This is a genomic window from Escherichia sp. KTE52 (assembly GCF_000408325.1).
In the GTDB taxonomy this organism is placed as follows: domain Bacteria; phylum Pseudomonadota; class Gammaproteobacteria; order Enterobacterales; family Enterobacteriaceae; genus Escherichia; species Escherichia marmotae.
The window spans coordinates 231,555-346,897 of the sequence record NZ_KE138676.1 but is presented as its reverse complement, the minus strand read 5'-3'; the positions used below and the strand labels follow the sequence as shown (position 1 = coordinate 346,897).

Sequence of the window (115,343 nt, the reverse complement as noted above, 5' to 3'; positions counted from 1 at the left end):
GTCGGGTGGAAAACCCCGACCTGCGTACCGTCGATGTGTTAATTCGTCGTTTACGCCATAAACTCAGCGCGGATTTACTGGTGACTCAACATGGCGAGGGCTATTTCCTAGCCGCTGATGTGTGCTGATAAAAATAGACCGGACGAAATCCTCCTGGCGACAGCGAGCGGCGAATATGTTTACGGTCGGCATTTTTCGGCGTCAGGATTAAAATCGGTGGGCTGATATTATCAGACACCGATTGTCCCTGTAATTGTCTGATAGCCTGCTCAACAGCCAGTTCCCCCTGCCAGACCATTTGATCGCTGGCAGCCATAATCACTCTTCCCCGCTTCAGGCCACGATAAACCTGGTGTGAAAGATAAAATGACACTACGGTGAGCGGCGTTTTCAGGTTGCGCCCTTCGCCCATCGCCGCCTCTGCGGCAATGGCCGTTCCGGCAACAACGTCGATTTCTGGATGACGCTCCAGCATCTCCTGCAACAGGTTACGCTGGATTTCAATATCGTTATCTCCGAGCGCAATATCAACAATACGCACCGGGCTTCCGGCAATGGCTGCGCGGAACCCCGCTACCATCTCCTTACTACCCCCGGCGTTGTCCGGGCCGGGCATCAACAATACATTGAGAGGTTTTCCGTTGCTCCATTGCACCAGATACCGCCCCGGCTGATAGCCCATCTGAAACCAGGGCACGCCAACGCGGCTTGTTACCTGTGAGTCGTCAATGGCATTCACCAGCTCGATCACTGGCAGACTTTCTACCTGCTTTTGCAATTCGGGAAATGACGTCGTGCTGCTACCGAGCAAAATCGCTTCTGCGCCCCATTGTTTACACTGCTCAATTTGCGCCTGCTGAGTAGCCAACTGACCGTAGCCACCGGCCTCCAGCACTTTTAAATCCACACCATAGCGGCGGGCTGCTTTCTGCATACCATAGTTCAACGATAACCAGTATGAATCCTTCAGACTGGGATAGAGCGCACACAATTTCCATGAGCGTTTGACTTTAAGTGATGTAACAGGCTGCTCCGTAAAATGTTGCGCATCATGCCAGCGCAACAGGTTATCGCCCGCAAAAACGGGTAACACGAAAAAGGGAAGAAGTAACAAAAGCAGTATGCGCATGATAGCCTCATCAATAATAAGGCTTTATGCTAGATGCATTCCACTTTGCGACTCAACCTTTTTCACCTAAAGTGCACCAACTGTGAATTTAACCCTGACCCGAAGACTCTGGATGGGCTTTGCCCTGATGGCGTTGCTAACCCTGACCAGTACTCTGGTGGGATGGTACAACCTGCGTTTTGTCAGCCAGGTAGAAAAAGCCAATACTCAGGCATTGATTCCTACCATGAATATGGCGCGTCAGTTGAGCGAAGCCAGCGCCTGGGAACTTTTCGCCGCGCAGAACCTGACCAGTGCCGATAACGAAAAGATGTGGCAGGCACAGGGGCGAATGCTCACCGCGCAAAGCCTGAAGATTAACGCGTTGTTGCAAGCGTTACGGGAACAAGGTTTCGACACCTCTGCGATTGAACAACAGGAGCAGGAGATCTCCCGTTCGTTACGTCAGCAAGGCGAACTGGTGGGGCAGCGTTTGCAACTGCGCCAGCAACAGCAACAACTCAGTCAGCAAATTGTCGCTGCCGCTGATGCGATCGCACGTATGGCGCAAGGTCAGGCGAATAACGCTGCGACCTCTGCCGGAGCCACTCAAGCCGGGATTTATGATTTGATCGAACGTCATCAACACCAGGCTGCCGAAAGTGCGCTCGATCGGCTGATTGATATCGATCTTGAGTACGTTAACCAAATGAATGAACTGCGTCTCAGCGCCCTGCGGGTGCAGCAAATGGTGATGACTCTGAGGCTGGAGCAGATCCAGAAAGATGCGCCAACGTTGGAAAATCAACTCAATAATGCAGTGAAAATTCTACAACGTCGGCAAATACGCATTGAAGATCCGGGTGTGCGCACACGGGTGGCACAATCCTTAGAAATCATTCATCGTTATAGCGATTTACTGGCGCTTTATCAGCAGGACAATGAAATCAGCAATCGTCTGCAAACTCTCGCCCAAAATAACATCGCCCAGTTCGCACAGTTTAGTAGCGAAGTCAGCCAACTGGTTGACACTATTGAGCAACGCAACCAAAGTGGACTCACTCATCTGGAAAAAGCCAGTGAACGAGGGCAATACAGCCTGCTACTCCTGGGCGTCGTTTCCCTTTGCTCTTTGATTCTGATCCTCTGGCGCGTGGTTTATCGTTCAGTCACGCGCCCACTTGCCGAACAAACGCAGGCACTGCAACGCCTGCTGGACGGCGATATCGACTCCCCTTTCCCGGAAACCGCTGGCGTGCGGGAGCTGGATACCATCGGGCGGCTGATGGATGCTTTTCGCAGTAGTGTTCATGCGCTTAATCGCCACCGCGAACAACTGGCAGCGCAGGTCAAAGCGCGCACTGCCGAATTGCAGGAACTGGTAGTAGAACACCGGCTGGCACGGGCGGAAGCAGAAAAAGCCAGTCAGGCAAAATCGGCGTTTCTGGCGGCAATGAGCCATGAGATCCGCACCCCGCTGTACGGCATTCTCGGCACCGCTCAACTGCTGGCGGATAACCCGGCGCTTAACGCCCAGCGTGATGATTTGCGGGCAATTACCGATTCTGGCGAATCATTGCTGACCATCCTTAACGATATTCTCGATTATTCGGCTATCGAAGCAGGTGGCAAGAATGTCTCGGTCAGCGATGAACCGTATGAACCGCGCCCGCTGCTGGAAAGTACCCTGCAATTAATGAGCGGGCGGGTGAAAGGTCGTCCGATTCGACTGGCAACGGAAATTGCCGACGATGTACCGACCGCGTTAATGGGTGATCCGCGACGTATTCGCCAGGTTATTACCAATTTGTTGAGTAATGCCCTGCGTTTCACTGACGAGGGGCAGATTGTCCTGCGTAGCCGCACTGATGGCGAACAATGGCTGGTCGAAGTGGAAGACAGCGGCTGTGGTATTGATCCCGCGAAACTAGCTGATATCTTCCAGCCATTTGTTCAGGTGAGTGGTAAACGCGGCGGCAGTGGACTGGGGTTGACGATCAGTACCAGCCTGGCCCAGGCGATGGGCGGCGAACTGATCGCCACAAGCACGCCGGGGGTTGGAAGCTGTTTTTGCTTACGGTTACCGTTACGCGTTGCCACCGCGCCAGCACCTAAAATAGTCAATCAGGCGGTGCATCTGGATGGTTTACGCTTGCTGTTAATTGAAGATAACCCGCTAACGCAGCGTATTACCATCGAGATACTGAACGCCAGTGGTGCTCAGGTCACTGCCGTTGGAAATGCCACGCAGGCTTTAGAGACGCTGCAAAATAGTGAATCGTTTGCTGCCGCGCTGGTGGATTTTGATCTGCCGGATATCGACGGCATTACACTTGCCAGGCAACTTTCGCTGCAATATCCGTCGCTGGTTTTGATTGGCTTTAGCGCCCATGTCATCGACGAAACGTTGCGCCAGCGTACCAGTTCGCTATTTCGCGGAATTATCCCTAAACCGGTGCCGCGTGAAGTGCTCGGTCAGTTACTGGCGCACTATCTCCACCAGCAAAAAAATAACGATCAGCCGCTGGATGTATCGCAACTCAATGAAGATGCACAGTTAATGGGAGCGGATAAGATCCACGAATGGCTGACATTATTTAAACAACATACCCTGCCGCTTCTTGATGAAATAGACACTGCTCGCGCCAGACACGACAGCGAGAAAATCAAACGCGCTGCGCACCAGCTAAAAAGTAGTTGCGCCAGTCTGGGAATGCGCAGTGCCAGCCAGTTGTGCGGGCAACTTGAGCGGGAACCATTAGCCGCTCTCCTGCCGCGCGAAGAAATTACACGCAGTATCGCGGCTCTGGAAGAGTGGTTGAATAAGAAAGACCTGAACGCGATTTGAATCAATATCAGCCAGATAAGAAGACTTAGAATAGTAGCATTTAGCATGCAACTTAATGGACTGGCAAAATCATGGCTGAGAAAAAAAGAATCCGCTGGCAGCGGCGGCCAGGCACAACGGGCGGTAAATTACCGTGGAATGACTGGCGCAATGCCACGACCTGGCGTAAAGCGACGCAATTATTACTGCTGGCAATCAATATTTATATTGCCATCACCTTCTGGTATTGGGTGCGCTATTACGAAACGGCAGGTAGTACGCCTTTTATCGCAAGGCCAGGTGGTATTGAAGGCTGGCTCCCTATTGCCGGTCTGATGAATCTGAAATACAGCCTTGAAACAGGCCAGTTACCTTCCGTGCACGCCGCCGCGATGCTGTTGCTGGTCGCTTTTATCATTATCAGCTTGCTGCTGAAAAAAGCCTTTTGCTCGTGGCTATGCCCGGTTGGTACGCTATCTGAGTTAATTGGCGATCTGGGGAAAAAACTGTTTGGTCGGCAATTTGCCCTTCCTCTCTGGCTGGATATTCCTCTGCGTGCGGTGAAATATCTGCTGTTGAGTTTTTTTCTCTATATCGCGTTATTCATGCCCGCTCAGGCGATTCACTATTTTATGCTATCGCCCTACAGCGTGGTGATGGATGTTAAAATGCTCGATTTCTTTCGTCATATGGGGACAGCGACGTTAATCAGCGTGATCGTTTTGCTGATTGCCAGCCTGTTTATTCGCCATGCCTGGTGTCGTTATCTCTGCCCGTATGGCGCGTTAATGGGACTGGTTTCGCTATTATCGCCGTTTAAGATTCGTCGCAATACCGAAAGTTGTATCGACTGCGGCAAATGTGCAAATAATTGTCCGTCACGGATCCCTGTCGATAAATTAATCCAGGTTAGAACGGTGGAATGTACCGGCTGTATGACCTGCATCGAGTCATGCCCGGTCGCCTCAACATTAACTTTTTCGCTGCGAAACCCCGCGATAAATAAAAAAACTTTTGCGTTATCTGGCTGGCTAATAACACTACTGATATTGGGAATTATGTTCGCGGTGATTGGTTACGCGATGTATGCAGGTGTATGGCAAAGCCCGGTGCCAGAGGAGTTGTACCGACGCTTAATTCCACGGGCGGCAATGATTGGTCATTAACAGAGTGACAAACGGAACATCACCTCGTGCTGGGGTGATGTCCACAAAATCACATTATTTGGATTTTGACGTCATAGCCTTCAAGCCCGGTCATTTTCTCCCGCGCGGTGAAGCGAATTTCAGAGACTTCTTTCCCTGTGCTCTTGTTTAACTCGGTGATTTTTTGCGCAATAAAGTCGGAGATTTCTGTTTCGGCTTGTTTTTTTAGCTCTTCAATATTCACTGTTAACCTCTTCTGGTCTTAAAAGGCAGCAACACGCCAGTAAGGTGTTGGTTCCCTGTTCAGGTAACAAAAGTTATAAGCTATCTGCCTGAAAGATTCAATAATCAGTAGGTTATCGCTCAATATGCATACAGGGATGAGTGCAAACAGAAGATATAAAAAAGGCTCCGCGAGGGAGCCTGATATTATTTTGTGAAATCCAGTGGCGCATGGTCTGTGCGTATTTGTAAAGCAACGTTATCAAAGGTGATCATCGTCGATTTACAGAAAATACACTTAGCTCCCAAAGGATTTCGCTCCGTCACATCGAATGCCGATGTGCGGTACTGTGAACCATGACAACATGGACAGCGGAAATGGAGATGTTGAGTAATAACGGCAACCTTAGAGCGCAACAACGTTCGCTGCCGAGGGACCACGTTGCCCCTGCTCAATAGAAAATTCGACTTTCTGATTTTCATTCAGAGTGCGGAATTCATTGCTCTGGATGGCGGTGAAATGAACGAAGACGTCCTTGCTGCCATCATCAGGAGTGATAAAGCCAAAACCTTTATCTGCGTTAAACCATTTTACTAAACCAGTCATTTTATTAGACATATTTTACTTCCTTCATTTTGGGCCTTTCGGCAAACAGGGCTTTAATACAGAAACTACTTAGTGTTCAGGAGAGAGACTCAAAAGAAGGGGATAATGCCTGATAATGAGAACTGCTTTAGTAAACTACTTTGTATGCTGTCTGTCTTTCAAACCGACGCAGCTATTAACGCATGATACACATAATTAAGCAAATTTATTTTAGCCGTCCGGCGGTCTTAAATATCGCTGGCTTTATTTTTTTAAAACCGTATAGTGCAGCGCAGTATTTTTAGTAAGGAATTTGTTTGTCCCGTAAAATGACAGGAATTGTCAAAACCTTTGATCGCAAAAGCGGCAAAGGATTCATCATCCCCTCCGACGGTCGTAAAGAAGTCCAGGTCCATATTTCCGCATTCAGCCCCCGCGACGCAGAAGTACTTATACCAGGGTTACGCGTAGAGTTTTGCCGCGTTAATGGCCTGCGTGGACCAACAGCGGCAAATGTTTATTTATCCTGATATAAACTGCAGGCCGGAATACGCGCTTCATTCACGATTTGCGTAAAATCCGCCAGTGAACACATGCCCTGCGCGTTTCTTTCTTCACACTCGGCCAACGTCAACTTCACTTCCCCTGGCGGCGTATCAAGCGACAGACGGGCTTTATCACGCATCTGCTGCAAGGTCTGGAATACCAGCGAAACCTGAATCCACTGACTGTTATCACTTAGCCGCCGCCAGCGTTCAAATACCAGTTCACCTCCCGGCGGGGTGTTATCCGGTTGGCCCGGCAGCGTCCAGTTAAGTCCCAGTGCCCCACCTAAATTCGCCAGGTTAGTATCATGCCCGGCAATAAACAGCAGCGAAGTCGGTAGCGTAACACCATAGCTCTGCCTTTGCGGATTATGTGGCGTCAGCGCCGTCAGGAGCAAATCCAACAGGGGCGTGGCACGGCTACGGGCCACTTCTGGGGTACGTTGCAGCAGATAAAACTGCGCATTATGCAGACTCAGCAAGGTGTTCCACTGGTGTGAATCAGTAATTCGTCCCCAACCAGGCTCCGGCATTCCCTGTGCCTGCTGCAGGAGAAATATCTCCGTCAGCATTGATGCCAGACTCACCGCACCGGTTAATGAAACGTTATCGGTACTTACTTTCAGTTCAGACGGCAATACTTGCGTCAATGAACAACTTTCGTCTTGTTTCTCTCGTTTGAGGCACAGACTTGATTGCGGGAAATTAAGCACCCGCTCCAGTTCGTGAAATGCCGTTTGCCGATGATCAGTAAAGTTAGTGATCGAGCCGCCTGCCCTGTTAAGAATAGCTTCAGTCACGTTCGCTTTATCCAGTTGGCAGACACCGGTTTTCAGCGGGTTAAATAGCGGATCGGGACTGGCGGTGTCTGACCGGGTATGTACGGTTATTGCACAATTGGGAGCCAGCCCGGCGGCAAAGGCTTCGCCTGTTTTACGGGTGCGTTCGTCGACATCAGCAATAATCGCCACCTGACCTGTTTTCGGACAGCCATTTTTTGCCAGCAAACCGTCAGTCACCAGACGCTGGCGTTGGTAATGTCCGAGATAAGAGATCAGCTCACCGCCTCGTGGTGTCAGCCACCCCAGTTTCACCGGCCAGCCTGGCCATGTGTCTGGAGTAATTTCCTGCATGAGTTGCGTAGATTTAGTGGGGGCACGCACGCCATGACGGCTGACAATCACCACACTCTCCAATTTCAGTTCCGGCTCACTCTGAGCGTATGCAGGTAGTGGTGTTAACGGAAGCAGAAGAGAAAAAAAGGGGAGCAATATCGCTTTCATCGCCAGGTTTCCGTTTTTCATGTTTCGCATTATTGCCGGATACGACGCTGACGCGTCTTATCCGGCCTATGTTCGTTGTGCGTCAAATCAACCTTTTAGACGCGGTTCCAGCCACACCAACACCACGGTGGAGAGTGAACACATCAACAAAATGCCGACGAACCACAATAAATACCACATTGTTCATCCCTCCTTAGTACAGCTCATGATCGTGATGGCGGAGAGTTTCAGTTGTCATACGCCCCCACATTTTGTAGTAGCTCCACACAGTGTAGAGCAACACAATAGGCAAAAATATCAGCACAATTACTAACATAATGCTCAACGTCAGTTGACTGGAGGTGCTATCCCACAGCGTCAGGCTGGAGATCGGGCTGATGTTCGAAGGCATAACAAATGGAAACAGCGTGATGCCTGCCGTGAAAATCACGCCAAATTGCATCAATGACGCCAGCAGAAATCCCCAACCGGGGCGACCACGATAAATCGCCATCACCGTCAGCAACGGGCAGAAGAAACCCAGCAGCGGGAAGATCCACAATACCGGCGATTCAACAAAATTATTCATCCAGGCACCAGGCAATACCGCAACCAGTTTCATTAACGGATTGGATGGACCGTTAACATCCTGAGCGAGCAATACGAAGCCATCAATACCAACCCACAGCCAGTACCCCGCCAGCAAAAAGCAGAGCATCACCAGCAGAGCCGCGCGTTTGGTCGCCAGTTGCGAACGCAGGTGAATAGCACCGACTGTTTTTAGTTGCAGCCAGACGCCCCCTTGCAAAATCACCATTCCAAGACTGAGCAAACCGCACAGTAGAGGGAATGGCGTCAGTAATTGCCAGAAGCTACCGAGGTACTCCACGCGTAATTGCGGCGTGAAAGCAAACGGCACGCCGAGTAACAAATTGCCAAACGCGATACCGAAGACGACCGGCGGTATCAGACTACCGATGACCAGCCCGGCATCCCACATTTTACGCCAGCGTGCATCCGCGATTTTTCCGCGATAATCAAAGGCCAGCGGGCGGAAGAACAGCGAGCACAGCACCAGGATCATCGCCACATAAAATCCAGAAAACGCAGCGGCGTAAACTCTGGGCCAGGCGGCAAATAATGCCCCTCCCGCGAGGATTAACCAGACCTGGTTGCCTTCCCAGTGTGCGCCAACACTGTTAATCACTATCCGGCGTTCATCATCATCACGCGCCACCAGCGGCAGCAGGCAACCGATCCCCATGTCAAATCCGTCGGAGATCATAAAGACCACCAGAATCACGCCAATCAGTAGCCACCAGATGAAGCGCAATGTTTCATAATCAAACATGATTCTCTCCTTTACCCCTGCTGCTGCGTCGGTTGTTCACTCTGCATCGCGCTTGGCCCCAGACGGGCATATTTCTGCATCAGGTAGACTTCAGCGATTAAGAACAGGGTGTAAAGCCCTACTATCATGATCAGTGAAAAAGCCAGTTGTCCTGTGGTTAAGGCAGAGTGCGCGGAGTATGTTGGCAAAATGTCCTGAATCGCCCACGGCTGACGGCCAAACTCGGTCATAAACCACCCTGCTTCAATGGCAATCCACGGCAGCGGCAAACTCCAGAGCATCATTTTCAGCACCCAACGATGCTGGTCGACTTTGCCGCGCAGCGTCTGAACGAGCGCAATCAGCATTACCAGTAACAACAGCGAACCGCAGCCCACCATGATGCGGAAACTCCAGAACACCGGCGCAACTTGTGGAATAGCACCGCGCATAGCCGCCTGATACTGCGCAGGTGTGACATGATTCATATCCGGCGCATAGCGGGAGAGCAACATGCCATAACCGAGATCGTTTTCCAGCTCATGAAATGCTTGCAGTACATGCGGCTCGCGGTTGCCTTGCGAAATCTCCTGCATCAGCAGCCAGGCCATACGCCCGCGTTGCAATCGTGGATAAGTTTCAGCCATCAAATTTTTCAACCCTGGTACAGGCTTATCTAATGAGTGAGTGGCGAGGATCCCTAACAGCGCAGGGATTTTGATGGCAAAAGCGTTACGCTCTTGATCCTGTTCCGGCCAGGCAATGAGATGGAACGGCGCAGGTGCCGGTTCGGTTTGCCACTCCCCTTCCATTGCCGCCAGTTTTACCGGCTGAACGCGTGCGACTTCATAAGCAGAACTGTCTCCAAGTTGCAGCGCGCCGATTATCGCCAGTGTGCCAAAGACCGAACCGATAGCAAACGAACGTAAAGCGACATCACGCTCCCGTCCGCGCAGTAAGTACCAGGCGCTGATCGCCATAATGAACATCGCCCCGGTCACATAACCAGCCATCACCGTATGGACAAATTTCACCTGGCTGACGGGGTTAAAGACCAGATCGCTGAAACTGGTCATCTCCATACGCAAGGTGTCGATATCGAAATGCGCGCCGGTCGGAAACTGCATCCACCCATTGGCATTCAAAATCCACAATGCGGAGATATTGGAACCAAATGCCACCAGCCAGGTGACCAGCAGGTGCTGGTATTTATTCAGCCGTTGCCAGCCAAAGAAGAACAGACCGACAAAGGTGGATTCGAGGAAGAAGGCCATTAATGCTTCCATCGCCAACGGTGCGCCAAAAATGTCGCCCACATAGTTGGAATAGAATGACCAGTTAGTACCAAACTGAAACTCCATGGTGAGACCAGTAGCCACGCCGAGAGCGAAGTTGATACCGAAGAGCTTACCCCAGAAGCGCGTCATATCGCGGTAGACTGTTTTGCCGGTGACCACGTAAATGGTTTCCATGATAGCCAGCAAAAAAATCAGCCCCAGGGTAAGGGGCACGAACAAAAAGTGGTATAGCGCGGTCAGTGCAAACTGCCAGCGCGACAAATCAATAACATCCCACATGCGAACTCCTGTAGGCGAAGAGAGGGAAATAACCCTTTAATAGTAGATCTCCCTTTTTATCCTTACAGTTTGTAGGTGGTTGTATTCGCTGATTGCGATATTCATAGGACTGAAAGCGATATTTGCCGCCATTTTCACTGTTGCGCGCTTTCTATAAGCCACTGACACACCTCGCCCAACCGCTGCGCGGAGTCCGCCAAATCTTCCGGCGCTGCCAGCACAACTTCCGGTATCGGGCAGATTTCATAACTCTCAAGTAATGGGCCTTTTAACGTATCCATACAGCGTAAATGCCAGACATGTCGCAAACCGGTGGCGTTAATATAGCTCTCGCCATAGCCAATAGTGCGAATCTGGATATTACCCGGCCCGCACAGCCGCGAGAGAAATAACCTGTCAGCCTCGCTGACAGGCAACTGCGTCAGGTTAATACTATGTGGCTGCGCCTCAGGATTACGCACATGCGCCAGCAATTCATGAGCCAGCGGCAGTCCGTTCATCAGACCATCAATGGGCGGTGGTAGCAGCGAATCTGTCGGCAGCGTATTATGCGTTGCCGCCTGCCATAACGGCAGCGGCGCGCAGCCTGTCTCCAGCCGGTCTTCCAGCAACAGCTCACCGCTACGCCTGCGTACTCGCCACAATCCGCAGAAGATCGCCTCCTGAATTTCACTTTCACTGCCGTCAATATGTTGGATGCGCACTGACACTTCCCCTTCTCCGAGAAGCGTATTGATAAAGTGGCGATCATCAGCATTGAGATTTAACAGATCGACGGCCAGCACCTCGCCTAATGGCGGTACGCGTTGCGTTAGTTGATGCTGTAGATCGTTTAACAGCGTAATCACCCGTGGACTATGAGCACACTGCTCCAGTGCCGCCATGCTCGGTTCATCATTCACCTGACAGGTAATTGGCAGCGGATTCATGCTGAAACTGTCATCATCAGGTTGCGTTCCTGGCCCCAGCAGATGGAAAAAAGTCTCACTCATGAATCACATTCCTGTTTTGATTCGACAAGGCCGCGCATCAGGTTTATCAGCTCTGCCCACGGGTGAATGCCATTCAATACGCCGCGATAATGACCATCAGTAAACACTAATGTGGCTGGAAAACGAAAAACACTAAATCTGTCTCCGATGGCTTCACTTTGCTCAAGATCGGCAATTGCCACCTGCCATGCGTAATCTGGAAACTCACGCAGTAGCTCTGCGACCATCACCGGATTATCACTGACTTCAGGAGTACGTTTCGGATCGCTGCTTAACAGCACCACACTATCCGGCGCTTGCATAAGCCACTGATCGAGACGAGGCTCAGTGATCGGCGTCCAGCCACACGCCAGCATACGTTGCCACAACGCACTAAAAGGTGAGTCGTTAATCATCCCTGCTCCTCCAGCGTCATCCGATACTGACGCAAGCGAACACCTTCGTAATTTTCCATCGACAGACAGTCATAATTGAGACAACGCGATTCCTCCGCCCGTTGCGGCACAACTCCCCACGCCGACAGTTGCACCAGCGCCGCCTGTTCCGCTGCAGGCAGTTGCTCCCGCGCAAGCTCGCTAAGGCTACCGCCGTAGTCGTCGAGCATTGCCGGTTGTAACCCGACGAGGGCAATATGTGTTGGCAGATGTCCGCGGATATCTGCCAGCGCTAATACTTCGGAGAAACTGTTCTGGTGCAGGCTCATTTTCTTCGCACTGAGATATGCCGGAATGCGCTCTCCGGCATATGTTCGTAGTGTTCCAGGTTCCAGCCCGTAATCAATAGCATCGAGAATCAACAGATGGCTGGCGTTTTCAACATACCCCAGCAGGTTCAGCCCCTGAGTACCACCATCGACAATCTCCACGTTTTCGGGCCAGTGATAATGGGCATACAGCCGTTCCGCCACCCGCACACCGAAACCTTCATCGGCCCACAGCAGGTTGCCCAACCCCATTACCACTACACGTTGCTCGCTCATGAACGCTCCTTGTCGCTGCTCATTTTTCCAAATTTGTGGCTACGGTAGCCGTTCACCATCGTGGAGATCACCGTGTCGTCGGACATGATGTCTTCACGCAGCGCCATATAAACATGACCAATCACAAATGCGCCAATCAACCACATGCCCAGCCGATGCCAGCTATGAATGTCCAGCGAGTTGCCGCCCGTCCAGTAGAAAAATTCCACTACATAACGAAACGGCGCAAAAATGGCGTACTGGCTGTGTTCGCTATACAGCGCAAAACCGGTGACGATCATAAAAACAGACATCAGGAAATAGCCGAACATCGCAGCCTGCGCGATGGGGTTATGGCCAATGTCAGCGCTCGGGCGTTTTGCCAGAAACAGATACCAGCGGATTTCGTACCACACGCCCAGCCACCAGCTTTTGCGCCATACCGGCACGATGAAAAGCTCGCGTGAGTAGCGATTGCCGACAAACGCCCAGTAGATCCGCATCAGCAAGACGACGGTAAAAATCATCCCGGCGCTGAAGTGTATTAGCCTGATGTAGCCCATATAGAACAGATACGTCGCCTCACCACTGACTGAAGGCAGCGGCTTGCCGATAAAGTAGCCGGTGACCATCAATACCGCCATGCACAGCACCGTCAGCCAGTGCCATATCCGCACGGGCGCTTCAAAGACATAGTGGCTGATAACGTTGTCGCTTTTCTCTTGCATGATGATTCTCCTTCGCTGTTAGCGCACCTGCACGGAGATCAGTTCGCTACCGTCGTCGCCCAGCACATGCGTTGAACAGGCGAGGCACGGGTCGAAGCTGTGCAGGGTACGCAGGATCTCCAGCGGTTGCTCGGGGATCGCCATTTTGGTGTTCATCAGTGCGGCTTCATAAGCACCAATTTGCCCTTTGGGATCGCGCGGGCTGGCGTTCCAGGTGGTCGGCACCACACACTGGTAGAGATCGATTTTGCCATCGCGAATAGCGGCCCAGTGACCTAAAGCCCCACGCGGTGCTTCAGTAAAGCCGACGCCACGGCACACTTTCGGCCAGGTCGCAGGCTCCCATTTTTCGGTGGAGGCGGTGGCAAGATTGCCGTTTTTCAGGTTGGTCATTAACTTGTTGAAAAAGTACTGTAACTTACTTGCAGCCCACTGAGCTTCATGGGCGCGGCACAGAATGCGGCCTAACGTCGACTGGATGCCAGAAAGCGGCAGGTTCAGCGCCGACATCATCCGATCAACCGACTCAACGGTCGCAGCATCGCCTTTGTGGTAAGCGATTAACGTGCGAGCCAGCGGCCCTACTTCCATCGCGTGACCGCGCCAGCGTGGCGCTTTGATCCACGAGTAGCGCTCCTGTTCATTCAGTTGTTGAATGTTTGTATCGCTGCCTTTAACGTCGCCGGGGTTGTACCACGGGTCGGTGATACCATCGAACGGATGACGCCCGACCTGATCGTCGGGATAACGATACCAGGCGTGATCGACAAATTCCTGCACCTGCTGCGGATCAACTAAATCCACTGGCAGTACGTTTTTGAAATCGCCATTGATCACCGCACCGCCAGGCATCAGCAGACTTTTCTCGCCAAAGTCGTTAGCGATATCCGGGAACGCACCGTAGCTGAGGACGCATTTATCAGAAAGGCCAGTGCCGATTTCACTCCACGGTTTGTTGAACTGGCCGATGGCTAAGGCGTCGGGGATCATCACGTTATTAATGAAGTCCGCCGTGCGGGTAATGATCGACTGCACCAGGTTCAGGCGCTCCATATTAACCGCCCCGACCGCACCGCTTTCGTCGATATTTATGGCACAAGGCATCCCGCCGACAATCCAGTTGGGATGCGGGTTTTTACCGCCAAAGACCGCGTGGATTTTGACGATCTCACGCTGGAAATCGAGAGCTTCGAGATAGTGAGCAAAGCCCATCAGGTTGGCTTCTGGTGGCAGTTTGTACTGCGGGTGCCCCCAGTAGCCGTTGCGGAAGATCCCTAACTGCCCGCCTTCGACAAATTTCTTCAGTCGATTTTGCACATCAAAGAAGTAACCTGGGGAAGACTTCGGCCACGAGGAGAGGCTTTGCGCCAGTTCGGAAGTTTTACGCGGGTCGGCTTGCAGCGCGTTAAGTACGTCGATCCAGTCCATTCCGGCGAGCTGATAAAAGTGCACCAGATGGTCGTGGCACCAGAGCGTCGCCAGCATAATGTTGCGAATGATATTGGCGTTATCCGGCACTTTGATGCCAATAGCATCTTCAATGGCGTAAACCGAAGCCAGGGCGTGTACGCCGGTGCAGACGCCGCAGATACGTTCAACGAACGCCCACGCATCACGCGGATCACGGCCTTGCAAAATGATCTCCAGCCCGCGAAACATCGTGCCGCAGGAGACAGCATTGGTGATCACATTCTGATCGTTAATATTCACTTCACAGCGCATATGACCTTCGATACGCGTGATCGGGTCGACCACCAGGCGACGTCCGGCATTATTGATGGTGTATCCCTGAGTTTCGTACTGAGTGCTCATGCCTGTTTATCCTCGTTGCCTGGCTGTTGTTCGGTCTCTGCTGGTTGCTGGTTATGACGTCTGCGCTGGTCAATCGCGCTGGCGACTGCATGTACGCCAACAGCCGCAGCCACGACGCCAAGCGCGGTTAAGCCCACGGTATCAGCGGTAGAGTGCGTTCCCATCTGCGGAATATCGACCACGCGGCTGTAGAATGAGCCGCGATCCCAGAAACCATTTTCAGAACAGCCCAGGCAACCGTGACCGGACTGGATCGGGAAGGAGACGCCATCATTCCAACGGGTTGAGGAGCAGGCGTTATAGGTGGTTGGCCCTTTACACCCCATTTTGTACAGGCAGTAACCTTTGCGAGCGGCGTCATCGTCCCAACTCTGGACAAACTCACCAGCGTCAAAGTGGGCGCGGCGATAGCATTTATCGTGGATACGTTGACCGTAGAACATCAGTGGACGCCCCATTCTGTCGACATCTGGCAGGCGATCAAACGTCACCATATAAGTAATGATGGCGCTCATCACATCCGGGATCGGCGGGCAACCAGGGACTTTAATGATTGGTTTGTCGGTAATGACTTTATCGATAGGCGTTGCCTGCGTCGGATTGGGGCGAGCGGCTTGTACGCAGCCCCAGGATGCGCAGGTTCCCCAGGCAATAATTGCGCTGGCCCCCGCGGCGGCACGTTTGAGTTTCTCAATAAACGGCCGACCGCTGCTGATACAAAACATCCCCTGCTCGCCCAGCGGCGGGTTACCTTCTACTGCAAGGATATATTTGCCGTTGTATTGCGTGATGATATCTTCAAAGACTTCCTCCGCCTGAGTACCAGCGGCAGCCATTAAGGTATCGTCGTAGTCGAGAGAAATAAGGGAAAGAATGACATCCTTCGCCAGCGGATGAGCAGAACGGATAAAAGATTCGGTGCAGCAGGTACATTCCAGACCGTGGATCCACACTACCGGAATACGCGGTTTATTCTCCAGCGCCCAGGCAATCTTCGGTGCCATCCCCGCGCCTAATCCCAGCGAGGTGGCAGCCAGACTGCAATATTTAAGAAAACTCCGCCGGGTAACCCCCTGACGTCGCATAGCCTGGTAAAAGGTTTCCTCATTATTCATATCGCACGTCTCTTCTCCTTGCGACACCGACTGAAGTGCCGGGCGCTTTTGGTCGGCAAGCGACGTCCCTGTAGCAAGGTAAACTATCGCTTCACGAGAGAGACAGAAAACGAAAGCTCATCCTTCTGCACTGGCGCACGTCGCCAGAAAGTATTGTTAATAAAGCGTAGTGAACGTTTTGCACAAAACAATACAAAGTGTGTGGATTTATCTTTTAGCGATAAAAATGGATCTTATTTTCCTAAAAGCCTGACGCAGGAAGATTACGAGTGGTTTTTATGGCGACGAAACACCCAAATTGCTGTTATTTCACGCAAACAACCCCAATTTGTTTGTTTTTCAGGCAAACAAACAAATTGGGGGTTTACACGACGCATCGGGATGTTTATAGTTCGCGTCATTCCGGAAGTGTGGCCGAGCGGTTGAAGGCACCGGTCTTGAAAACCGGCGACCCGAAAGGGTTCCAGAGTTCGAATCTCTGCGCTTCCGCCAAATAAGATAAGGGGTTAGCTAAATGCTAACCCCTTTTTCTTTTACCTGTCAAAATCACCATGCCGTTATACCATTCCCAATGGTTAAACTCGTCTTTGCTAAATCTGTTCCAGATCAAATGCGTAAAGATGGGTAAAACCTCTGGGTAGCTTTCGGCAATATCATTATGCTGCTTTATTAATTACACCTGTCATAGAGAGTGACTCCATGGATCGTATAGTTAGTTCTTCACATGACCGTACATCACTACTTAGCACCCATAAGGTGCTGCGTAATACCTATTTTCTGCTGAGCCTGACGCTGGCCTTTTCGGCAATTACCGCGACGGCCAGTACGGTTCTGATGCTGCCATCTCCGGGCCTGATTCTGACGTTGGTAGGGATGTATGGTCTGATGTTCCTGACCTATAAAACTGCCAACAAACCAACCGGGATTATCTCCGCGTTCGCCTTTACCGGTTTTCTCGGTTATATCCTCGGCCCGATTCTGAACACTTACCTGTCTGCCGGAATGGGCGACGTAATCGCTATGGCGCTGGGCGGCACAGCATTAGTGTTCTTCTGCTGCTCTGCGTATGTGCTTACCACCCGCAAAGACATGTCTTTCCTCGGCGGTATGCTGATGGCCGGTATTGTGGTGGTGTTGATTGGAATGGTAGCGAATATCTTCCTGCAACTGCCTGCCCTGCATCTGGCAATCAGTGCGGTATTCATTCTGATCTCCTCTGGCGCGATTCTGTTTGAAACCAGCAACATCATTCATGGCGGTGAAACGAACTACATTCGTGCCACGGTGAGTCTGTATGTGTCGCTGTACAACATCTTCGTGAGCCTGTTGAGCATTCTTGGCTTCGCCAGCCGCGATTAATCTCGCCCGATACCACTTACAGAGCCTCGCTTTATGCGGGGCTTTGTTTTTTGCTACACTGCAGCCAGTCTGACTAAGGTAGTAAATGAATATGTTGATCTTCGAAGGTAAAGAGATAGAGACCGATACCGAAGGCTATCTCAAAGAGAGTAGCCTGTGGAGCGAACCTCTGGCAGCCGTGATTGCCGAAAAGGAAGGGATTACGCTGTCGCCTGAACACTGGGAAGTAGTGCGCTTTGTGCGTGACTTCTACCTGGAATTTAATACGTCTCCGGCGATTCGTATGCTGGTAAAAGCGATGGCGAATAAGTTTGGCGAAGAAAAAGGTAACAGCCGCTATCTGTACCGACTGTTCCCGAAAGGCCCGGCAAAGCAAGCCACCAAAATTGCCGGCCTGCCGAAACCCGTGAAATGCATTTAACGGATACGAAAATCCGTTAATTCGCCAGAAGGATGATGCGGTTCGCTAATCACCCGTTCCACGCGGGCTGAACGCGGACCGCCGCTCTTTAACCACTGCATTAATTTTTCCACCTGCCCTTCATCACCACAGGCAACCACTTCCACGCTGCCATCATCAAGATTTTTTGCGTAGCCGGTTAACCCTAGCCTTTTCGCTTCGTACTGAGTGGTATAACGAAACCCTACCCCCTGAACTCGCCCATAAACCCAGGCAATTATGCATACTTTCGACATCACCGCTCTCCTTATCCTTAATGGACGCGTTGCAAATCCATGGAAAACTCCGGACAATGACGCCCATTTCTTTGCATCGACAGAATAGTAAATTATGAGTGTACGTTTAGTGTTAGCCAAAGGGCGCGAAAAATCATTACTTCGTCGCCATCCGTGGGTCTTTTCCGGTGCCGTCGCACGTATGGAAGGTAAAGCCAGCCTCGGTGAAACCATCGATATTGTTGATCATCAGGGAAAATGGTTAGCACGCGGCGCTTATTCGCCAGCGTCGCAAATCCGCGCTCGTGTCTGGACGTTTGATCCGTCAGAATCCATCGACATTGCCTTTTTCACCCGCCGCTTACAACAGGCGCAAAAGTGGCGCGACTGGCTGGCGAAAAAAGATGGTCTCGATAGCTATCGTTTAATCGCCGGTGAGTCTGACGGCCTGCCGGGTATTACTATTGATCGTTTCGGCAATTTTCTGGTGCTGCAACTGCTGAGTGCAGGCGCGGAGTATCAGCGCGCAGCATTAATCAGCGCCCTACAAACGCTCTATCCGGAATGCGCGATTTACGATCGTAGCGACGTGGCAGTACGTAAAAAAGAGGGGATGGAGCTGACCCAGGGGCCAGTAACCGGCGAGCTGCCACCTGCCCTGCTGCCTATTGAAGAACATGGCATGAAGCTACTGGTGGACATTCAACACGGGCACAAAACGGGCTACTACCTGGACCAGCGTGACAGTCGCCTGGCAACACGCCGCTATGTAGAAAATAAACGCGTGCTGAACTGCTTCTCTTATACCGGTGGATTCGCAGTATCGGCATTGATGGGCGGTTGTAGCCAGGTGGTCAGTGTCGATACTTCACAGGAAGCACTGGATATCGCACGGAAAAACGTTGAGCTAAACAAACTCGATTTGAGCAAAGCTGAGTTTGTGCGCGATGACGTCTTTAAATTACTGCGCACCTACCGCGATCGCGGTGAAAAATTTGACATTATCGTGATGGACCCGCCGAAGTTTGTTGAGAACAAAAGTCAGCTAATGGGCGCGTGCCGCGGCTATAAAGACATCAACATGCTGGCAATTCAGTTATTGAATGAGGGCGGTGTTCTTCTGACTTTCTCCTGTTCTGGCCTGATGACCAGCGATTTATTTCAGAAAATCATCGCTGATGCCGCAATTGATGCCGGTCGTGATATACAATTTATAGAGCAGTTCCGTCAGGCAGCCGATCATCCGGTGATCGCTACCTACCCGGAAGGGCTATATCTGAAAGGGTTTGCCTGTCGCGTCATGTAACTTGAAATGTGGAATTCTGTCCTTATATCAAAGGTGAAGATTTCCCGGGAGGTGACTATGATTGCCAGCAAATTCGGTATCGGCCAGCAGGTCCGCCATTCCCTGTTAGGTTATCTCGGAGTGGTCGTGGATATCGACCCGGTTTATTCGCTCTCTGAACCGTCACCTGATGAGCTGGCGGTGAACGATGAGCTTCGCGCCGCTCCGTGGTATCACGTGGTGATGGAGGATGACAACGGCCTACCGGTTCATACCTACCTGGCTGAAGCCCAGCTAAGTAGCGAATTGCAGGATGAACATCCAGAGCAGCCGTCAATGGATGAGCTGGCGCAGACGATCCGCAAGCAACTCCAGGCACCGCGTCTGCGTAACTAATCCCCATAAAATCCCCGGAAGGTTTTTGCCTTCCGGGGATTTTTTTATTTAGCCAGCCCCAGACGAGGGATCTCAATGGCCGGGCAACGATCCATTACCACATTTAACCCAGCTTCCCGCGCCAGTACCGCAGCTTGCTCATTAATCACCCCTAGCTGCATCCATAAGGTTTTCGCACCGATGGCGATAGCTTCCTGTGCTACATCCCACGCAGCTTCTGAATTACGGAAGACATCTACCATATCTACTTTTTCCGGAACTTCCGCCAGAGTACCGTAACCCTGCTGGCCCAGCAGCGTTTTACCGGCGACTTTTGGTGAGACAGGAATGACGTGATAGCCCTGATCAAGCAGATATTTCATTACGCGATAACTTGGACGGTCAGGTTTATCACTTGCCCCTACCAGCGCAATGGTGTGAGTGGACGTTAAAATGGCTGCAATATCGGTTTCTTTCATCATTTCCTCCAGACTATTTACCAAAGTGTACGACAATACCGACATACCAACCATGCAGCTAATACGAATGTATGAGAGCAAAAGATGGAAATATGTCTATATGTTAGTAAGTATGATTAAAGAAAAATTTTGATACATTATTATTCGGGCGGTCATTAGACAGGAGCTATCTATGAAAACCGGCATTTTGACCACCTTGATTGTATTATGTTTGCCGGTGACCGTTTTTGCCACCACGCTGCGGCTGTCCAGCGACGTTGACCTTCTGGTGCTCGACGGCAAGAAAGTTTCCAGTTCTCTGCTGCGCGGCGCGGACAGCATTGAACTGGATAACGGCCCGCATCAATTAGTGTTTCGCGTCGAGAAAACCATCAACCTTTCTGGTAATGAAGAACGTCTGTATATCTCCCCACCTCTGGTCGTCAGTTTTAATACCCAACTTATCAGCCAGGTGAATTTTCGCCTGCCCCGTCTGGAGAATGAACGGGAAGCGACCCATTTTGATGCCACTCCGCGCCTTGAATTGTTAGATGGCGATGCGACGCCGATCCCGGTAAAGCTGGATATTCTGGCGATTACCTCAACCGCAAAAACGATTGATTATGAAGGAGAGGTTGAACGCTATAACAAATCTGCGAAGCGCGCCTCGCTTCCGCAATTTGCCACCATGATGGCAGATGACAGTACACTGCTTTCTGGCGTTTCCGAACTGGATGCGATTCCACCGCAATCTCAGGTGCTCACTGAACAACGACTGAAGTATTGGTTTAAGCTGGCTGATCCACAAACGCGAAATACCTTCCTGCAATGGGCGGAAAAACAACCATCTTCCTGATATTTTTGTGCCTGCGCGCAGGCTTTTTCGGTCTTTATCTTGCAGCGGTAAGTGCTTACAGTAATCTGTAGGAAAGCTAACTACGGATGTAAATTATGGAACTGACGACTCGCACTTTACCTGCGCGGAAACATATTGCGCTGGTGGCACACGATCACTGCAAACAAACGCTGATGAGCTGGGTGGGGCGGCATCAACCGCTTCTGGAGCAGCACGAGCTTTATGCAACGGGCACCACGGGTAACTTAATTTCCCGCGCAACAGGAATGAACGTTAATGCCATGCTAAGTGGCCCAATGGGCGGTGACCAGCAGGTCGGCGCATTAATTTCTGAAGGGAAAATTGATGTGCTGATTTTCTTCTGGGATCCGTTAAACGCCGTGCCGCACGATCCCGATGTGAAAGCATTGCTACGTCTGGCGACAGTGTGGAACATTCCGGTCGCTACCAACGTAGCAACGGCAGATTTCATCATCCAGTCGCCGCATTTCAACGACGCCGTGGATATTCTGATCCCGGATTATCAGCGTTATCTCGCGGAACGCCTGAAATAATATTGCACAGGTGGCAAATGCCACCTGTTTCTTACGGTTTTCTCGCCACCGGAACATCCAGTTTTTTCAGGACTTCGACAAAGGGAGAAGGATTCTCTTTGTTGAACAATGCCCATACCCGATACCTTGCACGAGTCAGCGCAACGTACATTAACCGCCGTTCTTCGGCGTCAGGGAAATCTTCCACTGGCGGCAATAGCGCCTCTTCCATAATCGACTCACGCGCCGCAGCCGGGAAGCCATCACTCCCCTCCTGCAAACCAACAATGATGACGTAATCCGCCTGTTGCCCTTTGCTGGCATGAATCGTCATAAAGTCAATTTGCAACTTCGGCCAGCGCGTCGCCGCTTTTTCCAGACTGACGGGTTTCAAATGATGGTAACGCGCCAGCACCAGAATGCGCTCTTCCGGTTTGGCATAACCAGACAGTTTATCCAGCAAAGCATCAAGCTGGCTCTCTTCCAGCAGAGTAACGGCTTTTTTGTCGCCATTGGTTAAACTGTTTAGCGGCTTTTTCAGTTGACTGGGGTTTTGCTGGATAAAGCGATTCGCCACCTCCCCGATACGGCTGTTGAAACGATAAGTAGTATCTAAATCACAGCGATCGCCTTCACCGAAGTTTTCATGGAAAGCCGTGGTGAGCGACATTTGCGCCCCGCTGAAGCGGTAAATGGCCTGCCAATCATCGCCAACGGCGAACAACGTCGTCTGACTGTTTTGCTTGCGTAATGCCGCTAACAAAGCGGCGCGCTGCGGTGAGATATCCTGAAACTCATCGACCAGAATATGTTTCCACGGGCTGATAAAGCGGCCTTTCTCAAGGATTACAATGGCCTGATGAATCAAACCGGAAAAATCAACGGCATTTTCTGCCTTCAGTGCGCTTTTCCACGCCTTCAACAAGGGAGCCATCAACTTGATGCGTTTACTGAACAAGTCACGAATTTCCTCGGGCGCGCTGGCAATCATTTCAGCCTGTGCACCACCGTGCATCCGCATCAGGTTTACCCAGCGATCGAGGCGAGATGCGAGACGACGCTGCAATTTTTCATCATCCCAGAAGTTACCTTCTGGCACTGACCACTGCATTTCTTCCGTCAGCCATTGCCGCCAGCCCTTCGCCTGCGCTTTCTTCTCGCTGCATTGCTTGCGCCACTCAGCAATAAAGAGTTCATGACGGGCAGTAGTATCATTTTCCAGGTTGCTGACTGTCGGTACTTTTTTGCTACCTTGCTGAATAATATGCAGCGCCAGTGAATGAAACGTGCGTGCGGTAATGTCTTCAGTATGGAGCCGTTCGCGAATACGCTCATCCATCTCTTCAGCCGCTTTTCGGCCAAACGCCAGCAATAAGATTTGCTCAGGAGACGCTTCGCCGCGCGCCAGCAACCAGCCGGCTCGCGCTACCAGCACGGACGTTTTTCCGCTTCCTGCGCCAGCAAGTACTAATAACGAATGCTCGCCATTGACAACTGCACGAGCCTGCGCCGGATTAAGTGGTGAAGACTCAACCTGACGGAAAAAATCCGCATACTTATTGAGCATGATTTCGGTGTACGCCTGATTATGCTGCAACCGACTGCCTTCAATATCTTTCAGCCAGGCCTGACATTTGTGCCACGCTTCACGACAGTTATCGAATTCGTCTAGCCGGTTGACCGGCAACGGTAACGCCGACAAAGCCTGGCGAATTTGTTGCTGTACGCCAGAAGTTTGCTCCCGCGTCAGCCATTTATTGTCGCCGGTGCGCGTGGCAATCAAATCGAGTTGCTGCTGTAAGACGCCGGCCGCAATTTCGCTCATCTCCTCGCTCCACCGCCGCCAGTGAGCATCAAGATGATGGTGAAAACGCTGTGTCTCAGCCCATTCGGTGCCGTGCAGACGCACTACTTTTTCATCAGGCAACACAAATTCCAGCTCGCCCCACACCAGACCGCGCTTACAGTGAATCGCCAGTAATTGATTGAAAGGAATGAGATATTCGTGACGATCGCCGGAAACTTTTATCCCGGCATTGAGGATCACCGCCCGATCGTAAGGGTGCTGTGCCAGACGCTTGCCAAGAGTTGTCGCTTTCAGTTCCATGTCTCTGTAGATCCACACGATGTTATTTCTTATCAGTGTAACCGTCAGAGAAAACGTGCTCCAGCCCAAAAAAACGTTACAATTGCCGCCCATTACTGAAAACCACAGTAAAGCGAGGTTTTATGCGTACCGTTTTGAACATTCTGAACTTTGTCCTGGGCGGATTCGCCACTACCCTGGCCTGGTTGTTAGCGACCCTTGTCAGTATTGTGCTGATTTTTACCTTACCGCTGACTCGTTCCTGCTGGGAAATCACTAAACTTTCGTTGTTGCCCTACGGCAATGAAGCTATTCATGTCGATGAACTGAATCCGGCGGGTAAAAATGTGTTGCTCAACACGGGCGGCACCGTACTGAATATTTTCTGGCTGATTTTCTTCGGCTGGTGGTTATGCTTAATGCATATTGCTTCTGGTATTGCGCAATGCCTCACCATCATCGGTATTCCTGTCGGCATTGCGAACTTTAAAATTGCCGCTATTGCACTGTGGCCGGTAGGTCGCCGCGTAGTTTCTGTGGAAACAGCTCAAGCTGCGCGTGAAGCGAATGCGCGCCGCCGTTTCGAATAATCTAATTTTATGGCCTTTATGCTAAGCCCTTTGCTCAAACGCTATACCTGGAACAGCGCCTGGCTGTATTACGCCCGCATTTTTATCGCACTTTGCGGTACTACTGCGTTTCCGTGGTGGCTGGGTGATGTAAAACTGACGATTCCGCTGACACTCGGAATGGTTGCGGCGGCATTGACCGATCTCGATGACCGGCTGGCGGGACGTCTGCGTAACCTCATCATTACGCTGTTCTGCTTTTTTATCGCTTCGGCCTCGGTAGAACTGTTGTTCCCGTGGCCCTGGTTGTTTGCCATTGGCTTAACGCTCTCCACCAGCGGCTTCATTTTGCTCGGCGGACTGGGGCAACGCTACGCGACTATCGCTTTTGGCGCGTTGTTGATAGCCATTTACACCATGCTGGGAACATCTCTGTATGAGCACTGGTATCAACAGCCTATGTATCTGCTTGCAGGAGCCGTCTGGTACAACATCCTGACGCTTATCGGCCATCTGCTGTTCCCTGTCCGCCCATTGCAGGACAATCTGGCGCGTTGCTATGAACAACTGGCACGTTATCTGGAACTGAAATCACGCATGTTCGATCCCGATATAGAAGACGAAAGCCAGGCGCCGCTCTACGAACTGGCTCTCGCCAACGGGCAACTAATGGCGACGCTGAACCAGACGAAGCTCTCATTGCTGACTCGCTTACGCGGCGATCGTGGTCAACGGGGAACGCGTCGCACATTACATTACTACTTTGTGGCGCAAGATATCCACGAGCGTGCCAGCTCTTCTCATATTCAATATCAAACGTTGCGGGAACATTTTCGCCACAGCGACGTGCTGTTCCGTTTCCAGCGGCTGATGTCAATGCAGGGACAAGCTTGCCAGCAACTGTCACGCTGTATTTTTCTGCGTCAGCCTTACCAACACGACTCGCATTTTGAACGCGCCTTCACTCACATTGACGCAGCGCTTGAGCGGATGCGCGATAACGGTGCGCCGATTGATTTGCTAAAAACGTTGGGATTTCTGCTGACAAACTTACGCGCCATTGATGCTCAACTGGCGACGATTGAATCAGAGCAAGCTCAGGCGATGCCGCATAACGATACTGAAAGCCAACTTGCCGACGACAGCCCACACGGATTAAGTGATATCTGGCTGCGCCTTAGCCGTAACTTTACGCCGGAATCCGCCCTCTTCCGCCACGCGGTAAGGATGTCACTGGTGTTGTGCGTCGGCTACGCCATCATTCAGATAACCGGGATGCATCACGGTTACTGGATCTTGCTGACCAGCCTGTTTGTTTGCCAGCCAAACTATAACGCCACGCGCCACCGCCTGAAGTTAAGGATTATTGGTACGTTGGTGGGTATTGCGATTGGTATTCCAGTGCTGTGGTTTGTTCCATCACTGGAAGGGCAATTGGTGCTCCTGGTCATTACCGGCGTGCTCTTTTTCGCCTTCCGTAACGTGCAATACGCTCATGCAACGATGTTCATTACGCTGTTGGTGCTGCTGTGCTTCAATCTGCTGGGTGAGGGTTTTGAAGTGGCGCTGCCACGCGTAATCGATACGCTAATCGGGTGTGCCATAGCATGGGCAGCGGTAAGTTACATCTGGCCAGACTGGCGTTTCCGCAATCTGCCCAGGATGCTTGAACGCGCGACCGAGGCCAACTGCCGCTATCTCGATGCCATTCTCGAGCAATATCATCAGGGACGTGATAACCGTCTGGCGTACCGTATTGCCCGCCGCGATGCCCACAACCGCGATGCAGAGCTGGCTTCAGTAGTGTCGAATATGTCCAGCGAACCGAACGTTACACCGCAAATTCGCGAAGACGCGTTCCGGTTACTGTGTCTCAACCATACATTCACCAGCTACATCTCAGCCCTCGGCGCACACCGTGAGCAGTTAACTAATCCTGAAATTCTGGCGTTTCTTGATGATGCTGTTTGCTACGTTGATGACGCGCTACATCATCAACCTGCCGATGAAGAACGTGTCAATCAGGCATTAGCAGACCTGAAACAACGGATGCAGCAACTTGAGCCGCGAGCAGACAGCAAGGAGCCTCTGGTTGTACAACAAATCGGGTTATTGATTGCATTACTGCCAGAAATTGGCCGCCTGCAGCACAGGATTACTCAAGTTCCACAGGAAACTCCTGCTTTGGCGTAATAGAATCAGCCCATTCAGCAAGCTCCTGGCGGCGTGCCACCGGGAGCGCTGCTTCATGAATACCGATAATTGCGCCTTCAAGCATAAACAAGATCTTTTCTGTCACCAGACTATTTTGCTGCCGCAGCCGCAACCAACACATTTTCGCCCCAAGTATACGTAACGCCCGTACATCCTTAATCCCCACTTCCCCGAGAATCGCTTCCAGATGAAAAGACATATTGGGCAAATCTTTCAGTCTTTCCCGGGTATTACGTGTAGTTTTCTCTTTAAGCGCTGCGTCGAGAGAATATTTTGACAGACGTACCAGCTTCAGTTGATTTCGCCATAAACTTTCATCAACCCGATAGTAATTGAGGGTAACGAACCGTCCACACTTTTTATATGTCAGCCAGACTGGCGGATGTTTTACACAGTATTGTGCGCTTTGCTCACAAGCCCGAAGATACAACTCACCATCAGAAACTACCGCAAATACCGTGTCGTCAACGGTCAGACTGTAACTACCAAACAATGATCGGTATTCAATTGTGCCCAACGTTGCCAGGTATTTCTGTGACTTATAGATCCGCTTATAGGAGAGGCTTTTCATAAAATTCCTTTTAAAATCATAATATAAAAGAATGATTCACATTAACGGATCCGTTAAATACGAAAATAGGCAACTTATTCTCAAGGGGCAAGATTAATTTATGTTTTCCAGCCACCAACGACAAAATTTGCGAGGCACTTTCCGAAAATAGGGTTGATCTTTGTTGTCACCGGATGTACTGTATATCCATACAGTAACTCACAGGGCTGGATTGATTATGTACACTTCAGGCTATGCACATCGTTCTTCGTTGTTCTCATCCGCAACAAGCAAAATCGCGCGTGTCTCTACGGAAAACACTACAGCTGGGCTAATTAGTGAAGTTGTCTATCGCGAAGATCAGCCCATGATGACGCAACTCTTGCTTTTGCCATTATTACAACAACTCGGCCAACAATCGCGTTGGCAGTTATGGTTAACGCCACAACAAAAATTGAGTCGTGAATGGGTTCAGGCTGCTGGACTACCTTTAACGAAAGTGATGCAGATCAACCAGCTTTCCCCTTGCCACACAGTGGAATCAATGGTTCGCGCATTACGCACAGGAAATTACAGCGTGGTGATCGGTTGGTTAGCAGATGATCTGACAGAAGAAGAACATGCTGAACTTGTGGATGCCGCCAATGAAGGTAACGCAATGGGGTTCATTATGCGTCCAGTAAGCGCATCCTCTCACGCCACGAGACAACTTTCCGGGTTAAAAATTCACTCTAATTTGTATCATTAAGTAAATTTAGGATTAATCCTGGAACTTTTTTTACCGTCCGGCTGATGATTTCACTCATGGCTCATTTTCCCTGCGGAGGCTTGTCTGAAGCGGTTTCCGCGATTTTATGCTGTAAATTATCGTTAACAAAAAAGGTTAAACGTACCTTATACAAATCTTTTTTTTCATATGCCTGACGGAGTTCACACTTGTAAGTTTTCAACTACGTTGTAGACTTTACATCGCCAGGGGTGCTCGGCATAAGCCGAAGATATCGGTAGAGTTAATATTGAGCAGATCCCCGGTGAAGGATTTAACCGTGTTATCTCGTTGGAGATATTCATGGCGTATTTTGGATGATAACGAGGCGCAAAAAATGAAAAAGACAGCTATCGCGATTGCAGTGGCACTGGCTGGTTTCGCTACCGTAGCGCAGGCCGCTCCGAAAGATAACACCTGGTACACTGGTGCTAAACTGGGCTGGTCCCAGTACCATGACACTGGTTTCATTCCTAACAATGGTCCGACCCACGAAAACCAACTGGGTGCAGGTGCTTTTGGTGGTTACCAGGTTAACCCGTATGTTGGCTTTGAAATGGGTTACGACTGGTTAGGTCGTATGCCGTACAAAGGCGACAACATCAATGGCGCATACAAAGCTCAGGGCGTTCAACTGACCGCTAAACTGGGTTACCCAATCACTGACGATCTGGACATCTACACTCGTCTGGGTGGTATGGTATGGCGTGCGGACACCAAGGCTAACGTACCTGGTGGCGCATCCTATAAAGACCACGACACCGGAGTTTCCCCGGTATTCGCAGGTGGTGTTGAGTACGCGATCACTCCTGAAATCGCTACCCGTCTGGAATACCAGTGGACCAACAACATCGGTGACGCACACACCATCGGCACTCGTCCGGACAACGGCCTGCTGAGCCTGGGTGTTTCCTACCGTTTCGGTCAGGGCGAAGCAGCTCCAGTAGTTGCTCCGGCTCCAGCTCCGGCACCGGAAGTACAGACCAAGCACTTCACTCTGAAGTCTGACGTTCTGTTCAACTTCAACAAAGCAACCCTGAAACCGGAAGGTCAGGCTGCTCTGGATCAGCTGTACAGCCAACTGAGCAACCTGGATCCGAAAGACGGTTCCGTAGTTGTTCTGGGTTACACTGACCGCATCGGTTCTGACGCTTACAACCAGGCTCTGTCCGAGCGTCGTGCTCAGTCCGTCGTTGATTACCTGATCTCTAAAGGTATCCCGTCTGACAAAATCTCTGCACGTGGTATGGGCGAATCCAACCCGGTTACCGGCAACACCTGTGACAACGTGAAACAGCGCGCTGCACTGATCGACTGCCTGGCTCCGGATCGTCGCGTAGAGATCGAAGTTAAAGGTATCAAAGACGTTGTAACTCAGCCGCAGGCTTAAGTTCTCGTCTGATAAAAAACCCCGCTTCACGCGGGGTTTTTTTCGTCTTCAGTAAAGTAAATAATCTTTGCAAGTTATTCCTTACCCAGCAAGGCCTGCAAATCCTGCTTCAAAGAAGACATTTTATTCGCATATTTTTCTTTGTTTTCTGCATCTTCAATTAGCTGGACAATCGTTTCGGAAAGCGTTTTACCGCGACGCTGCGCAAGACCTGCCAGCCGTTGCCAGACAATAAATTCCAGATCAATTGATTTCTTACGTGTGTACTGATGTTCCGCATTAAAATGGCGTTTCCGTCTGGCCCGAATGGTCTGCTTCATGCGATTGACCAGCTCCGGATTCATATGCTTTTCAATCCAGCCATTAACATGCACGGGTTCATTTTCCAGCGATAGCAACACGTCAACGGCTTCCTGGGCGGCACTGGCTTCCAGGTAACGGGTGATTAACTCCCCTTCACGGTGTTTCTTCACCAGATACTTCCATTTCCAACCGCTTTCCAGATTTTCAAGTTGTTGATATTTCATAGCGATCTCAATGTTACCCTGTAACTCTTTACAGAATATCAGTTTTTTAACTGTGTGATGAAAAGAATCTCGCATCCTGTGATGCTTTAGCGTGAATGCCTGGTCTTTTGTCAGCGCTTTCCACGTGTGCTGAAGTGTCGGTTACGGTATAATCGCATCTTTGACAACAGACTAAAAAACATCAACTTTGACCATTACGAAACTTGCATGGCGTGACTTAGTCCCTGATACCGAAAGCTATCAGGAAGTATTTGCACAGCCACATTTGATTGACGAAAACGAGCCTTTATTCAGTGACATTCAACCGCGGCTGCAATTTGCGCTGGAACAGTTACTGCACGCCCGAGCATCATCCTCTTTTATGCTGGCGAAAGCCCCGGAAGAGTCCGAGTATCTGAATTTCATTGCCGATGCCGCAAGCACGCTACAAAGCGATGCAGGCCAACTGATGGGCGGTCACTATGAGATTTCCGGCCACACCATTCGCTTACGTAATGCCGTTAGCGCAAATGATAATTTCGCAACACTAACGCAAGTCGTCATTGCTGACTGGGTGGAAGCGGAACAACTCTTTGGCTGCCTTCGCCAGTTTAATGGCGACATTACCTTGCAACCAGGGCTGGTGCATCAGGCAAATGGCGGTATTTTAATCATCTCCTTGCGTACACTGCTGGCACAACCTCTGCTGTGGATGCGGCTGAAAAATATCGTCAAGCGCGAACGTTTTGACTGGGTAGCGTTTGATGAGTCGCGCCCCCTCCCTGTCTCTGTTCCTTCAATACCGCTGAAGCTTAAAGTCATTCTGGTCGGTGAACGCGAGTCATTGGCTGATTTTCAGGAGATGGAGCCGGAACTGTCTGAGCAGGCTATTTATAGTGAATTTGAAGATACCCTCCAGATTGTCGATGCGGGATCAGTAAGCCAGTGGTGTCGGTGGGTTACGTTTATCGCCCGACATAACCAGTTACCTGCGCCTGGTGCCGATGCCTGGCCTGTGCTTATCCGCGAAGCCACCCGCTACACAGGTGATCAAGAAACTCTGCCGCTTGGACCGCAGTGGATCCTGCGCCAGTGTAAAGAAGTCGCATCCTTATGCGAAGGCGATAGCTTTACCGGCGAGCAGCTAAACTTGATGCTACAACAGCGGGAATGGCGCGAAGGATTCCTTGCCGAACGGATGCAGGATGAGATCCTTCAGGAGCAGATCCTGATCGAAACCGAAGGTGAACGCGTTGGGCAGATTAACGCTCTTTCGGTTATCGAATTTCCGGGCCATCCGCGCGCTTTTGGCGAACCTTCTCGTATTAGCTGTGTTGTGCATATAGGCGACGGCGAATTTACCGATATCGAACGCAAAGCCGAGCTTGGCGGCAACATACACGCTAAAGGGATGATGATCATGCAGGCGTTCCTGATGTCGGAACTGCAGCTCGAGCAACAGATCCCTTTCTCGGCATCACTGACTTTTGAGCAGTCATATAGCGAAGTGGATGGCGATAGCGCCTCAATGGCTGAACTCTGCGCCCTGATAAGCGCCCTTGCCGATGTACCGGTGAATCAGAGTATCGCTATCACAGGTTCGGTGGATCAATTCGGTCGCGCCCAGCCAGTCGGCGGTTTAAATGAGAAAATTGAAGGTTTCTTCGCTATCTGCCAACAGCGTGAGTTAAGTGGTAAACAAGGCGTGATTATCCCTACGGCTAACGTTCGCCATTTGAGTCTTCACAGCGAACTGGTGAAGGCGGTTGAGGAAGGCAAATTCACAATCTGGGCAGTGGACGATGTCACTGATGCACTGCCTTTATTATTAAATCTGATGTGGGATGGCGAAGGTCAGACGACGTTGATGCAGACCATACAGGAGCGTATTGCGCAAGCATCGCAACAGGAAGGTCGTCACCGTTTTCCGTGGCCATTACGTTGGCTGAACTGGTTTATTCCGAACTGATCGGACTTGTTCAGCGTACACGTGTTAGCTATCCTGCGTGCTTCAATAAAATAAGGCTTACAGAGAACATGGTAGATAAACGCGAATCCTATACAAAAGAAGACCTTCTTGCCTCTGGTCGCGGTGAACTGTTTGGCGCAAAAGGCCCGCAATTGCCAGCGCCGAACATGCTAATGATGGATCGGGTGGTCAAAATGACCGAAACCGGTGGCAACTTCGACAAAGGGTATGTTGAAGCAGAACTGGATATTAATCCGGATCTGTGGTTCTTCGGTTGTCACTTCATCGGTGATCCGGTAATGCCGGGATGTCTGGGCCTGGATGCCATGTGGCAGTTGGTAGGGTTCTACCTGGGCTGGCTGGGCGGCGAAGGTAAAGGCCGCGCACTGGGCGTAGGCGAAGTGAAATTCACTGGTCAGGTTCTACCTACGGCAAAAAAAGTGACCTATCGTATTCACTTTAAACGCATTGTTAACCGTCGCTTGATCATGGGTCTGGCAGACGGCGAAGTACTGGTTGATGGTCGTCTGATCTACACCGCCAGCGATCTGAAAGTTGGTCTGTTCCAGGATACTTCTGCATTCTGATTTAAATCAGGCTGCATATTAAAAGGCGAAACCTCCGCATTGCGGAGGTTTCTTTTTAAAGAGACAGAATCAGGCCATAACTACCCTGTCCGCCATGGCTTCTCGCCAGCCTCCCAGCCATTCTGACCTTTGATTCAGCGTCTGATAGGGACACATTTCTTTTGAGCGTCCGGCGATGCCGGCCTGATAACCACGTTGATGTGCCCGTTCCAGGCGATCTCGTTTTTGTCTCTTCATGCCTCGTTTCCCTCATACTGGTTTCTGGTGGAAAAGAAAACAGTGATTACTAAATGTGCAATCACAGTTAAGCAATACCGCGAATCATAACTGCCGTCAATGCGCAAAATTCACGCCACTGTCATATTTGTGAGCCACACGGACATGTTGGTTGTACAAAAAATGTGAAGAGGAACAAGTTTTTTACTGCGAATTGCACAAAAAAACCGCCTCTGGCAACATGCCGGAGACGGTTATATTTACAAATATTTATAATTAAGGTAGACGCTTTATCTCTTGCGCAATAGCAGCGGCTTCCTGACTCCAGACATTAGCCAGCACTTTGACCATTTCATCGTAACCATCCTGATTTTGTACCCCTTCCAGACGGAACGGCCGTTTGATCAGTTGTCCCTGGTGATTCAATAGCCACTCGCCACTGACAATAACCTTGCCATCATAGCGGCCGTTAAACTCAGTTACGGTTACGTTGAGCGTGTCCTGGGCGCTTCCCAAAGGCTGGGAGGCAACCACCCAACCAGGCAGTTGCGTACTCAGGTTGGCGACCAGGGTGTTGCGCAACTGTTGATCTAGTGGGCTGGCCCACAGGTTGTTGTTGGCAATCACATACTTCACATCGCTGGTTTGATAAACCACGCCATTCCCCGCCAGATAGTCAGGAACTGCGACCTGCTCTACCCATAACAGGCGATTACCCTGGCTGGCGGTACTTTGCGTACCGCTCTGCATAACAGGTAACTGGTAATAGTTTTTATTGATTTCGCCGGAGCTGCATCCGGCCAGCCACAGTGCCGCGATCGTCACTAGCCACTTTTTCATTGTTTCGCCCTCTTCGGCTCTGGATCTTTTTTGTCCTTCGCTTCAAATACCAGCGCGTTGCTCTTCTCATTGAGCGTTTTCAGCACTGGTTGCAATTCACGCAAGACCTGATCAAGACGCTGCATATCCGCCACCATCTTGTTGTAAGCTGCGGAGCCAGGCTGGAAGCCCTGCATACTGCGATTCAGCTCACGCAACGTTGACTGCATATCCGTCGGCAACTGCTGCATCGACTGGCTGGCCAGAATCTTGTTCATACTATCCAGCGTAGTTTGCAGGTTTTTCATCGTGCGCTGGCTTTCCGACAGCGTGCTGGTCGCCTGCTCAATCATCGGATTCAACGGAAGTTTGTTGATCTTATCCAACGCCTCCATCAGACGCTGCTGGATTTGCGCCAGGCCGCCGCTAACGGTCGGGATAATCTGATAACCATTAAACTCTCGGATCCCAGTTATCGCTGGCGTATTCGGGTAGAAATCGAGATCAACATAGAGTGCGCCAGTAACCAGATTTCCGGTTTTCAGCGATCCACGTAAACCACGCTTCAACAACTCTCCAAGATGCTTAACGACATCCGCATTTTCGCCAAGCTGCATTTTCAGTCGTTCCGGTTCAATGCGAATGAGTACCGGAATACGGTAATCATCATTAAATGTCTGACGCATATTCGGCGCAAAGAAAGGCACCTTACTTACTGTACCCAGGCGAATACCACGGAATTCCACTGGTGCGCCAGGCTGCAGGCCGCGTACCGAATCTTTAAAGAACATCAGATAATCAATATGATCGGTGTACAGCGAATCCTGAATGCTCTTCTGATCGTCATACAAAACGAATGCTGTTTTCGGTGCAACAGGCTGCCCTAAATCCAGCCCTTCAGGCACGTCAAAGCTGACACCGCCGCTGAGTAGCGTTGTCAACGAACCCATCTCCACGCGCATTCCCGCTGACGTGAGATCAACCGCAATGCCACTGTCCTTCCAGAAACGAACATTGCTGGTCACCAGTCGGTCGTAAGGCGCGTTAACAAAGAGCTGGTAACTAATATTACGTTTTTGGGTATCAAACGTGCTGGTTTCCACCGAGCCAACCCGAAAGCCACGGAATAACACCGGATCCCCCGGAGAAAGTTGCCCGGCTTTTTTACTGTCGAGTATCACCCGAATCCCTTTCGCATCCGGCGGAGCCAGCGGTGGTGAATCAAGCAAATCGTATCTCGTCTGCTTGCCCCCTTTCGCCCCAGGCTGCAGCTCAATATAAACCCCTGACAGCAGAGTCCCCAGGCCGCTAATGCCCTCGCGACCAATCTGCGGTTTTACTACCCAAAAAACGGTATCTTTATGCAGCAGTTTTTCCATACCTGCGTTCAAACGCGCTTTGATTTCAACGTGCGTCAAATCATCAGCCAGTGTGGCGCTTTCAACCACGCCGACATCAACACTACGGCTTTTAATAGTGGTCTTGCCACCTTCTATCCCTTCCGCATTCGCGGTGATCAGGGTCACTTCCGGCCCCTGATGGCTGTAATGATAAAAAAGAACCCACGCTCCTATAAGCGCCGTGACGATAGGAAATATCCACACGGGAGACCAGTTCTTCACTTTCTGGATTTTGGCTTCCCCATTATTAGATTCCATACTGTCAGGACTCCTCATGCTCTGGTTCAGGTTGACGATCCCACGACAAACGCGGGTCAAACGTCATCGCAGAAAACATTGTCATAATGACGACTAAAGCAAACATTAATGCACCCATTGCCGGATAAATACTCATTAAACCTCCCATACGCACCAGCGCCGAGAGCACCGCAATCACGAAAACGTCAATCATTGACCAGCGGCCTACAAACTCAACAACTTCGTAAATCAAATGCATTCTTTCGCTGTCACGCTTGCCGTGTCCTTTGGCATCCCAGCACAACCAGCCAATGGCGATCATTTTTAAGGTCGGAACCATGATACTGGCCAAAAAGATAACCGCAGCGACCGGATAAGAACCTTCGCTCCACAGCAAGATCACCCCGGCGAGAATAGTCGACGGCATCTTTGAACCTAAAAAATCGGTCACCATGATGGGCAAGATATTGGCAGGGAGATACAGCATGATCGACGTAACGAGCAACGCCAGCGTCCATTGCAGACTGTTTTTACGTCGAACATACCCTTTGGTGCTACAGCGTGGGCACACCTGTTCATCGGCAGGAAGGATTGCTGTGCAACAAGAACAGGAGCGCAGCCCCTGGTTAATACCTGTCACCCCCGGTTTCAGCGGCTGATTCAGCGCAGGCATAGGAGCAATATCATCCCATAACCAACGGCGATCGACACACTGAAAGGCACGCAACTGAAGCACGCAGAACAAACACCAGGGAATAAAACTGCTGCCTACGCCAATGCTGCCATAAGCCATCAGTTTAACGAAACTCACCAGTACACCAGCGAGGAAAATCTCCGCCATTCCCCAGGTTTTAAGTTGAAAAAGCACCCGTCCTAAGTGCTCTTTCAGGCGAACTGGCAATTCCGCGCGGTTGACCAATAACAAAATAGTTATCAGGCAAAACGCAGGAACCAGTTGCACAAATAACAGAAAGAAAGTGCCAAGGCTGGCATAGTTTTCGGAAAACAACACGCCAGGAATTTCCAGCAACGTAATTTCGCTGGTTACCCCGGCGACGTTCATTTTCACAAAAGGAAACAGGTTGGACAGCAACAGCATAAACAGTGCAGCCAACGCGTATGCTGTGGGGCGCTGACGTGGGGCATCCCACGCAACAGTTAACGTCGTGCCACACCGGGGACATGCCGCTTTCTGACCATGCTCAAGGTGGGGTAACGCCACCAGCATGTCACACTGCGGGCACAAAATATGCTTCGCGGCATGATGATGTTCGCACATTGGTACTCCTTAATGATGCGCTATTTTACAGATTGCTGACAAAGTATTCGTTTTTCATGCCGGATGCGGCGCGAGCGCCTTTTCCGGCATGATAAATTGTACAAATCCAATAAATTGAGGTTTCCCTCATGCCTGATAAGCGTAGCGCATCAGGCAATTTATCTTTGTCATCAGCCTCTATATCAAACAACTGTTTTGCGATCAGCCACCATTTTTCAACGCTTCAAGATACTCCCAACGCTCAAAAGCTTGTTCCAGCTCCTGCTCAGCAGCAGCCAGATCGGCAAGCACTTTTTGCGTATGTTCATGAGACTGACTGAAGAAGGAGGCATCTGCCACCTGTGCCTGTAAGGCTTCCAGCTTTGCTTCCAGCTCTTCAAGTAATTGCGGGAGCTGTTCCAGTTCGCGCTGCAGTTTATAGCTTAGTTTGCTCGTGCTGCGTTTTACAGTTTCTGCTTTTGGCACAGGCACTTCTTCGGTTTTCTTCACCGCTGGTTGCTTAAGCGCCACATACTGTTCTTGCTGACCGCGAGCGTCGTGATAACCGCCAACATAACGACCGATTTTACCTTCACCTTCAAAGATCCAGCATTCTGTTACGGTGTTATCGACAAACTGACGATCGTGGCTCACCAGCAACACCGTGCCCTGGTAGCTGTCGATGAGTTCTTCAAGCAGTTCCAGCGTTTCGACGTCAAGGTCGTTGGTCGGTTCATCAAGGATCAGTAAGTTACTTGGTTTGAGGAACAGACGCGCCAGCAGCAGACGGTTACGCTCCCCACCAGAAAGTGCACGTACCGGCGTCATCGCCCGTTTCGGATGGAACAGGAAGTCCTGCAAATAGCCCAGCACGTGGCGTGGTTTACCGTTAACCATCACCTCTTGCTTACCTTCTGCCAGGTTATCCATCACCGTTTTATCGGGATCGAGTTCCGCACGATGCTGATCGAAATAAGCCACCTCCAGTTTCGTCCCGACATGGATGCGCCCGCTGTCTGGCTGAAGTTGCCCCAGCATCAGTTTTAACAACGTGGTTTTTCCGCAACCATTCGGGCCAATCAACGCAATTTTGTCGCCACGTTGCACCTGAGCGGAAAAATCTTTCACCAGTTGTTTGCCCTCAACCTGATAGCAAACATCTTCTATTTCAAAGACGATTTTACCGGAGCGGCTGGCCTCTTCGACCTGCATCTTCGCTGTGCCCATTACCTCGCGGCGCTGGCTACGTTCACGACGCATCGCTTTCAGGGCACGTACACGACCTTCATTACGGGTACGACGCGCTTTGATCCCCTGACGGATCCACACCTCTTCCTGTGCCAGTTTGCGATCAAACTCAGCATTTTGTAGTTCTTCCACGCGCAGAGCTTCTTCTTTTTCCAGTAAATACTGGTCGTAATTCCCAGGATAGGTCACCAGCTTACCGCGATCGAGGTCGACAATACGCGTCGCCATATTGCGAATAAATGAACGATCGTGGGAGATGAAAATTATCGTCCCGTTGAATGTTTTAAGGAAACCTTCCAACCAGTCGATAGTTTCGATATCCAGATGGTTGGTCGGTTCGTCGAGCAGTAACACGCGCGGATTGCTAACCAGCGCACGTCCTAATGCCGCTTTACGCAACCAACCGCCAGAAAGCGACGACAGCGCAGCATTGGGATCTAATCCCAATTGTGCCAGTACTTCGTTGATGCGGTTTTCCAGTTGCCACAGGTTATGGTGATCAAGCTGTTCCTGAACTTTCGCCAGTTCGTTAAGATTTTTCTCGCTCGGGTCATTCATCACCAGGCGTGAAATATCGTGGTAGCGTTTCAGGTATTCCGCTTGTTCTTCAATACCTTCAGCGACGAAATCATAAACGCTTCCCTCAACGTTACGCGGCGGATCTTGTTGCAGACGAGCAACGATTAAATCTTGCTCGTAAATAATGCGACCGTCATCCAGCCCCTGTTCACGGTTGAGGATCTTCATTAACGTCGATTTGCCCGCGCCATTACGGCCCACCAGACAAACACGTTCGTTATCTTCGATATGCAGCTCTGCATTATCGAGAAGTGGCGCGTCGCTGAACGACAGCCATGCGCCATGCATACTGATTAATGACATTACTATTCCTTTCAGGCTGCGGTAATCAGCCAGCAGTTGTGGATCTGGCGGTTACGGGCAAAATCCTGGGAAAGTGTTTTTTGCGTAATTTCTTGTGCTTTCAGCCCCAGTTTTGCCAGTCCGTCGAGATCCATACGAAAACCGCGTTTGTTGTTTGAGAACATAATCGTCCCCCCTGCGCGCAGCAGACGCTTCAGATCTTTCATCAGCGCCAGATGATCGCGCTGAACATCAAACGCATCTTCCATTCGTTTTGAGTTAGAGAAGGTTGGCGGATCGATAAAGATTAGATCGAACTGCTCATTAGCCTCACGCAGCCACGCCAGGCAATCGGCCTGAATCAGTCGATGCGCACGGCCAGTTAAGCCATTCAGACGCAGGTTGCGTTCTGCCCACTCCAGATACGTACGCGACATATCCACCGTAGTGGTGCTGCGTGCGCCGCCTAATCCCGCATGCACGGTGGCGCTACCGGTATAGGAGAAGAGGTTGAGGAAATCTTTGCCTTTGCTCATTTGACCGAGCATACGGCGTGCGATGCGGTGATCGAGGAACAGACCAGTATCGAGGTAATCCGTCAGATTCACCCATAAGTGAGCGTTGTATTCAGTGACTTCAAGAAACTCGCCTTTTTCGCCCAGTTTCTGATACTGATTTTTACCCTTCTGCCGTTCACGGGTTTTCAGCACCAGTTTGTTTGGCGCAATCCCCAATACCGAAATGGTCGCGGCGATAATATCGAACAGGCGCTGACGCGCTTTGTGCGCATCAATCGTTTTCGGCGGCGCATACTCCTGCACCACCACCCAGTCAGCATAGCGGTCAACGGCAACGTTGTATTCCGGCAAATCGGCGTCATACAGGCGATAACATTCAATCCCTTCCTGGCGTGCCCACTTCTCGAACTTTTTCAGGTTTTTACGCAGACGGTTAGCGTAATCTTCCGCCACCATCGCTGGTTTGCTGTCCGGAGTACTTTCGGCAACGTGGTAATTTTTCTGCACGCAGTCCAGCGGTCCGTTTTTCGCTTTGTACTGTTTGTCTGCGCGCAGTTGCAGGCAACTTAACAGATCCGGCGAAGCGCTGAATAAAGAGAGATTCCAGCCACCAAACTGGTTTTTCATGGTTCGACCCAGCAGGCTATGTAGCGCAATCAGCGCCGGTTCGCTGTCCAGACGTTCACCATATGGCGGGTTGCTCAGTACTGTACCGTATGGCCCTTTTGGCAGCGGATTGGTCAGTTGCGCGACATCTTTCACTTCAAAAGTAATCAGTTCGCCAATACCGGCGAGGCGGGCGTTAGTGCGTGCGCGTTGAATCACCCGCGCATCGCTGTCGGAACCGTAAAAATGAGAGCTGTATTCCGCCAGACCTTTACGGGCACGGGTCTGTGCTTCAGCTTTTACTTCCTGCCAGATGGCTTCGTCGTGCTGCGCCCAGCCGCTAAATCCCCAACGCCCACGGTGCAAGCCCGGTGCGCGATCGGTCGCCAGCATCGCCGCTTCAATCAGCAACGTACCGGAACCACACATCGGATCGAGCAGTGGTGTTCCCGGCTGCCAGCCGGAACGCATTACAATAGCCGCCGCCAGGGTTTCTTTGATTGGCGCAATACCCGCACGATCGCGATAGCCACGCAGATGTAAACCGTCACCGCTTAAGTCGAGAGCAATGCTGGCGGTTTCTTTATTCAGCCAGACGTTAACGCGGATATCCGGCGTATCGCGATCAACATTCGGACGCGGCAGATTCTTACGCGTGAAAGCATCAACGATGGCATCTTTCACTTTCATCGCGCCATACTGGCTGTTACGGATGGTGTCATTCAAGCCGCTGAAGTGAACAGCGAAGGTCGCGCCTGGATTAAACATCTCTGTCCAGTTGATCGCCTGAACACCGAGATAGAGGTCTAAATCGCTGTAAACCTTGCACTCGCTCAGCGGCAACATAATACGCGAGGCCAGGCGGCTCCACATCAGGCTCTGGTAAACAAGCCGCGTGTCGCCCTTGAAATGGACCCCACCCTGAACCACCTGGCATTCAACGGCCCCCAGGTTTTCCAGTTCAGTTTTTAACAGCTCTTCCAGCCCACGGGCCGTACTGGCAAACAGAGAATTCATATCGTCACTTTTACTCTAAGAGCCTACCGCAGTAGGCGTAATTGTTGCAGTCAGTCAGGAGATGGGCAGCGCGGAGAAACCGGTGCGTACACGTAGTACCTAATGATTTCGGGCGCAGCCCAGGGCCGAACTGACAAATAAAATAGCCTATTGGTATAGGCTCTAAGAAAATTGTTGCGCATTATAGCTAATAAGTGCGTCATGTCATAAAGTTGAGGGCTTATTTTCATTTGAGGACCGCTCCGTGGCGACATTAACCCGGCTTTTTATTCATCCTGTTAAATCCATGCGCGGCATTGGTCTGACACACGCTCTTGCAGATATCAGCGGGCTGGCCTTCGATCGAATTTTTATGCTGACAGAACCCGACGGCACATTTATTACCGCCCGTCAGTTTCCACAGATGGTGCGCTTTACCCCCTCTCCCGTTCATGACGGTCTGCATCTCACTGCGCCCGATGGCAGCAGCGCGTGGGTACGCTTTGCCGATTTCGCCGTACAGGACGCACCGACGGAAGTGTGGGGCAACCATTTTACTGCACGTATTGCTCCAGCCACGATCAACACATGGTTAAGTGGATTTTTCTCCCGCGAAGTGCAGTTGCGCTGGGTGGGGCCGCAGATGACGCGGCGCGTAAAACGCCACAACACTGTACCCCTGTCATTCGCTGATGGCTATCCGTATCTACTCGCGAATGAATCCTCATTACGTGATGTACAGCAACGCTGTCCGGCAAGCGTCAGAATGGAACAATTCCGCCCCAATCTGGTTGTTTCTGGCGTGCCTGCGTGGGAAGAAGACACCTGGAAAGTGATTCGTATTGGCGATGTGGTGTTCGATGTAGTGAAGCCATGTAGCCGTTGTATTTTCACCACCGTTAGCCCGGAAAAAGGGCAAAAGCATCCGGCTGGCGAACCATTAAAAACGTTGCAATCTTTCCGTACTGCCCAGGATAACGGCGATGTCGATTTCGGTCAGAACCTGATTGCCCGCAACAGCGGTGTTATTCGTGTTGGCGATGAAGTGGAAATTCTGGCAACGGCACCGGCAAAAGCCTACGGCGCAGCCGCAGCGGACGACACTTTCCCAGCGACACAACAAGCGGACGCAAATGTAGATATCGACTGGCAAGGGCAGGCATTTCGCGGTAATAACCAACAGGTATTACTGGAACAATTAGAAAATCAAGGGATTCGTATTCCCTATTCTTGCCGTGCTGGCATCTGCGGAAGTTGTCGTATCCAGCTTCTGGAAGGCGAAGTCACCCCGCTGAAAAAATCAGCTATGAGCGACGACGGAACAATTCTTTGCTGTAGTTGTGTGCCGAAGAGTGCATTGAAACTGAAAGGTTAAACGGCTTGTTCAAGGCTGACGCTGTCATAACTCACGTGCGGTCTCAGCCTGTCATTCATAATTTTGATAGCGTCACCCAGTTGCATGGCGCGCCCGGCGATGACGACGCAAGGCTGTGCCAGCAGGCACAGTGCAGCATTTTCGCCAGATTCAATAACCAGTAAATTGACTTGCTCATTGGTGTCGCTTAACCAGACACAGGCTGCATCACCCGATACTGGTGCCCACATTTCGCCATGAGAAACAAAATGCCAGCTTTTCGGCATTTGCGGTTTGAGGTAACGAATCGCCACCAGCGCATTAAGCACCAGTTCGGCTTTTTGTTCTTTTGATAAGTTAAGGTCGCGGCATTTTTCTTCAAACGTGAAATAGAGCGCGGCGTCATCAACGCAAAATCCCGCAGGAGAAAAAGCATCCGGTGTCAGCATTTTACGAGCAAAACGTGAGCGAAATAGCATACCATTGGCTAAATCAAGCATCATTCGATCATGCTCTTCATCGTAATACCAACGCCAGTTATCATCTGGTTTAATTCGCATATGCCTCTCCTCTACCCTATAAATCTACCGCAACACATTCCATTGTCGCTTTGCTTAATAACCTCAACAAGAAAAGTACAAAATATCTAAATAAGTAACAGGAATGAATATAAAACAACCAGGGCTGAAAATAAAGCCCTGATTATCTTATAAAGAGAAAATGAAAGAAATAATTAGATATGGGTAATGATTTCTTTAATCAGCGGCGGGCCTTTAAAAATAAAACCAGAATAAATTTGCACCAGTGATGCACCCGCAGCAATCTTCTCACGGGCGGCGATGACCGAGTCAATACCACCAACACCAATGATTGGTAAACGGCCGTTTAATTCCTGCGACAAGCGGCGAATAATTTCTGTACTCTTTAATTGTAACGGGCGACCACTTAAACCACCGGTTTGCTCGCAATTTTTCATTCCCTGAACTAAAGAACGATCGAGGGTGGTATTAGTCGCAATAACACCATCAATATTATGGCGAACCAAACTATCGGCCACCTGGATCAACTCCTCTTCAGAAAGATCCGGCGCGATCTTCACTGCAATTGGCACATATTTATGGTGGATCGCCTGTAAATCATTTTGCTTATTTTTAATTGCAGTTAATAAATCATCCAGTGCTTCGCCATATTGTAAAGTGCGTAATCCTGGGGTGTTTGGTGATGAAATATTGATGGCAATATATCCCGCATAGGCGTAGATTTTTTCCATACAAATCAGATAGTCATCTTTACCCTGCTCTACCGGCGTATCTTTATTTTTGCCGATGTTAATTCCCAGAACACCGTCATAATGGGCTTTTTTAACGTTCTCTACGAGATTATCAACGCCGAGGTTATTAAAGCCCATACGGTTGATCAAACCTTCCGCATCCACCAGGCGAAAGAGACGAGGCTTATCGTTTCCTGGCTGTGGACGCGGGGTGACAGTACCGATCTCGATCGATCCAAATCCCATTGCACCTAAAGCGTCAATACACTCCCCGTCTTTATCAAGACCGGCAGCCAGACCAAGCGGGTTTTTAAAGGTCAGTCCCATGCAGTTAACCGGTTTCGCTGGAACGTTCTGCCGAACAAGTGCTTCAAACGGCGTTCCGGTAATGCGGCGTAATTGCTGAAAAGTAAATTCATGAGCGCGCTCAGGATCGAGCTGGAAAAGGGCTTTACGAACGAAGGGGTAGTACATGAACTCTCCTGGATTCCCGGTGTGCAAACCGGGGGCGTATTATGTGCGAGTTCAGCCAAAAAGGGAATTGACCTGCGGCAATAAATAGCAAACGTTTTCTTATTGCGCCTTTTTTATGCTTTTTTTGGCTTTCCTTCACCAGATAAATCATTTCGACTCACCAGCTCCCTCTGTCAGACTGACACAATTGTTATCAATGTTAACAAAATAAGAACAATTAGTTATAAGGAGAGAGTATGCGTGTCATTACCCTGGCTGGAAGTCCTCGCTTTCCTTCTCGCTCCAGTTCCTTACTGGAATATGCGCGAGAAAAGCTGAATAGCCTGGATGTGGAGGTTTATCACTGGAATCTGCAAAACTTCGCCCCGGAAGATTTGCTCTATGCACGTTTCGACAGCCCGGCTCTGAAAACTTTCACTGCACAACTGCAAGAGGCTGACGGGCTGATTGTCGCGACCCCCGTCTACAAAGCGGCTTATTCCGGGGCGTTAAAAACCCTTCTCGACCTGCTACCTGAACGCGCACTGCAAGGCAAAGTGGTTTTACCACTGGCAACAGGCGGCACAGTGGCTCATCTATTGGCGGTCGATTACGCACTCAAACCGGTACTAAGCGCTTTAAAAGCGCAGGAGATCCTGCACGGTGTGTTTGCCGATGACTCGCAGGTGATTGATTTCCAGCATAAGCCGCAATTCACGCCGAATCTGCAATCCCGTCTTGATGTCGCACTCGAAGCCTTCTGGCAGGCGTTGCACCGTCGTGATGTCCAGGTTCCTGATCTTTTCTCTCTACGAGGAAACGCCCATGCGTAACATATTTAAACTGGCGCTGGCGGGATTACTTAGCGTCACTACGCTCGCGGTTGCTGCGGAGTCTTCGTCTGAAGCGTTACGGATAGGTTATCAGAAAGGCAGCATCAGCATGGTGCTGGCAAAAAGCCATCAACTCCTGGAAAAACGCTATCCGCAAACAAAAATTTCATGGGTGGAATTTCCTGCGGGTCCGCAGATGCTGGAAGCACTCAACATCGGCAGTATTGATCTTGGCAGCACGGGCGACATTCCACCTATCTTTGCCCAAGTTGCTGGTGCGGATTTGGTATACGTCGGTGTCGAGCCGCCAAAACCAAAAGCCGAAGTCATTCTGGTGCCAGAAAACAGTCCCATAAAAACCGTGGCTGAACTGAAGGGCCACAAAGTCGCATTTCAGAAAGGTTCCAGTTCGCACAACCTGTTACTACGCGCACTGCAACAGGCCGGGCTTAAATTCACCGATATCCAGCCCACTTACCTGACACCTGCTGATGCCCGCGCGGCCTTCCAGCAAGGTAACGTAGATGCCTGGGCCATCTGGGATCCTTACTACTCTGCTGCATTATTACAGGGTGGTGTGCGGGTATTAAAAGATGGTACTGGTCTGAATCAGACCGGGTCGTTTTATCTGGCGGCCCGCCCCTATGCAGAAAAAAACGGTGCCTTTATTCAGGGCGTACTGGAGACCTTTAGCCAGGCCGATGCGTTAACCCACAGCCAGCGCGAGCAAAGTATCACCTTGCTGGCAAAAACGATGGGCTTACCGGCACCGGTAATAGCCTCTTATCTTGGCCACCGTCCTCCCACCACCATCAAACCAGTGAGTGCCGAGGTTGCCGCTTTACAGCAACATACTGCCGACCTGTTTTATGAAAATCATCTGCTGCCGAAAAAAGTCGATATTCGCCAGCGCATCTGGCACCCCACTCAACTGGAAGGAAAACAATTATGAGTCTGAATATATTCTGGTTTTTACCTACGCACGGTGACGGTCATTATCTGGGAACGGAAACAGAGTCTCGTCCGGTTGATCACGGTTATCTGCAACAGATCGCGCAAGCGGCGGATCGTCTTGGCTATACCGGCGTGCTGATCCCTACGGGCCGTTCCTGCGAAGATGCGTGGCTGGTGGCGGCGTCGATGATCCCGGTTACGCAAAGGCTGAAGTTTCTTGTCGCCCTGCGCCCTGGTGTAACGTCACCTACCGTTGCCGCCCGCCAGGCCGCCACGCTCGACCGTCTGTCGAATGGCCGTGCGTTGTTTAACCTGGTAACAGGCAGCGATCCACAAGAACTGGCGGGAGACGGCGTGTTCCTCGACCACAGCGAGCGTTACGCAGCCTCGGCGGAATTTACTCAGGTCTGGCGACGTTTATTGCAGGGAGAAACTGTCGATTTCAACGGTAAGCATATTCATGTGTGCGGTGCAAAACTACTCTTTGCACCGATTCAACAACCGTATCCTCCGCTTTACTTTGGCGGATCGTCAGACGTCGCCCAGGATCTGGCCGCAGAACAAGTTGATCTTTATCTCACCTGGGGCGAACCGCCAGCACTGGTAAAAGAGAAGATCGAGCAAGTGCGGGCAAAAGCGGCCGCACATGGTCGCAAAATTCGTTTCGGTATTCGCCTCCATGTGATTGTCCGCGAAACCAACGACGAAGCGTGGCAGGCCGCAGAACGGTTAATCTCCCATCTTGATGATGACACCATCGCCAGAGCACAGGCTGCATTTGCCCGCACGGATTCCGTGGGGCAACAGCGAATGGCTGCGTTACATAACGGCAAGCGCGACAACCTGGAGATCAGCCCCAATTTATGGGCAGGCGTTGGTCTGGTACGCGGCGGTGCGGGGACGGCGCTGGTAGGCGATGGTCCGACAGTCGCCGCACGAATCAACGAATACGCCGCGCTTGGCATCGACAGTTTTGTCCTCTCAGGATATCCACATCTGGAAGAAGCGTATCGGGTTGGCGAATTACTGTTCCCACATCTGGATGTTGCCATTCCACAGATTCCCCAACCACAGCCATTGAACCTGCAAGGCGAAGCGGTAGCGAATGAGTTCATCCCACGTAATGTCGCGCAAAGCTAAGGAAGAAAATGATGGCAACGCCAGTGAAGAAGTGGTTATTGCGCGTTGCCCCCTGGTTTTTACCGGTGGGCATCGTGGCGGTGTGGCAACTGGCCTCCTCGGTTGGCTGGCTGTCGACGCGTATTTTGCCCTCTCCGGAAGGAGTGGTGGCCGCGTTCTGGACGCTCTCGGCCAGCGGTGAGCTGTGGCAGCATCTGGCGATCAGCTCCTGGCGGGCGCTGATTGGTTTTTCGATTGGCGGATCGCTGGGGTTGATTCTGGGATTGATTAGCGGCCTGTCGCGCTGGGGAGAACGGTTGCTGGACAGCTCAATTCAAATGTTGCGCAACGTGCCGCATCTGGCGCTGATCCCGCTGGTGATTTTGTGGTTTGGCATTGATGAGTCTGCAAAAATTTTCCTGGTAGCGCTCGGCACGCTGTTCCCCATTTATATCAATACCTGGCACGGCATCCGTAATATCGATCGCGGGCTGGTGGAGATGGCGCGTAGCTATGGCTTATCCGGCTTGCCGCTGTTTGTGCATGTGATCCTGCCTGGTGCCCTGCCCTCAATTATGGTCGGCGTGCGTTTTGCGTTGGGCCTGATGTGGCTGACGCTGATTGTTGCCGAAACCATCTCTGCCAATTCTGGCATTGGTTATCTGGCGATGAATGCGCGGGAGTTTCTGCAAACGGATGTCGTCGTCGTCGCCATTATTCTCTACGCCCTGCTCGGCAAACTTGCTGACATTAGCGCCCAATTGCTAGAGCGTCTCTGGTTGCGCTGGAACCCGGCTTATCATCTGAAGGAGGCCACGGCATGAATACTGCCCGTCTGAACCAGGGTACACCACTGCTACTTAATGCGGTGAGCAAACATTACGCAGAAAATATCGTGCTGAATCAACTGGATTTGCATATTCCGGCAGGTCAGTTTGTGGCTGTTGTTGGTCGTAGCGGCGGCGGTAAAAGTACTCTGCTGCGTCTGCTGGCGGGGCTGGAAACACCAACCGCAGGTGATGTACTGGCGGGTATAACACCGCTGGCCGAGATTCAGGATGATACGCGGATGATGTTTCAGGATGCGCGTCTGCTGCCATGGAAATCGGTGATTGATAACGTTGGGTTAGGTCTTAAAGGCCAATGGCGCGATGCGGCGCATCAGGCACTGGCTGCGGTAGGGCTGGAAAATCGTGCCGGGGAATGGCCTGCCGCACTTTCTGGCGGGCAGAAACAGCGTGTGGCGCTGGCAAGAGCGTTGATTCATCGTCCGGGTTTATTGTTGCTCGATGAGCCGCTGGGCGCACTGGACGCCTTAACGCGACTGGAGATGCAGGATTTAATTGTGTCACTTTGGCAGGAGCACGGCTTTACCGTCTTGCTGGTGACGCATGATGTGAGCGAAGCGGTAGCGATGGCTGACCGGGTGCTGTTGATTGAAGAGGGAAAGATTGGCCTGGATTTGACGGTGGATATTCCTCGCCCGCGCCGATTAGGGTCGGTACGGTTAGCGGAACTGGAAGCGGAAGTGTTACAGCGGGTGATGCAGCGAGGGCATTCTGAACAACCAATTCGGCGTCATGGTTAACATGCCAGATGCGGCGTGAACGCCTTATCAGCCTACAAAACCAACAATTCCAACGGGTTTGCAGGCCTGATAAGACGCGCCAGCGTCGCATCAGGCACTTTTGTATTAAGCCAGTGCTTTGGTGATCTTCTCGTAAAGATCGCCAGAGAGATTATCCAACCCTTTCAATTGTTCCAGCGCCGCACGCATTTTCTCCTGACGTTTGGCATCGTAACGTTTCAGGCGAATCAGCGGCTCAATCAAACGTGAAGCCACCTGCGGATTACGGCGGTTCAGATCGGTGAGCATTTCCACCAGGAACTGGTAACCACTGCCATCTTCAGCATGGAACGCTGCCAGGTTGCTGCCTGCAAACGCACCAATCAACGAACGAATACGGTTCGGGTTGCTCATGGTGAATGAGCGATGCTGTAACAGACCACGCACCGTCTCCAGCACATTCGCCGCTGGACTGGTGGCTTGCAGGATAAACCATTTATCCATCACCAGACCGTCCTGATACCACCTGTCATCGTACTCCTGCATCAACGCGTCACGGCACGGTAACTGCGCAGCAACCGCCGCCGAAAGTGCCGCCAGCGAATCGGTCATATTGTTCGCTTTATGGAACTGCTTACTCACTAACACGTCAGCCAGATGCGTTTCACCAAAGGCGAGGAAGCGCAGGCAGGCATTACGCAGAGTACGTTTCGCAATGTCTTCATGTTCAACACGATACTCACTCTGGTGATTGGCGTTATAGATAGCCAACAATTCATCCGCCAGTTCAGTCGCCAGTGTACGGGTGAGTGCTTCGCGAACTTCGGCAATGGCAATCGGATCGATGATATCGAATAGTTCCGCCATTTCATTGACAGAAGGCAGTGTCAGGATTTCTGCCGCCAGCGCCGGGTCGATCTTCTCATCGAGCAGCACAGCGCGGAAAGCATCTGCAACATGTGCTGGCAGCGATAACGGCTGCCCTTGTTGATGACGGGCGACATTCAGTTTGATGTACGTTGCCAGCAGACTTTGCGCCGCATCCCAGCGGGAAAAATCATTGCGCGCATGACGCATCAGGAAGGTCAGTTGCTGATCGCTCCATTTATATTCCAGTTTCACCGGCGCGGAAAATTCACACAGCAGCGCAGGCACCGGCTGGAAGTAGACGTTATCAAAAACAAAAGTCTGTTCCGCCTGGGTGACATTCAGCACTGAATTGACCGGATGACCGTCCTTCTGCAACGGGATTACTTTGCCCTCGTTGTCATACAACTCAATAGCAAACGGAATATGCAGCGGCAGTTTTTCTGCCTGATCTGGCGTAGCTGGCGTGCGCTGACTGATGGTCAGGGTGTACTGCTCAGTTTCTGGATCGTAGTCGTCTTTAACAGTCACAATCGGCGTGCCGGACTGGCTGTACCAACGGCGGAAATGAGAGAGATCGACATTTGACGCATCTTCCATCGCCTGGACGAAATCGTCACAGGTTGCCGCACTGCCATCATGACGCTCGAAATAGAGCTGCATCCCTTTCTGGAAATTTTCTTCGCCCAGCAGGGTGTGGATCATTCGAATCACTTCTGCGCCCTTCTCGTAAACGGTCAGGGTATAGAAGTTGTTCATCTCAATGACCATGTCCGGGCGGATTGGGTGAGCCATTGGGCTGGCGTCTTCCGCAAACTGCAACCCGCGCATGGTGCGCACATTGTTGATGCGATTAACGGCACGGGAACCCAGGTCAGAGCTGAACTCCTGATCGCGGAACACGGTTAAACCTTCTTTCAGGCTAAGCTGGAACCAGTCGCGGCAAGTCACACGGTTACCGGTCCAGTTGTGGAAATATTCATGGCCAATAACGCGTTCAATGTCGAGATAATCTTTGTCGGTAGCGGTGTCGGTGCGCGCCAGTACATATTTGGAGTTAAAGATGTTAAGACCTTTATTCTCCATTGCGCCCATGTTGAAGAAGTCCACGGCAACGATCATATAAATATCAAGGTCATACTCCAGACCAAAGCGCTCTTCATCCCACTTCATGGAATTTTTCAGCGAGGTCATCGCCCACGGCGCGCGGTCAAGGTTGCCGCGATCGACATACAACTCCAGCGCCACTTCACGGCCAGAACGCGTGGTGAAGGTGTCGCGTAGCACATCAAAATCGCCTGCCACCAGCGCAAACAGATAGCACGGTTTCGGGAACGGGTCCTGCCACTGTACCCAGTGACGTCCGTTTTCCAACTCACCTTGCGCAACGCGGTTACCGTTAGAAAGCAGGAACGGGTATTTGGTTTTATCGGCAATAATTTTAGTCGTAAAACGCGCCAGCACGTCCGGGCGATCGAGATAGTACGTAATGTGGCGGAAACCTTCGGCTTCACACTGGGTGCAAAGCGCATCGCCTGACTGGTAAAGCCCTTCCAGTGCAGTGTTGGACGCAGGGCTAATTTCATTAACGATCTTGAGCGTAAAACGCTCCGGTAAATTACTGATGACCAGTGCGCCCTCTTCTTCTTTCCAGGCGGACCACGGCTCATCATTAATATGAATAGAGACCAGTTTAAGATCTTCGCCGTCAAGACGAAGTGGAGCATCTGATGCACCATGACGGACAGCCTGGCTGATCGCGGTAACCACCGTCTTTTGCGCGTCCAGGTCAAAGGTCAAGTCAATATCAGTAATCTGGTAATCCGGCGCACGATAATCGTGACGGTATTTGGCTTGTGGCTGTTGAGTCATAAATAACCTTTAGCATCTTTTATAGAGTCAGGTGTTCAGTCTATTCCTGTTGTATAAATCTCGCTACGCAGAATCTTCATCTTTTCAGGTACAAACGCTTTTATTGCTACATTTTTATAACATACAGAGCGCAACGCCATCGACCATAAACGTGGCATATGGTGTGATCGGGGTTCAATAAATTGCGAAACAAGGTATACTCCAGCAGTTCCTGAAGATGTTTATTGTACTAAACGCTCCCGTACGAGGACGCTACTGCGCACCTATGACACAATTCGCTTCTCCTGTTCTGCACTCGCTGCTGGATACAGATGCTTATAAGTTGCATATGCAGCAAGCCGTGTTTCATCACTATTATGATGTGCATGTCGCGGCGGAGTTTCGTTGCCGAGGTGACGATCTGCTGGGTATTTATGCCGATGCTATTCGTGAACAGGTCCAGGCGATGCAGCGTCTGCGCCTGCAGGATGATGAATATCAATGGCTCTCTGCCCTGCCTTTTTTTAAGGCCGACTACCTCAACTGGTTGCGCGAGTTCCGCTTTAACCCGGAACAGGTCACCGTCACCAACGATAACGGCAAGCTGGATATTCGTTTAAGCGGTCCGTGGCGTGAAGTCATCCTCTGGGAAGTTCCTTTGCTGGCGGTCATCAGTGAACTGGTACATCGCTACCGCTCACCGCAGGCCGACGTTGCGCAAGCCCTTGATACGCTGGAAAGCAAATTAGTCGACTTCTCGGCGTTAACTGCCGATCTCGATATGTCGCGCTTCCATCTGATGGATTTCGGCACCCGCCGACGTTTTTCCCGCGAAGTCCAGGAAACCATCGTTCAACGTTTGCAACAAGAATCCTGGTTCGTTGGCACCAGTAACTACGATCTGGCGCGTCGGCTTTCCCTCACGCCAATGGGAACTCAGGCTCACGAATGGTTCCAGGCGCATCAACAAATCAGCCCGGATCTTGCCAACAGCCAACGTGCCGCACTTGCCGCATGGCTCAATGAATATCCCGATCAACTGGGAATTGCGTTAACCGATTGCATTACTATGGACGCATTCTTGCGTGATTTCGGCGTGGAATTTGCCAGCCGCTATCAGGGGCTGCGTCATGACTCTGGCGACCCGGTAGAATGGGGCGAAAAAGCCATCGCGCATTATGAGAAGCTGGGAATCAACCCTCAGAGCAAAACGCTGGTTTTCTCTGACAATCTGGATTTACGCAAAGCGGTCGAGCTTTATCGCCACTTCTCTTCCCGTGTGCAATTAAGTTTTGGTATAGGTACACGCCTGACCTGCGATATCCCCCAAGTCAAGCCACTGAATATTGTGATTAAGCTGGTGGAGTGTAACGGTAAACCTGTGGCGAAACTTTCTGACAGTCCTGGCAAAACAATCTGCCACGACAAGGCGTTTGTTCGCGCACTTCGTAAAGCGTTCGACCTTCCGCACATTAAAAAAGCCAGTTAATATCATCAGGGAGCCATAACGGCTCCCTTTTTTACCTTTAATTCCGAAATCTTTCGCTGCATCTGCGAATTCTGCTTGTCTGATTGCGGATGCCAGGTAACATAGGTATCCCCCCATTTCACGGGTGGACAAGTGTTTATTTTTTCCGACTATTAACAGAGAGAATATTATGAGCGTTGTGCCTGTAGCCGACGTACTCCAGGGCCGCGTAGCCGTTGACAGCGAAGTCACCGTGCGCGGATGGGTACGTACCCGCCGAGATTCAAAAGCTGGCATCTCCTTCCTCGCCGTTTATGACGGTTCCTGCTTTGATCCTGTACAGGCTGTCATCAATAATTCTCTGCCCAATTACAATGAAGACGTACTGCGTCTGACCACCGGTTGCTCGGTCATTGTGACGGGTAAAGTCGTGGCGTCGCCGGGCCAGGGGCAACAATTTGAAATTCAGGCCAGCAATGTTGAAGTCGCTGGTTGGGTTGAAGATCCAGACACTTACCCGATGGCAGCAAAACGCCACAGCATTGAGTATCTGCGTGAAGTCGCTCACCTGCGTCCACGTACCAACCTGATTGGTGCCGTTGCGCGCGTTCGCCACACGCTGGCGCAGGCACTGCATCGATTCTTTAACGAACAAGGTTTCTTCTGGGTTTCTACACCGCTGATCACCGCATCCGATACCGAAGGCGCTGGCGAAATGTTCCGTGTTTCAACACTGGATCTGGAAAACCTGCCGCGTAACGATCAGGGCAAAGTTGATTTCGACAAAGATTTCTTCGGTAAAGAGTCGTTCCTGACCGTATCAGGCCAGTTAAACGGCGAGACTTATGCCTGTGCGCTGTCTAAAATTTATACCTTCGGCCCGACTTTCCGTGCAGAAAACTCCAACACCAGCCGTCACCTGGCGGAATTCTGGATGCTGGAGCCGGAAGTCGCGTTTGCTAACCTGAACGATATCGCCGGCCTGGCAGAAGCCATGCTGAAATACGTCTTTAAAGCGGTTCTCGAAGAACGTGCTGACGATATGAAATTCTTCGCTGAACGCGTGGATAAAGATGCAGTTTCACGTCTGGAGCGTTTCATTGAGGCAGACTTCGCGCAGGTGGATTATACCGACGCGGTAACCATCCTCGAAAACTGCGGTAAGAAATTTGAAAACCCGGTTTACTGGGGTGTGGATCTCTCTTCCGAGCATGAACGTTACCTGGCAGAAGAACACTTTAAAGCGCCGGTAGTCGTGAAAAACTATCCGAAAGACATTAAAGCGTTCTACATGCGCCTTAACGAAGACGGTAAAACCGTTGCAGCAATGGACGTTCTGGCTCCGGGTATCGGTGAGATCATTGGTGGTTCCCAGCGTGAAGAGCGTCTGGACGTTCTGGACGAACGTATGCTGGAGATGGGCCTGAATAAAGAAGATTACTGGTGGTATCGCGATCTGCGTCGCTACGGTACTGTTCCACATTCCGGTTTTGGTCTTGGTTTTGAACGCCTGATCGCCTACGTGACTGGCGTTCAAAACGTGCGTGACGTAATTCCGTTCCCACGCACTCCACGTAACGCCAGTTTCTAATTTAACTTTTCCGAGAGCCAGCACCCGCTGGCTCTTTTTTATCCCCTTCTGTCAAGTTATCTGTTTGTTAAGTCAATCAATCTAATTGCAACCCTGCCAAAGCAATCTTCCTGTTACGGAATGTTTCTTTGCAACATTTGCGAACAAAAAATAACCCATAGCCTTATTGCGGATTAGCCATTTCTTATCTGATAGCACAATTTTTATACTTATTATTGGCTTTCTGGATGGCTGAAAGTGTATTAGAGAGAAGTCACAGAGAGAAATCATCAGAAAGAAAATTTCTGTTTAGTTAGATTTAATATAAGTAAATCATATACATATATAAGATCCGCCATAAATATCATTAAATCCTGGTGGAAATATGACGGTGTTCACAAAGTTCCTTAAAATTAATACCTGGTTACACATTTTTTCTTTTTGTAACTATATCTTTATCTTTGTAGCACTTTCACGGTAGCGAAACGTTAGTTTGAATGGAAAGATGCCTGCAGATACATAAAGACACCAAACTTTCATCAATAGCTCCGTAAATATTTATTGACGAAACTTATTGACGGCAGTGGCAGGTGTCATAAAAAAAACCATGAGGGTAATAAATAATGATGAAGCGCAACATTCTGGCAGTGATCGTCCCTGCTCTGTTAGTAGCAGGAACTGCAAACGCTGCAGAAATCTATAACAAAGATGGCAACAAAGTAGATCTGTACGGTAAAGCTGTCGGTCTGCACTATTTTTCCAAGGGTAACGGTGAAAACAGTTACGGTGGCAATGGCGATATGACCTATGCCCGTCTTGGTTTTAAAGGGGAAACTCAAATCAATTCTGATCTGACCGGTTACGGTCAGTGGGAATACAACTTCCAGGGTAACAACTCTGAGGGTTCTGATGCCCAAAATGGCAACAAAACCCGTCTGGCGTTCGCTGGTCTGAAATTTGCTGATGCTGGCTCAATCGATTACGGTCGTAACTATGGTGTTGTTTATGACGCACTGGGTTACACCGATATGCTGCCGGAATTTGGTGGTGACACTGCATACAGCGATGACTTCTTCGTTGGTCGTGTTGGCGGCGTTGCAACTTACCGTAACTCCAACTTCTTTGGTCTGGTTGACGGCCTGAACTTCGCTGTTCAGTACCTGGGTAAAAACGAACGCGACACCGCACGTCGTTCTAACGGCGACGGTGTTGGCGGCTCCATCAGCTACGAATTCGAAGGCTTTGGTATCGTTGGTGCTTATGGTGCTGCTGACCGTACAAACTTGCAGGAAGCCCAGCCTCTCGGCCAGGGTAAAAAAGCTGAACAGTGGGCTACTGGCCTGAAGTACGATGCGAACAACATCTACCTGGCAGCAAACTACGGTGAAACCCGTAACGCTACGCCGATCACCGGCGGCTTTGCTAACAAAACGCAAGATATCCTGTTAGTTGCACAATACCAGTTTGACTTCGGTCTGCGTCCGTCCATCGCTTACACCAAATCTAAAGCGAAAGACGTAGAAGGTGGTATCGGTGATGTTGATCTGGTGAACTATGTTGAAGTGGGCGCAACCTACTACTTCAACAAAAACATGTCTACCTATGTTGACTACATCATCAACCAGATCGATTCTGACAACAAACTGGGCGTAGGTTCTGACGACACAGTTGCTGTGGGTATCGTTTACCAGTTCTAATAGCAGACCTCTTTGTTAAATGCCGAAAAAACAGGACTTTGGTCCTGTTTTTTTTATGCCTTCCAGAGCAATCTCACGTCTTGCAAAAACAGCCGGTGTTTTCATCAGTAATAGTTGGAATTTTGTAAATCTCCCGTTACCCTGATAGCGGACTTCCCTTCTGTAACCATAATGGAACCTCGTCATGTTTGAGAACATTACCGCCGCTCCTGCCGACCCGATTCTGGGCCTGGCCGATCTGTTTCGTGCCGATGAACGTCCCGGCAAAATTAACCTCGGGATTGGTGTCTATAAAGATGAGACGGGCAAAACCCCGGTACTGACCAGCGTTAAAAAGGCTGAACAGTATCTGCTCGAAAATGAAACCACCAAAAACTACCTCGGCATTGACGGTATTCCTGAATTTGGTCGTTGCACCCAGGAACTGCTGTTTGGTAAAGGTAGCGCCCTAATCAACGACAAACGCGCCCGCACAGCTCAGACCCCTGGTGGTACTGGTGCGTTACGCGTGGCTGCCGATTTCCTGGCAAAAAATACCGACGTTAAGCGTGTGTGGGTGAGCAACCCTAGCTGGCCGAACCATAAGAGCGTCTTTAACTCTGCAGGTCTGGAAGTACGTGAATACGCTTATTACGACGCGGAAAAACATACTCTGGACTTCGACGCCCTGATTAACAGTCTGAACGAAGCCCAGGCTGGCGACGTGGTGCTGTTCCACGGTTGCTGCCATAACCCAACCGGCATTGATCCTACACTGGAGCAATGGCAAACGCTGGCGCAGCTTTCCGTTGAGAAAGGCTGGTTACCGCTGTTTGACTTTGCTTACCAGGGTTTTGCTCGCGGTCTGGAAGAAGATGCTGAAGGTCTGCGCGTTTTCGCAGCTCTGCATAAAGAACTGATCGTCGCCAGTTCCTACTCTAAAAACTTTGGTCTGTACAACGAGCGTGTAGGCGCATGTACGCTGGTTGCTGCGGACAGTGAAACCGTGGATCGCGCATTCAGCCAGATGAAAGCGGCGATTCGTGCGAACTATTCTAACCCACCCGCGCACGGAGCTTCGGTTGTTGCCACTATCCTGAGTAATGATGCGTTACGTGCTATCTGGGAACAAGAGCTGACTGATATGCGTCAGCGTATTCAGCGTATGCGTCAATTGTTCGTTAATACGCTGCAGGAAAAAGGCGCAAACCGCGACTTCAGTTTCATTATCAAACAAAACGGCATGTTCTCTTTTAGCGGTCTGACTAAAGAACAGGTACTGCGTCTGCGTGAAGAGTTTGGCGTGTATGCTGTGGCTTCCGGTCGTGTGAACGTAGCCGGGATGACGCCAGACAACATGGCTCCGCTGTGCGAAGCGATTGTGGCTGTGCTGTAAGCATTAAAACCAATGAAGCCCGCTGTGAAAGCGGGCTTTTTTATGCGCCTTTACCAGACGGGAATTTCGTCTTGCAGGAAGGGGTTATGCAACCGTTCATAGCCGAGGGTGGATAACGGCCCATGCCCTGGAATAAACGTCACATCATCGCCAAGCGGCAGCAGTTTATCTTTGATAGAGGAGATCAGTTGATTATGGTCGCCACGTGGGAAGTCACTGCGCCCTACTCCACCTTTGAAAATGACGTCGCCAGAAATCAGCAGTTTTGACTGATTATCAAAAAAGACCACATGACCCGGTGTATGCCCTGGGCAATGTAACACCTGTAAAGTCACATTCCCTATGCTGATCGTGTCGCCTTCATTCAGCCAACGATCCGGCGTCAGTGGCTGACACTCATCCAGGCCAAACATGCGGCTTTGCGCAGGCAAGCCTTGCAGCCAGAACTCATCTTCCTTTTCCGGACCAAGTACTGGCACGCCGTAATGTTTTGCCAGTTCCGCCGCTGCACCAACGTGATCCAGATGGCCATGTGTCAGTAGGATCTGCATCAGCGTCAGGCCGCTGGCATCAACTTCCTGTTTAATTTTTTCCGCATCACCGCCAGGATCAACCAGTGCTGCCAGGCGAGTTTGTTCACACCAGATCAATGAGCAGTTCTGGGAGAATGCAGTGACCGGAATAATACGATAATTCATACTGCCCCTGTTTCGTTAAGCGATTGCTACCAGTGCCGTGCAGGTCCGGTATCAATATGCACAAAGTTACTACGTGGGTAATATCCTACACCACCTGCGCGCATAGATAACGCGGCTTTGCGAATATTGCTTAACGCGACGCCTTCAATATGGAAATCCATCGCCTGGCCTTTGGTGTGATAGCTTTTCTTCGCTACTCCACGGCTGTGTGCGCGTAATTCATTATTGGTGTCGATAGAACGGTAACCAGAAATTAACTGTACCGGCTTGCGAGTACCTAACAGGCCTTGCAGGCGATACAACTGGTCGAATAATCCTGGATCGATGGACTTTATTTTGTTCGCGCGGAAATCGCGGAAAAAATGGTTTAGTTTTGCCAATTCTTCCTGAATATAGCCTCTGCCATCGAAAAACTCCGCTTTAATTGACTCTCCAGTATGGAGATTGTTGAGTGTCAAAATACGCGGGCGTGGGGTGGAGAGTGTCGCAAACGCAGGGGTCGGCAAGATGGCAGCACCAAGTGCAACACCACCAAGCGCCAGTAGTTTGCGGCGATTAGCGTCGAATTTGTCCATGGTAATCAAGTCTACAGGTCAATGTTATCGTTTATATGCACTTCTGGCGCACAAGAGTGCACCTTAACCGCCCATAAAGCTAACGTCAAGGTGACTCAACCCCAGCAGTGATGGGGGCTACCAGGAATAGCCCCCAATCATGCCAATTATTACGACAACTGATTTCCCCGAACTACTTCATTTACCTGATTAATTGTTCCGCTTTCGATACAATTTGCGAGCTGGATCGCGCAGGCAGATCATAATTGTAAATATCTGTACGATATTGAGTACGCCCATCTGCGCCGACAAATGCTGTCAGGTAGTAGAGATTAACCGGGATAGACTGACGGATATTGACGTAACGGGTATCTCCCTGCTTCAGAGCATCGGAAATACGCTTGTCATTCCAGCCTGCATCCTGCAACAGCATGTTTGCCAGATCGGATGCCTTATTCACCCTCACACAGCCAGAGCTCAACGCACGCGTATCACGCTTGAACAGATTGTGATTAGGCGTGTCATGTAAGTAGATAGCGTCTGAACTCGGCATATTAAATTTATACCGTCCTAGCGAATTTCGTGGGCCTGGAGCTTGCTGAAAGCGGAACGGTAAATTCGACGCGGTAATCGTCGACCAGTCAACCTGCCACGGGTCAATTGCTTCCTTGCTGTTCCAGCCACGCATCACCGTATAGCCATGGCTTTCCAGATAGCCCGGATCATTACGCACTTTCGGCAGAATATCTTTGCGTGCCAGCGTCGGCGGTACGTTCCACGGCGGATTCACTACCACATTGTTTAAGGCACTGCTCATCATTGGTGTTTTGCGGTCAGGACGGCCGACAATCACCCGCGAGTCCAGCACCTGATTACCGTTCTGGTAATAGACCAAAGAATAGGCCGGTATATTGACCATGATGCCGGTAGAAAGCTCCGCAGGCAGCAAACGTAAACGCTGGATGTTGAGCGCCAACACACCTGCACGCTGTGCAGGTGTCACATTGAGCCAATCACGTGTGGCTGGACCAATAGCACCATCTGCCCCCAATCCTTGCCATGCCTGAAAACGTTTAACCGCTTCAACAAGCTCATTATCGTAGGCGGCACGTACAGTTGGCTTAGGTTTACTAAGAAACTTTGTTTGCTTTTCCGCAGTTTCGACGGCAACGGCAGATGGGCTAACGACTGCATCAGCGGGTGTTTCATCGCCAGGCAGCGCAATTTTCGGCCCACCATCGAGCATACCTGTGCGCTGCAATATTTCGCGCAGTGCTGGTACGTCATTACTCCACTGTCCAGGACGCAACGTTGCTTTACCGGTTAGTTGTGGCCACGGTTTGGTATCACTGAGCAAGGTCAGTAAAGATTCATGCATCGCGGCATATTGCGGATGCTGCGGTGCCAGTCCTGCAACAAACGTTGGCAATTGGCCATTATTTAGCGCCACCTGCCATTGGTTAATGACCGAGAGCGGTGGTGTTGAGAGTGCATAAGGTTTACTGCTGTATAGCCAGCGCGTGCCTTTGACCGGAATGTTAGCAACGAAATGAAGGTAACCCAGCATTGCATCCGACAACACTACGTCACGTGCCAGACCGTTAACGCCTGGGTCAGTCAGTAACTCTACCCATTTATTAAACTGCGGCTGAAAACCGGCAATCGCCACTTCCGCCAGTTGCTGCTGGAAAGCTTTAACCGCATCACGGTTTTCCCACATCGGCTGCATATCACGTGCGGCATACAGCAGTTGAAGCTGGTTAAGATAAACCGGCTTATAACCTGCGGGTAATTGAGATTCGATTTGTGTGCGAGCGTTTTCCGCCGCACCCTCTGGTAGCGGTTGGATCCCCGCCATAATTGCCGTCGCTTGCGCTTGCGGCAGTACATCTCCCTGTTCGCTGACAGCCACCGGGCTGTCGCCAGGGATTACTTCAGGCTCATCAGCCTGCACACTGAACAGTGGAGCGAATGTTACGGCCAGACAAAAACTTATTGCCGAAAGCCGACGACCACACATCATGTTAAGCAACATCCCTTGCCCCCTGTTTTTATCATACTTTGAATAGCCAGGCTGCTTTTCTCTACTTGCCTGTACAACGCCAATACTCACGAAAGTATGACGAGCAAGCCTGTTACTTATCAGGCTTACCTTCAGTATATAAACGTCGATACGTTTTTACACAACCTAATGTAAAGAAGTTTAAAGAAAAGCGCACCGTAATGCGGAATTTTTTTAGTGCAGAATCGGAGTTTTCGAAAAAAAAGGCGACATCGCTGCCGCCTTAATCTTAACTTGCCTGGGAAGACGCTTCGTCAGTTCCTGGAAGCGTTTCAGGAAGCTGCGGCGCAAAGCCACGCAAACCAACCACATGTACGTGTTCGGTATTCTGGAATACCTTACGCACCAGTTTGTAGGTGGTGCCTTTTTCCGGACTAATATTTTCTGGTGCCGCGATGATGAGCTGCATTTGCAAACGCTCACACAATTCAAACAACGTGGCGATAGAACGGGCATCCAGGCGCGCTGCTTCATCGAGGAACAGCAGACGACAAGGAGAAATATCTTTACCGCGCAGACGACGGGATTCATCTTCCCAGCTCTGTACCACCATCACCAGAATCGACATCCCTGTACCGATGGCCTCACCCGTTGACAACGCGCCAGACTCCGCACGCAGCCATCCATCGGAACCACGGTTAACTTCAACTTCCATCTCCAGGTAGTTGCGATAATCCAGCAGCTCTTCACCAATGGTCTGCGGCGTGCGCTGCCCCATATCAATTTGCGGGTTAAGGCGCTGATACAGTTTCGCCAGCGCTTCCGAGAAGGTCAGACGGTTGCTGTTAAACAAATCCTGATGTTGTTCATGCTGTTCAGAAAGCACATCCAGCAACATGGCGTGCGTTTCACGCACATTCACGTTCAGACGTACGCTGTTCACCTGGCCGAACGACACGTTCTGCAAGCCCTGGTTGAGCATACGGATACGGTTCTGTTCGCGCTGAATGGTTTTGCGAATAATGTTCGACACACTGCGGGAACTGATCGCCAGTTTCTGCTCACGGGAGGTTAATTCTTCGGTCAGACGGCTAAGTTCGATCTCCATCTGCTCGATAGCTTCTACCGGATCATCGGTACGAATAATATCCTGGCGGATTCGTTCGCGCAGATGCTGGTAAACCGCCACGAAGAACTGGATTTTACGTTCCGGACGTTTTGGATCTTCCGACATACGCAGCACGTCGCGTAGATGTTCGTTATCCGCTACCGCCAGACGCAGCGCACCTAACGCCTTATCCGACATGGAACGCAAATCATCAGCAGAAAGATAAGCCAGCTCGCGACGGTGCAAGCGGCGTTCGACGCCGTTGTCTTTCACCATGCGCATTACCGCGCACCAGCCCGCTTTGGCGGTCACCACCTGCTCGCGCATCTCGTGATAATCACGCTCCAGCTTGCGCAGTTTACGGGTCAGGTTGTCCATCTCCGCTTCGCAGAAGGTGAGCGCTTTTTCCAGTTGGTTGCGACGGGAACGGTTATTACTGAGTTGCGCATGTAGCTCGTCACGGCGAATACGCGCGCGCTCTTCTGCGCCGCTATCGGCACGCACACCGATATCCTGCAATTCGCGTTGCAGATCGTTAAGCAGTTCTTTTTTAGTGTCGTAAGAACTTTTCAGCGATGCCAGCACCTGATTGTACTGGTTCAACTGTGTAGCATGACCACGCAGTGCTTCACGAGCACGGGTACGCTCTGCTTCCGCATGTTCCAGACGTTCACGCAATTTTTCGTTGAGATCGCTGTTACCACTGAGCATTTCTGCCGAGTCGGAGTAGCTAAAGTGTGCGCGACGCTGCACCACTTCCGTCAGGGCAAATGCCTGCTGACGGGCATCGCGCTGCATCTGCTGGGAGTATGCGTAATCTTCTTTTAACTGTTCAAACTGTTCCGGATCGCTTTGCAACACTGAAACGATCGGCTCCAGTTTCGCCAGTTGATTACCGAACTGCTGAACAAAACGCGCCGCTTCCTGGGCTTCATCCAGACGTTCGCGGATTTCATCGACGCGATCTGCCAGCGTATCGTCAGCCAACAGGTTAAGGCGCGGCAGGATGCGGTTAAGCGCTGTCACGCCCTCTTTCGCCTGCTCAAACTGAATGCGTTGCTGCTGGTTATCATTTTCATGATTACTCAACGCCCGCTCCAGTTCGACGCGGCGGCTGTTCAGTTGACGGATTTCAGCTTCCGGATCGGACTCAAATGCCACCGCCAGATGGCTGCCGATAAAGCGACTGAAAGCCTGATGCAGGCGCTGAGTTTTCTGTACATCAAAGGAGAGCGTGGCGAAGCGTTCGGAAAGCACTTCACGTTCGGCATGAAGGCTTTCAATACGGCTTTCGCGCGCCGCACGACCAAACAACGGCACTTCAGGGAAGCGCGAATAACGCCACTGACGGTCGGCAATTTTCACCACCACCGCTTTTTCCAGTTCATCAACGCTGAACACGCTGTCATCGAATGACTGCGGATCACCTTCGATCAGATAGAGATCTTCCGGGCAATCGGTTAAACCTTCCAGTTGTTCGGCAATCTGCGACAGATCGGGCACTACGATGGCGTGACGAGAGGGGCCATACAGCGCCGAGAAGTACGGCGCGTCTTCCAGGCTAACGTCGTCATAAATTTCTGACAACAGCACGCCGCCAAAACGTTCCGCCAGCGCATTCAGGCGCTGATCTTCAGAGCCCCCCGGCTGACTTAAACGCTCGATCTCTTCGTCAACGGCGTTTTTGCGCGCGCCCACTTCGTCACGTTCAACAATCGCCTCGCGCTCGCGCTCCAGCAACTGTTGCATGTATTCAGTGACGTCCTGACTGGAGGTGAACTCTTCACCGCACTGCTCGCTCAACTGATTGAGGCTGTTTTGCGCAGCCAACCAAACCGGCGCACGCTGCATCAGACTCTGAATGCGTGATTGCAGTTGTTCCTGTTCCTGACGCAGCGCCATGCGCTCTTCACGGGCATTAGACACGCTGTCAGAAAGGGAGGCAATGCGTGCTTCCAGTTCCTGATGCAGGGCTTCCAGTTCATCGATATCAAAGTTCTTGCCCTGGCGTTTGCAGAAATCCGCCAGCAGGCGCTCGGCTTCCTGTTGCTCACGCAGGCGCTGTTCCAGTTCGCTTAAGCGCATCCGCAGCGGCTGAACCTGTTCTGCAAGGTGACGTTGTTCGACCCCTTCGCGCAGCAGTTCACGAGCAACATCCCACGCTTCGTTACGCGCCAGCGGACCGTTAATGGCTGCGACTAACTGATAAGCCTGCTCAAACTGGCTATGCGCGGTTTGTGCCATGCTCATTTTCTGCTCAAGAGAGAGCATTTTTTCGGTGGCTTCCAGCTCTTTCGCCTGGAAGGTTTCCAGCCACTCGGCGGCGCTGTCGGCAGTTAAGTCCGGCAGATGACACAGTTCTTTAGCGCGGTTAAGTGCAGTAATCGCCTGGTTGTACTGGATCGCGCGCGTTTGCTGGACGTCCAGTGCCTGCTGGTAGTCAGCAAGCTGGTTTTTCAGCTCGTCCACTTCCAGTTCGGCGGCTTCCGCGCGCGCTTCATTCTCTTCCTGACGTTCGATGGCTTCTGCCACCACTTCGTTTTGCTCTTCGAGACGGATCTGCAATTCATCGAGATCCGCTTCGTAACGTTCGATCTTTTCCTGCTGACGCAGTGCGGTTTGCACGAGGTTCAGGTGATCGCTGGCTGCCTGATAATCTGCTTCCAGATCGCCTTCCGCACCGTTGTGCTCTGCCAGTTCACGCGCCATATCGACGTGTTTGTACTGCTCCGCCGCTAGTTGCTGACGAGAAGTGTGTAGCTCACGACGAAACTCTAGTGCCTTATCCAGATGAACGCGACGTTCGTTGGCGTGACGCATATAGTCCGCCGCCACATAGTTGGTGGCTTCACTGATCAAATGCTTAAACAGGTCGCGATCGGACTGCGTTACACGAATCGCTTCCAGCGTCATGCGGTTTTCACGCAGCGCTGCTTCCATATCCTGGAACGCTTTACGCACACCGCTGTTTTCTGGCAGCAGATAGTCACGCAGAGAACGGGTAATGGCACTGGAAATACCGCCGTACAGTGAGGCTTCGATCAGACGATAGAATTTACTACGATCAGACGCCGAGCGCAGACGACGCGCAATGATGCCCAGATCGAACATCAGTGAATGGTAATCGGTGATGGAATTGAACTGCTTAAACTGCACGCCTTCCATCGCTTCGAGCTTCTCTTTCAGCTCATTAAGCGGCAGCACGCGCGCCTGGCGTTCGTTCAGGGTTTCTGTCACCAGTTGCGTCGGCAGCACCGACATCGGTAGCCCCTGAATCGCAAACGGTTTGATATCCACTTTACGATCGCGCCCGGCAACCTGTTGCAGACGCACACCGACCACCACGCGCTGATGGCGCGAGTTGATGGTGTCGAGCATCGAATAACAGACGCCCGCTTTTAGCTTACCGTGCAAACCTTTATCGCGCGAACCACTGGTGGCCCCGGCTTCCGTGGTGTTACGGAAGTGCAGCAGGGTCAGGTCAGGAATAAGCGCCGTAACAAACGCCGCCATAGTGGTGGATTTACCTGCACCGTTACCGCCGGAAAGCGTTGTGACCAGCTCATCGAGGTCAAAGGTACGGGCAAAAAAGCCGTTCCAGTTAATCAGCGTCAGTGAGCGAAATTTACCGCGTTCAATCATTATTCTTCCTCTCCGCTATCTGGCTGATTCTCTTCGGTTTCGTCGTTGAGTTGCAGGTGATTTTCCAGAGACATTGCTTCACCATCGCGAATCAGGCGACGTTGGGCTTCGCGCGGATCGTCACCAGCACGCACATCCGCACCAAAACGGAACACCGATTCTGTAATGCGGAACTTGCTGCTGTCGTGGCCCATAAACCACACCATGCCCAAACGACGCAGACGATTTAGCGAAGAACGTACTTTTTCCTGCAACTTCTGGCGGTCAACGTCTGAACCGGTAGAACGGTTGTTTACCAGTTTCAGCAGTTTCGCTTCGTCAGCCAGGGTGAGCAGTTCGTCATACAGTTCCTGCTGAGTAAAGATCCCCTCGTTCGCCAGCCGTTCCGGGCTGAGATAGAGATAACAGAGGATTTTCCCAACCATCATATCCAGTTCGGACAACACGGAACGAGGGATCAACGTGGTGGAACGTGGACGCAAATAGAAGAAACCTTCCGGCGCGCGAATAAGCTCAACGTTATAACGCGCGTAAAACTCTTCCAGGTATTCCTGAAAATCCATCAGGAATGCATGGTTGTCCAGTTCGTCAAGACCGATATGGCGACCTGAACGTAAGGCGCTATCCAGCGCCGGAAATAACGGATTCGCCAGCGCTTGCGCCAGCTTAACCGGCATCACTTGTTCAATATTTGTCGATGACATGCGCCTGTACCTTGGCTCCGTAATCATTAATCGGCTGCCATTTCGCTGGCAGTCCGGTGAAGTCTGCTTGCGCTACGCCGAGGCGTACCGCCTGATCAATAACAATGCGCGCAACATCAAAGTGACGCGCACGCGGATACTGCGCCAGATATTCGCGTACCACCAGGCCAAGATCCAGCGGTACTTGTCTGGTTTTATAGACGGCGAGCTGCTCTTCGATGATTGCCGCCAGTTGTTCGCGGATCTCGTTAAACTCTTCGTACTCTAAATCTGGCGGAAGTTCCCCGGTCACTTCTTCGTCACGCAGTGCCATCTCTTCGTCACGCATATCCAGCAGACGATCGGCATTGGCGTAAGTCAGCGCCCACGGGTCATCAAAATAGGTTTGTACCGACTGACGTAATCGCTGGGCAAAGACACGGTTTTTATCCATATCGATCGCGGTACGGATAAATTTATGTACGTGGCGGTCATAACCGATCCATAAATCGATAGATTGCTGACCCCAACTGATAATACGGTCGAGTTTGCTTTGCAGGTCGTACACCAGACGATCGACAAAATGCAGATCGTCATGGGTCATGGTCGCATCCTGGATGCGCAACAGGTTAGCCTGTAATTTGTCGCCCGCCGCTTCCAGCGTATCTTGCAATTCACGCAGCGTACCAGAGGTTTCCGAAAGCAACATTTCACAGCTTGAGATCGCCGCCCGCCAGTCTTTATTCAGTAACTGGGCGATATCGTCTTTCACCTGTTGCTGCTGTTCGTCCATCAGACGTTGCGTCAGGTCGATACTGTCGAAAATTTCTGCTACCGAGTATTTCAGCGGCGCATAGACGTTACGGTGCCAGTGAAACTCATCGCCGCCCTCTTCTGCCGCATCCGCCGCACGCTTCAGTTCGCCTGCAACGATCGACAATTGCATAGAAAGACGCAGCGTAGAAAACTCGCGCTGACGGATGTAGTAATCAGTAATGCCGATGCCGAGCGGCGTCAGACGGTAAATGGCGTTCCCTTCCGCCTGTTCGCTTGTAAAGCGGTTCAGCAGACGTTGACGCACCATATCGTTGATCGCGTTGTTGGCGCGCACGCCGATGGTTTCGCTGGTTTGCTCAAACGCATCACTCACGTGGCGGAATGCATCCACCAGCTCACCTTCACTCATCTCGCCGTCCAGACGCTCGCCGTTCAGCGTGGCCACCGCCAGCAGAAAAGAGAGACGGTCTACCGGCAGCGAGATGGAGAAGTCATTTTTTCTGGCCCAGGCAACCAGTTCGGGGACTGTCTGGGAAAATTCACTCATACTTTATCCTTGCTCTGCGGTTTGCGCGCGGTGACATGAATATAACGCCCCAGGCTAATGTAAGGTTCCTGACGGCAATAACGCGTTTCTAATTCAAGTAATGCTTCGTAGCAATCGCGCTGTTGGTGCTTTTCACGCAGATAATCATGAAACACGCGAACGCCGGTCTTGCCGGTAATTTGCCAGCCAGCTTCTTCCAGCCACTGATATACCTGCGCCGGATCGCGCGGAGAGTCTGGCGAAAGCGTCCGTTTTTTCTTTTTCGGCATTCCCGCCTGCACGTAATCAAAATTCCCTGCAACCATGTTGTGCATCAGCAAACCGTGCGCATTGTAGAACATTAACGACAACATGCCTCCTGGGCGCAACACTGACCACAGAGTCTGTAACACGCTACGGGGGTCAGCGACCCACTCCAGCACCGCATGGAACAATATCAGATCAACGGGCGTTTCCAAATGCGAAGCAACATCCTGAGCAGCGCAATGTATAAATTGCATGTTGCCACTCACACCTTTTGCTTCTGCCGCCTGCTTTGCGCGGTCGATCATCTGCGCAGAAAGATCGCATAAAATGACCTGATGCCCACGCCCGGCCATTTTGATCGCCGTCTGCCCTTCACCACCGCCAGCATCCAGCACTCGCAATTTTTGCGAGCCTATTTCCGCCAGCACACGATCGAGATCCTGCCACAGAATAGCCTGTCGAAGCTGTCCTTTGGTGGTGCCGTAAATGTTACGGGAAAACTTTTCCGCAATATCATCAAAATTGCGATCCTGCATTGCTTTCTCCACCGGTTGGCTAAGACGTTTTCTGATAAAGGCGCTATTTTGTCACAGCCGAGGCGAGAATGAACCCGTCTGGTGTAATATCACTGCCGATCCCTCGCTATATGGTTAAAAAAGGAACCAGAAAGGATGCTTTTTACACTGAAAAAAGTGATTGGCGGTATGCTGCTGCCACTTCCGCTGATGTTGCTGATTATTGGTGCTGGCCTGGTGCTGCTGTGGTTTAGTCGTTTTCAAAAAACCGGGAAGATATTTATTAGCGTAGGATGGCTGGCACTTTTGTTATTAAGTTTGCAACCGGTAGCAGATCGTCTGCTGCGCCCCATCGAAAGCACCTATCCGACATGGAACAATGTACAAAAAGTGGACTATATAGTGGTGCTGGGCGGCGGCTATACCTGGAACCCGCAGTGGGCGCCAAGTTCAAATTTAATCAATAACAGTCTGCCACGCCTGAATGAAGGCGTGCGTTTGTGGCGTGAAAATCCGGGATCAAAGTTAATCTTCACGGGTGGTGTGGCAAAAACCAATACGGTGAGTACAGCAGAAGTGGGGGCCAGAGTGGCGCAATCGCTGGGTGTCCCACGCGAGCAGATTATTACGCTGGATTTACCGAAAGATACCGAAGAAGAAGCCACAGCAGTGAAACAGGCAATTGGTGACGCCCCTTTCCTGTTGGTGACCTCTGCGTCTCATTTGCCGCGCGCGATGATCTTTTTTCAACATGCAGGGTTAAATCCGCTACCTGCCCCCGCCAATCAACTGGCGATCGATTCACCGCTTAACCCGTGGGAACGGGCAATCCCGTCTCCGGTCTGGTTGATGCATAGCGATCGGGCCGGTTATGAAACGCTTGGCCGCATCTGGCAGTGGTTAAAAGGTTCATCAGGCGAGCCACGGCAAGAGTGATTTTGATGCCAGATCGAAGTTGCTCCGACTAAACCGTCCGGTATTGACCAGTTGCGCAACTTCATCCCATAACACATATAGCCAACGTCGCCAGATGAACGACTCCGCCACTGGCGCGCGTTGCAGGTAACTCCAGAGTAAATCTTCTGCCAGCGTATTATCCATTAGTCGGAACAGTTCATACTCTCGCGGTGCCCAAAGCATTAATCCCGGCCCGACCATCGCCAGTAGTTGATCGCTGCGCGAATCTTTCAACATGCTACGCAAACAGAAATTGCCGTGAATCAGCACACAATTGTCGTTAAATCCTTCAAATAATGCTGGAAGACATTCGCGGGTGCGGAACAGAATCCGCTTATCCTGCATGGTTAAACCGGTGTTATTGAACTGATTGAGCGTGGTCCATAACACTTCAATATGTTGCCGATACCAGGAGGGCCAGAAATTTTCCTGGGTATTATCCACTGCGCCAACGCAACCGCGACTGTCCTGTCGGTGCCAGGCCAACAGAGCTTCAACAATTTGCTCTTTCAGATGCTCCCAACGTTCCGGTGTACGTGCAGGTGCTTCCACAGAAACACCACGCATCCGCTCCAGTAACAGGACATCGGGGCCTGGGTGTTCTTCATGTGTCATCACACCATAAATAGTTGGCATACGGATAGTCCCGCTGCGCGCCAGCATGGTGGTTTTCCATGCCAACTGTCGTGCTTGCCCTGGCGTACTAAAGCTTCTTGCCAACAGCGGCATTGGGTTTCCCTGGCTGTCATACAAAGCCCACAACGCCGTATTCGCTTTTTCATTGACACACTCGATACGACTGAGTTTTTCACCCAGTAAATGGCTTAATTCGGCACGCAGCTGTTCCATTCAGATTACCCTCATAAAAGCTACTGCCTTCATAATGAGCGCCAATGTAAAAGATGTCACCTGAATGAGATCAATTGTTGAAAAGAAAAATGAGGAAAATCGTAACGGTACGACACTCCCCCGAAAATCGGGTGGAGTGTCGTGAAATTAACTTAGCGCATTTCAGCGCGAACGCGCTCGAGATCTTCAGGGGTATCCACACCTGTACCAGGAACTTCCCGGGCGACAGCAACATGGATTTTTTCGCCGTACCACAGTACGCGAAGCTGCTCTAACATTTCGATGTGTTCTAACGGGCTTGGCTGCCAGTTAACATAACGGCGGATAAAACCTGCACGGTAGCCATAAATACCGAGATGCCGCAGGAAGTTATCACCAACGGTTTCCAGACTTTTTGCAAAACGGTCACGATCCCACGGAATGGTGGCACGTGAAAAGTAAAGCGCATAACCTTCAGCATCAAGAACCACTTTAACCGCATTCGGATTAAAGACTTCTTCCGCATTGTGGATAGGTACAGCCAGGGTAGCCATTCCCACTTCACGCTGGGCGAGATTATCGGCAACCTGACGAATGATTGTTGCAGGGATCATGGGTTCATCACCCTGCACATTAACAATCACCGTATCGTCACTGAACGCGCATTTTTCGACAACTTCCGCCAGACGCTCAGTGCCTGATTGATGATCGGCGCGCGTCATGCATACTTCACCACCCGCAGCTTCAACGACGCGGGCGACATCGTCATGATCGGTTGCCACGATGATGCGATCGGCACCTGATTCGCGGGCGCGCTCAAGGACATGAACGATCATGGGCTTGCCGTTAATATCGACCAGCGGTTTACCGGGCAGACGCGTAGAAGCGTAGCGCGCGGGAATAATGACCACAAAACTCATGATTTACTCTCATCGGCAGTCAGTACACGGGCTTCCGTTTCCAGCAGAACTGGAATGCCATCGCGCAGCGGGAAAGCCAGGTTATCCAGTTTGCAAATCAGTTCTTGTTTTTCCTGGTTATACCAAAGTTTGCCGTTGCAAACCGGGCAGGCAACGATTTCAAGCAGACGATGATCCATAGTTCCTCCAGATGGATCGGGTTATGAATGCATAAATCTTATCATAATCATTTATGCGTAGGGGGCTATTTCCCAGCCAGTGCGGCAATCGGTAAAAAGATCGGGTGGGCAGCGCCCTAATGTCACTCGCGTCGCCTGCTGCCAGCTAGCAAAATCGGTAATCGCCTGGCGTAACCCTTTTTGAAGAGAAGCTGTCGGTTTGATGCCATCCTGTAACCAGAGGGAGATAACTTCAAGAATGCCCGCCTGGCGATGTATTTTGGCATCCATTCGCCCGACTAATTGCCCACGATGTAGTAACGGCAGAACGAAATAGCCATACTGGCGTTTCGGCGCTGGCGTGTAGCATTCCAGCCGGTAGCTAAAATCAAAAAGTTGCTCTGCACGTTTACGATCCCAGACGACAGGGTCAAAAGGTGACAGTACAGTGCTATGCGTCGCGGTTAGTTTCCCCGCGAGAGCTGTTTCGAGAAGAGGCAACAAGTCAGCATGCAGCCAGAGTTGTCCTAATCTCTCCACATTTATGGGGATAATTTGTTGCTGTTCAGCACATAGATCACGCCAGGCCGACAGTGCAGGACGTTTCAAACGATAATAATCCGCCAGCCACTGTTCGCGGAATATTCCCAGGCAACGCGCGCTGTTATCCAGCATGGCGATTTCTGCTTCTGTTTGCGAAACGAGATCACGCTCATCATCCCAGTGAGGCATGACGCGATGGGTTAGATCATAAACTCGCTGGAAGTTGCGCCGTTCAACTACCATGACTTTTCCGGCAGTAAATAAGCCTTCCAGATGCCGTTTATGGGGCTTCCACTCCCACCAACCGCTTGCCCCTTTTCGGGGATGTTCGAAATCGGCTGAACGTACCGGTCCGTTATCTTGTATGTGCTGAATTAACTGTTCAATTTCTGCTACATGTTCCTGCATCCAGGCGTCTTTGTATTTCCAGCCCATTTTTTCAGGTGCCAGCATTCGGTGGCGAATAAGACGAAAATCGCTACGCGGCATAAAGCAGGCTTCATGCGCCCAGTACTCCATTAATTCGCCACGTGTCAGTGACTCATCCAGCCACTGCGGAGAATAATTACCAAGGCGACTAAAAAGTACCAGATAAGGGCTGCGGGCAACGATATTGATAGTGTCTATTTGTAGCAGGGAGATACGGGAGATAGTTGACAGGATATCTTCTGGCGACGCACGACGGCGGGATTTGTTTAACAGGCCTTGCGCGGCAAGGTGAAGATTACGCGCATCGGCAAGGGAAATATACGGCAGCGTCATCATGGCTCCATCTATTGAACGCTGCCGCGGCGGAATTAGTTGCCAGAAGCCAGCGAGGAAAGTTGCGCGAGCAGTTTCTCTGGTTCATCGCCCGAAAGCTGTGCGTCAACGGGCAAATACCACCAATTTTCTTCTGCAAAGGCCCGGCATTTCACCGCATCTTTTTCAGTCATGATCAGCGTTTGCCCGGCACTTAACAGTGCGCTGACATCCGCATGATTCAAAGACTGATGATCGGCCAGCGGAACACATTTTTCTGGTTGAACACCGCACATCTTCAGCGTGGCAAAAAAGCGCGGCGGGTGACCAATCCCCGCCATTGCTACCACATGTTCAAGTTGTGCAACATCACAACGCGTACCAGTACGCAAATTCACAGCCTGACCCGGCAGCAGATGCATTGGGATTTCACCATTGTGCGGTACACCGCCGTTGACGATTACCGCATCAACCGATTTTAAGCGCCCCGCTCGCTCACGCATTGGCCCCGCGGGCAACCACCAGCCATTACCAAAGCGACGCACACCATCGATGACGACAATTTCTACATCTCGCGCCAGGCGATAATGCTGTAGACCGTCGTCAGTCACGATGAGTTGTACATCAGGATGCTGCGCCAGAATCACTTTTACTGCATCAGAACGTTCGGGAGAAACCGCAACAGGCGCACCAGTGCGCTGATAAATAAGCACCGGTTCATCACCCGCCTGTGCCGTGGTGGTATCTGCCGACAGTAACAACGGATACGATTCGGCCTTACCGCCATACCCTCTTGACACCACACCAACGCGAACACCGCATTTTTGCAGTTGTTCCACCAGCCAGACAACGACCGGGGTTTTTCCATTGCCACCTGCGGTGAGGTTACCGACCACCACAACTGGCACTGGCGCGCGCCATGCGCGTTTCAATTTTAATTTGTAGCAAAGACGGATTGCACCACTCACCAGGCCATACAGCCAGGAGAGTGGCAGCAACAGCCGCCACAAAGGCGATTCACCAGACCAGATTTTTTCAATCATTGGCCAAACTGCATTTTGTGAAGTTGCGCGTAGACACCACGGTGTTCAAGCAAATCGTTGTGCGTACCGCGTTCCACAATGACCCCGTCCTCGACGACCACAATTTCGTCTGCCTTTTCAATGGTAGACAAACGGTGGGCTATCACCAGTGAAGTACGGTTTTTCTGCAACTCATCCAGCGCCGCCTGAATTGCACGTTCAGATTCAGTATCCAGTGCCGAGGTGGCTTCGTCCAGAATCAGAATCGGGCTGTCACGCAACAAAGCACGAGCAATAGCAATACGCTGACGCTGACCGCCAGAAAGCAGTACACCGTTTTCGCCAATTACCGTATCGAGACCGTTATCCATCTTATTGATAAAGTCCATGGCATAAGCCATACGCGCCGCTTCTTCAATTTGCTCACGGCTGTACTGGTCAGTACGTGCGTAAGCAATGTTGTTGGCAACCGTATCGTTAAACAGATGGACATTCTGCGACACCAGCGCAACCTGATTACGCAATGACGCCAGGGTATACTCGCGTAGATCGTGACCATCCATCAGGATCTCGCCTTCATCGATATCGTAGAAGCGAGTGATTAAACTCGCGATGGTCGATTTACCCGAACCAGAACGTCCAACCAGAGCAACTGTTTTCCCTGCCGGGATTTTCAGGTTGATGTTACGCAAAGCAGGAACTTCACGCCCTGGATAGGTGAAGGTAACATTACGGAATTCCACATCGCCGGTAGCACGCTCAATCTCACGCTTACCTTCGTCTTTCTCCTGTTCACTATCCAGAATGGTGAACAGCGTCTGACAGGCCGCCATACCACGTTGGAACTGGGCGTTAACGTTGGTCAGCGATTTCAGCGGACGCATCAGTGCAATCATTGAAGAGAAAACAACGGTAATCGTACCGGCTGTCAGGCTATCCATCACACTTGGGAAGCTCGCCGCATACAGAACAAACGCCAGCGCCAAAGAAGCGATCAATTGAATGATCGGGTCAGAGATGGACGAGGCGGACACCATCTTCATCCCCTGCAAACGCATTTTGTTGCTGACCTTATCAAAACGCTTCGTTTCCACTTCCTGGCCACCAAAAATCAGCACTTCTTTGTGTCCTTTCAGCATCTGTTCCGCACTGGTGGTCACCTGCCCCATCGTGTTTTGCATGTTTTTACTGATGCTGCGAAAACGCTTCGATACGATACGAATTGCAATCGAGACAATGGGTGCCAGCACAATCAAAATGATCGATAACTGCCAACTGTAATAGAACATCATGGCGAACAAACCAATGATGGACGCACCTTCACGTACAACAGTAATCAGTGCGCCGGAAGATGACGAAGCAACCTGTTCAGAATCGTAAGTAATACGTGAAAGCAGAGTCCCGGTTGACTGTTTATCAAAAAATGAAACCGGCATTCCCATCATATGACCAAACAGGCGACGACGCATGGTCATTACCACTTTGCCAGATACCCAGGAGATACAGTAGCTGGAGATATAACTGGTGATACCACGTAAAATCATCAGCCCAATAACCACCAGCGGCATCCACATCAGCACGGAGCGATCTGTTTTACCAAAGCCATCATCAAGAAGTGGCTTAAGGAGCGATAACATGAAGGTATCGCTGGCCGCGTTGAGGATTAACGCTATGCCCGCCACGATCAGACCCGCTTTAAAAGGCGCAATGGTTGGCCACAGTCGGCGGAATGTCTGCCACGTAGAGAGATCTTTGTCGTTATGCATTCAAAAAACCAGCATTTGTTGAAATAGCCGCATATTCTACCCGTTATCCACTGGCACGCCAAACCACTGATGATACCAACGAGGTAAAATTTGCTCCCTTAGGCTGCGTACCAGCCAACCTTGCGCTGAAAAATCGACGGTTATTTGCCCCTGATGAGGGGTGTCAACCCATTGATATCCCTGAAGTTGATAACGTCTTTTAACTTTACTGGAGGGTAGTCGCCACGCGTTATAGCGCGATGCCGATGCCAGTGCCACTTTTCCATTCACACGCTGAATTAATGGCAATGATGATGAGGTATTACTACCGTGATGGGGCACCTGAAGTAATGTCGCCTGCACATGCTGCCAGTAACGACTTAGCATTTTTTGTTCAGCTAGTGCTTCAATATCACCAGTTAAAAGAATGCTATACATTCCGTCATCAACCTTAACCACACAGGAATGGTTATTTCCTTTATCGTTGCTACCTTGTAAAGGCCAGTGCACACTAAAACGTAATCCTTGCCACTGCCACGCTTCGCCACGCACACAGGGCTGATGATGCTCCCCATTTAAAGGGCTTCTGACCCATAACGTCGGCCAGGTACGTAATATCGAGTCCAGTCCTCCCCGATGATCCAGATGCTCATGGCTAAGAATGACGCCTTCCGGTTCAAGGTTATGCCAGCGTAGCCAGGGGATGATAATTTGTTGCCCGCTGTCGCCCTCCGGCCAGGCAAGTCCCGTATCATAGAGAATCGCTTTGCCATTTCTCGCAATCACCATTGCCAGTCCCTGGCCGACATCAAGCATATACACCTGCCACTCGTCGGGCTGTGTTTTTTGCCACAGCGGCCAGCACGCACATCATAATGCCTCCAGCCACACACACCACTGGCAGTGTTCGCCATACGTTTAGTCGCCATACTATCAACAATAACCAGGGAGAAAATGATAGCCATTGCCAACGTTCAGCAATGTTGATCCATCCTTCCGGCAAACTCTTTAACCCCCAGAAAAGTAAAGCCAAAGACCTGTCGGCAAGCAACCATAATCCTTGCTCCACAATTAATGGTCCGCTTAAATGCACGATCATCGCGGCAAGCGTCAACGGAACAGTAATAAATGTCACTAAAGGAATGGCAAATAGATTTGCTATAAACGAGGTCAGGCTAATGCCATGAAATATGACGATTTGTACAGGCATTAACAGGAGCGTTATTCCCAGTTGCAGATGGATGAGAGAAACCATCGCACGCACTGCAGGTGGCAGCGACCATACCGGACAGGGAAACCACTGATACCAAAAAATAAGCGCCGCCACCGCGGCGGCAGAGAGCCACAAGCTTTGCGAGAGAATGGCAACAGGGTCCATCAGCAATATTACTGCAAGGCAGCATATCCACACATCCCAGCCACTCCATTGTCGACCACTTAACTTAAGCATTCCCCACGTTGCAAGCGCCACTACGGTACGCAATGCGGGAGGTTGCATACCAGTCAACCATGCATAAAAAGCAGCACAGCAAATTCCGCCAATTAATGGTATCTGCCAATGGATCCAACGCCCAGGAAGGAAAATTTGCCCACTGCGAATAAGCCCTGCCGCCAGTAATGCCACAAAAGCAATGTGTAATCCCGATATCGCCATTAAATGCGCTGTACCGGTATTGCGCATAATATTTTTGATTTCTCTGGGTACAGATAACCGTTCACCCATACCTAAACCAAGAATGACCGTTTTCCACGGATAGGGTTGCAGAGACGTTTGTAAAGAGGCCAGATATTGCGCTCGCAGACTACAACTCGCTTCAATGACGCTTGTCTGCAGAAAGCGCCCGGTGAGCGGCTGATGCTGGGCAATGGCATAACGCTGGCTGTCAAAGCCGCCATCATTAAGCTGGCCGTGAACCGCACGAACGTTGAGTTTCATTGACCATTGTTGTCCGGCACAAACTGCTTGCGGCAGATATTCGCCATACAGCACGATGCCTGGCGCAGGGAAAAGACGTCGGCCTTGTAAGTGGGTAATTTGAGCGTAATGAGTGGTCATGCCATCAGTGGCAGTAATCTCGACGATTGCATCCTGCGTCGCACCAGCTAAGGCTTCTCCTACCCACATAACTTGCTTCGCCGCCAGTACGCCCCAAAGAAAAAACAGCAATATCAGCGTGAAATAACGAACAGCTTTAACAGGAATAAATGCCAGTACGCAGGCGAAAGTTGTAAGAACTGCAGTGGCTAACGTCCCGGGTAGTTGCGGTAATACCAGCAGTGGAAAAATCCCACAAATTACGCATACGCTGATCGTCGTTACTTTCATGCACCCCTCCCTGTTTTGGAAAGTGTGCAACTTTGTTCGGCAGTTGTCTGGTGGGTGTTTTGCTTTACCCGAGGCGCGTTCAGAAGAATTTAACAGGAAGATGAAAACTGTACACAACTCTGCGAGACATCTTCCAGATTCAGATTACAGAAATGAAAAAAGCACCCGACAGGTGCTTTTTTCGCGTTCAAGTTTGTGTAAAAACTCAACCGTAAATATTGGCGCGATCGCGCAGTTCTTTACCTGGTTTAAAGTGAGGAACGTATTTTCCTTCCAGTTCTACTTTATCGCCAGTTTTCGGATTACGTCCGGTACGAGGTGCGCGGTAGTGCAAAGAGAAACTGCCGAAACCGCGGATTTCAATACGCTCGCCCTGCGCAAGAGTCGAGGCCATATGCTCCAGCATCTCTTTTACTGCATCTTCAACCGTCTTGGCGGGAATGTGCGATTGCTGGGTGGCAAGTCTTTCTATCAATTCTGACTTGGTCATGATTCCTCCGGTTCCTTAAAGGCAAATTTAGCGGCTGCTGTTGCTGCATTGATTAAGGGCGGCCGTAGCCGCCCTTAGTGCTTGATTACAGGACGAAACCTGCAATCTGTCAAGTAAACTCAACAAACTTCGGAATAAAAATCCCGAAGAGTCAGAGAATTACTCGCCTTTAGCTGCTTTGAAAGCTTCAGCCATTGCGTTGTTGGAGAAGTTTGCATCTTCCTGTTTGTTAACAGTTGCGATTGCATCTTTCTCGTCAGCTTCGTCTTTCGCACGAACAGACAGGCTGATTGCGCGGTTTTTACGATCAACGCCAGTGAATTTAGCTTCAACTTCGTCGCCAACGCTCAGAACCAGGGTAGCATCTTCAACGCGGTCACGGGATGCTTCAGAAGCACGCAGGTAACCTTCAACGCCGTCAGCCAGTTCTACGGTTGCGCCTTTAGCGTCAACTGCAGTTACTTTACCGGTTACGATAGCGCCTTTCTTGTTCAGAGCAACCCAGTTGTTGAACGGATCTTCTGCGAGCTGCTTAACGCCCAGGGAGATACGTTCACGTTCTGCGTCAACCTGCAGAACAACTGCAGCGATTTCGTCGCCTTTTTTGTATTCACGAACTGCTTCTTCGCCTGCAACGTTCCAGGAGATGTCAGACAGGTGAACCAGGCCATCGATGCCGCCGTCCAGGCCGATGAAGATACCGAAGTCAGTGATAGACTTGATTTTACCTTCAACACGGTCACCCTTGTTGTGGGTTTCCGCGAACTGCTGCCACGGGTTAGCTTTGCACTGTTTCAGACCCAGGGAGATACGACGACGTTCTTCGTCGATATCCAGAACCATAACTTCCACTACATCGCCAACGTTAACAACTTTGGACGGGTGGATGTTTTTGTTGGTCCAATCCATTTCGGAAACGTGTACCAGGCCTTCAACGCCTTCTTCGATTTCAACGAAGCAGCCGTAGTCGGTCAGGTTGGTTACGCGACCAGTCAGTTTAGTACCTTCCGGATAACGTTTAGCGATAGCTACCCACGGATCTTCGCCCAGTTGTTTCAGGCCCAGGGATACACGGGTACGTTCGCGGTCGAACTTCAGCACTTTAACAGTGATTTCGTCGCCCACGTTGACGATTTCGCTCGGATGCTTAACGCGTTTCCAGGCCATGTCAGTGATGTGCAGCAGGCCGTCAACGCCGCCCAGATCAACGAATGCACCGTAGTCAGTGAGGTTCTTAACGATACCTTTAACTTCCATGCCTTCCTGCAGGTTTTCCAGCAGTTGATCGCGCTCTGCGCTGTTTTCGGATTCGATAACGGCACGACGAGAAACAACAACGTTGTTGCGCTTCTGATCCAGCTTGATTACTTTGAATTCAAGCTCTTTGCCTTCCAGGTGCAGAGTGTCACGCACCGGACGAACATCTACCAGAGAACCTGGCAGGAACGCACGAATACCGTTCAGCTCAACAGTGAAGCCGCCCTTAACTTTGCCGTTGATAACACCGGTAACAGTTTCAGCATCTTCGTAAGCTTTTTCCAGCGTGATCCAGGCTTCGTGACGTTTAGCTTTCTCACGGGACAGCAGAGTTTCACCGAAGCCGTCTTCTACTGCGTCCAGAGCAACGTCAACTTCGTCACCTACCTGGATTTCCAGCTCGCCCTGGGCGTTTTTGAACTGCTCAGCCGGGATGGCAGACTCAGATTTCAGACCAGCGTCAACCAGTACTACATCTTTGTCGATAGCAACAACAACGCCACGAACGATAGAACCCGGGCGGGTTTCGATTTCTTTTAAGGACTCTTCAAAGAGTTGAGCAAAAGATTCAGTCATGTTTAATCTTCAGGTTTATATTTAACGTCCACCTGGCTCCGTGCCGGATGGGGTTGTTTAACATACCCGCTGTCATTCCATTGCAGCGGGGGTACTGCAAATTCGGTCGCTTATGCGAGAGCCAATTTTTGGCGCGCGTAGTGTAACGCTTTTTCAATCACTTGCTCAATGCTTAAGGAGGTGGAATCCAACACTAAAGCATCGGCTGCCGGAACCAACGGCGCTACCGCGCGATTACGATCGCGGTCGTCGCGTTCTTTGATCTCGACCAAAAGGCGCTCAAAGTTAACACTAAAGCCCTTCTCCTGCAACTGTAGCATGCGGCGATGTGCACGTTCTTCTGAGGAGGCGTCAAGGAAAATTTTCACTGGTGCATCAGGGAATACCACCGTTCCCATATCGCGGCCATCGGCAATCAGGCCAGGTAATTCGCGAAATGCGCGTTGGCGACGCAATAATGCTTCGCGAACACGGGGAAATGCCGCGACTTGTGAAGCGGCATTCGCCACTTCCTGGGTGCGAATTTCACCACTGACATCTTCCCCTTCGAGGATCACTTCCAGATTGCCATTGGTCGATACAAAACGTACATCCAGGTGGGATGCCAGTGGCACCAGAGCATCTTCCGACGCCACATCAACATGGTGATGTAATGCCGCCAGTGCCAGTACGCGATAAATTGCACCCGAGTCCAGCAGATGCCATTGCAACGCTTCCGCCATAGCCTTACACAAAGTGCCTTTCCCTGCACCGCTTGGGCCATCAATGGTAATAACCGGGGCAATTGCCGTCATCTTTATCTCCTTAAAACAGGCGTACCGTTAACATAACCGCGCGCATTATACGCGCCAGCGCCACAAATCGTTAACGTTGTGTGCAAAAACCAGTTTTGTCTGTATTCAGATGGGGATTTATTGCGCAATTATAGCGGGCTGGCGAAAGACCAGCCCGAAAGATGACAATGATTTACTTACCAGAGGCGATACGGTCACGGATGTGTTGTGCACGCTCTGTTGATGGTGGATGAGAGTCAAACATAGACTGGGTACGACCGCCATCCAGGCTGGCCAGTTTTTCAAAGCTACCGACCAGTCCCTGGGTGTTGATGCCACGTTTCTTCAGCAGATCAAAGGAGAAATCATCTGCTTCGGACTCTTTATCGCGGGAGTACTTAGCATTGATAGCGCCTTCTGCGATATCGCCTAATTGTGAACGGGAAAGCTGAGAAGCCACACCGCTGGTTGCGGAAATCGCATCACGTGCGGCAACAATCGCATAAGAGGCTTTCATTTCAGCCAGCGAGTGACCCAATGCAACGTGCCCCAATTCATGGCCCAGAACGCCTTCAATTTCATTGTCGTTCATCATGTCCATCAGGCCACTGTAGACACGAACACAGCCGTTTGCCATCGCCCATGCGTTAACGTCGCTGGTCATATATACCTTATAGTTGACCGGCGTACCGTTAATATTGCTACCCAATGCTTTGGCGATTTTTGCCAGACGTTTACCGTACTTGCTGGATTTGCTAGCGACTTTGTTGCCGCTGTCCATTTCGACACAACCCTGATTGGCAATCGCTTTTGCATCGGCATCGCTTAACGTTACGGCTTTATAGGCATTTAAACCGGAGCTGATAGCCAGATCGGTATTAATACCGTGCGTATTCTGACACCCTGTCAGTAATGCTGCAGAGGTCGCAATCGCCAGCAGTAATTTAGTATTCTTCATGTGAATCATCCGTTGATTAATCATACATAAATATTATGTATCAACAACTTACATTGACAACTAACGCTACCATTAATACGAATGGCTCACAATGTCCGAAAAAAAACGCCGACAATAAACCGACGTTTTGATAAAGAAAGATCTGTCTATTTATTGCCTGATATTCGTTCAGGCTGGTTGGCTAATACGTTCCAGTTGCTCGAAGTAATCCGGGAATGTTTTAGCCGTACATTTAGGATCAAGAATCGTCACCGGCGTATCTGACAATGCTACCAGCGAGAAACACATTGCCATTCGGTGATCGTTATAAGTGGCGATCCCGGCAAATTTCAGTTTTTCTGGCGGCGTAATGCGAATGAAATCATATCCCTCTTCCACTTCTGCGCCGACCTTACGTAATTCGGTCGCCATCGCAAACAGACGATCCGTCTCTTTAACGCGCCAGTTATAAATATTGCGCAGCGTGGTAGTGCCTTTAGCAAATAGCGCCGTCGTAGCGATAGTCATCGCCGCATCGGGAATATGGTTCATATCCATGTCGATAGCGTTCAGTTCACCACGCGTGCAGGCAATATAATCATCGCCCCAGCTAATGGTCGCCCCCATTTTTTCCAGTACGTCAGCAAAGCGAATATCACCCTGCATACTGTTGCGTCCAATGCCAGTCACTTTTACCGTACCGCCTTTAATCGCTGCTGCAGCGAGAAAGTAAGACGCCGAGGATGCATCCCCTTCCACTAAATAGTGGCCCGGTGACTGATAAGATTGACCGCCTTTTACTACAAATAGTTGATATTGCTTATTTTCAATCTCAACACCAAACGTCTTCATCAGGTTGAGCGTGATATCGATATAAGGTTTAGAAACCAGATCACCTTTAATCCGAATAACCGTATCTTCCGGCGCAAGCGGTGCGGTCATTAATAGTGCGGTGAGGAACTGACTGGAAACAGAGCCATCAACTTCGACATTGCCGCCAGTAAAACCACCCTGTAAACGCAACGGTGGATAATTTTCTTGTTCCAGGTAAGCGATTTTTGCCCCGCCCTGGCGCAGCGCATCGACCAGATGACCGATCGGGCGTTCTTTCATACGCGGTTCACCGGTCAGGACAATATTATTGCTTCCCAGACAAAGTGCCGCCGCCAGAGGACGCATCGCTGTCCCCGCATTACCGAGAAATAACTCCAGCGCACTTTCTGCGTGTAATGGACCGCCGTTACCGATAATTTCGCAACGCGTACGATCAGCAGAAAGCGTATAGCTCACCCCCAACGCCTGCAGTGCATTCAGCATATGGCGAACATCGTCGCTATCCAGCAGATTGGTTAATACGGTTTTGCCGTGTGCTAATGCCGCCAGCAATAAAGCGCGGTTAGAAACGCTCTTGGAACCGGGCAGATTAATGGTGCCATCAACACGGGCGATGGGTTGTAACGTCAGGGATTCCATGAACTCAACTCTCTACAACAGAAATAAAAACCCCACAGTCTGGCTGTGGGGGATTAAGCAAAATTTCGGCATTAGCCGTGACGGCGTTCGAACTCAACCATGAAGTCTGTCAGCGCTTTAACACCTTCCAGCGGCATGGCATTATAAATAGACGCGCGCATTCCGCCGACCACACGGTGACCTTTCAACGCATGAAGGCCCGCAGCGAAAGACTCTTCGAGGAACAACTTGTCAAGCGCACTGTCCGCCAACTGGAACGGCACATTCATCCGCGAACGGTTATCTTTTGCGACATCATTACGATAGAAATCGCTGTTATCTATTACGCCATACAGCAGTTCTGCTTTTTGCTGATTGATGTTGTCCATTGCAGCCACACCGCCGTTCGCTTTCAGCCATTTGAAGACCAGGCCAGATAAGTACCAGGCAAAGGTCGGCGGCGTATTAAACATGGAATCGTTATCGTTAAGGATGGAGTAATCCAGAATCGACGGGCATGCGATATTCGCTTTACCCAGTAAGTCTTCGCGAACGATGACGATCGTCAGGCCAGCCGGGCCGATATTTTTCTGCGCGCCAGCGTAAATCACGCCGTAGCGGCTGACATCAATCGGGCGGGAAAGAATCGTTGAAGAGAAATCGGCAGCGACTACCACATCTTTACCAAAGTCTGGCGTTTCATCGATGGCAATACCATCGATAGTTTCATTCGGGCAATAATGCATATAAGCAGCATTATCAGAGAGTTGCCATTCACGCATTGGCTTAACCGCGCGCAAACCATCAACAGTCACTTTGGCGTCAAACACATTTGGCGTGCAGTATTTTTTCGCTTCTTTGATGGCGCTTGCCGCCCAGTAGCCGGCATCAACATAATCTGCAGTGGTTTTATCACCGAGAATATTCAGCGGTACAGCCGCAAACTGACCCCGACCGCCACCATGGCAGAACAATACTTTATAGTTGGAGGGGACGTTAAGAAGATCGCGAAAATCCTTCTCGGCTTCCTCTGCAACCTGAATGAATTCTTTGCCGCGGTGGCTCACTTCCATCACCGACGTACCAAGACCGCTCCAGTCGCGCAGTTCCTGTTGAGCCTGTTTAAGCACCTCTGCCGGTAGCATTGCCGGACCAGAACTAAAATTGAAGATTTGAGCCATTTCCCCTCACCACGTTGCGTTGTTATTGACCCACGGTAATCGATTGCGACCCTGGGTAATACGTTATTCCTGTGACTATCGGTTTTATCATTCAGTGACGCGCGTCGCAATGGGTAAAACTGTTGCGGGTAAAAACGTGGTCCGCGTCACACAACAGAATATCTCGGATTCTAGTCAAAAAGCCGCTGTTTTTGCTGTCAGGTCACCCGTTTTACCCGACTTGCCTTCGTCCATTCTGGATTTGCACAGCGGGGACATAATTGTTTTTCACCTGCTTCCATATGAATGATTTCACTGCAACGGATACAGGCGTAGTCCGCCGACTCCGGCACCACTTTATAACGCTGAGTACAATCACTGGGTAAAATAAGTAATCCCGGTTTCACCTTTTCATCTTCAAAGAAATAGACGCTGATTTGCCCGTTGGTTTCAAGAATAGCCAGACGAACCTGTCCCAGTTGTTCCACACCACGCAACCGTAGCTCCATAAAAAACTCAAATTCCGTCATGTTGGAGTTATTAAGTTTCGACCAGGCCAGCTCACCATCTTCAATAATGACAACCGGCTTACCCTCCAACAGATCTTCCAGTTTTTCACTGTGCGCCATCGACCACATCACCAGGCGATATAACAACGCCAGAGTAATAAAGACAATAAGTACCGGGATCATCGGCACATCGTCATAAAATGCCACATCCCCAGCCGCCGACCCTAGTGTCAAAATGATTAACACTTCAAACAGCGACATTTGCCGCACGCCGCGTCTTCCGGTCATTTTGAGGAACAGAAAGACCAACACAAAGGTATAGAGACTGCGTAGGGCAACTTCGCCAAGGAAATCAAAAGGCACTTTATCGAATGCCATACGGTGGAGATCGAACGCCTTCATTTTTATGCTCTTATCGTGGTTTATCCACTAAAAGCATAGTCAACAGTTCATCGGCATGGCGGCGGTGATAGCGCCTTTGAGATAAAACCCGTATTATTGCGCGCTTTCCGTACGACTAAAGTGATTTTCATGACACAAACATTTATCCCCGGCAAAGATGCCGCTCTGGAAGATTCCATCGCTCGCTTCCAGCAAAAACTCTCCGACCTCGGTTTTCAAATTGAAGAAGCTTCCTGGCTGAATCCGGTGCCTAACGTCTGGTCTGTACACATCCGCGATAAAGAGTGCGCGCTATGTTTTACCAACGGTAAAGGCGCAACCAAAAAGGCGGCGCTGGCTTCTGCCCTCGGTGAATATTTCGAGCGTCTCTCTACTAACTACTTTTTTGCTGATTTCTGGCTGGGCGAAACCATCGCCAACGGCCCGTTCGTGCATTATCCCAACGAAAAATGGTTCCCACTGACCGAAAACGACGATGTGCCGGAAGGCCTGCTTGATGACCGTCTGAGGGCATTTTACGACCCGGAGAATGAACTGACCGGCAGTATGCTGATTGATCTGCAATCCGGTAATGAAGATCGCGGTATTTGCGGCCTGCCGTTTACTCGCCAGTCCGACAATCAAACCGTTTATATTCCGATGAATATTATCGGTAACCTGTATGTTTCCAACGGTATGTCCGCTGGTAATACCCGCAACGAAGCGCGCGTCCAGGGATTATCCGAAGTTTTTGAACGCTATGTGAAAAACCGCATCATCGCTGAAAGCATCAGCCTGCCAGAGATCCCGGCTGATGTGCTGGCACGTTATCCGGCGGTGGTTGAAGCCATCGAAACGCTGGAAGCGGAAGGTTTCCCAATCTTTGCTTATGATGGTTCGCTTGGCGGTCAGTATCCGGTGATCTGCGTGGTACTGTTCAACCCGGCTAACGGCACTTGCTTTGCCTCTTTCGGCGCACATCCTGATTTTGGCGTTGCACTGGAACGTACCGTGACTGAACTGCTGCAGGGCCGCAGTTTGAAGGACCTGGATGTATTTACTCCGCCAACCTTCGACGATGAAGAAGTAGCTGAACATACCAACCTCGAAACGCACTTTATTGATTCCAGCGGTTTGATCTCCTGGGATCTGTTCAAGCAGGATGCCGATTATCCGTTTGTCGACTGGAATTTCTCCGGCACCACTGAAGAAGAGTTCGCCACGCTGATGGCTATCTTCAATAAAGAAGGTAAAGACGTTTATATTGCTGATTATGAGCATCTGGGTGTCTACGCTTGCCGTATTATCGTGCCGGGCATGTCCGATATTTATCCGGCAGAAGATTTGTGGATGGCGAATAACAGTATGGGCAGCCATTTACGAGAAACGATTCTGTCGCTGCCAGGCAGTGAATGGGAAAAAGAAGATTACCTGAACCTCATCGAGCAACTGGATGAAGAAGGTTTTGACGATTTTACCCGCGTACGTGAGCTGCTGGGTCTGGCAACGGGGTCGGACAACGGCTGGTATACCCTGCGTATCGGTGAACTGAAAGCCATGCTGGCGCTGGCTGGTGGCGACCTGGAACAGGCTCTGGTCTGGACCGAATGGACGATGGAGTTTAACTCATCGGTGTTCAGCCCGGAGCGCGCGAACTATTATCGCTGCCTGCAAACCTTACTGCTGCTTGCTCAGGAAGAAGATCGTCAGCCACTGCAATATCTGAACGCGTTTGTTCGCATGTACGGTGCTGATGCGGTAGAAGCTGCCAGCGCAGCCATGAGTGGCGAAGCCGCGTTTTATGGCCTGCAACCGGTAGACTACGATCTACATGCGTTTGCCGCACATCAGTCACTGCTGAAAGCTTACGAAAAACTGCAACACGCCAAAGCGGCATTCTGGACAAAATAAAATCAAATAGCCTACGCAATGTAGGCTTAATGATTAGTCTGAGTTATATTACGGGGCGTTTTTTTAATGCCCCGCTTTACATATATTTGCATTAATAAAATAATTGTAATTATAAAGTTAAATATCGGTAATTTATATTTAATAAATACGATCGATATTGTTACTTTATTTGCCTGATGCCCCCCTTTTAATTAACTGTTTTAGCGGAGGATGCGGAAAAAATTCAACTCATTTGTTAATTTTTAAAATTTATTTTTATTTGGATAATCAAATACTTACTCCGTATTTGCATAAAAACCATGCGACTTACGGGCCTATAAGCCAGGCGAGATATGATCTATATCAATTTCTCATCTATAATGCTTTGTTAGTATCTCGTCGCCGACTTAATAAAGAGAGAGTTAGTGTGAAAGCTGACAACCCTTTTGATCTTTTACTTCCTGCAGCAATGGCCAAAGTGGCCGAAGAGGCAGGTGTCTATAAAGCAACGAAACATCCGCTTAAGACTTTCTATCTGGCGATTACCGCCGGTGTTTTCATCTCAATCGCATTCGTCTTCTATATCACAGCAACCACTGGCACAGGCACAATGCCCTTCGGCATGGCAAAACTGGTTGGCGGCATTTGCTTCTCTCTGGGGCTGATTCTTTGTGTTGTCTGCGGTGCCGATCTCTTTACTTCTACCGTGTTGATTGTTGTTGCCAAGGCGAGTGGGCGTATCACCTGGGGCCAGTTGGCGAAAAACTGGCTGAATGTCTATTTTGGCAACCTGGTCGGCGCGTTGTTATTTGTACTTTTAATGTGGCTTTCCGGCGAGTATATGACCGCCAATGGTCAATGGGGGCTGAACGTCCTACAAACCGCCGACCACAAAGTGCACCATACTTTTATTGAGGCCGTCTGCCTCGGTATCCTGGCTAACCTGATGGTATGCCTGGCGGTATGGATGAGCTATTCTGGCCGCAGCCTGATGGACAAAGCGTTTATCATGGTGCTGCCGGTCGCGATGTTTGTTGCCAGCGGTTTTGAGCACAGTATCGCAAACATGTTTATGATCCCGATGGGTATTGTAATCCGCGACTTCGCTACACCGGAATTCTGGACCGCTGTCGGTTCAGCACCGGAAAATTTTTCTCACCTGACCGTGATGAACTTCATCACTGATAACCTGATTCCGGTTACGATCGGCAATATTATCGGCGGTGGTTTGTTGGTTGGGTTGACATACTGGGTCATTTACCTGCGTGAAAACGACAACCATTAATGGCTGTCGAAGTACGCAGTAAATAAAAAATCCACTTAAGAAGGTAGGTGTTACATGTCCGAGCTTAATGAAAAGTTAGCCACAGCCTGGGAAGGTTTTACCAAAGGTGACTGGCAGAATGAAGTAAACGTCCGTGACTTCATTCAGAAAAACTACACTCCGTACGAGGGTGACGAGTCCTTCCTGGCTGGCGCTACTGAAGCGACCACTACCCTGTGGGACAAAGTAATGGAAGGCGTTAAACTGGAAAACCGCACTCACGCGCCAGTTGACTTTGACACCGCTGTTGCTTCCACCATCACCTCTCACGACGCTGGCTACATCAACAAGCAGCTTGAGAAAATCGTTGGTCTGCAGACTGAAGCTCCGCTGAAACGTGCTCTTATCCCGTTCGGTGGTATCAAAATGATCGAAGGTTCCTGCAAAGCGTACAACCGCGAACTGGATCCGATGATCAAAAAAATCTTCACTGAATACCGTAAAACTCACAACCAGGGCGTGTTCGACGTTTACACTCCGGACATCCTGCGTTGCCGTAAATCCGGTGTTCTGACCGGTCTGCCAGATGCTTATGGCCGTGGTCGTATCATCGGTGACTACCGTCGCGTTGCGCTGTACGGTATCGACTACCTGATGAAAGATAAACTGGCACAGTTCACCTCTCTGCAGGCTGATCTGGAAAACGGCGTAAACCTGGAACAGACCATTCGTCTGCGCGAAGAAATCGCTGAACAGCACCGCGCTCTGGGTCAGATGAAAGAAATGGCTGCTAAATACGGCTACGACATCTCTGGTCCGGCTACCAATGCTCAGGAAGCTATCCAGTGGACTTACTTCGGCTACCTGGCTGCTGTTAAGTCTCAGAACGGTGCTGCAATGTCCTTCGGTCGTACCTCCACCTTCCTGGACGTGTACATCGAACGTGACCTGAAAGCTGGTAAAATCACCGAACAAGAAGCGCAGGAAATGGTTGACCACCTGGTCATGAAACTGCGTATGGTTCGCTTCCTGCGTACTCCGGAGTACGATGAACTGTTCTCTGGTGACCCGATTTGGGCAACCGAATCTATCGGTGGTATGGGTCTCGACGGTCGTACGCTGGTTACCAAAAACAGCTTCCGTTTCCTGAACACCCTGTACACCATGGGTCCGTCTCCGGAACCGAACATGACCATTCTGTGGTCTGAAAAACTGCCGCTGAACTTCAAGAAATTCGCCGCTAAAGTGTCCATCGACACCTCTTCTCTGCAGTATGAGAACGATGACCTGATGCGTCCGGACTTCAACAACGATGACTATGCTATCGCTTGCTGCGTAAGCCCGATGATCGTTGGTAAACAAATGCAGTTCTTCGGTGCGCGTGCAAACCTGGCGAAAACCATGCTGTACGCAATCAACGGCGGCGTTGACGAAAAACTGAAAATGCAGGTTGGTCCGAAATCTGAACCGATCAAAGGCGACGTCCTGAACTACGATGAAGTGATGGAGCGCATGGATCACTTCATGGACTGGCTGGCTAAACAGTACATCACTGCACTGAACATCATCCACTACATGCACGACAAGTACAGCTACGAAGCCGCTCTGATGGCGCTGCACGACCGTGACGTTATCCGCACCATGGCGTGTGGTATCGCTGGTCTGTCCGTTGCTGCTGACTCCCTGTCTGCAATCAAATATGCGAAAGTTAAACCGATTCGTGACGAAGACGGTCTGGCTATCGACTTCGAAATCGAAGGCGAATACCCGCAGTTTGGTAACAACGATCCGCGTGTAGATGACCTGGCTGTTGATCTGGTAGAACGTTTCATGAAGAAAATTCAGAAACTGCACACCTACCGTGACGCTATCCCGACTCAGTCTGTTCTGACCATCACTTCTAACGTTGTGTATGGTAAGAAAACCGGTAACACCCCAGACGGTCGTCGTGCTGGCGCACCGTTCGGACCGGGTGCTAACCCGATGCACGGTCGTGACCAGAAAGGTGCTGTAGCTTCTCTGACTTCCGTTGCTAAACTGCCGTTCGCTTACGCTAAAGATGGTATCTCTTACACCTTCTCTATCGTTCCGAACGCACTGGGTAAAGACGACGAAGTTCGTAAGACCAACCTGGCTGGTCTGATGGATGGTTACTTCCACCACGAAGCGTCCATCGAAGGTGGTCAGCACCTGAACGTAAACGTGATGAACCGTGAAATGCTGCTCGACGCAATGGAAAACCCGGAAAAATATCCGCAGTTGACCATCCGTGTATCTGGCTACGCAGTACGTTTCAACTCGCTGACTAAAGAACAGCAGCAGGACGTTATTACTCGTACCTTCACTCAATCTATGTAATTAGATTTGACTGAAATCGTACTGTAAAAAGCGTACAATAAAGGCTCCACGAAAGTGGGGCCTTTTTTAGCAAGAGAGCCTTTTTTGTCAGCTATCTATACTTTAAGGTGACTGCCAAAACAGACTCGACGTAGCCTTCGAGCTGCGCACCAACACGGCCTCAGATGGGCCACATCTGGAGAAACACCGCAATGTCAGTTATTGGTCGCATTCACTCCTTTGAATCCTGTGGAACCGTAGACGGCCCGGGTATTCGCTTTATCACCTTTTTCCAGGGCTGCCTGATGCGCTGCCTGTATTGTCATAACCGCGACACCTGGGACACGCATGGCGGTAAAGAAGTTACCGTTGAAGATTTAATGAAAGAGGTGGTGACCTATCGCCACTTTATGAACGCTTCAGGTGGCGGCGTTACCGCATCTGGCGGCGAAGCAATTCTGCAAGCTGAGTTTGTTCGTGACTGGTTCCGCGCCTGCAAAAAAGAAGGCATTCATACCTGTCTGGACACCAACGGTTTTGTTCGTCGTTACGATCCGGTGATTGATGAACTGCTGGAAGTAACCGACCTGGTAATGCTTGATCTCAAACAAATGAACGACGAGATCCACCAAAATCTGGTAGGCGTTTCCAACCACCGAACGCTGGAGTTTGCCAAATATCTGGCGAACAAAAATGTGAAAGTCTGGATCCGTTATGTCGTAGTACCTGGCTGGTCTGACGACGACGATTCCGCCCACCGTCTTGGTGAATTTACCCGTGATATGGGTAACGTCGAAAAAATCGAACTCCTCCCCTACCATGAGCTGGGCAAACACAAATGGGTGGCGATGGGCGAAGAGTACAAACTCGATGGCGTGAAACCACCGAAGAAAGAGACCATGGAGCGCGTGAAAGGCATTCTTGAGCAGTATGGTCATAAAGTGATGTTCTAAAACATCACGTGCAGGTTGAATTTCGCCCTGCAATTTTGGCTCCCCTCCTGTTAGTGATAATCAGTAAGCCAGCGTTAGGAGCATTCTCAACGCTGGCTTGCTCGACTTAATTTCCGCGTCGTAATCTTCTGATTCTAGCTCGTTACCAGTCGGCGTAAGGTATCAGCGGCTGCGGCGGTAAATCCATGTCGCCCTGCCATCCGGCGGCGGAATACCGTACATAGAGCAGGAAATGGCTGGGCGCATAATCTTTCGCCTGCTGGATATCGATTGCCGTACCGACAAACCAGTTGGATGTGACACGGCGTTCAAGTAATGCCCGCGCCGTGTAGCCAAAGCCCTGACTGCTGCCACCGTCGTTGGTCTGGCCGGCTGCATCGTCTTTCCAGTCAGTCGGGATCAGGTTCATCAGCGGATAACGCGGCATGGTTTTGGTTCGTGAATGCGACCACGAGCCAGACGCACCCAGCTCCCACGACCAGTTTTCCGTCCGCTCACGCCACATCACCGGTACGGCAAACGACAGGTATTCCTGCGGGCTGTAGTAACCGCCCTGACCGAGTGAGTACCCACTCAGGTCTTTGTCGTAATGCCAGATCATATTGTTCAGACCAATGGTGACGCGGCGATTGTTCTGGTTGATAACTTTATAGTAATAGCCCGTCATCCAGCGCACGCGCCAGTTATCTTCAACATTTTTACCGGTTAACTGGTCGCCGCTAAGCGATGCCCAGACGCCGTTCGCTTCACCTTTATCGTAGCTCAGGCTTAGCCCCACGCCATCAGCACGCACGCCGCCCCATTTTTTCCCGGTGTTGCCCGGGGAGTCTTTCTGCCCGCCAAAGGCCAGCAAGGAACTGGAGATGGGGCGACGATGGGCGTTAATGGTGTAACCAAGCGGCCCCACGTCGTCGCTGTAACTGATGCCGCCAACGACATCCACCACGTTGAAGCCCATCGGCGTGGTGCCGATATCCCAGCTCCAGACGTCATTGCGCCAGCCGACAGCAACGCTGGCACCGGAATCCGACTGACTGCGATTGCCGCTACAATCCTGTAACGTACAGGTGCCCCAGTTGTTATCCCATTTACCCTCAGCGTCGGCGGAGAAACTGCCAACGTTCATATTGACGAAATCACTGCGGAAGAACATTCGCCCGTCGGAATACGGCGCATCCACCTGCAACATGGTGGTGTGCGCTTTCAGATCAGAATAGCCACCAGTACCGCTCGAACCCCAGTAATCATGTTCGAGGGTGACGTTGAGATCCTGCTGACGATAGAGGTCCGCCGCATCACTGCGCACGCCGCGTTTCAGCCAGTCGTCCTTCTCGTCATTGCGGGTCAGACGGGTAAAGGTGTCGTTATCCTGCGGACGCGTTGTCGCCACACCGGATGCGACCATTGCGTCTTTGTAGGTTTCCAGCGCCTGCTGCGGTTCCCCCGCCTGCGCTTCAAAACTCGCGCCATCGCGCAGTACCATCGCGCTTTCCATCGACGGTGGTTGAGATTTTGCCTGTGGGATCAGCCTGTTAAACGTCTGCTGCGCCGCCGCGGTATCGCCAAGCTGTGCCTGCACCAGCGCCACACGCCGTTGCGTGTTCAGCGACGCGTTATCGGTGGCGGGCAGTTTCGCCAGTTGGCTGCGCGCTGCCGCTTTGTCGCCTGCAGCAATATCCACTTCCGTCAGGCCAAGAATGGCGTCGATGTTATTCGGCTCGCGCGTCAGGACATTCTGATACGCAGCACGGGCGGCGGTGTAATCACGCCGTTGCTGCGCCCAGTCGGCCAGCGTGAGGTCAATGCGCGTGGAAGGTGGTTGCTGGCGCAGCATCGCTTCCGCTTCGGCCTCTTTGCCGCTTTCCCGCAGACGGTTAGCGGTTTCCAGCACCTGATCGCTTTGCAGCCGATTAACCAGCTCCTGAATATTGCTGTTCCACTGCGCGCGCGGCAGGCTGTTGATATGCGCCAGCGCCGCCCGCTCCTGATCGTGACCGGAGAGATACAGCCCGTAAGCGTAAACCTGCTCCGGATCGTCTGGTTTCTGCTGTGCCAGATTGCGCATCAGGGTATCGGCCTGGCTACGTTGCCCGGCCTGCCAGAGATCCTGCGACAGCCGGTAAGTAATCCATACACTGCCGGGATCCAGCGCCAGCCGTTGCCGCTGAAGCGCTGCCGCCTGCGCCCATTTGCCCTGATTTTCCAGTGCCTCCGCCTGCTGTGCCAGACGATCGTTTTGCAGGCTGCGTTCGATGTCATCAACGCTGCGCCGCTGGCTGGCCGGGAGCGAGGCAATAAACGCTTCGGCTTTTTCCGGTGACTGCTGGCGATAAATATTCGCCAGTCCGCGCACGGCGTTGGTGTTGCTGCTGTCCATGCGCAGCGTCTGCTGATAATAACGTTCCGCGGCGGGGTAATCTTTGCGCGCCATTGCCACATCACCCAGTCCCAGCACTGCATAGCTGTCGGCGTTATCAACACTGCGCGCCTGCCGGAACAACCGTTCGGCCTGCTCTGGATTATTGGCTTTCAGCGCAGCATCACCCTGCTGGATCACCAGCCAGTAGCGGTTCACTTTCAACAGGCTGTTCCACTTGTCATTGTTGCTGCTGTGCGGGTCCAGCGCGAGGGCTTTTTCCAGATTCACCACCGCATTCGCGCGATCGCCTTTCTGGGAATACGCCTGGCCCAGCGCCCCCAATATTGCACCAGTGTCAGGGTTATCATTATTAAGTATTCTCAACTGACTAATCGCTTCGTTGCGACGGGATGCTATTTGCGCCACTGTACTCCAGTACTCCATCGCCATTTCGACATCTGGCGGTGCCCCATTAAATAGCCTGTCGTAATTGGCAATAGCCTCTTTGTGACGCCCGGAGATAGCTTGTAAACGTGCCATTTGCAGTGCCTGACGGCCATCAGGCGAGGAAAGTCGCATAGCCGTGTGCGATGCTTGATATATTTTTGAATCCGGTGCGAGCAGGAAAAGCCTGGTAAGTTGTTTTTGTGCACCGTCAATATTTCCCCTTCGCAGCAGATAGCGAAAACGAGCCGCAACGACATCTGGATTATTGGGTTCCACCAATTCAAGACGATAAAGCGATTGCTCGACCAGATCTTCGCGGTGAGTGTCTTCGCCTAACCGAACCTGCGCCATCAACAACTGATGAGCAGTTGGCGCGGCTTCCGCCATCGACAGCATCGACAAACCAAGGGATAGTGTGAGCAAATTTAGGGTGAATTTGTACATGCCTGGCCTCAATCAGGTGTTAACTCACTTTTTATTAGAAACAGAATGAGTGCAGCTCCCCGCCCTGCCTGTTTAAGGCCAGGACAGGATTGAGCTGCAAAATAAAAATGACGATGAATTACTGTTGATGAGGATTCAGACGACGGCGGCTAATAATGCGTAGCAGACGCCAGGCCACCCATGCCAATAGCACCACACTGAGTGTTGCCAACACCGCCAACAGAACGGGATGTCTCGCTAACACGTATTGGATACGCTCAAACCAGGGAAGCTCCCCCACATAATAAGTATCTCCAGCCCGTAAACTATCGACACCAGATTCACGAATAACCGCGACTGAGCCAAAGATATTGCCGCGCTTTACACTATCAACCAACGCATTGTTGAGTAACCCATCGCCGCGTGCTCCTTCGGTCATCAATGCAATTACGCTACGTTGGGTATGATACGGGGACTGAAAACCAACCACCGCAGCCATTGGCGATGGGGAAACTATGGTTGATTGTGTTTCCGAATTTTGATCGTTTTTATCTGCCTCAATTTGGACATATTTAGCGTGCCGCACTGGACTTTTTACCCAACGTGTCGTTGCCTCAATAAGCAGATTTATTTGCTGTTTGTCTTCTAATTCTTGTGGAAGTGTCCCTATCAACAGAATGTCTGCATCCCTGCTCCGAACGGAGCTTATATCATCAGTAATTGTCAGATTAATGGCTGGAAACCCGGTTTGAGCACCAATCAATCCCAGGGTATTTAGCAATATTTCAACCTGCGTTGCACCAGGCTTTTCAGGCATAACGACAACTGTTTCTGATAAATCAGCCATTCGACTAAAAGGAAAGCCTGCGCTGACAAAGGCGCGTAAATCAGGCATGGCGATAAAGTGATGATACTTTGAAAAATCGATAGTGGAATCATCTGCAATGACTGCATGATTTTTCAAAGGCCGGGAAATAATACAGCTATCAGCATCAGCGCGCGGTATCGTATTAACGTATTCAAAATTAAATCGCAATTGATTGAGCGCCCCCAGTGTCAACGCCGGAACGGTAATTTTATTATTGTCATCCAACAATTCTTGCAATAACGGTAAACGTAACAGCAGTCGATCCGTAGCAGATTGAGTATTTAGACGAAAAGATTCCAGGTACTGATTATTAAGGCTGACATCCACGCGCGAACCACTCACCATTGGTGTGGTATAGCGATAGTTAATCTTCATATCAACACCGCGGTTACGTAGCAGAAAGAGATCTGGTGGCAAATTAAATGAAATATTAATTGCCGCAGACTCCAGGGCGCTTGCCTGTAATTGCCCTTCATATGTCTCAAGCTCTGCGAAAGTCACAGGACGGTCAGTGCGTACCCAATTTGGCGCATCATAAGGTTTGCGCGGCAAAAGCGGCTCCACATCATTGACGACCACACTATCGCCGCGAAACAGTATATTTCCCTGCGCAAGGCCTTTTGCCGCCTGTAATAAATCGTTGTCATCGCGACCAAAAAGTACCAACAATTTGACGAAAGGATTTTGCGGATGGTTGATCATTTCAATAACAGGTGCATTCACCAACGGATGATCACGTAGAAAGTCTGGTCGTCTATTATTAGTGGCAAATACCACTGCATTACTTTCTGGTAACTGGTCATAGAAAACAGGGAATCGATGACCACGCCATCCCGATTGTGCACCAAACCACGAAGCGACAATTGCTGATGCCTGCTGCAACCCTTTGTCAGGAGTACCGGCAAATACCATCGGCAATGTATTGGTACGGTTATCTCGTGGATCAAAGAATGGCACCGGAAAATATGAAAGATCATTTTTCAGATTGAGTCTCTGAAACGTCAGTTCCAGTTCGCTGTTGCGCCCAATATCAAGCCACAGGCTGCTGCTGGTCAAATTTTCACATGCACTCTGGTAGTGACTAATTAATTCGAAACGCAAGCGGTTAAAATCGGAGAAATACAATGGATTGAGAGATATTTCCGTCAACGTTTTTTTCCCCAGTTGTTCTTTGAAAATCGGTAATACCTCCATCAACTCATCATTAAGATAAACCTTAAGTTGTGACTGGACAGGGAGTAACGACGGCGATGGGGTATACTCAAGTTTTAGTTTCGCTTCTGAAACCATTTCATCACTGCGCATACCAAACTCAATATGACCCTGAGGGTTGACTCCACTCAGAACAATATTACCTGGCACTGCTGCTATTTGCGTAAATGGGAGCTTTAACTGGCGGGATGGCACTTTCTCATAAATAGAAACGTTCTCCTTCTGCACAGAAGGTAATATTATCCCGGTGGTAGGTTTATTAATCGTTGTATGTGTAGTCGATGCTGCATTTGCCTGATAAATGCATAACAACCCCAAGAAAATTATTGCAAAACCAGCCTTAAAAAACTTTCTTCCCATTTTAAAAACTCAAGAACCAAAAACAAATACACACAATAAATATTTAGTTAGCAACCAGAAACAAAACTAACCCTTAGAACGTCCTTTAATATTCTGGAGAATATAAAAAATCATATTACAGTAACCTTTCAGAGAGATGAAAGATATTTCAAAAAAGCTCTTTAGAATATTATCCTGGGATATTTTATCATTCCATTCTTGCCATATTGAATCACGAGAAAATGTCGCTCTAACATAATTAATACTTTGTTCATGGCTCATTGGCATAATCTTCAGGCCAATTTTATTATTGTAAGCATGAACTATTTGTACTGGAATATCGCATTTTCCGTAACCATCATCCAGATGAAGAGACAACTGCTGTGTTTTATCAATATCTTTTAGGTCGGAAATATTATCAATGATAACCCCTAGTCCTCCTTCGGAGAAATCAAGAACAGAACAAGGGTAGTTTCGCCCATCAGTCAGTTGGATCACACCTTTGAAAGACACGTCGATACGCGGAGAAAAACGCACCTGTTTTTGTTCAATAGAGACAGCCAAAGTTGCGCCAATAATAATTGTATTATAAAGCAACCAAACTAAACAAAAGAGATTCAGGATCGCAATATGCCCTTGCAAATTATAAAAATTAACAATACCCATTATCAATCCAAGTAAGTTTAAAATAGCAAAAATGAGGTAGGGATATGATATTCGCCAGTCAACAAACTTATTTTTTATTAATCCCCCTTTAGCCGTAACATTAAAGCGCCCTTTTGCCGGAGCAAGTAATGCAACAAGCGTCGGTAGCGTAATGTACCAGGCCAGCACCATTTCGTAAATCTCATTCCAGAAAGAATGCCTGTATTTTCCTTGTATTCTTGAGTTAGTTAAAACTATAACAAATAGATAAGGCAAAACATAAGACATAATATCCGCTATCGATGCATCTATCAGATTAACTGAAAAGAAAATGGGGCATAATGGTGCACACAAGAAAATCAGTCGTGGCACACCTGATAAAAAGTGCATCATGCTGCTGAGATAGCAAAGGCGCTGTGATAATGTCAGGCCTTTGCCTAATAATGGATTGTCAATACGCAAGATTTGGATCATTCCCCTGGCCCACCGAATCCGTTGCCCAATATGGGCTGATAATGTTTCGGTGGCAAGTCCGGCAGCCAGAGGATAGCGAAGGTACGCAGAGCTGTAACCTGCACGATGCAAACGTAACGACGTATGCGCATCTTCCGTTACTGTTTCGACTGCAATGCCACCCACCTCATCCAAAGCAGATCTACGGATAATTGCGCACGAACCACAAAAAAATGAAGCATTCCAGGTATCCGTTCCATTCTGGATTAATCCATAAAAGAGATGCCCTTCATTTGGCTTTTGCCGAAACTGTCCCAGATTTCGCTCAAAAGGATCAGGGGAGAAAAAATGATGTGGTGTTTGCAACATCGATAGTTTTTCATCAGCAATAAACCAACCCATTGTTTTCGTTAAAAAAGAAACAGAAGGTATATGATCGCAATCAAAAATAGCAACAAATTCTCCGTTAGCTATTTTAAGCGCATTATTTATGTTTCCGGCCTTAGCATGTTCATGTGTTTCTCTTGCGACATAATGAATGCCTGATTCATCTGCGAATCTTCTAAACTCTTGCCTGGCGCCATCATCAAGGATCCAGACGTGTAATTTATCTTTTGGCCAGTCTAATGCCAGTGCACCATAAACTGTATTCTTCACAACCGTCAGAGGTTCATTATAAGTGGGTATTAATATATCAACATTAGGCCATTCTTCTTTATTGTCTGGTAAGGGTATACACTCTCTGTTCAATGGAAAGCAAACCTGAAAGTAACCCAGTAATAAGACAAGCCAGGCATACGTCTCAGCAACTAATAGCGTTACTGAAAAGAAGCTGTCTGGAACCTCATCCAGGATAACTGAAGAAGAGTAACGCCACCATAGATATCTGGAAGATATGAGTACGCCAATCCCCATCAAAATAAGGGTAATTATCCTTCCCTTAAAAAAATTGATGAGAAAAACAGAGATGCAAATGATAATAGAGAATAATATTTGTTGATAAAGTCCAAGAGGCTGTTCGACAATCGATATAAAAACAAAACATAGCAATATAGCAACAACCAGAAGGATTTTGTTGTATGCTTCTTTATTTTTAAAGATCATGGCATCTAGTCATTCATTAATACTATTATTCAAACTGTGTGTTTTTTTGAAACATAAGTAACCAATTCAATGAAATTTAACACATTAACACCATGTTATCTGAGCTCTACCATTTTGCTTACTTTTGTATAATCGTTCATCTGCCAACAATTTCAACCGTTCAATATTATTCATACACTCGTCAGTATTAGCTACGCCAATGCTGCAACTACAATTCAACCCACCCATCGAGAAATGAACAATTCGGTGCAAAATTCTTGTTAGTTGATTTACATCTTTATCATGATAAATGATAGCGAACTCATCGCCGCCAAACCGATAAATTTCACCTTTACTGCGAGGCAATTCATCTTTAATAAGATTAACTATTTTTATGAGTACCTCATCACCAAACAAATGGCCAAACTTATCATTAATGGTTTTAAATTTATCTATGTCAAACAGACATAAGTATCCAAATTTTTCGCTCAATATTTTGATATCTTTATCAAAACTCCGGCGACCAGAAGCCCGTGTAAGCGCATCATAAGTACCAAAATCATATATTTCTCTAATTGCATTGATCTCTTCAGTATTAAAGAATAGATTTTCTCCACGTAAACCATAATGATGATCCGACAATATAGATTCTTTTTCCAACCTACCCTTATATATAATGTTTTGCAGCAAATTAATATAATAGTAATATATTATGACTGCAGATACCGCCGAAGCAAAAACAAATAGCAAACACATATAAATATACTTGCTTTTTTTGTAAGCCACGATAAATATCATTTCAGGGATGTAAGAATATGTCAGGGTGATGGCCGAGATCTCAAATACAGCATCATTTATCAAAAAATCATCACCCGCAATTTTCTTTTCATTATCATTAATATCATAAAATGAGACATAGATATCTTCTCGTTCCCCTGACTGATTTCTTATCAGAGATAAATAACGTTCTGGATCCACTACTGATATCAAACTAGTTCTTTTTGCTATGGGATGTGCATAATAAACATAGTATTTATCTTTTAAACTAATAACACCTCTTTCAAATTCGTTAATTACCCGAACAGAGGAAACTATGTCGTCACAAAAATCATCTCCTTTTGACGTAATTTTGATACATTTATCATCACTAATCATATAAGGACCCAGATCATATAAATATCCAGGATGTTGGAAATTTGAAAAGCTATCGCGTATTTTATTTAACAGTTCATCTGGTGATATCTCTAGTTCATAAAATACATTATTAGATACTGAACGACGATACTCAGACACATTAGCAATAGCAAGCCCACTATCAATAATAGATACCTTTACCGAATTAACTCGGTCTTTAACATACATAGTGTATAAATAACAAGTGACTACAGAGACGCACAAAAAATACAAAAAACAGATTCCTGCGGCCTTTTTTTTATATTTGAACATTGCGTTATTTTCTTTTTTTCGGTTTATTGTCTATATGCCACTCTGAAAATGGTAACGGTTTCTGGTATAAGTATCCCTGGACATGAGAGAATCCTAACTTTTGTAATTCTCTGGCCTGGCTTTCGGTTTCAACACCTTCAGCTATAACCGGCATATTTTCTTCACGGGCAAGGCTAGATATGAAATAGACAATTCTGTTTGTTTCATCGAAAATTCCTGAGGTAAACTCCGAATCAATTTTAATGCTATCAGGCCTTACTTTATAAAGTTTTTTCAAATCAGCTAAACCGCTGCCGAAATCATCAAGTGAAATCTTAATACCGTTTTCTTTTAAAATATTTATATTATTGTAAAAGCTATCATTTATGTCTTTTACTGCCGATTCGGTGATCTCCAGGCAGATTTGATCAGCATTTATACTAAACGTATTAATTAATGACAAAACCCGGAAGTGGAAATCAAATTCATTTAATTGCCACGGAGATACATTAATATGCAGGAGAAAATCATTCGTAATTTCATATTCACGGCTAAATGCCCCAAATTCTCCAATAGCCGTTTCCAGTACAAAATCACCCAATTCTTTAATTAAGCCAATTTCTTCAGCAACAGGTACGAAAATTGATGGTGGTATTATGCCATTTTCAACTGACAACCAACGGCATAACGCCTCCGCACCTACAACCTTATTATTCGCCATATCAATAATAGGTTGATAGACTAAATAAAACTCACTACTCGCAATCCCCTTTTTTATATTTCCAGCGACCCAGACTTTTTGATCAAGTTCATGAGCCTTGATGTCATCATAAAACATAAATTCAGATTCTTTATTTTCTCGCATAGCCGTTAATGCCAGTTTCAGCTTGCCTTCATAATTTGATACATTTTCCCCTACAAAAGTTTCGCAAATAGCAATTTTATGAACATAAATATTTCTTAGACAAATAATATGATCAGGGAGATTTAAAATTGATAATTTCTCGATGAACTCTTCACAATGAGTATGACATAGCAACAAATATGTTTCAGTTGAGACTTTCAGTATGTCACAGTATCGAGAATATTTTTCTGATATTTTTGATTTTATATCATTTATAATCTCGTCATATTTTTTACTTCCATGTATCGCCTCAACAAACTCTAATCCATAGATACAAAGCATGCCAACTGCTAAGTAGGTTTTATTGTTGGTTTCAATAACAGATTTATTGATATAGAAGCAACTTCCTTGCTCACAAGAAACAAGATTAAGTAACCGCTCCATTCGTTCTTTGTATTTATCACTTATGTTATTAATGATTTTTTTCAGCTCAATAATCTCACTGCTGTCATTTTGCACAATTTCAATTTTGTCGTTGCGGTATACTGAATTCGCTAATTTTTTCAAATGCTCTATCAGTTTATTGGACTCTTTTTTAATTTTCTTTGTTATCTTTTCAACAACATACCATAATAAACAGAAGCAAACCAAACCACATAAAAACATCAATGTAAAATATTTATTGATGTTTGCATCCTCTGATTTCTGATAGTGAAAATAATGGAATCTGACATCAGGAAGTCTGGGGAGTGATATGACATTATCGGTATAGTTGCCACTGTCATTACTTATGTTATAACTACCTGATGAGTTACGAACAATAAGATGCAGCATTGATTTTTCATTACCTACCATAATTTTTTTATTCTGCTCCATGAATAAAATATCAGCTTCACCAGCCAATTTATTAAGATAATTACTAAAATATCTTTCATCAAGATCTAAATGCATTAACTTCAGAGCAAACGAATTTTTTTCTTCTTCGGATGGACGTAATGAAAACGAGAAACATTTTTTCCCTGCAATGCCATAGCAGTTATACCACGGTGACCATTTTGAATAAGTCCCTTTCGGCAATTTATTCCAGGGGCGAGATTCAGGATCAAAGTATTTATCGCTAATTTCACCATCAACCCCAGTAAAAGGTTTACCGGGTTCTGATTGGCCAAAAAACTTAATCACACCACCATCAGTTCGAATAAAGCTAAGATACTTCCCGTTATTCAACATTATCCCAACTAGATTAACGGAATCTATTTTCTTCATCCGATGGATGACCGCTTGTTTGATTTCATTTTCATCATGTAACAGATAAATAGCATCTTTTAACGCATCAGCTTCTTTTTCAATTTTAGAAAAAAAATTATTTAAATTATTGTTAATAAGTATAAGATTAATACGCGAAGAATTTTCTTCTATTTTTTTATGAAAATCAATCGCCGTAATAAATGAAAAAATAATATAGACTGTAACGGCTAATATAAGCGCAGTGTTAAATCTTGAATTTAATTTTTCAGTAATGCTATACATATTGGAGTTCTGACTAAAGTGTTATCAATAGTTCCGATATTACATCGTATAAAATTACTTATAATTGATGGTGTTAATATCCCTCATTATGATTTTATTACTTGAAACATTTCCTCCCAACGAATATACCATGATGAGAAGATTCATTTTTCCTTAATTTACAAAAGTGATTATCATAGTTTTTACTTTAACTGAACCAACATTGTTATACTTAATATTCGTGCTTTTGTCTCTTTTGCCCACGCTACCGCCTTTCGTTAATTTTCAACGAAATAATTAAGATATGAAAATATTTATAAATGTCGACATAACTGTCACATACCGCACAGTTGCGCCATCGCCACTTTTACCACCCAAAAGAGGCATTAATATGTAATCTCAGCAATCCATTCCGTTTATTTATCTGTTCTTCAGATATGAGCAATGTGACTCTTTTAACCCAAATAAATTAATCAATAACCTTAGAGAAAGTGGTCATTATTAGTTGATTGCTAAGGCTGTAGAGCGCCCATCAACCTGAACAGATAAATACGTTGAGGAATACACGATCGATAAAACAATAAGGTGCAGTGGCAGACGACTATTTTATTTTTAAAACAATAGTCTGTGAACCATGCCTGGTATGAGTAGATTCTAGTGAGAGAAGGTTTTTGTAAGTTTAAAATCCTATAAAACATCAAATTAGCAGAATTTTAAACCAGATTAGAAATGTATTTTCTACATAACGAAACAATAGTTGCAACTATTTTCAGCAAATTTAACCAAAAGTGATAACATGCAACATTGTTGATGCAGATCAAAAAAAAACGATTTTATAGTGCTGGGCGTTGTTTAAACTTTGTCCTCAAAAATCAAACTGTTACCATAAGAAATAGTTCACTGCGGAACTCAGAATAATAACGCGCAAAATAGCCAACAATTTAAATTATCACCATATCTAAAAATAAAGCTTTCCGATAACTTAAATTCGTATTATCACGACAACATTTATCACCATTCATCTCTTAAGAAAAACTTAACTTTAGCGTTATCAGATCGACTCGTTCTTTTAATCTATTTCCTGCCAAAACCCCAATCGGTGATAAATGACATCAGCACAATGTTGTACCAGCGCAACTGTTTTTCCTGAACGCTCTCAGCATAGACCGATCTTTCGCTAATATTTAATAGATATCTCTAAACAGGGGGATGTGTGGAAAATAAGAAATGCGAAAATGGTGGAATAAAAATTACAATCTGCTGTACATTTTATTTTTACAAATAAATTTTGCTGAAAGCTCGTGTAAAGAGGGAATAAGAAAACAGAGTGCGGACAACAAGTTCACACTCTGCACTAATTCATTTAGACGTGAGCAACGGGTTTTGGCGTGTGTCCGGCATTGCGTAGCAGCATCAGTAAGTAGATAAACGACACACTGGCGATCATGATAAACAGCAGATTATCAGAAAAATTCTGCATTAGCATGGCAGTAAAAGACGGCCCAAACAAACTACCCACGGTATAACTCAACAACAATGCTTGATTCATTGCGACCAGTTGATGATGTTCAACTTTCTCACAAGCCCAGGCCATCGCCACCGGATAAAGCGTAAAACCGGCTGCACCGAGGATGAACAATGCTGGAGCCATTGCCGCCTGACTTAACATCGCGATACTACCGAGAATGACGACAAATACCTGAACACGCAGTACCAGCAGACGACCAAATTTATCCGCCAGACGGCCAATTGGCCATTGCCCGAGGATACCGGCACTAACCAGTACCGCCATCCAGAATCCGATGCTGGCATTGCTAATCCCTTTATGATTGAGGTACAGAGGCATCAGACCATACAAAGAACCCAGAACGATTCCCGAGATAATGCAGCCATTCACGCCAAGTCGTGCCTGGCGAAGTTTTAGCATTGACGTCATGGGCGTCGAAGCATGATTTTCAGCCTGTTGATTCAGGATACGAGTAAACAGCAGCGGCAAGATCCCCGCCAGGGTCAACCCCGTAGCCCACGGCAATACGCTCATCAATTCGGTTGAAACTTTACTGAGCAGTAACTGGCCTAAAAACGTCCCCACATAATAAACCATCATATAGGCAGCAAGTAACCGCCCACGGTTACGTGACGTTCCGCTGCACATCAGCGCGCTTTCCACCACAACCCAAATCATGGCGCAACCGACGCCTGCGACGAAACGCCAGGCTAACCAGCTCCAGAATCCAATCATCAAACCAAGCCCGACACAGCCTGCCGCAAAAATGAAGGAAGCAAGGTAATAACTGCGATTAAACCCAAAGCGTTTAATGACATACCCTGTCAGTAAAGTACCGACCAGGTTGCCGGTAAAATAAGATGAACTGACGACACCGACCTGCCATGTGGGCAAATGCGCCTGGGCGAGCCATAGCGGCACCAGTGTATTTAACACCGCGATCGCCAGAGTCAACAAAAGTAAGCCAGACAGCAAAAGCATGACAGGCCGGGTATACGTGGACATGAATTAAAACCGTGAGGAAGCTCAAATTTCATGCGCATCATGCCACCACCAAAAACATTGTCAATGGGTGAAAATACGTACATAACGTAGCGGCTGTATTATCGATTTATATTACTCATTCATAACACTAATGACGAAAAGATAATCAGTCTCATCTACTTGTTTTTATTGAACTAACATAAAGTTCATGCATTTCGTTCAGTCGAAAAATTTCATGGTCACAGCAAACCTGGATTTCCCGTCTATGCTTTCAGGGCAACGCATCGCGTCTGAACGATTTCAGGCGTACCACTGACTCTCGAAAGGAGAAGAGAATGACCAAACCGTATGTTCGTCTCGATAAAAATGATGCTGCTGTTTTGTTAGTTGATCACCAGGCTGGTTTACTTTCCCTTGTGCGGGATATTGAACCTGACAAATTTAAAAATAACGTGCTGGCGCTGGGTGACTTAGCTAAATATTTCAATTTACCTACCATTCTTACCACCAGCTTTGAAACTGGTCCTAACGGCCCACTGGTCCCTGAACTGAAAGCACAGTTTCCGGATGCACCTTATATTGCGCGTCCTGGAAATATTAACGCCTGGGATAACGAAGATTTTGTCAAAGCAGTTAAAGCGACAGGTAAAAAACAACTGATTATTGCAGGGGTGGTAACCGAGGTTTGCGTAGCATTTCCGGCACTTTCCGCAATTGAAGAAGGGTTTGATGTCTTTGTGGTGACTGACGCGTCAGGAACCTTTAACGAAATTACCCGGCATTCGGCATGGGATCGCATGTCACAAGCGGGGGCGCAATTGATGACGTGGTTTGGTGTCGCCTGCGAACTGCACCGTGACTGGCGTAACGATATCGAAGGCCTGGCGACGCTGTTCTCTAACCACATTCCTGATTATCGTAATTTGATGACCAGTTACGACACCTTAACGAAACAGAAATAAAAGAGAACCGGGGCCGAAACCCCGGTTATAACGCTTTAGCTGGCAACAGCCATACCCACGGTCATATGCAAACCGTAGAATACGCCGCGACCGATTAATTCCCCTGCAAGAAGCAGGATGAATGACACGGAAAGCAGCGGCACCGCAGGCTGAAAACCTTTTAACTGCGGAGCAATCCACAAGCACAGTGCCACAGCGATAAGCACAATCCGCCAGGCCATCAGTGCACCGTAATCCGGCACCAGCGCCGCAGCCTGTTGTACAGAAGAGTGAATCGTAGCGAGTTCAGCCCCCTGCATTACAGACATTACACCGCTCACCACCAACGCCAGCACTGAAATTGCCGGAAGTAAACGCATCACCCAGCCATTAACCCCCGCCAGACGCAGTAACAGATATCCCAGCAGCGGGCCACCCATAAACATGGTCAGGAAGAAGCCCATCGGTGTCCAGATGCTGTACCAGGTCGGTACGGTATCGATGCTGTTATACACACGTACCATCATCCAGACAAATACCACACCGAGAACCATCGTCACCACCAGCCACAGCGCGCGTAATACCGGTGACAGCTTTTTCAGCATTGCCAGCAACCAGCCGATGCCACCAACGGCAAAAAAGATCGAACCGCTGGCGATTTCGTTACTCAACGCCGAAGCGCCAACCCGATTGAGTGAGTTAAAGGCGCGCATCGGTGAACCAAGGTGAAGCATTGAGGCAATAAAGCCAATGCCCATCAGTACCCACAAGCCAAACATACAGGCAATAACCCGCTGTTGGGTATCGGCCCGAAGTTCACCTTTCAACAAGGCAAATGCCAGAACGATAAAACCGCCCACTACACACTGCCCGAAGACCGTGAAGATCATCAACGGCCACTCATGCCATCCACTTCCCATCTCACACCTCCTTCGGATTTGCCAGGTAGCCAGTGGTATCCCCGGTTGGGCGGCTGTTGGCGTTAGGTTTGATCACAATATTTGGTTTGGTAAAGTGCGCTCTTGGCAACGGCGCAACGGCGGCCAGATCGCCATGTTTTTTACGCAACTCGTCGATAGGGCCGAAATCCAGCGCCCGCAGCGGGCAAGACTCGACACAGATCGGTTTTTTACCTTCCGCGACACGATCATAACAACCATCACATTTGGTCATATGTCCTTTGGTTTCGTTGTACTGTGGCGCACCATACGGGCAAGCCATATGGCAGTAACGACAGCCAATACACACATCTTCATCGACAACGACAAAACCATCTTCACGTTTATGCATCGCGCCGCTCGGGCAGACTTTGGTACACGCCGGATCTTCGCAGTGATTACATGAAATCGAGAGATAGTAGGCAAATACGTTCTGATGCCAGACGCCGTTATCTTCCTGCCAGTCGCCGCCCGCATATTCATAAATTCGGCGGAAGCTGACTTCTGGTGTCAAATCTTTGTAGTCTTTACAAGCCAGTTCGCAGGTTTTGCAACCGGTGCAACGACTGGAATCAATAAAAAATCCATACTGGGTTGTCATCGGTTACTCCTTACACCTTTTCAACCTGAACGAGGTTTGTATGTGACGGATTCCCCTTGGCGAGAGGAGATGGGCGTTGAGTGGTCAGTACGTTGATACAACCGCCCTGATCAACACGTTTCGCATCGGGGTCATACCAGGCACCTTCACCCAATGCGACCACGCCCGGCATCATTCGTGGCGTTACTTTCGCCTCAATATGAACCTCACCGCGATCGTTAAAGATCCGCACCTTATCGCCATTGTTGATACCGCGTTTTTGCGCATCAATTGGGTTGATCCACATTTCCTGGCGACAAGTCGCTTTCAGCACATCAACGTTACCGTAGGTGGAGTGCACACGAGATTTGTAGTGGAAACCTGTAAGTTGCAGCGGATACTGTTTATTCAGCGGATCCTGATAACTTTCAAAGCCCGGCGTGTAGATCGGCAGTGGATCGATCACATCGCCTTCTGGCAATTCCCAGGTAGCTGCAATATCAGCCAGTGCCTGTGAATAGATCTCAATTTTGCCCGATGGCGTGGTCAATGGATTTGCCTGCGGATCTTCCCGGAAGGCTTTATAAGCAACGTGATGCCCTTGTGGATCACGCTTTTTAAAGATCCCCTGCTTACGAAACTCTTCAAAGGTCGGCAATTCAGGAATCGCTTCTCGCGACTGGGCATACAGGTGGCGCATCCACTCTTCCTGGGTACGCCCTTCAGTAAACTGTTGCTCGACGCCAAGGCGTTTTGCCAGTTCGCTGGTCATCTCATAGATGGTCTTACATTCAAAGCGCGGTTTAATCACCTGGTCATTGAAAATTACGTAGGACATATTTCCGCAGGAAGCATCCAGCGCAAAGTCCATCTGCTCAGAGGCGGTGCAATCCGGCAACAGGATGTCAGCATATTTTGCTGATGAGGTCATGTGGCAGTCGATAACTACAATCAATTCGCACTTCTTATCATCCTGAAGGATTTCATGAGTGCGGTTGATTTCCGAGTGCTGGTTAATCAGGCAGTTACCGGCATAGTTCCAGATCATCTTAATCGGAACATCCAGCTTATCTTTACCGCGCACACCATCACGCAGCGCTGTCATTTCCGGACCGCGTTCAATCGCATCGGTCCACATAAACATGGAAATGCTGGTTTGGATCGGGTTTTCGAGGGTCGGCATACGGACAAACGGTAAGCTGTATGAGCCTTCGCGCGCCCCGGTGTTGCCACCGTTAATACCGACGTTACCGGTGAGGATCGCCAGCATTGAGATAGCACGAGTGGCGATTTCACCGTTAGCGTGGCGTTGTGGTCCCCAACCCTGGCTGATAAACGCCGGTTTAGTGCTGCCAATTTCCCGCGCCAGTTTGATGATTTTGTCCGCCGGAATACCCGTAATTTGCGAAGCCCATTCCGGCGTTTTAGCAACGCCGTCCGGCCCTTCACCCAGAATGTAGGCTTTATAGTGACCGTTTTTCGGCGCACTGGCAGGCAACGTTTTTTCGTCGTAACCGACACAATATTTATCGAGAAACTCTTGATCAACCAGGTTTTCAGTGATCATGACATATGCCAGACCATTAACCAGTGCGGCATCTGTTCCCGGACGGATCGGGATCCATTCATCTTCGCGCCCGGCACCGGTGTCTGTATAGCGCGGATCGATAATGATCATGCGAGCATTTGATTTCTGACGCGCCTGTTCGAGGTAATAAGTCACCCCGCCGCCGCTCATTCGCGTTTCGCCCGGGTTATTACCAAACAGTACCACCAGCTTACTGTTTTCAATATCTGACGGGCTGTTGCCATCAGCCCAGCCGCCGTAGGTATAGTTCAGACCTTCCGCAATTTGCGCGGAGGAGTAGTCACCATAATGGTTCAGGTAACCGCCACAGCAGTTCATTAAACGCGCCACCAGGGTATTTCCCGGTGGCCAGGAGCGGGTCATGGTGCCGCCCAGCGTACCTGTACCATAGTTCAGATAGATGGATTCGTTGCCATATTCTTTAATCAGACGCTGCATATTAGTAGCGATAATGTCGTAGGCTTCTTCCCAGCTAATGCGCTCAAATTTGCCTTCACCACGCGCCCCTACCCGTTTCATCGGATATTTCAGACGATCAGGATTATAAACGCGACGACGCATGGAACGCCCACGCAGACAGGCGCGCACCTGATGCAGGCCGTCGTAATTGTCATCACCGGTATTATCCGTTTCGACGTATTTGATCTCACCGTCCACGACATGCATACGTAGCGGGCAGCGGCTGCCACAGTTAACTGTACAGGCGCTCCAGACAACCTTCTCGTCAGAATTTGCCGCAATGGCGTTATCGACAGCGTGCGCTATTCGACTAAAAGGTAATGTTAATGCGCTGCTGGCCATCGCCAGGCCGCCGATCGCTGTCGTTTTTACCAAACCACGGCGACTCACCTCAGCAGCCAATACCGCATCAGGGATTTTCGTTTTCATAATGGCTCACTCAAGCTTGCTTACGATTGATTCCAGTAACAAACCGTATTGTGTAATTATTTTTATAGCGGCGCGCTATATAGGTTTGTATACATCGAATGATTTGAAAATCAACGAGATAGATAGATTTTCACTCGAAAGTAGTATTACGCGTAAGTGAAATGTAATTATTGTTTGGTATCAAAAGGAGACAAAAAAAGCGCCCGCAGGCGCTTTTTAGATTCGGCATATTTAGATATTAGCCAATATATTCCAGTCCGTTCATGTACGGACGCAGAACTTCTGGTACTTCAATACGGCCATCAGCCTGCTGATAGTTTTCCATTACCGCAACCAACGTACGACCAACAGCCAGACCAGAACCGTTCAGGGTATGAACCAGACGGGTTTTCTTGTCTGACTTGCTGCGGCAACGTGCCTGCATACGACGTGCCTGGAAATCCCAGACGTTAGAGCAGGAAGAGATCTCGCGGTAGGTGTTCTGTGCCGGGATCCATACTTCCAGGTCGTAAGTTTTGCAAGCGCCAAAGCCCATGTCGCCAGTGCAAAGAATGATTTTACGGTACGGCAGACCCAGCAGTTGCAGGACTTTTTCTGCATGACCGGTCATCTCTTCCAGTGCCGCCATAGAGTCTTCCGGACGCACGATCTGAACCATTTCAACTTTGTCGAACTGGTGCATACGGATCAGGCCGCGAGTGTCACGACCATAAGAACCAGCTTCAGAACGGAAGCACGGTGTATGGGCGGTCATCTTAATTGGCAGATCATCTTCATCGATGATTTCACCGCGCACCAGGTTGGTCAGCGGAACTTCCGCCGTCGGGATCAGCGCGTAGTTACTGGTGTCAGCTTCTTCTTCCAGCGGACGAGTATGGAACAGGTCACCAGCAAATTTCGGCAACTGACCAGTACCGTACAGCGTGTCCTGGTTAACCAGATACGGGACATAGTTTTCGCTATAGCCATGCTGCTCGGTGTGCAGATCCAGCATAAACTGCGACAGCGCACGGTGCATACGAGCGATTTGCCCTTTCATCACCACAAAGCGCGAACCGGTCAGCTTAACTGCTGCTGCAAAGTCAAAACCTGAGTGCATTTCACCCAGCGTCACGTGGTCACGAACTTCAAAGTCAAACTCGCGCGGGGTGCCCCAGCGGCTAACTTCAACGTTGTCATTTTCGTCTTTACCTACCGGCACTTCATCTGCAGGCAGGTTAGGGATTGTCAGCGCGATATCGCGAATTTCAGCCTGTAAAGCATCCAGCTCGGCTTTTGCTGCATCCAGCTCTTCGCCCAGTTTGTTCACTTCCAGACGTAAAGGCTCAATATCTTCCCCGCGCGCTTTCGCCTGGCCAATGGATTTCGATCGGGAGTTACGCTCCGCTTGCAGGTTTTCCGTTTTGACCTGCAATACTTTACGACGCTCTTCAAGAGCGCCCAGCTTATCTACATCCAGCTTAAAGCCCCGGCGTGCCAGTTTTTCAGCGACTGCGTCTGGCTCATTACGCAGCAGATTGGGATCGAGCATGCTTATCCTGTGCTTATCGAATTAAATGGGAGATGTGGCCACAGCCTGCGACCACAGGGATACAGTAACAACATTACCGCAACGATAACATTAACGGTAGCGTTTTATGGGGCTATTTTGATCCTGTTCAGCCAGCCAGGCGAGCTTTTCGCCAATCTTGCCTTCAAGGCCTCTGTTGGTCGGGAAATAATAGCGTGTTTGTGCTATTTCCGGCGGGAAGTAAACCTCACCGGCGGCATAAGCGTTTGCTTCATCATGAGCGTAACGATATTCCTGCCCGTAGCCCATTTCCTTCATCAGTTTGGTCGGCGCATTGCGCAAGTGAACTGGCACGTCATAATCCGGACGTTCGCGAGCATCGGCCAGCGCGGCTTTAAACGCAGTATACACAGCGTTACTTTTTGGTGCGCAAGCCAGATAAACAATCGCCTGGGCAATGGCGCGCTCGCCCTCTGCCGGACCCACGCGGGTAAAGCAATCCCAGGCAGCTATTGCCACCTGCATCGCACGCGGATCAGCATTGCCGACATCTTCCGACGCTATTGCAAGGCAGCGACGTGCGACATATAACGGATCGCCACCGGCAGTAATAATTCGCGCATACCAGTAAAGCGCCGCATCGGGGGCGCTACCGCGCACAGATTTATGCAGCGCGGAAATCAGATCGTAAAAGCGATCGCCTTTGTTATCGAAGCGGGCACTGCGCTCACCGGCGATTTCCGTCAATAATTCTGTCTTCAGAACACGTTTACCGCTGTTATCGACTTCGGCCATATCCGCCATCATTTCCAGCGTATTTAACGCCCGGCGCGCATCGCCATTCACCAGTTCAGCAATCGCCCGACGCGTCTCATCTGGCAGAACAATATCTTGCCCACCGTAACCGCGGGTTTTGTCTTCCATCGCCTGAGTCAGTACTTGCTCAATATCCTCTGTGCTAAGGGATTTCAGCAGATAAACTCGGGCACGGGAAAGCAATGCCGAGTTAAGTTCAAACGACGGGTTTTCAGTCGTCGCGCCAATGAAAGTGATGGTGCCATCTTCAATATGCGGTAGAAAAGCATCCTGCTGACTTTTGTTGAAGCGGTGAACTTCATCAACAAACAGAATGGTGCGCCGACCGGCATTGCGGTTCTGCCGCGCTCGCTCGATTGCCTCGCGAATCTCTTTAACGCCAGAGGTGACGGCTGAAATACGTTCCACATCAGCATTCGCATAGCGGGCAATGACTTCTGCGAGGGTCGTTTTACCAGTACCGGGTGGCCCCCAGAGGATCATGGAATGCAAGTGCCCCGCTTCGATAGCACGCGGCAACGGTTTCCCCGCAGCCAGCAAATGCTGCTGGCCGATATACTGTGCTAAATTTTCTGGCCGCATACGCGCGGCCAGAGGTTGAAAAGTATTATCCGAAAAATCGAGCGACAGATTGCTCACTCAGGGCCTCTACTTACGTTGGTCATCTACCGTTACGCCTTGTGGCGGGGTGAAGGTAAATTTCGCTGCATCCACAGCACCGTTTTGCTGGGATTTCAGTTGATAACTACTGCGCTGATCGTCCTGCTCTACCGCACTAAACTGATGGATCGTACCATCGCGCCCCACATTAATGGTGAATTGCTTCAGATTGCCATTGCTGGCTTTCGGCGTCAGGATAAAGTCATCGCCATTCTGTTTGATGTTGTATTGCTGCCAGTCACTGGACTGGTTACGGGCAATCAGCATAAACGGCGTATTGCCGGTGGCATCTTTCAGCCAGGTTGCCGTGGCTTGTTCAACAAAGGGATTATAGAACCACAGTGTTTTACCGTCAGAAACCAGAACACTTTCATCCGGCTGAGTCATATGCCAGTTAAACAGATTAGGGCGTTTCACCCATAAATCCCCCTGACCTTCCTGTACAGCAGCGCCGCTACCGTCAGTGACCTTTTGCGTAAAGCTGGCATGGAAACTGCTGACTTTATCCAGGCGGCTTTTCAGATCGCTTGCGGCGTCAGCCCAAACGCTGCTCGCCACGAAGCTTGAGAGTAATGCACAGGTGATGGCAATTTTTTTCATCATTGTTCCTCAAATTACGTCACTCCCAAACGGGAGTTCCCTCTACTCTCTATTCCAGGCTAATAATCAGCTTGAGGAAAGAAGAAAATACTGAATTTTCAGTTGATGGAGTGCCGGATGCAACGTTATCACGTCTTATCCGGCCTACGATTCACCAATTAGTCAAATGGCGGTGGGGCCAGCACTTCACGATTACCGTTGTGACCCTGTTCGCTGACGATCCCCTGCGCTTCCATCTGTTCTACGATGCGTGCGGCACGGTTGTAACCGATGCGGAACTGACGCTGAACACCGGAAATAGACGCTTTGCGTTTTTCAGTGACAAACGCCACCGCCTGATCGAACAACGGATCCAGCTCTTCAGCACCGTCAAAACCACCCGCACCACCTTCACTTTCGCTGTCGGAAGTGATGCCGTCAACATACTGCGGACGACCACGGGCTTTCCAGTCCTGCACCACCGCATGTACTTCCTGATCGCGAACAAAGGCACCGTGAACACGTACTGGCATGGTGGAGTTAGGCCCGGAGTAGAGCATATCCCCCATTCCCAGTAGCGATTCTGCGCCAGCCTGATCAAGAATGGTACGTGAGTCGATCTTGCTGGATACCGTGAAGGCGATACGGGTCGGAATGTTCGCTTTAATCAGACCAGTAATAACATCAACCGAAGGACGTTGCGTTGCCAGTACGAGGTGGATACCCGCGGCACGGGCTTTTTGCGCCAGACGTGCAATCAGCTCTTCCACTTTTTTACCCACCGTCATCATCAGGTCGGCAAATTCGTCCACCAGCACCACGATATACGGCTCTTTTTTCAGCACCGGATGCTGTGCATCCATACTATCGCCCGGCTTCCAGTACGGATCTGGAATTGGCCGCATCATACGATCAGCTTCAGCAATTTTTTCGTTATAACCTGCCAGGTTACGCACACCAAGTGCCGACATCAGCTTATAACGACGTTCCATCTCGTTGACACACCAGCGCAGAGCATTAGCTGCATCTTTCATGTCGGTAACGACTTCCGTTAACAGATGCGGGATACCTTCATAAACCGAAAGCTCCAGCATTTTCGGGTCGATCATGATGAAACGCACATCTTCCGGCTGCGCTTTATAGAGCATACTCAGGATCATAGCGTTCACACCGACAGACTTACCGGAACCGGTAGTCCCCGCAACCAATAAGTGCGGCATTTTCGCCAGATCGGCAACCACCGGCTCACCGGCAATATCTTTACCCAATACAATCGTCAACGGTGATGGGTTATCACGGAACCTGGCGTTATCCAGCACTTCGCGCAAATAAACGGTCTGGCGTTTTTTATTCGGTAATTCCAGACCTACATAAGGTTTACCTGGGATTACTTCAACTACACGGACTGCCACTGTTGATAACGAACGGGCAAGGTCACGTGACAAGTTAGAAATACGCGCGGCTTTTACACCCGGTGCCAGGTTCAGTTCAAAGCGAGTGATAACTGGCCCTGGTGAGTAGTTAACAACATCGGCTTTAATGCGGAAATCAGCCAGGCGCGCCTCCACCAGACGTGCCATTTGTTCGAGCGCAAAGGTATCTACTGGCTCCACTTCGCTCGGCGGCGGCGTCAACAAATCCAGCGATGGCAACGGCGTTGTCGGCTTGTGCAACGGACGACTGTCGCCATTGCGCATTAACAGCGGATGAAGCAGGGTATCCTGCGGCTGCGGCACGACTGGTTGCTGTGGCTGTTGATACTGCGGCTGCGACGCGACCGGTTGTTGCGGCTGTTGATATTGCGGCTGCGGCGCGACCGGTTGTTGCGGCTG

92 protein-coding genes, 1 tRNA gene and 4 pseudogenes (1 of these 97 only partly in view) are annotated in these 115,343 nt (G+C 49.7%); 33 read left to right on the top strand and 64 right to left on the bottom strand.

What is annotated here, in order from left to right:
- Positions 1-128 carry the 3' portion of a two-component system response regulator TorR gene (gene torR, locus A1SC_RS19520; protein ID WP_001120100.1) on the top strand. It extends 565 nt beyond the left edge of the window, so the window shows 128 of its 693 coding nt (coding positions 566-693); its start codon lies off the left edge, out of view; the stop codon is at positions 126-128.
- On the opposite strand, the gene torT is transcribed toward torR, so the two are convergent.
- The gene (torT, locus tag A1SC_RS19525) at positions 101-1,129 is read right to left on the bottom strand and encodes a TMAO reductase system periplasmic protein TorT (protein WP_001516147.1); all 1,029 of its coding nucleotides are present in this window, start codon (positions 1,127-1,129) and stop codon (positions 101-103) included. The two genes, torR and torT, sit on opposite strands and share 28 nt — an antisense overlap.
- 82 nt (positions 1,130-1,211) lie before the next feature.
- Here torT and torS point away from each other — a divergent pair, with 82 nt between their 5' ends.
- Both torS and A1SC_RS19535 read left to right on the top strand, forming a co-directional pair.
- Positions 1,212-3,956: a TMAO reductase system sensor histidine kinase/response regulator TorS gene (gene torS / locus A1SC_RS19530; protein ID WP_001054762.1), complete on the top strand. Its 2,745-nt coding sequence runs from the start codon at positions 1,212-1,214 to the stop codon at positions 3,954-3,956.
- A 71-nt stretch (positions 3,957-4,027) separates the two neighbouring features.
- Entirely contained in the window at positions 4,028-5,101 is a 1,074-nt protein-coding gene (locus tag A1SC_RS19535; RefSeq protein WP_016261891.1) for a 4Fe-4S binding protein, read from the top strand.
- Positions 5,102-5,150: 49 nt separating this feature from the next.
- Here A1SC_RS19535 and A1SC_RS19540 read toward each other — a convergent pair whose 3' ends face one another.
- The 4 genes and pseudogenes from A1SC_RS19540 to cspG all read right to left on the bottom strand — a co-directional run bounded on the left by A1SC_RS19540 (position 5,151) and on the right by cspG (position 5,921).
- Positions 5,151-5,324, bottom strand: coding sequence for a GnsA/GnsB family addiction module toxin (locus A1SC_RS19540; protein ID WP_001019201.1), 174 nt, complete (start codon positions 5,322-5,324; stop codon positions 5,151-5,153).
- Positions 5,314-5,535, bottom strand: a pseudogene (locus tag A1SC_RS25580) (cold-shock protein). Before A1SC_RS25580 ends, A1SC_RS19540 begins: the two are co-directional and overlap by 11 nt.
- Entirely contained in the window at positions 5,510-5,698 is a 189-nt protein-coding gene (locus tag A1SC_RS23015; protein ID WP_071524879.1) for a cold shock small protein YmcF, read from the bottom strand. Before A1SC_RS23015 ends, A1SC_RS25580 begins: the two are co-directional and overlap by 26 nt.
- A 10-nt stretch (positions 5,699-5,708) precedes the next feature.
- Entirely contained in the window at positions 5,709-5,921 is a 213-nt protein-coding gene (gene cspG / locus A1SC_RS19545; RefSeq protein WP_000066492.1) for a cold shock protein CspG, read from the bottom strand.
- Positions 5,922-6,205: 284 nt separating this feature from the next.
- Here cspG and cspH point away from each other — a divergent pair, with 284 nt between their 5' ends.
- Positions 6,206-6,418 (top strand): cold shock-like protein CspH, encoded by a 213-nt coding sequence (cspH, locus tag A1SC_RS0121085; RefSeq protein ID WP_000087760.1) that lies wholly within the window; start codon positions 6,206-6,208, stop codon positions 6,416-6,418.
- Here the strand turns inward: cspH and A1SC_RS19550 are convergent.
- The 10 genes from A1SC_RS19550 to hyaA all read right to left on the bottom strand — a co-directional run bounded on the left by A1SC_RS19550 (position 6,406) and on the right by hyaA (position 16,207).
- Positions 6,406-7,716 (bottom strand): AppA family phytase/histidine-type acid phosphatase, encoded by a 1,311-nt coding sequence (locus A1SC_RS19550; protein ID WP_016261890.1) that lies wholly within the window; start codon positions 7,714-7,716, stop codon positions 6,406-6,408. The two genes, cspH and A1SC_RS19550, sit on opposite strands and share 13 nt — an antisense overlap.
- 87 nt (positions 7,717-7,803) lie before the next feature.
- Positions 7,804-7,896, bottom strand: coding sequence for a cytochrome bd-II oxidase subunit CbdX (gene cbdX, locus A1SC_RS19555; protein WP_000270307.1), 93 nt, complete (start codon positions 7,894-7,896; stop codon positions 7,804-7,806).
- Between the two features lie 13 nt (positions 7,897-7,909).
- Positions 7,910-9,046, bottom strand: a complete 1,137-nt coding sequence (appB, locus tag A1SC_RS19560; protein ID WP_016261889.1) for a cytochrome d ubiquinol oxidase subunit II — start codon at positions 9,044-9,046, stop codon at positions 7,910-7,912.
- 11 nt (positions 9,047-9,057) lie between these two features.
- The gene (gene appC, locus A1SC_RS19565; RefSeq protein ID WP_016261888.1) at positions 9,058-10,602 is read right to left on the bottom strand and encodes a cytochrome bd-II oxidase subunit 1; all 1,545 of its coding nucleotides are present in this window, start codon (positions 10,600-10,602) and stop codon (positions 9,058-9,060) included.
- 134 nt (positions 10,603-10,736) lie between these two features.
- The gene (locus A1SC_RS19570; RefSeq protein ID WP_000004881.1) at positions 10,737-11,594 is read right to left on the bottom strand and encodes a hydrogenase expression/formation protein; all 858 of its coding nucleotides are present in this window, start codon (positions 11,592-11,594) and stop codon (positions 10,737-10,739) included.
- Positions 11,591-11,989, bottom strand: a complete 399-nt coding sequence (gene hyaE, locus A1SC_RS19575; protein ID WP_016261887.1) for a hydrogenase-1 operon protein HyaE — start codon at positions 11,987-11,989, stop codon at positions 11,591-11,593. Before hyaE ends, A1SC_RS19570 begins: the two co-directional genes overlap by 4 nt.
- A complete protein-coding gene (gene hyaD, locus A1SC_RS19580) occupies positions 11,986-12,573 on the bottom strand; it encodes a hydrogenase 1 maturation protease (RefSeq protein ID WP_000003648.1) in 588 nt (195 codons plus the stop codon). The genes hyaE and hyaD overlap by 4 nt, the downstream gene beginning before the upstream one ends.
- Positions 12,570-13,280 carry a Ni/Fe-hydrogenase b-type cytochrome subunit gene (hyaC, locus tag A1SC_RS19585; RefSeq protein ID WP_001156752.1) on the bottom strand — a complete coding sequence of 237 codons (711 nt, stop codon included), beginning with the start codon at positions 13,278-13,280 and terminating at the stop codon, positions 12,570-12,572. The genes hyaD and hyaC overlap by 4 nt, the downstream gene beginning before the upstream one ends.
- Positions 13,281-13,298: 18 nt before the next feature.
- Complete coding sequence (gene hyaB / locus A1SC_RS19590; RefSeq protein ID WP_001516140.1) at positions 13,299-15,092, bottom strand: Ni/Fe-hydrogenase large subunit; 1,794 nt, start codon at positions 15,090-15,092, stop codon at positions 13,299-13,301.
- Positions 15,089-16,207 carry a hydrogenase 1 small subunit gene (gene hyaA / locus A1SC_RS19595; RefSeq protein ID WP_001516139.1) on the bottom strand — a complete coding sequence of 373 codons (1,119 nt, stop codon included), beginning with the start codon at positions 16,205-16,207 and terminating at the stop codon, positions 15,089-15,091. Before hyaA ends, hyaB begins: the two co-directional genes overlap by 4 nt.
- 404 nt (positions 16,208-16,611) lie before the next feature.
- On the opposite strand from hyaA, the gene A1SC_RS19600 reads away from it, so the two are divergent.
- The 3 genes from A1SC_RS19600 (at position 16,612) to tusE (ending at position 17,987) form a co-directional block, all read left to right on the top strand.
- Positions 16,612-16,699 (top strand) — tRNA-Ser (locus A1SC_RS19600).
- Between the two features lie 207 nt (positions 16,700-16,906).
- Positions 16,907-17,566 carry an FtsH protease modulator YccA gene (yccA, locus tag A1SC_RS19605; protein WP_000375136.1) on the top strand — a complete coding sequence of 220 codons (660 nt, stop codon included), beginning with the start codon at positions 16,907-16,909 and terminating at the stop codon, positions 17,564-17,566.
- A 91-nt stretch (positions 17,567-17,657) separates the two neighbouring features.
- Complete coding sequence (tusE, locus tag A1SC_RS19610) at positions 17,658-17,987, top strand: sulfurtransferase TusE (RefSeq protein ID WP_010376933.1); 330 nt, start codon at positions 17,658-17,660, stop codon at positions 17,985-17,987.
- Here tusE and yccX read toward each other — a convergent pair.
- A complete protein-coding gene (gene yccX, locus A1SC_RS19615) occupies positions 17,984-18,262 on the bottom strand; it encodes an acylphosphatase (protein WP_001516138.1) in 279 nt (92 codons plus the stop codon). The genes tusE and yccX overlap by 4 nt on opposite strands.
- A gap of 94 nt (positions 18,263-18,356) precedes the next feature.
- On the opposite strand from yccX, the gene rlmI reads away from it, so the two are divergent.
- Both rlmI and hspQ read left to right on the top strand, forming a co-directional pair.
- Positions 18,357-19,547: a 23S rRNA (cytosine(1962)-C(5))-methyltransferase RlmI gene (gene rlmI, locus A1SC_RS19620; protein WP_032141256.1), complete on the top strand. Its 1,191-nt coding sequence runs from the start codon at positions 18,357-18,359 to the stop codon at positions 19,545-19,547.
- Between the two features lie 57 nt (positions 19,548-19,604).
- Entirely contained in the window at positions 19,605-19,922 is a 318-nt protein-coding gene (gene hspQ, locus A1SC_RS19625) for a heat shock protein HspQ (protein WP_001295356.1), read from the top strand.
- Between the two features lie 44 nt (positions 19,923-19,966).
- Here hspQ and A1SC_RS19630 read toward each other — a convergent pair whose 3' ends face one another.
- Entirely contained in the window at positions 19,967-20,380 is a 414-nt protein-coding gene (locus A1SC_RS19630; protein WP_001516136.1) for a CoA-binding protein, read from the bottom strand.
- Between the two features lie 172 nt (positions 20,381-20,552).
- Here A1SC_RS19630 and A1SC_RS19635 point away from each other — a divergent pair, with 172 nt between their 5' ends.
- Complete coding sequence (locus A1SC_RS19635) at positions 20,553-21,215, top strand: DUF2057 family protein (protein WP_000847778.1); 663 nt, start codon at positions 20,553-20,555, stop codon at positions 21,213-21,215.
- Between the two features lie 95 nt (positions 21,216-21,310).
- Positions 21,311-21,769, top strand: coding sequence for a methylglyoxal synthase (mgsA, locus tag A1SC_RS19640; protein WP_001516135.1), 459 nt, complete (start codon positions 21,311-21,313; stop codon positions 21,767-21,769).
- Positions 21,770-21,800: 31 nt separating this feature from the next.
- Here mgsA and helD read toward each other — a convergent pair whose 3' ends face one another.
- Positions 21,801-23,855 (bottom strand): DNA helicase IV, encoded by a 2,055-nt coding sequence (helD, locus tag A1SC_RS19645; RefSeq protein ID WP_001516134.1) that lies wholly within the window; start codon positions 23,853-23,855, stop codon positions 21,801-21,803.
- 122 nt (positions 23,856-23,977) lie between these two features.
- Between helD and A1SC_RS19650 the strand changes: the two genes are divergently transcribed.
- Both A1SC_RS19650 and yccS read left to right on the top strand, forming a co-directional pair.
- Complete coding sequence (locus A1SC_RS19650) at positions 23,978-24,424, top strand: YccF domain-containing protein (protein ID WP_001261229.1); 447 nt, start codon at positions 23,978-23,980, stop codon at positions 24,422-24,424.
- 9 nt (positions 24,425-24,433) lie between these two features.
- Complete coding sequence (gene yccS / locus A1SC_RS19655; protein ID WP_016261885.1) at positions 24,434-26,596, top strand: YccS family putative transporter; 2,163 nt, start codon at positions 24,434-24,436, stop codon at positions 26,594-26,596.
- On the opposite strand, the gene sxy is transcribed toward yccS, so the two are convergent.
- Positions 26,559-27,188 carry a CRP-S regulon transcriptional coactivator Sxy gene (gene sxy / locus A1SC_RS19660; protein WP_016261884.1) on the bottom strand — a complete coding sequence of 210 codons (630 nt, stop codon included), beginning with the start codon at positions 27,186-27,188 and terminating at the stop codon, positions 26,559-26,561. The two genes, yccS and sxy, sit on opposite strands and share 38 nt — an antisense overlap.
- A 217-nt stretch (positions 27,189-27,405) precedes the next feature.
- Between sxy and sulA the strand changes: the two genes are divergently transcribed.
- Positions 27,406-27,915, top strand: coding sequence for an SOS-induced cell division inhibitor SulA (gene sulA / locus A1SC_RS19665; RefSeq protein WP_000288698.1), 510 nt, complete (start codon positions 27,406-27,408; stop codon positions 27,913-27,915).
- Positions 27,916-28,270: 355 nt separating this feature from the next.
- The gene (gene ompA, locus A1SC_RS19670) at positions 28,271-29,323 is read left to right on the top strand and encodes a porin OmpA (protein WP_001516132.1); all 1,053 of its coding nucleotides are present in this window, start codon (positions 28,271-28,273) and stop codon (positions 29,321-29,323) included.
- Positions 29,324-29,397: 74 nt separating this feature from the next.
- Here the strand turns inward: ompA and matP are convergent, their stop codons facing one another.
- Positions 29,398-29,850 (bottom strand): macrodomain Ter protein MatP, encoded by a 453-nt coding sequence (matP, locus tag A1SC_RS19675; protein WP_001516131.1) that lies wholly within the window; start codon positions 29,848-29,850, stop codon positions 29,398-29,400.
- A 187-nt stretch (positions 29,851-30,037) separates the two neighbouring features.
- On the opposite strand from matP, the gene A1SC_RS19680 reads away from it, so the two are divergent.
- Positions 30,038-31,798, top strand: a complete 1,761-nt coding sequence (locus tag A1SC_RS19680) for an AAA family ATPase (protein WP_000156540.1) — start codon at positions 30,038-30,040, stop codon at positions 31,796-31,798.
- 68 nt (positions 31,799-31,866) lie between these two features.
- On the top strand, positions 31,867-32,385 hold the full coding sequence (fabA, locus tag A1SC_RS19685) for a bifunctional 3-hydroxydecanoyl-ACP dehydratase/trans-2-decenoyl-ACP isomerase (protein WP_000227927.1): 519 nt from the start codon (positions 31,867-31,869) through the stop codon (positions 32,383-32,385).
- A 69-nt stretch (positions 32,386-32,454) separates the two neighbouring features.
- Here fabA and rmf read toward each other — a convergent pair whose 3' ends face one another.
- The 6 genes from rmf to rlmKL form a co-directional block, all read right to left on the bottom strand.
- The gene (gene rmf, locus A1SC_RS19690) at positions 32,455-32,622 is read right to left on the bottom strand and encodes a ribosome modulation factor (protein WP_000828647.1); all 168 of its coding nucleotides are present in this window, start codon (positions 32,620-32,622) and stop codon (positions 32,455-32,457) included.
- 255 nt (positions 32,623-32,877) lie between these two features.
- Positions 32,878-33,441: a membrane integrity-associated transporter subunit PqiC gene (pqiC, locus tag A1SC_RS19695; RefSeq protein ID WP_001516130.1), complete on the bottom strand. Its 564-nt coding sequence runs from the start codon at positions 33,439-33,441 to the stop codon at positions 32,878-32,880.
- Positions 33,438-35,078: an intermembrane transport protein PqiB gene (pqiB, locus tag A1SC_RS19700; protein WP_000445524.1), complete on the bottom strand. Its 1,641-nt coding sequence runs from the start codon at positions 35,076-35,078 to the stop codon at positions 33,438-33,440. The genes pqiC and pqiB overlap by 4 nt, the downstream gene beginning before the upstream one ends.
- A 4-nt stretch (positions 35,079-35,082) precedes the next feature.
- On the bottom strand, positions 35,083-36,336 hold the full coding sequence (gene pqiA / locus A1SC_RS19705) for a membrane integrity-associated transporter subunit PqiA (RefSeq protein WP_016261883.1): 1,254 nt from the start codon (positions 36,334-36,336) through the stop codon (positions 35,083-35,085).
- Between the two features lie 201 nt (positions 36,337-36,537).
- A complete protein-coding gene (locus tag A1SC_RS19710) occupies positions 36,538-38,445 on the bottom strand; it encodes an ABC transporter ATP-binding protein (RefSeq protein ID WP_000053064.1) in 1,908 nt (635 codons plus the stop codon).
- A gap of 11 nt (positions 38,446-38,456) precedes the next feature.
- Positions 38,457-40,565, bottom strand: coding sequence for a bifunctional 23S rRNA (guanine(2069)-N(7))-methyltransferase RlmK/23S rRNA (guanine(2445)-N(2))-methyltransferase RlmL (gene rlmKL, locus A1SC_RS19715; protein ID WP_001086563.1), 2,109 nt, complete (start codon positions 40,563-40,565; stop codon positions 38,457-38,459).
- A 244-nt stretch (positions 40,566-40,809) separates the two neighbouring features.
- Between rlmKL and A1SC_RS19720 the strand changes: the two genes are divergently transcribed.
- Positions 40,810-41,919 (top strand): YcbX family protein, encoded by a 1,110-nt coding sequence (locus tag A1SC_RS19720; RefSeq protein ID WP_001516128.1) that lies wholly within the window; start codon positions 40,810-40,812, stop codon positions 41,917-41,919.
- Here A1SC_RS19720 and zapC read toward each other — a convergent pair.
- Positions 41,916-42,458, bottom strand: a complete 543-nt coding sequence (zapC, locus tag A1SC_RS19725; protein WP_001220666.1) for a cell division protein ZapC — start codon at positions 42,456-42,458, stop codon at positions 41,916-41,918. The two genes, A1SC_RS19720 and zapC, sit on opposite strands and share 4 nt — an antisense overlap.
- A 173-nt stretch (positions 42,459-42,631) precedes the next feature.
- Entirely contained in the window at positions 42,632-43,642 is a 1,011-nt protein-coding gene (gene pyrD, locus A1SC_RS19730; RefSeq protein WP_001516127.1) for a quinone-dependent dihydroorotate dehydrogenase, read from the bottom strand.
- A gap of 236 nt (positions 43,643-43,878) precedes the next feature.
- On the opposite strand from pyrD, the gene ssuE reads away from it, so the two are divergent.
- From ssuE to ssuB, 5 genes are read left to right on the top strand one after another with little or no spacing between them, the layout of a single operon-like run.
- Positions 43,879-44,454 carry an NADPH-dependent FMN reductase gene (gene ssuE, locus A1SC_RS19735; RefSeq protein ID WP_001516126.1) on the top strand — a complete coding sequence of 192 codons (576 nt, stop codon included), beginning with the start codon at positions 43,879-43,881 and terminating at the stop codon, positions 44,452-44,454.
- On the top strand, positions 44,447-45,406 hold the full coding sequence (locus A1SC_RS19740) for a sulfonate ABC transporter substrate-binding protein (RefSeq protein ID WP_016261882.1): 960 nt from the start codon (positions 44,447-44,449) through the stop codon (positions 45,404-45,406). Before ssuE ends, A1SC_RS19740 begins: the two co-directional genes overlap by 8 nt.
- Positions 45,403-46,548, top strand: coding sequence for an FMNH2-dependent alkanesulfonate monooxygenase (gene ssuD, locus A1SC_RS19745; protein ID WP_016261881.1), 1,146 nt, complete (start codon positions 45,403-45,405; stop codon positions 46,546-46,548). Before A1SC_RS19740 ends, ssuD begins: the two co-directional genes overlap by 4 nt.
- 11 nt (positions 46,549-46,559) lie before the next feature.
- Positions 46,560-47,351 carry an aliphatic sulfonate ABC transporter permease SsuC gene (gene ssuC, locus A1SC_RS19750; protein ID WP_000235185.1) on the top strand — a complete coding sequence of 264 codons (792 nt, stop codon included), beginning with the start codon at positions 46,560-46,562 and terminating at the stop codon, positions 47,349-47,351.
- The gene (gene ssuB / locus A1SC_RS19755) at positions 47,348-48,115 is read left to right on the top strand and encodes an aliphatic sulfonates ABC transporter ATP-binding protein (protein WP_001090478.1); all 768 of its coding nucleotides are present in this window, start codon (positions 47,348-47,350) and stop codon (positions 48,113-48,115) included. The genes ssuC and ssuB overlap by 4 nt, the downstream gene beginning before the upstream one ends.
- Positions 48,116-48,220: 105 nt before the next feature.
- Here ssuB and pepN read toward each other — a convergent pair whose 3' ends face one another.
- Positions 48,221-50,833, bottom strand: coding sequence for an aminopeptidase N (pepN, locus tag A1SC_RS19760; protein WP_016261880.1), 2,613 nt, complete (start codon positions 50,831-50,833; stop codon positions 48,221-48,223).
- A 265-nt stretch (positions 50,834-51,098) separates the two neighbouring features.
- Here pepN and pncB point away from each other — a divergent pair, with 265 nt between their 5' ends.
- The 4 genes from pncB (at position 51,099) to aspC (ending at position 56,922) form a co-directional block, all read left to right on the top strand.
- Positions 51,099-52,301: a nicotinate phosphoribosyltransferase gene (pncB, locus tag A1SC_RS19765; RefSeq protein WP_010376903.1), complete on the top strand. Its 1,203-nt coding sequence runs from the start codon at positions 51,099-51,101 to the stop codon at positions 52,299-52,301.
- A 169-nt stretch (positions 52,302-52,470) separates the two neighbouring features.
- Positions 52,471-53,871, top strand: a complete 1,401-nt coding sequence (gene asnS / locus A1SC_RS19770; RefSeq protein WP_000117892.1) for an asparagine--tRNA ligase — start codon at positions 52,471-52,473, stop codon at positions 53,869-53,871.
- A gap of 602 nt (positions 53,872-54,473) precedes the next feature.
- Positions 54,474-55,547: a porin OmpF gene (gene ompF / locus A1SC_RS19775; protein WP_000977929.1), complete on the top strand. Its 1,074-nt coding sequence runs from the start codon at positions 54,474-54,476 to the stop codon at positions 55,545-55,547.
- Between the two features lie 184 nt (positions 55,548-55,731).
- Entirely contained in the window at positions 55,732-56,922 is a 1,191-nt protein-coding gene (gene aspC / locus A1SC_RS19780) for an aspartate transaminase (RefSeq protein WP_000462674.1), read from the top strand.
- 50 nt (positions 56,923-56,972) lie between these two features.
- Here aspC and gloC read toward each other — a convergent pair whose 3' ends face one another.
- The 7 genes from gloC to cmoM form a co-directional block, all read right to left on the bottom strand.
- Entirely contained in the window at positions 56,973-57,620 is a 648-nt protein-coding gene (gloC, locus tag A1SC_RS19785) for a hydroxyacylglutathione hydrolase GloC (protein ID WP_001109447.1), read from the bottom strand.
- 26 nt (positions 57,621-57,646) lie between these two features.
- The gene (locus tag A1SC_RS19790; protein WP_001516120.1) at positions 57,647-58,195 is read right to left on the bottom strand and encodes a peptidoglycan L,D-endopeptidase MepK; all 549 of its coding nucleotides are present in this window, start codon (positions 58,193-58,195) and stop codon (positions 57,647-57,649) included.
- A 181-nt stretch (positions 58,196-58,376) separates the two neighbouring features.
- Positions 58,377-60,209 carry a L,D-transpeptidase gene (ldtD, locus tag A1SC_RS19795; RefSeq protein WP_016261879.1) on the bottom strand — a complete coding sequence of 611 codons (1,833 nt, stop codon included), beginning with the start codon at positions 60,207-60,209 and terminating at the stop codon, positions 58,377-58,379.
- 256 nt (positions 60,210-60,465) lie between these two features.
- Positions 60,466-64,926 carry a chromosome partition protein MukB gene (mukB, locus tag A1SC_RS19800; protein ID WP_000572625.1) on the bottom strand — a complete coding sequence of 1,487 codons (4,461 nt, stop codon included), beginning with the start codon at positions 64,924-64,926 and terminating at the stop codon, positions 60,466-60,468.
- Complete coding sequence (mukE, locus tag A1SC_RS19805; RefSeq protein ID WP_010329756.1) at positions 64,926-65,630, bottom strand: chromosome partition protein MukE; 705 nt, start codon at positions 65,628-65,630, stop codon at positions 64,926-64,928. Before mukE ends, mukB begins: the two co-directional genes overlap by 1 nt.
- Positions 65,611-66,933, bottom strand: coding sequence for a chromosome partition protein MukF (gene mukF / locus A1SC_RS19810; RefSeq protein WP_001288861.1), 1,323 nt, complete (start codon positions 66,931-66,933; stop codon positions 65,611-65,613). Before mukF ends, mukE begins: the two co-directional genes overlap by 20 nt.
- Entirely contained in the window at positions 66,930-67,715 is a 786-nt protein-coding gene (gene cmoM, locus A1SC_RS19815) for a tRNA uridine 5-oxyacetic acid(34) methyltransferase CmoM (protein WP_001516118.1), read from the bottom strand. The genes mukF and cmoM overlap by 4 nt, the downstream gene beginning before the upstream one ends.
- Before the next feature lie 135 nt (positions 67,716-67,850).
- Here cmoM and elyC point away from each other — a divergent pair, with 135 nt between their 5' ends.
- Positions 67,851-68,630 (top strand): envelope biogenesis factor ElyC, encoded by a 780-nt coding sequence (gene elyC, locus A1SC_RS19820; protein WP_000899544.1) that lies wholly within the window; start codon positions 67,851-67,853, stop codon positions 68,628-68,630.
- Here the strand turns inward: elyC and A1SC_RS19825 are convergent.
- The 14 genes and pseudogenes from A1SC_RS19825 to A1SC_RS19885 form a co-directional block, all read right to left on the bottom strand.
- Complete coding sequence (locus tag A1SC_RS19825) at positions 68,607-69,500, bottom strand: YcbJ family phosphotransferase (RefSeq protein ID WP_000436936.1); 894 nt, start codon at positions 69,498-69,500, stop codon at positions 68,607-68,609. The genes elyC and A1SC_RS19825 overlap by 24 nt on opposite strands.
- Positions 69,501-69,652: 152 nt before the next feature.
- Positions 69,653-70,399, bottom strand: coding sequence for a 3-deoxy-manno-octulosonate cytidylyltransferase (kdsB, locus tag A1SC_RS19830; protein ID WP_000011587.1), 747 nt, complete (start codon positions 70,397-70,399; stop codon positions 69,653-69,655).
- Positions 70,396-70,578, bottom strand: coding sequence for a protein YcaR (gene ycaR / locus A1SC_RS19835; protein WP_000350069.1), 183 nt, complete (start codon positions 70,576-70,578; stop codon positions 70,396-70,398). The genes kdsB and ycaR overlap by 4 nt, the downstream gene beginning before the upstream one ends.
- Before the next feature lie 51 nt (positions 70,579-70,629).
- Positions 70,630-71,862: a crosslink repair DNA glycosylase YcaQ gene (ycaQ, locus tag A1SC_RS19840; protein ID WP_001516116.1), complete on the bottom strand. Its 1,233-nt coding sequence runs from the start codon at positions 71,860-71,862 to the stop codon at positions 70,630-70,632.
- A 35-nt stretch (positions 71,863-71,897) separates the two neighbouring features.
- Positions 71,898-72,884, bottom strand: coding sequence for a tetraacyldisaccharide 4'-kinase (gene lpxK / locus A1SC_RS19845; RefSeq protein ID WP_016261878.1), 987 nt, complete (start codon positions 72,882-72,884; stop codon positions 71,898-71,900).
- Positions 72,881-74,629 (bottom strand): lipid A ABC transporter ATP-binding protein/permease MsbA, encoded by a 1,749-nt coding sequence (msbA, locus tag A1SC_RS19850; RefSeq protein WP_000551252.1) that lies wholly within the window; start codon positions 74,627-74,629, stop codon positions 72,881-72,883. Before msbA ends, lpxK begins: the two co-directional genes overlap by 4 nt.
- 36 nt (positions 74,630-74,665) lie before the next feature.
- Positions 74,666-76,934: pseudogene (locus A1SC_RS0121065) on the bottom strand (ComEC family protein).
- A gap of 205 nt (positions 76,935-77,139) precedes the next feature.
- On the bottom strand, positions 77,140-77,424 hold the full coding sequence (gene ihfB / locus A1SC_RS19855) for an integration host factor subunit beta (protein WP_000167336.1): 285 nt from the start codon (positions 77,422-77,424) through the stop codon (positions 77,140-77,142).
- Between the two features lie 159 nt (positions 77,425-77,583).
- Entirely contained in the window at positions 77,584-79,257 is a 1,674-nt protein-coding gene (rpsA, locus tag A1SC_RS19860) for a 30S ribosomal protein S1 (protein WP_000140327.1), read from the bottom strand.
- A gap of 110 nt (positions 79,258-79,367) precedes the next feature.
- Positions 79,368-80,051: a (d)CMP kinase gene (cmk, locus tag A1SC_RS19865; protein ID WP_016261875.1), complete on the bottom strand. Its 684-nt coding sequence runs from the start codon at positions 80,049-80,051 to the stop codon at positions 79,368-79,370.
- A gap of 172 nt (positions 80,052-80,223) precedes the next feature.
- Entirely contained in the window at positions 80,224-80,988 is a 765-nt protein-coding gene (gene ycaL, locus A1SC_RS19870) for a metallopeptidase YcaL (RefSeq protein ID WP_001516112.1), read from the bottom strand.
- Between the two features lie 168 nt (positions 80,989-81,156).
- Positions 81,157-82,440 carry a 3-phosphoshikimate 1-carboxyvinyltransferase gene (aroA, locus tag A1SC_RS19875; RefSeq protein WP_016261874.1) on the bottom strand — a complete coding sequence of 428 codons (1,284 nt, stop codon included), beginning with the start codon at positions 82,438-82,440 and terminating at the stop codon, positions 81,157-81,159.
- Positions 82,441-82,511: 71 nt separating this feature from the next.
- The gene (gene serC / locus A1SC_RS19880; RefSeq protein WP_016261873.1) at positions 82,512-83,600 is read right to left on the bottom strand and encodes a 3-phosphoserine/phosphohydroxythreonine transaminase; all 1,089 of its coding nucleotides are present in this window, start codon (positions 83,598-83,600) and stop codon (positions 82,512-82,514) included.
- Between the two features lie 197 nt (positions 83,601-83,797).
- Positions 83,798-84,490, bottom strand: a complete 693-nt coding sequence (locus tag A1SC_RS19885) for a DUF421 domain-containing protein (RefSeq protein ID WP_000642842.1) — start codon at positions 84,488-84,490, stop codon at positions 83,798-83,800.
- Positions 84,491-84,619: 129 nt separating this feature from the next.
- On the opposite strand from A1SC_RS19885, the gene ycaO reads away from it, so the two are divergent.
- The 4 genes from ycaO to pflA all read left to right on the top strand — a co-directional run bounded on the left by ycaO (position 84,620) and on the right by pflA (position 90,913).
- Entirely contained in the window at positions 84,620-86,380 is a 1,761-nt protein-coding gene (ycaO, locus tag A1SC_RS19890; RefSeq protein WP_016261872.1) for a 30S ribosomal protein S12 methylthiotransferase accessory factor YcaO, read from the top strand.
- Positions 86,381-86,786: 406 nt separating this feature from the next.
- Complete coding sequence (focA, locus tag A1SC_RS19895; RefSeq protein ID WP_000642551.1) at positions 86,787-87,644, top strand: formate transporter FocA; 858 nt, start codon at positions 86,787-86,789, stop codon at positions 87,642-87,644.
- Positions 87,645-87,698: 54 nt separating this feature from the next.
- Positions 87,699-89,981: a formate C-acetyltransferase gene (gene pflB / locus A1SC_RS19900; RefSeq protein WP_001292821.1), complete on the top strand. Its 2,283-nt coding sequence runs from the start codon at positions 87,699-87,701 to the stop codon at positions 89,979-89,981.
- 191 nt (positions 89,982-90,172) lie between these two features.
- The gene (gene pflA / locus A1SC_RS19905; protein ID WP_000111043.1) at positions 90,173-90,913 is read left to right on the top strand and encodes a pyruvate formate lyase 1-activating protein; all 741 of its coding nucleotides are present in this window, start codon (positions 90,173-90,175) and stop codon (positions 90,911-90,913) included.
- Between the two features lie 142 nt (positions 90,914-91,055).
- On the opposite strand, the gene bcsC is transcribed toward pflA, so the two are convergent.
- From bcsC to A1SC_RS19935, 7 genes and pseudogenes are all read right to left on the bottom strand, one after another.
- A complete protein-coding gene (gene bcsC / locus A1SC_RS19910; protein ID WP_016261871.1) occupies positions 91,056-94,163 on the bottom strand; it encodes a cellulose synthase complex outer membrane protein BcsC in 3,108 nt (1,035 codons plus the stop codon).
- Between the two features lie 118 nt (positions 94,164-94,281).
- Positions 94,282-96,582 carry a cellulose biosynthesis cyclic di-GMP-binding regulatory protein BcsB gene (gene bcsB, locus A1SC_RS19915; RefSeq protein WP_016261870.1) on the bottom strand — a complete coding sequence of 767 codons (2,301 nt, stop codon included), beginning with the start codon at positions 96,580-96,582 and terminating at the stop codon, positions 94,282-94,284.
- A gap of 66 nt (positions 96,583-96,648) precedes the next feature.
- Entirely contained in the window at positions 96,649-98,763 is a 2,115-nt protein-coding gene (bcsA, locus tag A1SC_RS19920; RefSeq protein WP_016261869.1) for a UDP-forming cellulose synthase catalytic subunit, read from the bottom strand.
- Positions 98,764-98,847: 84 nt separating this feature from the next.
- On the bottom strand, positions 98,848-100,188 hold the full coding sequence (locus A1SC_RS19925) for a GGDEF domain-containing protein (protein ID WP_000477637.1): 1,341 nt from the start codon (positions 100,186-100,188) through the stop codon (positions 98,848-98,850).
- Positions 100,189-100,192: 4 nt separating this feature from the next.
- On the bottom strand, positions 100,193-102,541 hold the full coding sequence (locus A1SC_RS19930; protein WP_016261868.1) for an EAL domain-containing protein: 2,349 nt from the start codon (positions 102,539-102,541) through the stop codon (positions 100,193-100,195).
- 1,062 nt (positions 102,542-103,603) lie between these two features.
- A pseudogene (locus A1SC_RS25705) lies at positions 103,604-103,702 on the bottom strand (hypothetical protein); the annotation flags it as partial.
- Positions 103,703-103,883: 181 nt separating this feature from the next.
- A complete protein-coding gene (locus A1SC_RS19935; protein WP_000109280.1) occupies positions 103,884-105,032 on the bottom strand; it encodes an MFS transporter in 1,149 nt (382 codons plus the stop codon).
- 314 nt (positions 105,033-105,346) lie between these two features.
- Between A1SC_RS19935 and ycaC the strand changes: the two genes are divergently transcribed.
- On the top strand, positions 105,347-105,973 hold the full coding sequence (ycaC, locus tag A1SC_RS19940; RefSeq protein ID WP_000165876.1) for an isochorismate family cysteine hydrolase YcaC: 627 nt from the start codon (positions 105,347-105,349) through the stop codon (positions 105,971-105,973).
- A 35-nt stretch (positions 105,974-106,008) separates the two neighbouring features.
- On the opposite strand, the gene dmsC is transcribed toward ycaC, so the two are convergent.
- From dmsC to ftsK, 7 genes and pseudogenes are all read right to left on the bottom strand, one after another.
- Positions 106,009-106,872, bottom strand: a complete 864-nt coding sequence (gene dmsC / locus A1SC_RS19945) for a dimethyl sulfoxide reductase anchor subunit DmsC (protein WP_001516103.1) — start codon at positions 106,870-106,872, stop codon at positions 106,009-106,011.
- Between the two features lies 1 nt (position 106,873).
- Positions 106,874-107,491 carry a dimethylsulfoxide reductase iron-sulfur subunit DmsB gene (dmsB, locus tag A1SC_RS19950; protein ID WP_000213098.1) on the bottom strand — a complete coding sequence of 206 codons (618 nt, stop codon included), beginning with the start codon at positions 107,489-107,491 and terminating at the stop codon, positions 106,874-106,876.
- A gap of 10 nt (positions 107,492-107,501) precedes the next feature.
- The gene (dmsA, locus tag A1SC_RS19955) at positions 107,502-109,946 is read right to left on the bottom strand and encodes a dimethylsulfoxide reductase subunit A (RefSeq protein WP_016261867.1); all 2,445 of its coding nucleotides are present in this window, start codon (positions 109,944-109,946) and stop codon (positions 107,502-107,504) included.
- A gap of 238 nt (positions 109,947-110,184) precedes the next feature.
- Positions 110,185-111,477, bottom strand: a complete 1,293-nt coding sequence (serS, locus tag A1SC_RS19960; RefSeq protein ID WP_016261866.1) for a serine--tRNA ligase — start codon at positions 111,475-111,477, stop codon at positions 110,185-110,187.
- A 90-nt stretch (positions 111,478-111,567) separates the two neighbouring features.
- Positions 111,568-112,911, bottom strand: a complete 1,344-nt coding sequence (gene rarA / locus A1SC_RS19965; protein WP_000067764.1) for a replication-associated recombination protein RarA — start codon at positions 112,909-112,911, stop codon at positions 111,568-111,570.
- Between the two features lie 9 nt (positions 112,912-112,920).
- The gene (gene lolA / locus A1SC_RS19970; RefSeq protein ID WP_001516101.1) at positions 112,921-113,532 is read right to left on the bottom strand and encodes an outer membrane lipoprotein periplasmic chaperone LolA; all 612 of its coding nucleotides are present in this window, start codon (positions 113,530-113,532) and stop codon (positions 112,921-112,923) included.
- Positions 113,533-113,690: 158 nt separating this feature from the next.
- A pseudogene (ftsK, locus tag A1SC_RS19975) lies at positions 113,691-115,343 on the bottom strand (DNA translocase FtsK); the annotation flags it as partial.

Excerpts from the sequence above, each read along its gene's own strand:
- torT (WP_001516147.1), bottom strand. The coding sequence starts at position 1,129 with ATGCGCATACTGCTTTTGTTACTTCTTCCCTTTTTCGTGTTACCCGTT.
- A1SC_RS19535 (WP_016261891.1), top strand. The coding sequence starts at position 4,028 with ATGGCTGAGAAAAAAAGAATCCGCTGGCAGCGGCGGCCAGGCACAACG.
- cspG (WP_000066492.1), bottom strand. The coding sequence starts at position 5,921 with ATGTCTAATAAAATGACTGGTTTAGTAAAATGGTTTAACGCAGATAAA.
- A1SC_RS19550 (WP_016261890.1), bottom strand. The coding sequence starts at position 7,716 with ATGAAAGCGATATTGCTCCCCTTTTTTTCTCTTCTGCTTCCGTTAACA.
- cbdX (WP_000270307.1), bottom strand. The coding sequence starts at position 7,896 with ATGTGGTATTTATTGTGGTTCGTCGGCATTTTGTTGATGTGTTCACTC.
- appB (WP_016261889.1), bottom strand. The coding sequence starts at position 9,046 with ATGTTTGATTATGAAACATTGCGCTTCATCTGGTGGCTACTGATTGGC.
- appC (WP_016261888.1), bottom strand. The coding sequence starts at position 10,602 with ATGTGGGATGTTATTGATTTGTCGCGCTGGCAGTTTGCACTGACCGCG.
- A1SC_RS19570 (WP_000004881.1), bottom strand. The coding sequence starts at position 11,594 with ATGAGTGAGACTTTTTTCCATCTGCTGGGGCCAGGAACGCAACCTGAT.
- hyaE (WP_016261887.1), bottom strand. The coding sequence starts at position 11,989 with ATGATTAACGACTCACCTTTTAGTGCGTTGTGGCAACGTATGCTGGCG.
- hyaD (WP_000003648.1), bottom strand. The coding sequence starts at position 12,573 with ATGAGCGAGCAACGTGTAGTGGTAATGGGGTTGGGCAACCTGCTGTGG.
- hyaC (WP_001156752.1), bottom strand. The coding sequence starts at position 13,280 with ATGCAAGAGAAAAGCGACAACGTTATCAGCCACTATGTCTTTGAAGCG.
- hyaB (WP_001516140.1), bottom strand. The coding sequence starts at position 15,092 with ATGAGCACTCAGTACGAAACTCAGGGATACACCATCAATAATGCCGGA.
- hyaA (WP_001516139.1), bottom strand. The coding sequence starts at position 16,207 with ATGAATAATGAGGAAACCTTTTACCAGGCTATGCGACGTCAGGGGGTT.
- yccA (WP_000375136.1), top strand. The coding sequence starts at position 16,907 with ATGGATCGTATAGTTAGTTCTTCACATGACCGTACATCACTACTTAGC.
- tusE (WP_010376933.1), top strand. The coding sequence starts at position 17,658 with ATGTTGATCTTCGAAGGTAAAGAGATAGAGACCGATACCGAAGGCTAT.
- yccX (WP_001516138.1), bottom strand. The coding sequence starts at position 18,262 with ATGTCGAAAGTATGCATAATTGCCTGGGTTTATGGGCGAGTTCAGGGG.
- rlmI (WP_032141256.1), top strand. The coding sequence starts at position 18,357 with ATGAGTGTACGTTTAGTGTTAGCCAAAGGGCGCGAAAAATCATTACTT.
- hspQ (WP_001295356.1), top strand. The coding sequence starts at position 19,605 with ATGATTGCCAGCAAATTCGGTATCGGCCAGCAGGTCCGCCATTCCCTG.
- A1SC_RS19630 (WP_001516136.1), bottom strand. The coding sequence starts at position 20,380 with ATGAAAGAAACCGATATTGCAGCCATTTTAACGTCCACTCACACCATT.
- A1SC_RS19635 (WP_000847778.1), top strand. The coding sequence starts at position 20,553 with ATGAAAACCGGCATTTTGACCACCTTGATTGTATTATGTTTGCCGGTG.
- mgsA (WP_001516135.1), top strand. The coding sequence starts at position 21,311 with ATGGAACTGACGACTCGCACTTTACCTGCGCGGAAACATATTGCGCTG.
- helD (WP_001516134.1), bottom strand. The coding sequence starts at position 23,855 with ATGGAACTGAAAGCGACAACTCTTGGCAAGCGTCTGGCACAGCACCCT.
- A1SC_RS19650 (WP_001261229.1), top strand. The coding sequence starts at position 23,978 with ATGCGTACCGTTTTGAACATTCTGAACTTTGTCCTGGGCGGATTCGCC.
- yccS (WP_016261885.1), top strand. The coding sequence starts at position 24,434 with ATGGCCTTTATGCTAAGCCCTTTGCTCAAACGCTATACCTGGAACAGC.
- sxy (WP_016261884.1), bottom strand. The coding sequence starts at position 27,188 with ATGAAAAGCCTCTCCTATAAGCGGATCTATAAGTCACAGAAATACCTG.
- sulA (WP_000288698.1), top strand. The coding sequence starts at position 27,406 with ATGTACACTTCAGGCTATGCACATCGTTCTTCGTTGTTCTCATCCGCA.
- ompA (WP_001516132.1), top strand. The coding sequence starts at position 28,271 with ATGAAAAAGACAGCTATCGCGATTGCAGTGGCACTGGCTGGTTTCGCT.
- matP (WP_001516131.1), bottom strand. The coding sequence starts at position 29,850 with ATGAAATATCAACAACTTGAAAATCTGGAAAGCGGTTGGAAATGGAAG.
- fabA (WP_000227927.1), top strand. The coding sequence starts at position 31,867 with ATGGTAGATAAACGCGAATCCTATACAAAAGAAGACCTTCTTGCCTCT.
- rmf (WP_000828647.1), bottom strand. The coding sequence starts at position 32,622 with ATGAAGAGACAAAAACGAGATCGCCTGGAACGGGCACATCAACGTGGT.
- pqiC (WP_001516130.1), bottom strand. The coding sequence starts at position 33,441 with ATGAAAAAGTGGCTAGTGACGATCGCGGCACTGTGGCTGGCCGGATGC.
- pqiB (WP_000445524.1), bottom strand. The coding sequence starts at position 35,078 with ATGGAATCTAATAATGGGGAAGCCAAAATCCAGAAAGTGAAGAACTGG.
- pqiA (WP_016261883.1), bottom strand. The coding sequence starts at position 36,336 with ATGTGCGAACATCATCATGCCGCGAAGCATATTTTGTGCCCGCAGTGT.
- A1SC_RS19710 (WP_000053064.1), bottom strand. The coding sequence starts at position 38,445 with ATGTCATTAATCAGTATGCATGGCGCATGGCTGTCGTTCAGCGACGCG.
- rlmKL (WP_001086563.1), bottom strand. The coding sequence starts at position 40,565 with ATGAATTCTCTGTTTGCCAGTACGGCCCGTGGGCTGGAAGAGCTGTTA.
- zapC (WP_001220666.1), bottom strand. The coding sequence starts at position 42,458 with ATGCGAATTAAACCAGATGATAACTGGCGTTGGTATTACGATGAAGAG.
- pyrD (WP_001516127.1), bottom strand. The coding sequence starts at position 43,642 with ATGTACTACCCCTTCGTTCGTAAAGCCCTTTTCCAGCTCGATCCTGAG.
- ssuE (WP_001516126.1), top strand. The coding sequence starts at position 43,879 with ATGCGTGTCATTACCCTGGCTGGAAGTCCTCGCTTTCCTTCTCGCTCC.
- A1SC_RS19740 (WP_016261882.1), top strand. The coding sequence starts at position 44,447 with ATGCGTAACATATTTAAACTGGCGCTGGCGGGATTACTTAGCGTCACT.
- ssuD (WP_016261881.1), top strand. The coding sequence starts at position 45,403 with ATGAGTCTGAATATATTCTGGTTTTTACCTACGCACGGTGACGGTCAT.
- ssuC (WP_000235185.1), top strand. The coding sequence starts at position 46,560 with ATGGCAACGCCAGTGAAGAAGTGGTTATTGCGCGTTGCCCCCTGGTTT.
- ssuB (WP_001090478.1), top strand. The coding sequence starts at position 47,348 with ATGAATACTGCCCGTCTGAACCAGGGTACACCACTGCTACTTAATGCG.
- pepN (WP_016261880.1), bottom strand. The coding sequence starts at position 50,833 with ATGACTCAACAGCCACAAGCCAAATACCGTCACGATTATCGTGCGCCG.
- pncB (WP_010376903.1), top strand. The coding sequence starts at position 51,099 with ATGACACAATTCGCTTCTCCTGTTCTGCACTCGCTGCTGGATACAGAT.
- asnS (WP_000117892.1), top strand. The coding sequence starts at position 52,471 with ATGAGCGTTGTGCCTGTAGCCGACGTACTCCAGGGCCGCGTAGCCGTT.
- ompF (WP_000977929.1), top strand. The coding sequence starts at position 54,474 with ATGATGAAGCGCAACATTCTGGCAGTGATCGTCCCTGCTCTGTTAGTA.
- aspC (WP_000462674.1), top strand. The coding sequence starts at position 55,732 with ATGTTTGAGAACATTACCGCCGCTCCTGCCGACCCGATTCTGGGCCTG.
- gloC (WP_001109447.1), bottom strand. The coding sequence starts at position 57,620 with ATGAATTATCGTATTATTCCGGTCACTGCATTCTCCCAGAACTGCTCA.
- A1SC_RS19790 (WP_001516120.1), bottom strand. The coding sequence starts at position 58,195 with ATGGACAAATTCGACGCTAATCGCCGCAAACTACTGGCGCTTGGTGGT.
- ldtD (WP_016261879.1), bottom strand. The coding sequence starts at position 60,209 with ATGTTGCTTAACATGATGTGTGGTCGTCGGCTTTCGGCAATAAGTTTT.
- mukB (WP_000572625.1), bottom strand. The coding sequence starts at position 64,926 with ATGATTGAACGCGGTAAATTTCGCTCACTGACGCTGATTAACTGGAAC.
- mukE (WP_010329756.1), bottom strand. The coding sequence starts at position 65,630 with ATGTCATCGACAAATATTGAACAAGTGATGCCGGTTAAGCTGGCGCAA.
- mukF (WP_001288861.1), bottom strand. The coding sequence starts at position 66,933 with ATGAGTGAATTTTCCCAGACAGTCCCCGAACTGGTTGCCTGGGCCAGA.
- cmoM (WP_001516118.1), bottom strand. The coding sequence starts at position 67,715 with ATGCAGGATCGCAATTTTGATGATATTGCGGAAAAGTTTTCCCGTAAC.
- elyC (WP_000899544.1), top strand. The coding sequence starts at position 67,851 with ATGCTTTTTACACTGAAAAAAGTGATTGGCGGTATGCTGCTGCCACTT.
- A1SC_RS19825 (WP_000436936.1), bottom strand. The coding sequence starts at position 69,500 with ATGGAACAGCTGCGTGCCGAATTAAGCCATTTACTGGGTGAAAAACTC.
- kdsB (WP_000011587.1), bottom strand. The coding sequence starts at position 70,399 with ATGAGTTTTGTGGTCATTATTCCCGCGCGCTACGCTTCTACGCGTCTG.
- ycaR (WP_000350069.1), bottom strand. The coding sequence starts at position 70,578 with ATGGATCATCGTCTGCTTGAAATCGTTGCCTGCCCGGTTTGCAACGGC.
- ycaQ (WP_001516116.1), bottom strand. The coding sequence starts at position 71,862 with ATGACGCTGCCGTATATTTCCCTTGCCGATGCGCGTAATCTTCACCTT.
- lpxK (WP_016261878.1), bottom strand. The coding sequence starts at position 72,884 with ATGATTGAAAAAATCTGGTCTGGTGAATCGCCTTTGTGGCGGCTGTTG.
- msbA (WP_000551252.1), bottom strand. The coding sequence starts at position 74,629 with ATGCATAACGACAAAGATCTCTCTACGTGGCAGACATTCCGCCGACTG.
- ihfB (WP_000167336.1), bottom strand. The coding sequence starts at position 77,424 with ATGACCAAGTCAGAATTGATAGAAAGACTTGCCACCCAGCAATCGCAC.
- rpsA (WP_000140327.1), bottom strand. The coding sequence starts at position 79,257 with ATGACTGAATCTTTTGCTCAACTCTTTGAAGAGTCCTTAAAAGAAATC.
- cmk (WP_016261875.1), bottom strand. The coding sequence starts at position 80,051 with ATGACGGCAATTGCCCCGGTTATTACCATTGATGGCCCAAGCGGTGCA.
- ycaL (WP_001516112.1), bottom strand. The coding sequence starts at position 80,988 with ATGAAGAATACTAAATTACTGCTGGCGATTGCGACCTCTGCAGCATTA.
- aroA (WP_016261874.1), bottom strand. The coding sequence starts at position 82,440 with ATGGAATCCCTGACGTTACAACCCATCGCCCGTGTTGATGGCACCATT.
- serC (WP_016261873.1), bottom strand. The coding sequence starts at position 83,600 with ATGGCTCAAATCTTCAATTTTAGTTCTGGTCCGGCAATGCTACCGGCA.
- A1SC_RS19885 (WP_000642842.1), bottom strand. The coding sequence starts at position 84,490 with ATGAAGGCGTTCGATCTCCACCGTATGGCATTCGATAAAGTGCCTTTT.
- ycaO (WP_016261872.1), top strand. The coding sequence starts at position 84,620 with ATGACACAAACATTTATCCCCGGCAAAGATGCCGCTCTGGAAGATTCC.
- pflB (WP_001292821.1), top strand. The coding sequence starts at position 87,699 with ATGTCCGAGCTTAATGAAAAGTTAGCCACAGCCTGGGAAGGTTTTACC.
- pflA (WP_000111043.1), top strand. The coding sequence starts at position 90,173 with ATGTCAGTTATTGGTCGCATTCACTCCTTTGAATCCTGTGGAACCGTA.
- bcsC (WP_016261871.1), bottom strand. The coding sequence starts at position 94,163 with ATGTACAAATTCACCCTAAATTTGCTCACACTATCCCTTGGTTTGTCG.
- bcsB (WP_016261870.1), bottom strand. The coding sequence starts at position 96,582 with ATGGGAAGAAAGTTTTTTAAGGCTGGTTTTGCAATAATTTTCTTGGGG.
- bcsA (WP_016261869.1), bottom strand. The coding sequence starts at position 98,763 with ATGATCTTTAAAAATAAAGAAGCATACAACAAAATCCTTCTGGTTGTT.
- A1SC_RS19925 (WP_000477637.1), bottom strand. The coding sequence starts at position 100,188 with ATGTTCAAATATAAAAAAAAGGCCGCAGGAATCTGTTTTTTGTATTTT.
- A1SC_RS19930 (WP_016261868.1), bottom strand. The coding sequence starts at position 102,541 with ATGTATAGCATTACTGAAAAATTAAATTCAAGATTTAACACTGCGCTT.
- A1SC_RS19935 (WP_000109280.1), bottom strand. The coding sequence starts at position 105,032 with ATGTCCACGTATACCCGGCCTGTCATGCTTTTGCTGTCTGGCTTACTT.
- ycaC (WP_000165876.1), top strand. The coding sequence starts at position 105,347 with ATGACCAAACCGTATGTTCGTCTCGATAAAAATGATGCTGCTGTTTTG.
- dmsC (WP_001516103.1), bottom strand. The coding sequence starts at position 106,872 with ATGGGAAGTGGATGGCATGAGTGGCCGTTGATGATCTTCACGGTCTTC.
- dmsB (WP_000213098.1), bottom strand. The coding sequence starts at position 107,491 with ATGACAACCCAGTATGGATTTTTTATTGATTCCAGTCGTTGCACCGGT.
- dmsA (WP_016261867.1), bottom strand. The coding sequence starts at position 109,946 with ATGAAAACGAAAATCCCTGATGCGGTATTGGCTGCTGAGGTGAGTCGC.
- serS (WP_016261866.1), bottom strand. The coding sequence starts at position 111,477 with ATGCTCGATCCCAATCTGCTGCGTAATGAGCCAGACGCAGTCGCTGAA.
- lolA (WP_001516101.1), bottom strand. The coding sequence starts at position 113,532 with ATGAAAAAAATTGCCATCACCTGTGCATTACTCTCAAGCTTCGTGGCG.